Genomic DNA, 113,080 nt, shown 5'->3' on the forward strand with positions numbered 1-113,080 from the left:
CTGCACCCGCCCCAGGTGCTGGTCTGCCTGGCGGCGACCTCCCGCACCTGGTCGGCGATCGAACGCTCCGGGGTGTTCGCGGTGAACGTGCTCTCCTCGGGGCAGGCGGCCACGGCCCGGTTGTTCGCCTCGAAGGACTCCGACAAGTTCGAGCACGTGGACCACGTCCCCGGAGTGGTCGGCGCGCCGCTGATCGCCGGGACCACGGCGAGCTTCGAGTGCCGCCTGGCGGGGACGCTGCGCAACAACTCACACTGGATGCTCATCGGGCGGGTGGTCTCACTGGCCGCCGAACCCGAGCGTGAGCCGTTGCTCTTCCTCCACGGCCGTCTGGCCGGGTGACGGCCCCGGCGGACCCGGCCGGACAGCGGCTCGGCGGACCCGGCCGATGACGGCCCGCCGGACCCGGCCGGATGGCGAGCCGCCGGGCGCGGGTCCGCTGAGCGGACCCGACGCTTGGCGGCCACGGCCGTCCTCCTGGAAGGTGGGAGGAAGCCGGTCCGGGCGGGACGCCTCGGCGGGCCGCCCGGCCGAGCGTGTCGAGAGTGGAGCACGTCGTGACTCCTCCGTTCCCTGAAGGAAGCGGCTTCTCGCTAAGCCGCTTCCGCGGCCTGGCGAAGGGCAAGCCCTGCCCTCAAGATGTTGACCGCCGCGTTCACATCGGCGTGCGCGGCATGCCCGCACTCCCGGCATCGGAACCCGGCTTGGGTGAGGCGGTTCTCCGCAGCGCGGTGCCCGCAGGCGGCGCAGGTGCGGGAGGTGTGGGCGGGGTTCACCGCGGTCAGCTCTCGACCGGCGCTCTCAGCCTTGTACGGCAGAATCGTCAGGAACACCCCCCACCCCGCATCCAGAATGCTCCGGTTCAACCCGGACTTGGCGGCGATGTTCCGGCCGGGCCGCTCGACCGTGCCCGCAGCCGAGCGGGTCATGTTCGCGATCCGCAGATCCTCGTGAACGATCACGTCATAGGCGCGGACCAGGGCGAGCGCGGCCTTGTGCCCGTGGTCAAGACGCTGACGGCGGACCTTGCCGTGCAGGGCGGCGACACGGGCGACCGCCTTACGGCGCCGCGTGGAGCCTCTCTTCTTACGGGCCAGGGCTCGTTGAGCCTGCGCGAGACGATCGGCGGTCGCGGCCAGGTGGCGCGGGTTGGCGACGTGCTCGCCGCCGGAGGTGGTCACCAGCGCGGCGACGCCCAGGTCGATGCCGACCGCCGTGCCCGTGGCGGGAAGTGGTTCGGCGGGCACGTCGTCGCACGACAGGATCACGTACCAGCGGGAGCCCTCCCGCTTGACGCCGATCGTCTTCACGCGGCCCTTGACCGGCCGGTGCCGGTGCACCCGGACCTGCCCGGCCCCTTGAAGGCGCACGAACGTCGCGGTGGGGTGCTCGGGCTGGGAGTCCCACCGGCAACCGTCACCGTCCCTGGGCCACTCAACGGTGTCGAACCGGCCACGCCCCTTGAACCGCGGGGAACCGGGCGTGCGGCCTGCTTTGACGCGGTCGAAGAACGCACGGAACGCCTTGTCGAGCCGTCGAAGGGTGGCCTGCTGGGAGGAGAAGGACCAGCGCCCCTGCCCGTCCGGGTCGTCGGCGCGGATGTGCTTCAGTTCGGCCGACTGCTCGCCGTAGCGGATGCTCACGCCCGCCTTGGCATAGGCGGTGCGGCGATGCTCCAGAGCGGCGTTGTACAGGGCCCGATGATCGTCCAGGCACGCCGCCAGCGCGATCTCCTGGTGGCGGGTGGGACGCAACAGGGATTTGAACGATCTGCGCACACCCCACCCCCATCGCGTTCGGTAACTACGCCGTCACGATATCGGCCGGCACCGACAAAACCAGGAAGGACATCCGCGATGCGCGGACCAGGCGGGTCACTGCACGCTCGGGCCTTGGCGGCCCTCCCGCTCCCGATTCCCCCGTCACCTAAAGGCGACAGTCCCCTCGGGAGAATCTGATGGGCAGTCCCGCCGCCGATCCGGTCCGATCGCTGCCGCCCGCGCTCGTCGCCGAGCTGGTCGCCTCGCCCTCCCTCGACCGGCTGCTCGACCGCTTCCTCGACTTCCTCGAAGAGGCGCCGGGCAGGTTCGGCTCCTTCGCCGCGGGCGTCTACGTGCACGACAACGTGACCGGGCGCCCCGCCGCGGCCAGGGTGCGGGGACTGGGCGACTACTACGTGCGCAGCTACGAGCGCCACGGCCGCGACCGGGACCCCGTCGTCCAGCGAGCCCTGCGCGAACGCCGGGTGTGCGACAGCGACTCGCTGATGCCGAGGGAGGAGTGGCTGAAGCTGCCCATCGTGCACGACGTGTTCGCCCCGCACGCCATGGCGCGGGTGCTGTGCGCCCCGTTCGTCGTCGGCGCCGAGGTGGCGGGCACGCTGAACCTGGCCCGGCGGGACGGGCAGCCCGAGTTCACCGAGGCCGACCGCGACGCCGCCCACGTGGCGGCCATGGTGCTGGGTATCGCGGTGTCCGCGGTGCGGGAGCGGTCCTCGATCGAGCGTGAACGCCACCAGCTGGCCGAGGCGCTCGACCGGTGCGGCACGCCGGTCGTGCTGACCGACCTGGCGCTGGCGCGGCGCCACCTCAACGCGCCCGCCCTGTCCCTGTTCGCCAGGCTCGGCGACGACCGCCCTGAGGTGGAGCGGCTGCTCGACTGCGACGGGGAAAGGACGGTCGTCTCCTGGAGCGCGGACGGCGCCCTGGAGACCGGGCCGCACCTCACCGTCACCTCGCAGCGGCTGCCCGGCCAGCCGGACGTGATCGTCTCGGTCATCACCGTACGGGACGGTACGGCGCGCCTGGTCGCCCCGTACCGGCTGGCGTCCCTCACCCCGCGCGAGGCCGAGATCGCCACCCGCGCCCTCACCGGCCGTAGGGACGGTGAGATCGCGGCCGAGCTGTTCATCAGCCCGCACACGGTCAAGCACCACCTCAAGTCGATCTACGCCAAGCTCGGCGTGCACACGCGCGCGGAACTGCTCGACCGCCTGCTGCGCTGAGCCCGCCGTACGGCCCGGCACCCGTCAGTCCTCGGGGCGGTCCTCGTAGCGGGTGGCGATCGCGGTGGCGCGCTCGCGCAGCCAGGCGCGCAACCACCGCGGGGCCAGGGCCTCGGCGTCCAGGGCGAGCTGCCACAGTGCCCACTTGGCGTGTCTCGCGTCCTGGAAGGTCACCTCCATCCGCAGCAGGCCGTCCGGGTCGGCATCCTCGGCGAGGACGGCCAGCGCGGTGCCCACCAGCTCCTCCCGCCTGGCCGGGGCCAGCCGTACCAGCACGGCGACCTGGTCGCCACCGGCGCGGAACCGCGTGCCGCGCTCCTGCCAGGCCCGGTCCAGATCGACCCGGTCCGGCCGCCGCGCGGGCTCGGCGAGCCTCTCGGCGGCCAGGACCCGGGACAGCCGGTAGGTGCGGTCGGCGCCGGACCGCGTGGCCAGCAGGTAGCCCTGGTCGCGTACGGTGACCAGGCCGATCGGATCGACGGTGCGCCACCTCGGGGCCTGGCCGACGGCCGCGTAGTGGATGCGCAGTCTGTGCCCGGCGAGCACCGCGCGCCGGATCTCGGCGACCACGGCGTCCGACACCTCCTCGGCGACCGACCGGCGCGAGAGGAGGTCGGTCTCCGGGTCGATGAGCAGCCGCTCGGCCGCCTCGGCCGCGATGCCCTGATGGCTTTCCGGCAGCGCGTCGATCACCTTGAGCATCGCCGAGGCGAGTGCGGAGCCGAGGCCGAACGCCTGCGCGCCGCGCCGGGACCCGGCGATCAGCAGGGCGAGGGCCTCGTCGTGGTTCAGCCCGGTCAGCTCGGTCCGGAACCCGGGCAGCAACGAGAACCCGCCGTGCCTTCCGCGTTCGGCGTAGACCGGGACACCGGCCGCCGACAGCGCCTCGATGTCGCGCAGCACGGTGCGGGTGGACACCTCAAGCTCGCGGGCCAGCGCGACCGCGGACAGCCGGCCGTGCCGCCGCAACAGCAACACCAGCGAGACCAGCCGATCGGCACGCACGCAAAAACACTACTGGAATACACGACACAAGATGTCGTGATTTGCCGGGAGGCTTGGTGACATGGCCATCGGGCCGATGAATGTAATCGAATGGAGCTGACATGGCAGTGGAGCGAACGGCGGTCAACCCGTGGGCGTGGTCGACGGAGCTGGGATACAACCAGGGGGAACTCGTCTCCGGGCAGACCCGGACCCTGTACTGCGCCGGGCAGACCGCGATGGGCGGAGACGGCAGGCCCCGGCACGCCGGTGACATGGCGGCGCAGCTGGCGCTGAGCCTGGACAACCTGGAGGCCGTGCTCGGTGAGGCGGGCATGTCCCTCGCCGACCTCGTCCGGCTCAACGTCTACACCACCGACGTGGACCGGCTCTTCGAGCACTACGGCGTGCTGGCGTCGCGGCTGGGTGCCGCCGGGGTGGCGCCGTCGACCACGATGCTCGGAGTGACACGGCTGGCGATCCCCGACCTGATGGTCGAACTTGAGGGAACCGCCGTCGCCTGAGGCACCCGTGCGACACCACCGGAGTGTCCCGGCGGCCGGAGGGGCGGACGGTCTCCGCGGCCGCCCCTCCTCCGGCCGCACCCGTGGCGGTCGTTCGTCAAGGCGTCGCCTGATCGCCCTCCCCCATGACCGTGAGGGTGAAATGGGCCGTCTTGGCGGAGCCGCCGGAGGTGGCGACGAAGGTGATGGTGTGGGTACCCAGGGGGGCGCCGGCCGAGACGTTGATGGTCGCCGTGATGGTTTGACCGTTCCGGACGATGTTGACGGTCGTCCCCGCGGGGTTGCCGGTGGCCGACAGGGTCACCGGCTGGTCCGTGTCGGGCGACAGCCTGATCTGGACGGTGGTGGACCCGCCGGGGCTGACCGTGGCCGAGGGCGGGTCGACCGTGATCCCGCTGGGATGGGGGGAGGGCGGGGGAGTGGGCGTCGAGCAGGTCGGCTCGCCGGCCTGGGCGGGGACGCGGATGGCGGTCCACGCGGCCTTGGTCGCGTTCATCTCGGGGCAGCCGTAGAGGTTCTTCGCGGCCAGCATGGTGGCCACGCGTGCCCTGCCGTACGACCAGCCGAGGGACTTGCGCTGGATCCCCTGATAGAAGATCCGGGCGGCCTTCTGGATGCCGACGCCGGTCAGCGTGGACGGGCCCGCGCAGACCGGGCTGGCGGGTTTGCCCGGCGGGTTGGTGCCCTCGGCGAGCAGGTAGAACCAGTGGTCCTGCGGTCCGCCGTCGGCGGGCGGGATCATGGAGAGGGGGTAGCAGTTCCGGTTACCCGTCAGTGAGGGGTCGTACATGTTCCTGAGCGGCCCACCGCCCACGATGTTCACCTCCTCGCCGATCAGGTAGTCCGGTTCGTCCAGGGCAGGGGGGTGGTTGGCGTAGTGCTCGGTCAGGGTGCCGAAGATGTCGGCGGCAGACAGGCGGAGGGACTGCGCCTCCGGGCCGTTGCCGTCGTCGTAACCGGTTTTGGCGTAGACGGCCAGGCCGTAGTGGTAGCCGACCAGGTCGAGTGAGGTGAGCTGGTCGGTGCGGGCGCTGTTGTGGCCGAAGACGGCGCGGGCGCCGTCCCAGTAGGCGTTGACGCCGTTCAGGCCGACGGAGGCCGGGTAGGAGTGGCCGGCTCCGTCGACGCCGTTGCGTCCCAGCCAGTCACGCAGCATGTCCCAGTGCTTCTGCGCGGCGAACATGACGTCGACGCAGGCGGTCTCCAGACTGGTGCCGGTTCCGTCACCCCAGGCGTCGGTCGCCTTGGTGAGGACGGGGCCGTTGAGACGGCCGCAGCTCAGACCGGGGCGGGTGGGGTCGTTCAGGGAGTACAGGCCCCCGGAGTACGTGGTCTGGACGGCCACCGGGTTGCCGTTGAAGTGGCTGTTGCCCGAGCCCAGGAGCGCCCGGCCGGCCGTTCCCGCACCGCTGTGCACCGTGGCGAGCCGGGACGCCGTGCTCGTGGTCTCCGCGCCGTTCGCCGGCGCCGTCGTGCCCATGGTGACGACCGTCATGAGAGCGAACGCTCCCAGCGTGGTTTTGAGGTTCATACGCGATGACTCCTTGTCCGCAGGCGCAAGGAGCCGTGGCCGGCCAGGGCTGCCCCAACGGTGCCATCGACATGGGGGGCGGAGAACCCTACAAATCCTTATATTTCGGGCGTATGGCATGCATAGCGCTCCCGGTGGGCGCACGGGCCAGGGACCGGAAAACACGTTCCGGTCCCGAGGGGCCCTCGTGGCCTCGGCCGTGAATCGACGGGGCAGGGCCTGACGTGCGCGCACAGGAAGCCGGCCCGGTTTGGGCCGTCCGGCCTTCCGTGAGGAGCACGTGGGCTCCGCGTGATCGTTCGGACGACGCGCACGGCCGGTTGACCACCCCTGTTCACCGCACGTTCGCGGTCCGGAGAATGTCGGTTCCGTTCGACAGGATGTCCTCATGAGCGACACGCCTCCTCTCACCGTTCCCGCTGACCGGGCCGCCTACGCCGCGGCGGTCCAGCTGGCGGTCGACGCCGCCGCCGCCTACTACGGCGACGGCACCTCCTCCCTCGACGACGACGACTACGACCGGCTGGTCCGCGGCATCGAGGCCTACGAGGCCGAGCACCCGGGCGACGTGTCGCCGGATTCGCCCACGGGAAAGGTCGCCGGAGGCGCCGTCGTCGGCGACGTCCCGCACAGCACCCCGATGCTGAGCCTGGACAACGTGTTCTCCGCCGACGGCCTGGCCAAGTGGGCCGCCGGGCTGGAGCGCCGCCTGGGCCGTCCGGTCACCGCCTGGAGCGTGGAGCCCAAGCTTGACGGCCTGGCGATCTCGGCCCGTTACCGCAACGGCCGCCTGGTCCAGCTCATCACGCGCGGCGACGGCACGGCCGGGGAGGACGTCAGTCACGCGATCGGGACGGTCGTCGGCCTGCCGGGCGCGCTCACCGAGCCGGTCACGGTCGAGATCCGCGGCGAGGTCATGATGACCGCCGCCCAGTTCGAGGCGGCGTGCGCCAAACGTCAGGCCCACGACGGCACCACGTTCGCCAACCCGCGCAGCGCGGCCGCCGGCACGCTGCGGGCACAGGACCGGCCGTATGTGTGCGAGCTGACCTTCTTCGGCTACGGCGCTCTGCCGCTGCCGCCCGGTGACGGTTCCGAGGTGGCCGTACGGCTGCGCGAGCTGCCGCACAGCCGGATCATGGGCCTGGTCGCCGCGTGGGGCGTGCAGACCACCGCCGCCACGCCGGTCGCCGGCGTCACGGCCACCGGCGTCGAGGAGATCCAGGCCCGCGTCGAGCAGATCGCCGCCCAGCGAGCGGATCTGGCCTTCGGCATCGACGGCATCGTCATCAAGTGCGACCTCGCGGAGGACCAGGCGCAGGCCGGGTTCAGCTCGCGCGCTCCCCGGTGGGCGGTCGCCTACAAGCTGCCCGCCGTCGAGAAGATCACCAAGCTGGTCGCGGTGGAGTGGAACACCGGCCGTACGGGCATCATCGCCCCGCGCGCGGTGCTGGAGCCGGTCGAGCTCGACGGGTCGATCGTCACCTACGCCACGCTGCACAACCCCAACGACATCACCCGGCGCGGTCTCATGCTGGGCGACTCGGTGACCGTCTACAAGGCCGGAGACGTCATCCCGCGGGTGGAGGCGCCGGTGGTGCACCTGCGCACCGGCGACGAGCAGCCGATCGCCTTCCCCGAGACGTGCCCGAACTGCGGAGACGTCATCGACAGCTCGCAGGAACGGTGGCGATGCGTGCGGGGCCGGGCCTGCCGGGCGCTGGCCCCCATCGCCTACGCGGTCGGCCGCGACTGCCTCGACATCGAGACCCTGGCCGAGTCCCGCATCGTCCAGCTGCTGGACGCCGGGTTCATCGCCGACTTCGCCGACCTGTTCCTCCTGACCCGCGACCAGGTCCTCACCCTGGAGCGGATGGGGGACACCAGCACCGACAAGCTGCTGGCCGCCATCGAGACCGCCAAAACCCGGCCGCTCAGCAGGGTGTTCTGCGCACTGGGCGTTCGCGGCACGGGCCGGTCGATGAGCCGCCGGATCGCCCGGCACTTCGCCACCATGGAGGCCGTTCTCGCCGCGTCCGCCGAGGACCTGCAGGCGGTGGAGGGCATCGGCCCGAAGAAGGCCCCGGACGTGGTCGCCGAGCTGGCCGGGTTGCGTCCGCTGATCGACAAACTCATCCAGGCAGGGGTGAACATGGTCGAGCCCGGCGTCACACCGGCCGTGGCGGTCGACGGGGCGTCCGACGGCCAGGAGGACGAGAAGGGCGAGGACTCCGCGTTGCCGCTGGCCGGGATGACGGTCGTGGTCACCGGCGCGATGAGCGGTTCCCTGCAGGACCTGTCGCGCAACCAGGTGAACGAGCTCGTCGAACGGGCGGGAGGCAAGGCGTCGTCCGCGGTTTCGGCCAAGACGTCGCTGCTGGTCGCCGGAGACAAGGCCGGGTCCAAGAAGGCCAAGGCCGAGGGCCTGGGCGTACGGATCGCCTCACCGGAGGAGTTCGCCGCACTCGTCGGCGCGTTCCTGTGACATCCTCCCCCGCCTGAAGGACGGGGCGTCCACGCTGCGGGCGCTCGGTGATCGAACACCGTCCTTGCCCCGGAAGGGCACACCGGCCGTCGACCGTCCACGGCCTTGTCCGGTGGCGGCCGGCCGCAGGGGTGACGTCCGATCCGGCCGATGGAGACCGGCTCCCGGTACCCTGCACGGCGTGATCGACTCCAACGCGGGTCCCGGCGACGCCGAGGTCGCGATAGCCGCGGCGTGTGCCGGCGCTGACGTGGTGCGTGGCCTGTACGGCCGACGGCTCGCCCGCATCGACAAGGGCGCCGGAGACTTCGCCACGACCGCCGATGTGGAGGCCGAGAAGGCGATCCTCCGCGTCCTCCGTGCCGCCCGGCCCGATGACGCGGTGCTCGGCGAGGAAGGCGGGCGGCAGGGCGCGGCCGGCGCCGAGCGCCAGTGGTTGGTTGACCCCCTGTGCGGCACGCTGAACTACGCCGTCGGCGGCATGCCGGTGGCGGTCAACGTGGCGCTGCGCGACGGGGCGGCGGCGGTGGCCGACCCGTTCGGCGGCGAGGTCCTCTTCACCGACGGCGAGTCCGCCTGGACGCGGCACGACGGAGCCGACGCGCGGCTGGTGCCCACTTCCGCCAGCCGGTTGGTGGACGTCAACCTGGACCCGCCGTTCCCGAGCGCGCCCGGGTTCCGGGCCGTTGACCTGCTGGCCCACGCCGGGTTCGCCGAGCGGTTCCGGCCGAGGGTCGTGTCCACGACGCTGGCGTTGGCCTGGGTCGCGGCCGGTAGACGCGCCGCGTACGTCACCGACGGCGGTGACCTGTCCGGGAGCGTGCACTTCGCCGCCGGGATCGCCGTGTGCCGGGCCGCCGGTTGTGTGGTCACCGGGATCGACGGTGCCCCGATCGGGCGGGCGGGCCGCGGGCTTGTGGTGGCCGCCGACGCCGAGACCCACGGGCTGCTGATGTCGATGATCCACAGCCGAAAACAGGAGAGGCCGCTCTCCTGATCAGCCGCCGCGATCGCTCGGCCGGCCCGATCGCTCAGTCGCCACGATCCGACGAGGTGTCTGCCGGAGATCGGTTACGCCACGACGCCGGCGGGCGTCGTCGTGATCGGCCGGTGTCGGCGCTCGCCACGGTGCGTGAGAACCGCGGGCCGGGATCAGGTGCCTTCCTTGTTCTCCAGGCCGACGGCGGCACGCAGCTCGCGCATGTCCTCGTGCAGCTGCTTCAGCTGCCGGTCGGCGGCGACCTGCTTCATCAGGTCGGCCAGCGCGTCGGCGATCGCGTTCAACTTGTGCTGCAGGGCCTCATCGGCCCGCCTTTGCGTGTTCTGCAGCAGGGCCACCAGCAGGAACGTCACGATGGTGGTGGCCGTGTTGATGATCAGCTGCCAGGTGTCGACGTCACCGAAGAGGAAGTACGACGGAGCCCAGACCAGGACCAGCAGCACGCACATCGCAAAGAACCAGGCACCGGAGACGAAGGCGGCGGCCTTGGTGGCGAAGCGGTCGAAGAACGACAGGCGGGCGTTCACGTCCGTCGGCATGGTGGCCGTGTCGCTGCTGCCGGAGTGATGTGTCGTCATCGCCGCCCCCTTTACTCCACCAAAACGCGAGAAAGGACAGCTATCCAGGAGAACGTTCTGGAATCATCGCCGTCCGTAATTTTTATGTGGTGCTTCGCGCCGGTCACCGCCACCGCCGCCTCACCGGACGAACAGCATCCGATCGGGATGCGTAGGCTTCTGCTCCATGGCACGGTTCCCGCGCGATTCGCTCGTGATCGGGCCGCTGGTCGTGCTCGCGGTGCTGGGCGTCGCCGCGGCGGGATGTTCGGGCGGCGGCGCCGCGGACTCGCGGGGCGCCTCGGGCCGAGCGCCGGGGCACGGCACTCCGGCCGAGGGAGACCCGCCCCTGTCCGCGGGAGTGTGGACCGAGACGGTCCATGGAGGCTCCGAGATGACCAGGGTCGTCGCGGTCGCGCCCGGAGAGGCGTGGGCGGTGGGTACCGACGGTGAGCCCGTCGGCCCGTACGGCGGCAGCCTGTGGCGCTGGGACGGACACGAATGGCGGTCCACCCGCCCGCCGGGGAGCCTGCGGTATCCCACGGTCGTCTCCGGAACGGCCGCGACCAATGTCTGGATCTTCGACCAGGACGCGGACATGTGGCGCTGGGACGGCCGCCGGTGGACAAGCCGGGGAAGACCGCCCTGGCCGCGCTCGGCCCGCCTGAACGACGCCGTCGTCGCCGGTCCCGAGGACGTGTGGATCGCCGGCGGCCAGATCACCGGGACACGGCAGAATCCGCGCTGGCGCCCCCTCCCTCTCGCGCACTGGTCCCCGTCGGGCTGGGCCGAGGTCCCTGTTTCCTCGGCCTCGTCCGTGAAGAGATTGAGCGCGGCGGCCCCGGACGACCTGTGGGCGCTCACCCGCGATGATCTGGGGGAGGTCTCCGCGATCGAACACTGGGACGGCCGCCGCTGGAGAGCCGTGCCCGCACCGCCGTCGCTCAGCGGTGCGAAGGCCTCGTTCCGCGACGTCGCGGCGGTGTCGGCACGAGAGGTCTGGGTCGCGGGCACGATCATGCGGCCGGGCCGCCGCCAGGCCGCACTGCTGATGCGCTGGGACGGCAGCCGATGGGACCTGCCCGGCGGCGTCCCGGAGGAGGCGATCTCGTTCGGATCCGTGGCGCCGGACGGCCATGGCGGGGTATGGCTGGGCGCTTCCAACTACGCCTACGACGAGCATCGCATTCTGCTCCACTTCGACGGCCGGTCCTGGACCCGCGAGAAGGCGCCCAAAGCCAACAACGCACCCGAGGTGTTCGACATGGCCAAGGTCCCCGGGGGAGACCAGGTGTTCGCGGTCGGTGGCAGTCCCTCCCACGACGAGGACAGCAGGGGATGGGTCTGGACGAGGCGCTAGCGTCGGCTGAGGAGATGCTCGTCCGGCCCCGGCCACCGGCTCGGCGGACCCGGGCGGGTCACGGAAGGCCGCCGTTTCGCTTCGGGTGCGCGGCGACCAGGGGGGTGTCCACGCCGATCTCGCCGGTCGGCAGCGCGCCGCCGGGGTCGCCGAGGGGCCGGTCACGGCCGGGCAGCACCTCAAGGAAGAAGGCGCGGGAGTCCTCAAGGTGGGCGTTCAGCGTCTCGTCCCCTCGGGCGCGCCGGTCCACGACGATCGCGGAGACGGGGCACTCGACCTCGCACGCGCCGCAGTCGATGCACGCGCTCGCGTTGATGTAGCTCTTGCGTTCGCCGACGTGGATGCAGTCGACAGGGCAGACGTCGACGCAGGAACGGTCGAGGACGTCGATGCAGCCGGGTCCGATCACATAGGTCACGGTGGTGTCCTTTCGGGGGTCAGGGGCCGTCGGTGGAGTGGCCGGGGAACAGGGACAGGCCGGGGTCGAGGTCGACGGCCACGTGGTTCACGGCGGTGGCGGCCTCGCCGAAGCCGACGGACATCAGCCGCACCTTGCCCTCGTAACCGGCCAGGTCGCCCGCGGCGTACACCCTGGGCAGGTTGGTCCGCATCGACCGGTCGACGGCGACCGTGTGCCCCCGCAGGGTGAGCCCCCAGTCCCGCAGCGGGCCCAGGTCGCTGACGAAGCCGAGCGCGGCGATCACGTGGTCGGCCGCGACGACCGTCTCCTCGCCGGAGCGGGCCCGCAGCCGTACCTTCGCCAGGCGGCCCGCGACGAGGTCCCCTTCGAGCGCGGTCACGCGTGTCTCGGTGTGGACGCGCGCCCGCCCGGCCCTGACGCGGTCGAGGGTCGCCGCGTGCCCGCGGAAGACGGCCCCCCGGTGCACGAGGGTCACCGAACGCGCGATCGGGCCGAGCGTGTCCGCCCAGTCCAGGGCGCTGTCGCCGCCGCCGACGACCACCACGTCCCGGCCGGTGTGCGCCCGGGGGTCGGTCACGAAGTACGACAGGCCCGTGCCGAGCCACTTCTGGCCGCACTCCAGCGGGCGCGGGGTCGGTGTGCCGATCCCGGAGGTCAGCACGACGGCGCGGGCGTTGACGACCGTGCCGTCGTCCAGCGTCACGACCGGCTCGCCGTCGCGGTGTTCGAGCCGTACGGCCCGCCTGCCCATGAGGCGGGTCGCGCCGAAGGCCGAGGCCTGCTCCACCAGGGCGGCGACGAAGTCCCTGCCCCTGACCGCGGGGAGGGCGGCGACGTCGCGGATCTCCTTCTCCGGATACAGGGCCGTCACCTGGCCGCCCGCCTGCGGCAGGGCGTCGACGACGACGGTGGACAGGCCGCGGAACCCGGCGCAGTAGGCGCCGTACAGTCCCGCAGGTCCCGCGCCGACGACGAGGACGTCGGCCGAGACGGGTGTGGGGGTGCTCACCACGGGCTCCCTGGGGGTCGGTGCGTTCTCGCAGCAGAACGTAGGCCGGGCACCCCGGTCAGGTCCCGCGGCGGGGACCGCTCACCGGACCGCCGTGTGCTTCGCCGCGCGGTCCGCTGGGTGAACCGGGTTCCTTCCCCGGGCCCCGGGCCGGATGGTCTGCTCCCGGCACCGGCGTGAGGCGACTGGAGCAGACATGACCGAAACCGTTGATCCGACCGTGAATCCGACCATGAGTCCGGCGAGGGGGCACCGCGCGGGCAGGCTGCCGGGCCGTCAGGACTGGTCGAGCTGGCCGCACTACCAGGCCGCGGCGGCGGGCTTCCGCGGCTACTGGTACCCGGTCTGCTTCTCCTCGCAGGTCGGTGAGAAGCCGCGCCCCGTCACCCTGCTCGGCGAGCGCCTGTTCGTCATCCGCGACCGGGGCAGGGTGTACGGCATGCGGGACCGGTGCCCCCACCGGGGGGTTCCGCTGAGCCACGGCGACAAGCAGTTCCCCGGGACGATCTCCTGCGTCTACCACGGATGGACCTTCGACCTGGAGACGGGCGTCCTGAAGGCCGCGATCACCGACGGCCCGGGGTCGCCGATCTGCGGCAAGGTCACCCAGCCGACCTACGACGTCGAGGAGCGCCTGGGCCTGGTCTGGGTGTACGTCGGCGACGGCGAGAGGCCGCACCCGATCGACGAGCAGCTGCCGGAGGAACTGGTCGGCAACCCGGCGGTCGTGGGCCAGCGGATCCAGGCGCGCGCGGGCAACTGGCGGTTCGCCTGCGAGAACGGCTACGACGAGGGGCACGCCAAGTATCTCCACCGCACCGCGCTGTGGCGGCTGTTCAAACCGATGCCGGTCTGGAACACCACGAGCATCGTCAGGCGCGGACGCTGGATCTACCGGGTGCAGCGGGAGCAGTTCTGGGAGGCGGACTTCCCCGGGCTCGGCAGGTGGTCGGGGACGGCGTGGTACAAGGCCCGCCCCCCGAGGACGGTCCAGAACATCGGCAACACCGCCTCGCACCGCCGGGTCAACCCGACGATCGCGGCCCAGGAGTTCCCCGGGTTCGCCTCGGTCGGCATGCCGGGCGTCCTGCGGATCGTCTACCCGACCTTCATCCACTACGAGTTCTACGTGCCGGTCGACGCGGAGAACCACCTGTACGTCGGCATGCTGGCCGACTTCAGCAGGGGTGTCCGGGCGCTGCCGTTCTACGCCAAGTATCTCGGCGCGGTGCGCTGGCTCTTCCACGGCCAGTTCTCCGGCCAGGACAAGTGGATGGTCGAGGTCACCGACGCGCCGCCGGAGAAGCTCTACCGCCCCGACGACTCCCTCCTGCGGTGGCGCAAACTCGCCGAGGACACCACCGAGGAACGCCTCGAACGGCTGCGCGCAGGGAACACGGACTGAGGGCCGGATATGTCCGGCATCGTGCTCGGGGTCGGGGCGTCCCACTCGACCCTGATGAACACGCACTGGGACCGGGTCGTGCACACCGACCGGGCGGAGGCCTTCCGCGACGCGCTGGAGACCGCCAGGCGCCGGGTGGCGCTGGCGCGCCCCGACGTGGTGGTGATCGTCGGGTCGAACCACTTCCGCGGCCTCTGGCTGGACCTGGTCCCGGCCTTCACCGTGGGCGTCGGCGAGGTCGTCGCCACGGGGGAGGCGGGCACCCCCAAGGGGCCCCAGCGGACCGACCCCGCCTTCGCGCGGGCGCTGGCGGCCGACCTGGTCGAGGCGGGCACCGAGGTGGCGATCTCGGCCCGGCTGCAGATCGACCACGGGCAGTCGCACGCGATCCAGTACCTGCTCGGCGACCTGGAGGTGCCGGTCGTCCCGCTGGTCGTCAACGTCTTCGCCCGGCCGCTGCCCACACTGGCGCGCTGCGTCCGGCTTGGGGAGAACCTCGCCGGGGCCGTGGGACGGATCACGGGGGACCGGCGCGTGGTGGTGGTCGCCTCGGGCGGGCTGTCCCACCGGCTGCCGTGGCCGAGCGACTGGGCGGACCCCCAGGACGACGACGAGGCCTTCCTGGTGGACGCCTGGACCAACGGGCGGGGCGAGTGGGAACGCTACGACAGACGGCGCAGGGAGATCATCGTGGCCGCCCGCCCGACGATCTTCCCCGAGTTCGACCGGGCCTTCCTCGACGACCTCGCGGGCGGCCGTCTGCGCCGTTACGCCTCCCTGACGACCGCCGAGGTGGAGGAGGCGGCGGGCAACGGCGGCCAGGAGCTGCGGACCTGGCTGGTGATGGCCGCCGCGCTCGGTTTCGTGCCGGGCACGCCGCTGGTCTACGCGCCCATGCCCGAGTGGCTCACCGGGATGGGCGTGGCAGTACTCGACCCCGCGGGAGGTCACCGATGACCGGCACGCCCTCACCGGCGGCGGGCGTCCCGCCCGAGAGCCGCTTCGCCGACGCGGACGGCGTCAGGTACCACTTCCACGAGCTGGGGGAGGGGCCGGACACGATCTTCCTGCACGGCGGTGGCCCCGGGTGCACCGGCTGGAGCGACTTCGGGCCCGTCGCGCCGTACTTCTCGGCCGGCCGGAGGTGCCTGATCGTGGACATCCTCCAGTACGGCAAATCCGAAAAATGCCGAATCAGTGGGCCGATGTGGGACTTCCATGCCGCGAAGACCGTCGCGTTCATGGACGTCCTCGGCGTCGAGAGGGCCGACTTCGTCTGCAACTCCTGGGGCGGCACCATCGCGCTGTGCCTCGCGGCCCGATACCCCGACCGTGTCCGCTCCCTCGTGGTGACCGGCAGCATGCCCGTCTTCTACGGTCCTCTGGCGCCCCTGCCGGAGCGCGGGCACCGGGGCCGCGCCGCCCGCGACGTCTACTACGGCGGGCGGGGACCGACCCGGGAGAAGATGCGCGAGCTGATCACCCGGCTGGAGTGGTACGACGCCGCGCGCCTGCCCGAGGAGACCGTGGACATGCGCTGGCGGCAGAGCCTCGACCCCGGGGAGCGCGAACTCGCCGCGATGACGGACTCGCCCCGGGGCGACTGGCAGGACCTCACCGCCGAGCTCGGGCTGGTCGAGGCGCCGGCGCTGTTCATCTGGGGACGTGAGGACGCCTTCCTCACCCCCGACTACCCGCTCATGCTGTCGCGGATGCTCAGGCGCGGAAACCTGCACGTCATGGACCACGTCTCGCACCACCTGCAGGAGGAACGGCCCGCCGCCTACCACGCGGTCGTCGAGGGCTTCCTGCGCTCCGTCGACCACCCCTGAACGACCATGGAGGAGAACCCCATGACCACCACCATCTGGACCGAACTGACCGGTCTCGACTTCCGGGTCACCACCGTCGACGCCGGGGGCGTCCCCACCCGCTCCCTGCAGGCGGGGACCGGTGAGCCGGTGATCTTCCTGCACGGAACCAGCGGCCACCTGGAGGCCTTCGCCCGCAATCTCGGCGCCCACGCCGACCGCTACGCCTGTCACGCGATCGACATGCTCGGCCACGGATACACCGGCATGCCGGACTACCCCTACGAGATCCCCCGCTACCGCGACCACCTGCTCGCCTACATGGACGCGGCCGGGATCGCGAGCGCCCACATCGTCGGAGAGTCCCTCGGCGGCTGGGTCGGGGCACGCACCGCGATCGACGCGCCCGGGAGGGTGGCCTCCCTGCAACTGCTCTGCGCCGGGGGCACCGTGGCCAACCCGAAGGTCATGGAGCGCATCCGCACCTCGACCAGGCAGGCGGTCACCGGCGACGACATCGACCTGACCAGGCGGCGGCTGCGGCTGCTGATGGCCGACGCGAAGGACGCGACCGAGGAACTGGTCGCGGTCAGGCACGCCGTCTACCACCGGCCGGGCTTCGCCGCCAACATCGGCAACCTGCTGTGCCTGCAGGACATGGAGACCCGGCTGCGGAACATCCTGCGCCCGGAGGACCTCGCCAGGCTCGACGTGCCGACCCTGATCGTGTGGGGCCGTGACAACCCCTTCGGCGAGGTGCCGGAAGCGGCCGCCATGCACAGGGCCATCGCGGGCTCGGAGCTGGTGCTGTTCGACGAGTGCGGCCACTGGCCCCAGCACGAGCAGGCCGTGCGCTACAACGGGCTGAGCCTGGCCTTCCTCGCCGGGCACCCGATCTCCGCGTAGGCGTCAGCCCGTCGCCTGGAGCGTCCTGGAGACACCGAGCGCCGCGGTGCGCAGCGCGGCCGTGAACCGGCCGTGGTTCATCCTGAAGGTGGGCGCCGTGATCGACAACGCGCCCGCGAGCGCGCCGGTGTCCCCGAAGACGGGCACGGCCAGGCTCGTGTAACCGAGCCTGGTCTCCTCGGCCTCGACCGCGAGGTGCTCCGCCCTGACCCTGGCGATCTGGGCCTGGAGCAGCCCCGGCTGGGTGATCGTCCGGTGCGTCATGGGGGTGAGGCCGCGCCGTACGACCTCGTGGAAGAGGGCCGGAGGGGAGAAGGCGAGGATCACCTTCCCGGTCGCGGTGCAGAACAGGGGGAGCCGCCCGGCGACCCGGGACTGCTTGCGCAGGCCCCGGTGCACCATGAGCTTCTCGACGTACAGCACGTCGAGGCCGTCGTGGATGGCGAAGTGGACGGTCTCGTGCGTGGCGAGCAGCAGATCCTCCATGTACGGCAGGGCCGCCTCACGCAGGATCCGCTGCCTGGGCACCCGCTGGCCGATCTCGAAGAGCCGCAGCCCCAGGCGGTAGTGGCTGCCCGCCCGTTCGAGCACCCCCCAGCCGAGCAACTCCTGGGCGAGCCGGTGCACACTCGCCTTGGCCACTCCGGTGCGCCTGACCAGCTCGGACAGGGACAGGGCGTCGTCCTCGGCCGTGAAGGCCTCGATGATCAGACGGGCCTTGCCCAGGACGGAGTTCATCGCCTCGGCGTTGCCCGGCGTCGATCCGGCGCGGGCGAACGGGAGCACCGTCATCGCAGGGACCTCCCAGGCGGTTCGGAGACCTGTGAGGAGTAGTTTGGTGCGTTCCATTCGAAATAGCTACCCTCTGTGACCGATTTGGTCATATGCCCACCTCCGTGCGGGACCTGGTGACCGTGTTGACGGCGACGCGGACCAGCAGCCGGGTGAGCCGCTCCATCTCCCTGACGTCGGCGGTGTTCATCCCCAGGGAGAAGTCGAGCCCGGCGATCTTGGGCATGCCGATCCGCACGGTCGGCACCCCCCGGCCCCGCAGGATGTTGGCGTCGGTGGCGCCGCTGTTGCCGAGGGCCACCTCGTGCGGACGCCCCTCGGTGGCCTCCCAGGCGGCGACGGCCTCACGGGCCACCCAGCCCCCGGGGTCGGAGGCGGTGCCGGGTACGGCGAGCACCATCTCGAACGTCACCGGGACGTCGGGCAGTTCGGCGCGGATCTCCTCGATCGCGGCGCCGAACTCCCGCTTGGCCTCCATGGGGGTCGTGCGCGGGCTCAGCCGCAGGTCGACGAGCAACCGGCACGCGGCCGGGGTCACCGCGGCCCGGTACGGCCAGCCCCCCTCGATCGCGGCGACGACGCCCTGCGGGGCGACCGTCCCCTCGGTGTGCCGCTCGGCGTACCCGGCGAACCACCGCTCAAGCCGTACGGCCACCTCGCCCGCCCTGGCGACCGCGTTCTCGTACGGCAGGCGGTGCCGTGAGCCGGCGTAGGTGTGGACGCCGTGGACGACGACCTCGAACCAGGCCAGCCCGACCTCCTCCCAGGAGACCGTCCACCCCGGCTTGGCGATCACCGCGAAGTCCGCCCAGATCCCCTGTTCGAGCAGGTAGGAGCAGCCGACCCCCTGACCGACATTGCGCCGTCCGGCGCCGGGCGCGGCGTTGGCGGGCATGCCGCCCGACCCGAAGGCGACCAGCAGGTCCCCGGCCAGCGGCAGCCCGGCCCGGTGGACGGCCTCGGCGACCATCAGCACGCAGGCGGCGTGCCCCTTCGGGTTGCCCGCGCCGAGCCCGGTCACCAGGTCACCCTCGACGCGGGCGGCGGGACGCATGTCGGGGCGCAGAGCGGGGCCGATCCACGGGACGTCCTCGTCCTCGCGGCCGGTGGTCAGCGTGTCGATCGGTGCGTACAGCATGAGGTCGGGGCCGCCGCCGTCGCCGGGCAACCGGCCCCACGCGTTGGCCTGCCGGTCGTCGAGCGGCTGGACGGCCGCCGTGACACCGGCGGCCGTCAGGGTGGCGGCGATGTGCTCGGCCAGGGGACGCTCGCCGCCGGTGGGGCTGGGGACGTCCACCAGGCCGCGCAACAGCTCCCGCAGCCGGTCGCCCGTGACGTGCCGCCAGGCCGCGGCGACCAGGTCGCGCCGGTCCCCGTCGAGCCCGTCGAGCCCGTCGGGCGCGTTCACCGGTTGATCCGGCGGACCTGGGTGTTGACCCGCCTGGCGAGCAGGCGCCACAGCGGCGGCAGCGCCGCGACGACGGCCGCGCAGACCAGCAGGACCAGCAGGGGACGTGGCATGGGGATCTCCTTGACTCGTCCCGCGTGGGACCCCCGGCGCGTGGCCGGGGGTCCCACTCGGGAGCCGTTTCCGCCCTGCCGAGATGATCCGCCGGCCGGAGGGGAGCCGCCCATGGAAACGTCCCGCTCAGCGGGACGCCCACACGGAATCGGCGTACGGCGACGCCACGGTGAAGATCTCCATCCCATAAGTGGTCGTCACACGGTGAGCCGTTCGAGGAGGGTGTGGGCGAAGGACGCCGCGGCCCTCTCGTCGTCGCGGTCGCCGGGCGGCGTCATGTGCCCGAGGAAGGCGTATTGGAAGCAGGCCCCGAGCAGCAGCCCGGCGGCGGCGGTCACGTCGGTCTCCGGCTGCAGCCGTCCGAGGTCCCGTTCGGCGCTCAGGTAGGCCGCGACGGCCTCGTTGACCTTGTGCGGACCGGCGCCGTGGACACGTAGCTCCTCCCGGTGCGCGGCGAGGGTCGCCGGATCGGCGAACACCGAGGCGAGCATCGGGAAGCCCTCGCCGTAGAAGGCGATCGCGGCCTGGGCCAGCGCGGTGAGGTTGCCCAGGAGCGTGCCCGTGCCCGCCCCGCCGTTCAGCGCCTGCGCCAGCCGGGTGAAGCCGGGGGAGCGTTCCCGCATCACCGCCACGAGCAGGTCGGCCTTGCCCGCGAAGTGCTTGTAGAGAGTCGCCTCGGTGAACCCGGCGGCCTGCGCGATCTGACGGGTGGTCACGTTGGCGAGGCCCCTTTCGGCCATCACCGCCGCCGCCGCGTCGAGGATCACGTCCCTGGTGCCCATCTCGGTCCCTTTCTGGCTGGGCGTCGCTTGACGAGGTTAGTGATCGCTCACTAACCTCCAAGGGCTAGCGAACGTTTACTAACCACATGGAGTTTAGATGAAGCTGACCGTGTTCGGAGCGACCGGCGGTACCGGGCGGCACGTGGTCGAGCAGGCCCTCGCCGCGGGCCACCACGTCACCGCCGTCGTGCGCGACCCGGCCCGGCTGACGTCCACCGGCCACCCGAGGCTTGAGCCGGTCGTCGCCGACGTCATGGACACCGCGGCCCCGGAGGCCGTCGTCGCCGCCGTGACCGGCGGGGACGCCGTGATCTCGGCCCTCGGGCCCCGGCCGGGAGGCGGCGGATCGGTGTGCGCGGACGGCGCCCGCGCGATCATCGCCGCGATGCGCGCCGCGGGGACCCGCCGCCTTGTCGTCGTCACGGCCAGCGGCCACATCGTCGACAGTGGAGACGGACCGGTCAGCCGCCTGCTGGTCAAGCCGATGCTGCAGCGCCTCCTGCGTGAGGGGTTCGCCGACTTCGTCCGCACCGACGACGCCGTCCGCGCCAGTGGCCTGGACTGGACCATCATGCGTCCGCCCCGGCTCACCGACGGCAGGCGCAAGCCGTACCGCACCGCCGTCGACGTCAACGTCAGAGGGGGCATCCTCATCTCCCGCGCGGACCTCGCCGACGCCATCCTCGCCACGCTGGCCGCCCCCGAGACCGTCGGCCACACCGTCTCACTGGGCTACTGAGGCACGGAGCCCCTCACGGCGCGTCCCCCTCGGTGATCAGCGTCACCTGGGGGACGCCCGTCCTCGGATGCGCGCCGACCTCGGCGTCCACCCGGTAGACGTCCCGCAGCAGCTCAGGCGTCAGCACCTCGCGCGGGGTCCCGAGCGCCACGACCGCGCCGCCGTCCATGACGCACAGGCGGTCGCAGAACGCGGCGGCCAGGTTGAGGTCGTGCAGTGCGATCACCGCGGTGATCCCGAGTCCGCGCACCAGACGCAGCGCGTCGAGCTGGTGGCGCAGGTCGAGGTGGTTGGTCGGCTCGTCCAGCACCATCACCTCCGGCCGCTGCGCCAGCGCTCGGGCGATCAGCACCCGCTGCCTCTCCCCGCCGGAGAGCCGGTCGAAGGGCGCGTGGGCCAGATCGGCCACGTCCAGCCGTTCCAGCGCCTCGGCGATGATCGCCCGGTCGGCGGGGGAGTCGCCGTCGAAGGCCCGTTTGTGCGGGGTACGTCCCATGGACACCACGTCGTGGACGCTCAGCCCGAAGTCGCCGCCGCCGTCCTGAAGCACCGCGGCCAGCCGGCGGGCCAGCCATCTGCCCGGCGTCCGCCACACGTCGTGCCCGTCGAGGAGCACCTGCCCGGCGGTGGGGCGCAGCACCCGGTAGAGGGTCCTCAGCAGGGTCGACTTGCCCGCGCCGTTGGGCCCGGCCAGGCCGAGCACCTCACCGGGGGCCACCTCGAACGTCACCGCGCGCACCAGGTCCCTGCCGCCGATCCGCACCGAGACCTCCCGTACGGCCAGAGCGCCCATCAGGTCCTCCTGCGCATCAGCCACAGGAAGAACGGCCCGCCGACCAGCGCCGTGATGATCCCCACCGGTATCTCCTCGGGGGTGATCAGCGTCCTGGCGACCAGGTCGGCCGTGATGAGGAACGCCGCCCCGAGCAGCGCCGTGGCCGGAAGCGCCCGCCGGTGGTCGGCACCGACGAGCAGCCGCACCACATGGGGCATGATCAGCCCGACGAACCCGATGGCCCCGCTGACCGCGACGACGGTGCCGATCACCATCGCCACCAGCACGAACAGCGCCGTCCTGAAGCGGTGCACGTCCAGCCCCAGGGAGGCGGCTGCCTCCTCCCCGGCCAGCAGCAGGTTCAGCGGGCGCGAGACGCCCAGCAGGACGACGGTGCCCGCCGTCACGGCCGCCGCGGGCACCCACACCGTCGTCCACGTCGTCCCGGCGACGCCGCCGAGCATCCAGCGGACGGCCGACTGGGCCCGGTGCGGGTCGTCGGAGGTCACCACCAGGAAGCTGGCCGCCGCCGAGAGCACCTCGGCCGTCGCCACCCCGGCCAGCACCAGCCGTACCGTGGTCATCCGCCCGCCGGACCGGGCCAGGAAATAGACCGTGACCAGCGCCGCCAGCGCCCCCGCGAACGCGGCGACCGGCAGTGAGAACGGTCCGAGGAAGGTCAGGCCGAACACCGTCACGCTCACCGCGCCCACACTGGCGCCGGAGGAGACGCCAAGCAGCATCGGATCGGCCAGCGGGTTGCGCACCAGCGCCTGCAACGCCATCCCGCAGACCGAGAGACCGGCGCCGATGACCCCGCCCAGGATCACCCGCGGCAGCCGTACGTCCATGACGACGGTCTCCCTGACCGGGGACCAGACCGGTTCGGCCAGCGCGGGGTGGAGGCGGTGCAGCAGGATGCCCCACACCTGCTCGGCGGGCAGGCTGATCGAACCGGCCGCGACCCCCGCCGTGACCGCCCCGCCGAGCAGCAGCGCGCACAGCGCGAGCGTCAGCGGGTACGGCAGGCCGGGGCGCCGGGTGACGGGCGTCGTCCGGGAGAGCCCGGTCAGGCCGCTCACTCGAACCGGTCGGGGTGGATCTGCCGGGCCAGCGACTCAACCGCCGACGGCGCCCGGACCCCGAGCACGACCGACGACAGCGGCAGCACCGCGAACCGCCTGTGCCTGATCGCCGGAACGTCGGCGAGCGCCGGGTTCGACAGCAGGAACCTCTTCTTGTCCTCGACCTTCTCCTCGCCGTAGTCGTAGACGACGATCCAGTCGGGCGCGCGCTCGGCGACCTGCTCGAACGACACGTCGGCCCACGTCTTGTCCACGTCGGTGAAGACGTTCCGCGCGCCCGCCAGCGTGATGATCTCGTCGCCGACGCCCTTGCCCCCGGCGGTGAAGGCGGTCTTGTCGCCGCTGTCGTAGACGAACAACCTGACCGGCTCGACGTCGGCGAGCCTCTCCCTCACCCGCGCCAGGGGCTCGTGCAGCCGGGTGATGAGCGCCTCGGCCCGTTCGCGCACGCCGAAGATCGTGGCGACGTTGCGGATCTCCCGGTCCATCAGGTCCATGTCCACCGGGCCGGACGGGCACTGCTCGACGTTGAGGTAGGTGTCGATCCCGGCCTTGCCCAGCGCGTCGCGGCCGCGGCCCTCCTTCTCGTCGAAGGCGCTGGAGAAACCGCCGTAGACGAAGTCGGGCTCCTCGGCCAGCAGCGCCTCGTAGGAGGGGTACTGCCTGGAGAGCACCTTCACCCCGTCGTAGGCGGCCTGGTACTCGGGCAGGACCTTGTCGTCGAGATATCCGGTGCCGACCATCGACCCCTGCAGTCCCAGCGCCAGCATCACCTCGGTCGCGTGCTGGTTGAGCGAGACCGCCCGCCGCGGCGGGCGGTCGTAGGTCGTCCTGACGCCGCAGTCATCGAGGGTGACCGGGAAGCCCGCGACGGCCCCGGCAGGGGCTTCAGCCGGGGCTCCGGAGGAGGCGCTGCAACCGGCCAGGAGCATGGCACAGGACAGGGCGAGCAACAGGGACAGGGGACGTCTGACCGTCACGGACGGTTCCTCTCACGGGATCTGCACCATGGGACGGCCCTGCCGGAAGGTCACGGAACCGGCCAGGAGGTCGTCTCCGGGCACACGTCGGCGCGGAGGGCTCGTGCGGTCGTCGCCACGCGAGGTCATCCATCGGCCGACCCGCTCCTCTCCGGGGAGATCCGCCCCAGTTCGTCGAGGAGGCGACCGCGTGAGTCTCCTGGCTCTCGGGTCGATGCTCGCCCCCGTCTTCCCACCCCGCAGGGGGCGGTGACCTCGTGGGGGTCCGCTCGCCGATCACAGTGGCGGGACCGCGCCGGATTCGCACCGGCTTCCTCGTCCGCGCTCGCCTTCGCCGGTCATCATTGCACGAAGCCGTTGATGCGCTGAAGATGGCTTCCGGTTCCGGCGGCTGTACGATGCCTTGTTGCAACAAATTTGCAATTGCAAAGACTGGCGGCATTCGGGAGGGCAAGTGCGGACGGCGGAGGTCAAACGGCGGTTCCTTGAGCACTTCGCGGCGGCGGGGCACACCGTGGCCGCCAGCGCGCCGCTGCCCGCCGACGACCCGACGCTGCTGTTCGTCAACGCGGGCATGGTGCCGTTCAAGCCCTATCTCCTCGGGCAGCGGACACCGCCGTCCCCCCGGGCGGCCAGCGTGCAGAAGTGCATCCGCACCCTCGACATCGACGAGGTCGGCAAGACCACCAGGCACGGCACGTTCTTCCAGATGAGCGGCAACTTCTCCTTCGGCGACTACTTCAAGGAGGAGGCGATCAGGCTCGCCTGGGACCTGACGGTCAAGCCTCGGGCCGAGGGAGGCTACGGCCTCGACCCCGACCGGATCTGGGCCACCGTCTACCTGGACGACGACGAGGCCCACGCCCTGTGGCGGGACGTGATCGGCCTGCCGGAGGCCCGCATCGTACGGCGCGGCAAGGCCGACAACTTCTGGTCCATGGGCGTCCCCGGGCCGTGCGGGCCCTGCTCCGAGCTCTACTACGACCGTGGCCCGGCCTATGGGCGAGAGGGCGGGCCCGAGGTCGACGAGGACCGTTACCTCGAATTCTGGAACCTCGTTTTTATGCAATACGAGCGGGGCGAGGGCGTCGGCAAGGAGGACTACCCGATCCTCGGCGAGCTGCCCTCCCGCAACATCGACACCGGCATGGGCCTGGAACGCATGGCGGCGCTGCTCCAGGGCGTCGACAACCTCTACGAGACCGACGAGACCCGGCCCGTCCTGGACGCCGCCGCGGCGCTGACCGGAACCAGGTACGGCGTGCGCTCCGGGCCGTCCGCGGCCGAGAGCCACCCCGACGACGTCCGGCTCCGGGTCGTCGCCGACCACGTCCGCACCGCGCTCATGCTGATCGGCGACGGCGTCACCCCCTCCAACGAGGGACGTGGCTACGTGCTGCGCCGGATCCTGCGCCGGGCGATCCGCGCCGTCCGGCTGCTCGGCTACGAGGACCCGGTCCTGCCCGAACTGCTGCCGGTGGCCCGCGACTGCATGGCGCCCTCCTACCCGGAGCTGGCCGCCGACTTCGACCGGATCTCGGCCTACGCCTACGGCGAGGAGGAGACCTTCCGCTCGACGCTGCGCCAGGGCAGCGCGCTGCTCGACCGGGCCATCATCCGGACCGGGGAACGGCTGCCTGCGGCCACGGCCTTCAAGCTGCACGACACCTACGGCTTCCCGATCGACCTGACCGTCGAGATCGCCGCCGAACACGGCCTCGACGTGGACGTCACCGGGTTCAGGGAGCTGATGGCCGAGCAGCGGCGCCGCGCCCGTGAGGACACCCGCGCCAGGAAGACCGGCCACGCCGACACCGGACTGCACCGCGCCCTCCTCGACGAGCACGGCCCCACCGACTGGCGGGCGTACACGACGCTGACCACCGACTCGACGGTCCTGGCCGTGCTCCGCGACGGGGCGCCCGTGGCCACGGTCGTCGCGGGCCAGATCGTCGGCGTCGTCCTCGACCGCACCCCGTTCTACGCCGAGTCCGGCGGCCAGGAGAGCGACGCGGGAACCCTGCACGGCCCGAGCCTGTCCGCCGAGGTGCTGGACGTGCAACGCCCCGTCCCCGGGCTGGTCGTGCACCAGGTGCGCGTCCTGGACGGGGAACTGGCGCCGGGACAGCCCGTACGCGCCCAGGTCGACCCCGAGTGGCGCGCGGGCGCCCGCCAGGCCCACTCGGCGACCCACGTCGTGCACGCCGCGCTGCGCGCCACGCTCGGCCCGGCCGCCCTGCAGTCCGGCTCCTACAACCGGCCCGGCCACCTGCGCCTGGACTTCTCCTGGCGCGGTGCCCTGCCCGCCGGAGCCCGCGGGGAGATCGAGGACGCCGCCAACGTCGCGATCCGCGGGGACCTGCCGGTCGAGGTGCGCCACATGCCCCTTCGGGAGGCCCGTGAGATCGGGGCGCTGGCGCTGTTCGGCGAGACCTACGACGAGACCGTCCGGGTCGTCGAGATCGGCGGCGCCTGGTCACGGGAGCTGTGCGGCGGCACCCACGTCGACCGCTCCTCCCAGATCGGCGGCGTCGCCGTCACCGCCGAGTCGTCGGTCGGCTCGGGGCAGCGCCGCATCGAGGCCGTCACCGGCATCGAGTCCTTCCGCTACCTCGCCCGCGAGCGCGACCTCGTCTCCCGGATCGCCGAGCAGTTCAACGCCCCCCGCGCGGAGGTCGCCGACCGGGTCGCCGCCCTCGCCGAACGCCTCAGGGAGAGCGAACGTGAGACGGCCAGGCTCCGCGACCGGCTCCTGACCGTCGAGGCCGGTCAGGTCGCCGCGACCGCGACCGTCCACGGCGACGTCCTGCTGGCCACCGGCACCACGGAGACCGACGCCCGCCTCCTGGCGGAGCGCGTCGGCACGGCGCTGCCCGAGGACCGGCCGGGCGTCGCCGCGGTGCTGTCAGGAACGGCCCTCGTGGTCACCGTGAACGCCGCGGGCCGTACCCGGGGACTGGCCGCCGCTGACCTGGTCAGAGCGCTGCCCGAGGGCCGGGGCGGCGGCAACGCCGAGACGGCCCAGGGCCGCAGGCCCGCCGACCCGGACAAGGCCCTGGCCGCCCTCGCAGCCCTCCTCACGGACCGGACGCCGGCGTGACCGGACCGCCCCGGCTCACCCGGCGCGTTCGTAGACGCTGACGTGCCGCCGGCTCGTGGCCGCGTACGGGGCTCGCGTTCCCTCGGACGCCACCGTCCTGGCGGCGCTGCTGGGCGTGCCCGGGGCCACGCTGCTCGGCCTGCTTGAGGAGCCGTCGTCGACGGTCGAACTCGCCCGCCGTCTGAGGGCGACCCCGAGCGCCGTCTCCCAGCACCTGCGCGTGCTGTACGGCACCGGCCTGGTCACCCGGGTCCGTGACGGGCGGCACGTCCTGTACCGCAGAAGCCCCCTCGGCGACCGGCTGGTGGCCACTCCCGCCTCCTGAGCGGCCGGATGAGGGCGTTCAGCAGGCCGCCCGGCCGTCGCGCGGGCCGAAGGCGGTGACGGCCTCGGCGTCCGTCGTGACGGCGTGGATGTAGTGCTCGGCCCACGAGCGGCAGTCGTGGTAGCCCGACCTGCGCACCACGGACTCCACGGCGTCGTCGAGGTCGAACGGGGTGCGGCGGATCTGGACCTGGCCGTCGCGCAGCAGCAGCCAGTGACCGCCGGTGCGGCCGTAGGGCATGCCGATGCTTCCGGCGTTCACCACGAGACGCTCGTCCACGAGCCGCAGGTACGGCATGTGCGTGTGCCCGCACACCACGGTGCGCACGTCGCCGGGCAGGTCGGCGAAGACCTCCGCCCAGCGCTCAAGCCGGGTGTCGACCAGCACGACCTCGTTGTCGTCACGCGGGGTCCCGTGGCAGAAGACGACCTTGCCGAAGCCCTCGACCTCCATGGTGACCGGGTGGGGCAGGTCGGCTAGGAGCTTGACGTCCTCGTCGCGGAGCTGCCGCGCGGCCCACAGGTCGATCTCCCAGGCGTCCTCGACGCCCTCTCCCCGCGCGAACGCGACCAGGTCGCGGTCGGCGTTGCCGCGCACCAGGACCGCCCTGTCGCCCAGCTCGCGGAGCCGGTCGAGCACCTCGACGGGCTGGGGGCCCGCGGCGTGGTCGCCGGTGACGACGATCCTGTCGGCGGCCATCACCTCGGGTTCGGCGAGTACGGCCTCAAGCGCGGGCAACACCCCGTGAATATCGGACAGAACAGCGACACTTGCCACCATCGAATGTCCTTTCTGGCCGCGTCGGTTACGGGTCTCAGGTGCTTTTCTACACGGACGCCGCGGCCGGTCGCCAGCGGACCGGCCGACCGGCCGGAAAAAGCCCTGAACAACACAGGTGACGATGATTTATCGGTGAAATCATTCTGTTGTCACCAGACGATATTCGGACAGCGCGTTTTCCATGCGCTCCCTGACCTCTTTCGAATCCCTTCCCGCTATGTGCAGATAGCCGGTGCAGGCGTTCGAGGCGCGCGCCGGTTCGAGACGGTCGCCGACCGAGGCCGTGACCTCGCCGGAGATGACCCCGGGAAGGGAAAGAAGGTCTTCTACGGGAGAGATGTCCAGCACGCGGCCACGGCGGGCGGGAAGGAGAAGATCCCCGACCGACCTGTCGAGGGTGTACGCCAGTTTCGGACGCCGTCCCACATAGACGTCCGCGACGGCGGCCAGCATGTCGAACCCGTGGGAAAGGCCGTGGTTCTCCGGCAACCAGGCCCCGCTCAGCCGCGCCGCGATCTCACCCATGACGTGGGAACCGTCCGGCCGGAGAAAGAACTCCGCGTGGAGATAACCGTCGCGATAACCCAGCGCGTCGGAGATCCGCTGCGCCACCTTCCTCGGGTCGAGGGGCTTGGGCTCCGACGGCGCCAGGGTGATGTCGGCGTTCATCGCGCCCTCAAGCGTCTCCAGCATGGGGGCCGGGTTGACGGCGACGAAGGCGTCCTGGACCTCGCCGCGGTGCACGAGGGCGCACAGCTGGTGCTCGGTGCCCGCCACGTGCTCCTCGACGATCCACCGCCGCCGGGGCCGTACCGCCATGATCCGGGCGGCCGAGGTCATCTCGTGGGAGTGGAACCTCCAGACGTCCACGCTGGAGCCGGAGACGGCCGGTTTCACCACGACGGGCCATCCGTGCCGGTCGGCGAACGCCCGTACCTCCTGCGCCGAGGTGACGGCGCGCCAGCGCGCCGCGGGCAGCCCGGCGGCGGCGAACAACTCCTTCATCGCCACCTTGTCCGTGACCAGGCGGACCTGGTCCCGGGTCATGTGCGGCAGCCCGGCGAACGCGGCGAAGCGGTGCGTCAGCGGCTGGAGCGTCTCGTCGGGGTTGCAGAAGTGGGTGGGGACGGCCCCGAGCTCGGCGGCCCACTTCTTGTAACGGGTCACCTCCCCGGCCAGCGGCCGGTCCTCGTCGATCACGAAACAGGGCACGCCGTCCGGCACCGTACCCGCCGTGGCCCCTGTGCACAGCAGCACCGTGCCGATGTCCGGCCGCTCCAGCAGGTGACGGGTGAAACGCCGCCTGCGGCTCGTCACGAGCAGCAGCACGGGCCGCCCGGCGCGGGTGTGGGCCATTCCCGTCACCCCACCACGTGGCGGTGCTCGGTCAGGAGGCCGAGCAGCGCGCGCACCACGGCCGGTTCCCCGGCGATGTCGATCCGGGTGCGCCGCAGCGACCGGCCGCGTGTCACGGTGCCGCCGCCCGCGCGGACCAGGCCGTGTCCCGCCGCCGTGTCCCACCACGGGAGGGCGACCGCGATGTGGGCGTCGAGGGTCCTGGCCGCCACCCTCAGCAGGTCACAGGCCGCCGAACCGGTCCGCACCACCTGGTAGCGCCTGCCGACGAGCCGGAGGATGCTGTGGGCCTCCTTGAGTTCCTCGGTCCCGTACGGCAGCGCCACGGCGACCCGGACGTGCCGCTCCGCGGGGCCCGGCGACCGGGTGAAGCTGCCGTCGAGCGAACCGTCGAGCGTCGCCATCCACTGCCCGTCGGCGGGCCGGACGATGACGGAGGCCAGCCAGCGCTCGCCGGAGACCGCCGCGACGCTCACCGCGTAGTGGGGCGAGGCCCGCACGAAGTTGGCGGTGCCGTCGAGCGGATCGACGATCCAGGTGACCCCGGAACACCCGGCCTGGTAGCCGGACTCCTCGGCCAGGACCGCGTCGTCCGGCCTGGCCGTGCGCAGCAGGTCCATGATGACCGACTCCGACCTCAGATCCGCCTCGGTCAGCAGGTCCTGCTCGGTGCTCTTGCGCGTGACCCGGTAGGTCTCCCGCGCGGTGTCCTCGATCTCCGCCGCCGCGCGCCGGGCCACGACGAGAGCGAGCCTTTCGATGTCCAACTCGGTGTCCAACCCGGTGTCCGACTCGGTGTCCAACGCCGTCTCACTTCCGTTCCTGGCCGCGCAGCCGCCTCAGCGTCAGCTCGATCACCTCGTCGAGCCGGGCCTGGACCTGCGCCTCCGTCTCACCGCGTACGGTCACCGTCACGGCCGCCTGGTTCCACGCCGCGGGCCGCGGCATGACGTCGCCGACCTGGAAGCGCAGCTGGGTGTCGATGATCCAGTCCTCGGCCGGGGGAGTCAGGTCCGTGTCGAGCCGTCCTGCGGGGGCGTAGACCAGCGCGTAACCGGTCAGGTGCGGGGCCGGTTCAGGGGGCCGGGGAACCTCAAGCCCCAGCTGGGAGCGGATGACGACCTCGTCGAGGTTGACACCGGTCCGGGACAGGAAACCCGGGATGATGCCGCCGCCGCCCGCGCGGCCGCCGATCTCACAGAAACAGACCTCGTCCCCGGAGCCCCCGGAGCCCTGAGTGAGGAAGACCTCATGGTGGGTGACGCCGCTGAAGTCGGGGTAGCAGGCGAGGACCCGGCGGTTGAAGGCGAGCAGCAGGTCGAGGGTCGGGCCCGGCCCCACGGCCACGTCGCGGAACGCCTCCAGGCGGCGGTAGGACGTCGTCTCCTCCACGCTCCGCCCGGCCACCGCGGCGAGCGGCACCCCGTCATGGACGACGCTGTCGATGTGGAACAGCCGCCCGTCGACACGTTCCTCCACCTCGTACCGGGCCAGCTCCTCCTTGGAGGTCGTGGCGGCGAACCGGCGGACGTCCTCGGCGTCGTCGAGGAAGACGATGCCAGCGGAGCTCTCACCGCGCCGTGGCTTGGCCACCAGGGCGCCGTGCCTGCGCAGCAGTTCCAGGGCGTTCGCCTCGGTGAAGGGGGCGAAGTCGGGGACGCGCACGCCGCGCTCCCGAAGCCGCTCCTTCATGATCACCTTGTCCCGGTACCCCAGGACCTGGTGTTCCGTCGGGCCGGGCACGCCCAGCCGGTCCCGCATCCTGGCGGCGGTCAGCAGCAGGCCCTCGCTGATGGCGACGATCCGCTGGGTCGGGCGCTCCGAGACGCCGTCCAGGAAGTGCGCGGCGGCCTCAAGGAGGGTCTCGTCACCGCGCGGGACGCCGACGACGCCCGCGAGTTCGTCACCGCGGGCCTGGTCCAGCTTGCGGATGTCGGTGACGAGCCGGACGCGGTTGCGGGAGGCGGGCAGGAAGGCACGGCCGTCGGTGTCCCGGTAGTACCGGTAACCGATGTGGTCGAGGACGAGGGTCCGTACCGGCTCATCGCTCATCGTCGGCTGTACTCCGCGTATCGGGCGGCGAGTTCCGCCGCGGCCTGCCCGGCGTCGTCGAGCGCGAGCTGCTTGCAGTGGTATCCGAGCTCCGCCCGCATGATCTCCGTCGACTCCTCGGTGAACTCCACCAGGCCGTCGGCCCCTATCCGGGCGATTCCGTCGTGACGCTGGCCGTCGAGGTTGATCTCCACGGCCTCCTTCTCCGACAGCCGGGGCGGCAGGTCGAGCTCCGTGCCGTCCGGGGTGATCCTGACCGGGTAGCCGCCGGGCAGGCCGGCCCAGCCGGGGGCGTGCACCTCGGCGCCGGTGCCGGTGGCCAGGGGTTCCAGCACGCTCAGGGCCGACGCCGCGGTCATGACCTGCCCCTCCCGGCCGCCGGTACGGCGGTACTGCGTACGCATCAGGGCGAACATGACGTCCTCGGGAGGCAACGCCGCCGTGACGTCGACGCCGTCCCGCCAGAACGTCAGGTGGTAGGCGGCGCCGCCGCCGTCCCCGGTCCGGGAGAGCCGGTGCCCGACGAAGTGGTGCGCCACGAAACGCGGCCGTACCTCCTCCGGCGGGCAGCCGAGGTGCCGGGCCGCGATGGCCCGCAGCGCGGGGACCGAGTTGGCCACGTTGCCGATGCCCAGGTGGGGGCTCAGTCCCACCCCGGCGAGCGCCGGGTGCACGGCGTCGGGGTAGGCCGCGTTGACCACGACCGCCGGACTGCCGGCGAGCCGTACGGCTCTCATGAGGCTGAGCACCGGGGACAGGTGCATCGGGAGCCACGGCCCGAAACGGGCGGCGCCGACACGTGCGAAACGGTCCCGGGGCAGTTCGGAGAGCACGTGCCAGGACTGCAGGCTGGCCGCGGCGAACACGATGTCCGGGGCGAATCCGGCGAGGGCCTCCGCCGTGCGCGCGGTGTCGTCCAGGTCCGCCACCAGGGGCTCGACCGGCCAGTGCCTGCCCAGCTGGGCGGCCGAGAGCGCCACCATGTTGGCCGTACGGACGACCGCCTCCCCATCACGTCCGAGGATCGCGAGACGGCGGGGGGACGGCGCGTTCGCCAGCCCGTGCAGCACCCGTACGGCGAGGTCGCCGCAACCGGCCACCAGGACACGGACGGGACGGTCCCCGGCGGGGACGAGGGGCGGGGGCGTCATCGCGGGTCACCCGCCGCCCGCCCGACCAGGCGCGGGACGAACCGCGAGGTGTTGGCGGCCAGCAGGTCAGGGGGGCAGAGGTCCGAGAACTTCGCCAGCCAGCCACCGGACTCCACGGTGTCCCAGTGGGGGTAGTCCGAGCCGAACAGGATGCTCTCCGCGCCGAGCTGACGAGCGGCCCACAGCACGTGCTCCTCCCCGGGGTCGGGCACCACGGCGAAGTGCTCGCGGAAGGTCTCGACCGGGTCCGGCACGTCCCCCGCCAGCCGCCTGGTGTGGCTCGCGAGCCGTCCGAGCACGCTGGGAATCCAGGCGATGCCGGACTCCAGCATGACCACCCGCAGGCCGTCGGGCAGCCCGTCGGGGCGGGTGACCAGGTCGGCCAGCGCGATCATCTGCTCGCCCATGTGCCCGAAGGCGTGGGTCATCGCGTAGTCGTCGTAGGCGTCCGCCAGCGGCGACCACTGGTGGCAGCCGGTTCCGCCGTGCACGGCCAGCGGGAGCCGCAGCCGCGCCGCCGTGCCGAGCAGCGGGGCGAGGTCCGGGGAGTTCAGCCGCGCCGTGGCGGTGCGGGCGGTCGGCCGTACCACGACGGCGACCAGGTGCGGGTCGTCGGCGTACCCCCGCAGCGTCTCCTCGCTCCACTTCGGGTCCTCGGCGGAGGCGAGGAAGGCCCACTTCAGGGTCAGGCGGGACCGGGCGCAGGCCCGCGAGGCCAGCCGGTTGTACCCGTCGAGCAGGCGCAGGCGCGTCTGCTCGTCCTCGACGGCCTGTACCGACAGGCCGACGAACCCGGGCTGGAGGACGGCCGCGGCGATGCCGTGTTTGCCGGTGAAGACGGCCCTGTCCTCGTCCTGGCCCGGCCCGATGAGGTGGCCCAGGCCCTTGGGGTTGCCGTGCCCGGGGCCGCTCGGCTTGGGGAAGACACGGTCTCCGAGCCGGAGCCGTGTCACCCCCGCCTCGACGACCACCTCGGGGCGTTCGGCGGCGGTGAACCCGATGTCCTCCCAGATCTCGGGAAGGTGGTCGGTGAAGTGCGTGTCACAGTCGTACAGTCCGGCGTCGGGCACGAGATCTCCAGCTTCTGTGGTCGCGGGTCGTCGATGTGCTTTTCGCGGGCATCACTCGACTCCCATGTGCCGGCCCTGGGCCAGCCATTCGAGCCCGTCCTCCGGGTCGAGGGCCATGTCCCCGGCGATCCGGTCGACCGAGGCCGTGGTCATCAGGCCGGCGGACAGGTCCTCAAGGCCGCGGCGGGCGCCGTCGGGCAGCGCGCCCGGTTCGTCGAGCAGGCGTTTCGTGATGGGGTACCAGTACCCCCGGCCGATGAGCCGCGCGTGCGCGAGGGAGGTGGCGGCGGCGAGCACGTGCCCCAGGGCGCCGATCGTCTCTCCCGCCCTGACGTGGTCGGTCGCCAGCAGCAGGCAGCACGCCGCGCGCCCGCGCCACCAGGCGGCGGCGTTGTCCCGCAGCGCGACGGGGCAGGGGGGCCGCCCGACCTCACCGTGCACGGAGACCGAGAGCGCGGCCTCGCTCAGCAGGATGTAGGACGGCACACCGCTGTGGATCTTGGGGTAGGAGTGGACGAGGAAGGCCCCCCTGTCCGCCCGTTCCCGCTCGGCCTCCAGGTTCGCCAGCGGGCGCAGGCAGACGTCGATCCTGGGGGAGACCGGCACCGAGAACTCCGACTCCTGGAACGGGTGGCCGAGGTTGGCGGTGACGAGCTCGACCGGCTCGCTCCCCGAGGGGAGAGCGGGCAGCAGGCGGCGCAGCTCCGCCTCGGAGGGCACCTCCTCGACGTAGACGAGGATGTCCCAGTCACTGTCCGGGCTGGTCGGCCTGCCGCGGGCCCGTGAGCCCGCGATCCGGACGGAGCGGACGACGGGCGAGCCGGCGAGGCCGTCCACGACCTGGCGGACCACGGGCGGAAGCGCGGGGACGTGGGAGGCAGGCGTGGTCACGGACGCCCCCCGAGCCCCTGGCCGCGCAGGTAGCGGGCCGCGGTCGCGCCGTGCTTTGTGCCGGGCAGCCAGTCCAGCAGGCCCGCCGCCAGCTCCTCGATCCGTGCGAAGAGCTCGGGTACGGCCGTCATGTCCCGGCGCAGCAGGGCGCCGGCCTCCACGAGCAGCCGGGGCCTGTCCACGGCGGCCGACAGGTCCGCGGTGAGGTGCCTGCCGAGGTTCTTGACCTCGTGCAGCACACGGTCGTCGGCGGCCAGGGCGCTGACGAGCAGGTGCTCGACCGCCAGGCGCAACTGGACCGAGGCGTCGAGCGGCAGCCCGTCGGCCTGGGCGGTCGCGGCCTTGCGATGGAAGTGGAGCGCGGTCAGGTACGTGGTGGCGCAGTGGAACGCGGGCAGCCACCCCAGCTCCATCCGTTTCCGCCAGCGTTCGACCGTCTCGTCCCCGTGCAGGACCAGGCCGCCCCGAAGCCGGGACAGGAGCCTGATCTCCAGCACGTCGAGGACGGGCAGCTCCAGATCCGGGGTGCCCGGGTCCCCGACGCGGGACATCCCGGCCGCGAGCTCGGCCAGGCCGTCCAGCGGACGCAGCACCTCAAGGCTGATCACCGGGTCGCAGGAGTAGATGTGGTTCAGGCACAGGCTCATCGGCCGCACCACGCACGGCGTGCCGTCACCGGGTGGCGCCCAGCCGTACGGCGCGTCCACCACCAGCACGTTGACGTTGGAACCGCGCATGGCCACGCCCTCGGCCGTGGAGCCGGCCAGCACCACGCCGCAGCCGTCCGGCCAGGAGAAACGCCGTGCCAGCGCCTCAACGAGTGTGTCGCTCATACACCCCTCACCTCCGGCATCCGCCGGGCCGACTTGACGATCAGCATCGCCGGGACACAGACCAGGCCGCCCACCGCGGCCACCAGCAGGGCCGTACGCGTGGACGTCGTGTCCGCGAGCGCCCCCGCGACGGAGTACGAGATGGGCACCAGCACCTGGGACAGGGCCCAGTCGATGCCGAACACGCGCGCCACCTGGTCGCGTGGCACGGCGCTCTGCAACAGCGCCCCCCACAGGACCGTCGAGACGGCGAGCGCCGCGTTGATCACGAAACTGCCGGCCAGCGCGGGCCAGGGCGACGAGTGGACGGCGAACCCCGCCAGGCCGCCCGCCATCACCCCCCACGCGAGGTAGAGCAACGGCAGCGTCCGCCTGTCGAGTGGCCTGCCTCCGACGAGGAGGGCGCCCGCGACCTGGCCGACCCCGCCGACGGCCAGGACGAGGCCGTACATCTCGGCGCCGCCGCCGACCTCGTTGCGCAGGACGTAGGGGACGAGCACGTTCCACGGCCCCATGACGCAGACGACCGCGACCGCGCCCGCGGAGAAGGCGTAGAGCAGCCAGCGGTGCCTCCACGCGTAACGCCAGCCGCCGAGGCCGTCGGCCAGCAGGTTCGCGCCGTCCCCGGGGCCGGGATCCCGCTCGGCGCCGACCCGCAGCAGGAACAGGAACGAGACGACGAAGGTGCCCGCGTCCAGCAGGAGCACCCAGTCCGCGCTGTAGTTCGCCACCAGGGCGCCGCCGGCCACCGGGCCGACCAGCCGCCACATCAGGGGCCGGATGGCCTGGTCGGCCGAGTTGGCGCCCACCAGGTGCTCGGGAGGGACCAGCGACTGCACCATCGTCGCGAAGGCCGGGACGAAGACGGCCTCGGCGGCGGAGAACAGGGCCAGCCCGCACAGAAGCAACCAGCCGTTGAGGAGGCCGGCCATGCCCAGCAGGCCGAGGGCCGCCAGCGTGACCGCCCGGCAGAGGTCACCGGCCAGCATCACCCGCCGGGCGCCGAAACGGTTCACGAGCGCCCCGGCGACCAGCGCGGCGGGCAGTGCCGCCAGGGCCATCACCACCCCGATGGACGCCAGCGCCGTCGCGGTGTTGCTCATGGAGAGCACCAGCCAGGGCAGCGCCACGAACATCATGCCGTCCCCGAGCAGCGAGACCGCGAACCCGGCCCACAGGTACCTGAAGTCCCGGATCCGGAAGGGCCGCAGCTGCGGCCGGTCCGCCATCCGCGACAGCAGGGTGGTCCTGGGCTCCCGGGTCATCCGCGCTCCGGCCCCGCGGGCGTCTCGAACAGGCAGTGCCAGTGGAAGGACCCCGGAGCCGAGTGCTCCGCGTCGTGGATCGACAGGGGTTCCGCGGGCCGGTTCAGCGTGACCAGCCCGGCGGCGTCGCAGTAGAAGTGCGGGTGCACCTTGTCGTCGTCGGCGTCGGGCCGTACGAAGGTCCCCTCCGCGACCTCGACGCCCTGCCCGTAGCCCCGGTTGCGCCGCGACAGCATCGTCACCTGGTAGAGCCCGCCGGGCCGCAGCACCCGGTGGATCTCCTGGACGGTCGCCCGCACCGCCTCCGGGTCTCCGTGGTAGATCGCGTTGTAGGCCAGCACGTAGTCGAAGTGGCCGTCGGGGTAGGGGAGCCGGTTCATCTGGCCGATCCGCAGGTCCACGTCGACCCCGGCCTGCTCGGCCGCCGCGCGTGTGTGCTCGACGGCGGTCGGGCTGGCGTCGACCGCCCAGCAGCGGAAACCGGACCGGGCCAGGAACACCGCGTGCCTGCCCACCCCGCAGGCCAGGTCGAGCACCGTCCGCGCCCGCCGTTCACGCAGCAGGCCTACGGTGCCGGCGACCCAGGGGTCGACGGTCGACCAGTCGGCACGCCCGTCGCCGGTCCGCCACACCTGGTCCCAGTGCTGGTGGGCCGTGGTGCTGGCCGTGGTGCCGGCCGGGGTGCCGCTCGTCTGTCCCTGGTTCACGCCCACTCCCGCACCCCGATCAGTTCCCGGTCGAGGCCGTCGACGGCGGGGGCGCCGATGAGGGCCATCGTGTGGTCGAGTTCCTCGGTGAGGGAACGCAGGACGCCCTCAACCCCCTCCTGGCCGCGCGCCGCCAGCCCCCACAGCACGGGACGGCCCACCAGGACGGCCCGCGCGCCGAGCGCCAGCACGGTCGCCACGTGTGCCCCGGTGCGCACCCCGGAGTCGAACAGCACGGGCACCCGGTCGCCGACCGCCGCCACGACGGCGGGCAGCGCGTCCGCCGCGGCCACGTGCCGGTCGAACTGACGGCCGCCGTGCGTGGACACCTGGATCGCGTCCGCGCCTGCGTCCACGGCCCGCCGGGCGTCCTGGGGGTGCAGGACGCCCTTGACGACGAGCGGGAGCCGGGTGCGGGAGCGCAGCTCCGCGAGGTCCGCCCAGGAAACGGCCGGATCGGGGAACAGCTCGGCGACCAGACCGGCGGGGGTCAGGGAGGGGTTCCGGCGCCGCCGGTGGGCGAGCAGGTCGACGAAGCACGGGTCCTGGACGATCGCAGGCGGCGCCGTGTCGAACCGCCGGAACCCGTTGCGGGCATCGCGGCTCCTGCGGCCGACCAGCGGGACGTCCACGGTGCACACCACCGCCCTGGCGCCCGCCTGTTCGGCCCGGCCGACCAGGGACCAGCTCACCTCGCGTTCCCGCAGCAGGTACACCTGCTGCCACAGCCGGTCCGGGGCGGCCTCGGCCACCTCCTCGACCGGGCGGGAGCTGAACATGGACAGGGTGAAGCCGAGCCCCAGGGAGTGCGCGGCGGCGGCCGTGGCCACCTCGGCCCGGGGGTGGCACAGGGCCTGCAGTCCCATCGGGGTGACCAGGAGCGGCGCGGAGAGCGGGGTGCCCAGCAGCTCGGTCAGGGTGCTGCGGGCGGAGACGTCCCGCAGCACACGCGGTGTGAGCGTCAGGGCGTCCAGACGCTCGACGTTGCGCCGCATCCCCGACTCGTCCCCGGCACCGCCCGCGCAGTAGTCGAAGGCCGCCTCGGTCATCCTGACCCTGGCCGTCTCGACGTCGGAGGGGCGGGTCGCGCGCTCCTCGACCCGGGGCCGGGGCTCGGGAACGGGGACGCCGGTCGCGGGCGGCGGGTCGGTCGCGTGGCCGTGTTCGGCAAGCTCGAACAGCCGCTCGACCCCGGCGAGGTCGGGAAGGACGTTCTCCAGACGCCGCGAGGCCATCAGGTCGCGCAGCACCCGGGAGGTCTGCGCCACCAGGTTGCGGATGACGACGTTGGCGAAGATCACGGTCACCGGGCCGTGCGCGGCGAAGGCCTCGGCGTCCACGCCGGGCAGCACGGTGGGGGCGAGCACCATGGGCCGCAGCGGGGCGATCCGCTCGACGACGGGGAGCAACTGGTCGGCGCTGGCCCGGTTGGCCTGCGCGAACAGGGCGTCCGCGCCCGCCGCGGCGTAGCGCCGCAGCCGCCGCACCGCCACGTCGGCCCCGTGCCCGGCGACCAGGGCCTCGGTCCTGGCGATGACCTGGATGGAACGGCGGGCGGCCACCATGGCGGAGATCCGCTCGGCGAACGCCTCGGCGCCCAGCAGCTCCCGGCCGCTGAACCGGTCGTCGAGGGAGTTCCGCTTGGGGAAGACGTTGTCCTCGACGCAGATGGCGGTGGCGCCCGCCTCCTCGTAGAGCTTGGTCGCGAGCACGGCGACCTCGTCGCTGCCCCTGCCGGTGTCGGCGTCGACGTAGATCGGCAGGGACGTCACGGCCCGCACCGAGCGGACGATGGCGGCCACCTCGGTGACCTCCAGGACCTCCCGGTCCGGGACACCGCGGCTGGCGGACATCTCAAGGCTGCCGAGCCACAGGACGTCGGCCCCGGCCTCCTCCGCGAGCAACGCGGTGATGGGGCTGTGCACGCCTATGCCGATGCGTAACTCGTTCATTGGGCTGTCTCCTGCCGGGAAACGTCTTCACGGAACCGCGCGATGAACCTCTCGGTGATCTCGGCCGGGTGGAAGGGGACCCGGGGCGGAGGCGGGCCGCCGTCCGTCGCGACGAGGACGTGGACCAGGCCGACGTGCCCTCCGCCGACCGCCGCGGACAGCGCCAGGGAGAGCGCGTCGCCCTCGGCCACGGAGACGGCCGTCGAGTACCCGCAGGCCTCGGCCATCTTGACGAAGGAGAACCGGGGCGCCGGTGACCCCTGCCCGCCGGTGCTCTCGTACATCCCGTTGTCCAGCACCACGTGGACCAGGGGGCCGGTGGCGGCCGCGGCCAGCGGCGCCGCCGACAGCCCCATGAGGGTGTTCCCGTCGCCCTCGACGGCGAAGGCCACCGCCCCGGACAGCTTCGAGAACCCGACGGCCATGGGGAGGGCGAGCCCCATGCTGCCCATCATGTAGAAGTTCTCCGCCCGGTCGGAGAGCGCGTACAGCGCGCGGGGGATGAGCCCGTTGCCGGTGAAGACCGCCGCGTCCGCCGCGTCGGCCGCCCGTGTGACGCGGGTGAGCGCCTCGCCTCTGGTCAGCATCCGCCGCTCACGCCCCTTCCGGCGCGCACAGGACGGCGACGGGGATCCGGGAGGAGCGCGCGGTGCGCAGGGCCGCGCGCAACCGCTCCGCCACCTGCGCCGGGTCGGCCAGCCGGCAGCGCAGTACGGGGATGCCCAGCGCGTCCAGTACGGCGGGGGCGGGCCCGCCGATGACGTTGTGGTGGGGGACGTCCCGGCCGTCGTGCCCGGCCCAGGAGACCATCAGCACCAGGGGGACGCGGTAGACGAGCGCCAGGCTGGTCAGTGCGTCGACGCACGTCCCGAGCCCGGCGCTCTTCATGAACACCAGGGGTGTCGCGCCCGCCAGGTACGCGCCCGCCGCGAGCGCGACGCAGTTGTCCTCCCGCGTCCCGGGCAGGTAGCGGTCGGCGGCGCGGGGGTGCTCCGCCAGCCCGCTCAGGAAACCCGCGAGGTGGGAGTCGGGTACGCCGGTGATGAAGTCGTATCCGGCCGCGAAGACCTCCTCGGCCAGCACGGGAGTTCGCTCGGTTTCTCGCGCGGCAATGACATCCAAGTCTGCGTCTCCAGTTCGCCGTGCACTCGCTGTGCTGTCGGGGGGGTGCTGCCGGGTGGTTCTCAGGGCGGGTCGTCCCGGCGTGCGGCACGTTCGATCCATGGGGTGAGTCCTCCGCAGAGGTCGGTGACCCAGATGTCCCGCCTCGCCCCGTGGCATCCCCGCCACTTCTTGCTCCGCTCGTAGCCCAGCCCGTAGTCGATCGTCCGTACCCCCTCCTCCCGCGCGGCACGGACCGGGGTGTAGAACATCACGTCGAAGTAGGTCCTGCGGCAGGCCGGGTTCTCGTAGTCGAAACCGCACCAGAACACGTGCCACTGCTCGCCGTACCGGATGAACAGGCTGAACGCCAGCAGTTCGTCGCCGGCGGAGCGGCTGTGGAACAGCCGGAGGCGCTGTGGCGGGAAGAGCGAGGTGAGCCGCTCCAGCCTGGACCACTCGGTCTCCGGCGTGCTGTACCCGCCGTACTTCCCGACGAGGTTCATCCGTAGGCGGATCTCCGCCGCGCCGGGGACGTCCGCGGGCGCCGGGGCGGTGCGCACTCCGGCGCGGGCGAGGTCGCGAAGGTCCCACCGCACCTTCTGGCGGCTGGTCTTGGGGAGCCGGGCGACGTACTCGTCGAACCCGCCCCGCGGCACTTCGAGGACCGACCGCACCGTGCCGGGGATCCGCGACCACGCGGGGGAGGCAGAAAGCGCCGAGCACAGCGCGGGACCCGCCGCGTACAGCACCGCCGCGCAGACCGCACCGGCCTCCCGCGCCCACGCCGTGACGGCGGCCAGCAGATCGCCGACCCGCTCGGGTGAGGGGCCGCCGGGGCCGACCACGCCGGCGTCGTAGCCGGGCTGCACGATCGCGAGGAACGGGAAGCAGAGCGAGCGTTCCGGGGCCTCGCCGGGCGGGCGCCGCTGGTCGGGGAAGACGGGCGGATCACGCCACATCAGCTCGTGGAGGTTGAACGACTCGTAGCAGTCCGGGTCCTCGATCAGGTATCCCGTGGTCGCGGCGAGGGTGACACCGTCGCGCACGAGCCGGAAGTAGTGGCCCCGGCCCGGCGGTCTGTCCCCCATCATCTCCAGCCACGCGGGCGAGGTCAGGAAGGTCAGGTCGGGCCAGCGCGGCGGCAGGACCTCGTCGACGACGAGCCGCGCCCCGTCCCCGGCCCTCAACGCCGCTCCCATCGGATGGGGCACCCGCCGGTCAGCGGCCGTCCGTCGATCTCGGGGAAGTACTGCTTCCACTTCTCGGCCGTCGATCCCAGGCCGTCTCCGGCGTCCGAGAGCAGCGGAACGTCCTCGTACCGGGACAGGCTCCGGCGGATGCGCCGTTTGGCCGCGCGCCCCGCCGCCGTCGAACCGCCGATGTTCCCGAAGACGCTCCGGGACTGCATCGCGATGAGGAGGCACTGCCCCAGGGCCCGGCTGCGCCGGGGGCCGTAGGCCGGGCACATGCCGAAACCGAAGAGCCGTTCGCCGCCGAAGTTGAAATCCCATTTCGGGTCGTCGGGGTCGTCGGGAACGTCAGGGGGGCGTGGTCCTCTGTCAGACGAATGCAGGCCGGAAAGGACCTTCCAGAAAAGGGCGCGGTACCCTGCGAAGTCGCGTTCGCCGGACGGCGGGCCGACCATGAGGAGGAACGAAAGCCGTTCTTCGGGGGAACCGCGCTGGATTCCGATGAAATGCGCGAGGTCGCGGGCCACGGCGGCCACCTCGCCGGAGAAGTCCCGGCGCAGGTTCATGAACGTGTAGTAATTGTTTCCCGCGGCTTCGCCGATGGCGCCGAAGTGGCAGGGGTAGGGAAAGGGATGGGTGGAGAGCAGGGCGTCACGGATTCGCCGCCGTTCCCGGGAGACCCATTCGGGGGAGTCCTCCGGCGGTTCCTGGGCGCTCGTCCACATCCGTGCGGAGGCGCTCTCACCCACGTGCGTCACCGCCCGCGACCGGGTCGGGATAGGCCACCGGCGGGAAGTACTGCGAGGTCGCCAGGACGGCCCTGGACCAGGGGTCGACCCTGATTCCGTAACCCTGGAGCGCGGTCCACAGCCGGTCGGTGTCCAGCGGCGGCCCCTCGGGGGTGAACGTGGAGCCCAGGGCCCGGCGCAGGAGCAGGTCGGCGGAGCCGTCCAGGCTCTTCGCGACACGGGCGACGAGCTCGTCGTCGAGCGGGGTCTTTGGCGTCCCGGCGAGGTCGTGGGCCACGGAGGCGGCCTCGGAGTCCGGTAGGAGCTCCCACAGGTGGGCGATCAGGACCCTCCTGAACTGGTCTCTCACCTGCAGGAAGCCGCGGTTCTCCCCGGTTCCCGGCGCTCTGTCGAGCAGGGAGGCGAGGGTGCGGGCCCCCGGCGTCGCGAGCTGGGCGTGGCTCTCCGGCAGCTCGCCGCGGCCGAGGTTGCCCCACTCCCTGACGAAGAACGTCCGCCAGTCCAGTTCGGCCTCCTGCGGGCTGTCCGAGGCGTGCAGCAGGCCGAGGATCGTGTTGACCGCCCCGTAGCGCAGCCGCAGGGAGGAGGGGGAGGCCCGTTCGAGCGGCCCGGAGCCCTTCATCTCGGTGAAGCGCCGGTGGATGTCGGGCCCGCCGGTCAGCAGGAGCGCCAGTGAGGGCCCGAGCCGGTACAGCGCGTCGATCGCGCGGTACCGGTAGGTCCCGAAGTGGATCCTCCTGAGGGCCAGGTCGTCGTAGATGACGTCGAGCAGGAGACTTCCCGGCTGGACGACCCGTGCCGCCACCTCCTCGCAGCCGGCGTTCAGCACGTCGTCCACGATTCGGCGCCCGAGCCCGCGAATGAAGGAATCGGGGCTCACGACGACCACAAGATTACGGGACCAGTCCACGGCCTTTCACCTCTCGTACGCTCAATAGAATTTCAAGAGGTTGTGCAGTGTTTCCGGACGGGCGGGAAATGAGGGTCGCGCGTCCGTTTGTCATCTTTCCGGAAACGCGGAGGGAACCCTTCCCGAGAACCGTTCCGCTATAAGGAAAGCACTGTCCCGCACGCCTGGCTGAAAAACGGCTCCCGGTGCGAGTGAATATGTTCGACTTCAAGAGCATGCGACATGTCAAGAAAGCGCGTCAACCGTGAACGGGCGATTGACGCCACGGGTCCGGCCGGTCCGGCTCGTCCCGTGTGTGACGGATGTCTCCGTTCGCGGGTGGGACCTGGGGTTTCGCGGATCATGTCCCGGTCCGTCGCGCGCCCGGTGGATGAAGTGTGATCTACGTCACTCATGGGGCCCGGCGGGTTCCGGCGGAGGGGTGGACGCGCGGTCCTTCACTCCCGCCGGAAAGAGGCGTACGCTTCGTAAAGTACGTACTTGACGTTCATTGCGGAGTTGGCGCTTGTGGACCCTTCGGAGACCGAGTTCGTCGATCGCATGGGGCTGATCATGGAGCGTATGGGCAGGACGCGCACGATGGGCCGCCTGCACGCGTGGCTCATGATCTGCGACCCGCCCGACAGGTCCCTCACCGAGCTGGCGGCCGAACTGGGCGTGAGCAAGACCGCGGTCAGCACGGTCGCCAGGCAGCTGGAGCTGAGCGGGATGGCGGAGCGCGTTCCGACCGCCACCCGTGAACACCGCTACCGGACGGCCAGCGGCGAGTGGGCCGAGATCGTGCGGGCCCAGCTGGCCGCCGTCAGGCAGAGCCTCGACACGCTCGACCTCGGACTGTCGATCGTCGGCGACGACCGGCCGGACCAGCGCGCCCGGCTGAAGGAGACCCGGGACTTCTACGCCTTCGTCCTGCAGGACGCGGACGGGATGCTTGAGCGCTGGAAGGAGTACCGCGAGAAGACGTCCTGACGTACCGCATCAGGCAGAGGGATCCTCAACCAAGGAGAGGCGATGTCAGGCATCGTCGAACGGTACGACATCCCCAAACAGCACTTCTGGCTGCACGGGCCCCGATCGGGCCCGGCGGTCGAGTTCGACAGCCGGACCGGGCTGTGGAACGTCTACGGATACCAGGAGACGCACGAGGTCTTCAGCGACCCCGCGACGTACTCCTCCGACACCATGCGGGTGATTCCCCAGGAGATGTCGTTCGGCGAGGAGTTCTCGCTGGACGGCTTCATCACCCAGATCGACCCGCCGGAGCACGGCAAACTGCGCAAGCTGGTCAGCAACGCCTTCACCAGGAAGGTCGTGGCGGACCTCGAACCGAGGATCGCCGCCCTCACCAACGAACTGCTCGACGCGGCACGTGAGCAGGACCGCTTCGAGCTCGTGCGCGACCTGGCCTATCCGCTGCCGGTCATCGTCATCGCCGAACTGCTCGGCGTGCCCAGCGGCGACCGGGCCCTGTTCAAGCAGTGGGCCGACGCGCTGTTCCAGCGTGACGCCGAGATCTCGCTCAACCGCTCGGAGGAGGAGCGCAAGGCGGACGTCGCGGCCACGTTGAAACCGTGGCGGGAGATGACCGCCTACCTCGCCGCCCACGCGGCCGAACGCAGGCGGCAGCCGCGCGCCGACCTGCTCACCAGGCTGGTCCAGGCCGAGGTGGACGGCGAACGCCTGCCCGACGACCAGGTGGTCAACTTCGCGATCATCCTGCTGCTCGCGGGACACATCACCACGACGATGCTGCTCGGCAACACGGTGCTGTGCCTGGACGCCTTCCCCGAGCAGCAGGCCAAGGTGCGCGCCGACCGGTCCTCGATCCCGGCCGTCATCGAGGAGGCGATCCGGTACATGACCCCCTTCGCCCTCCTCGGCCGCGCCACCACCCGGGAGGCCGAACTGGGCGGCGTGACGATCCCGGCCGACAAGATGGTCATGGTCTGGCTCGCGGTGGCCAACCGGGATCCACGCCAGTTCCCCGATCCCGACGTCTTCAACCCGGGCCGTGACCCCAACCCGCACCTCGGGTTCGGCCGGGGCATCCACTTCTGCCTGGGCGCGCCACTGGCCAGGCTGGAGGGACGGGTCGCGCTGGACATCCTGCTCGACCGCTTCGAAACCCTGCGGACCGACCCGGACGACCCCGTGCTGTTCATCCCCACCCCCTCTCTGACGGGGGTGCGCCACCTCCCGCTCATCCAGGGATAGGCACCGTACGGCCGCCCCTGGAGATCCGTCTCCGGGGGCGGCGCCTGTCCCGGCCACGCCGCTCGGCGGTCCGGTGGTGGGTAGCCGCCGGCATACGGGGCAGGGGCAGGAGTACGAACTCGGAAGGGGGACCAGAGATGGAACGGGGAAGCACCAAGCACGGTCCGCGGCTGGACGACGAGCAGAAACACGAGGCCCAGGGCATCGTCCAGGGAGGAGAGGACAGCAGCGTCGAGGAGTGGAAGGAGCCGGAGCCCCTCGACGCCCCCGGTGAGAGGGATCTGGCCCCGGGGCCCCGGCCACCCGGGCACGAACCGGGCTCCCCGGAGGAGATGACCCCGCAGGAGGTGGACAGCCGTAGCGTCCTGGCCCGCTGGATCAGCGGCACCCACGCGTTTCCCGCCGACCGCGCGACCCTGCTGGCCCGCGCCGAGGCGCAGTCCGCGCCGGATCCGGTGCTCTCCGCCCTGCGGGCGCTGCCCGACCGGACCTTCGCCAACGTCGAGGAGATCGCCGAAACGCTCGGGTTCGGCGGTGGGGAGCAGCGGGACTGACCGGCGGGTACGGCCCCGCCGTACCCGGGAAGGGGGCCCGCCGGAGATGGGCGACACGACGCCGGAGAGGAACGGGGCGGACGGGCCGAGAGTGACGGTCGTGGTCGCCAGCCGCGACCGCCGCGCCGAGCTTGAGCGCTCCCTGCCTCGCCACGAGGGGCCGGTGATCCTGCTGGACAACGGCTCGGCCGACGGCAGCGCGGAGATGGCACGACGGCGCCTCGCGCACGTGCGGGTCGTCGAGCTGGGACGAAACCTGGGCGCGCCCGCCAGGAATCTGGGGGTACGGCTCGCCGGGACGCCCTACGTCGCCTTCGCCGACGACGACTCCTGGTGGGCCGAGGGCGCCCTGGAACGGGCCGCCGACGTGCTGGACGCCCATCCCCGGCTGGCGGTGCTGGCCGGGCGCGTCCTGGTCGGCCCCGAGGGCCGGCCCGACCCGGTCTGCGCGGAGATGGCCGCCGGTCCGCTGGGCACGGAGCCGGACCTGCCGGGGCCGAGCGTGCTGGGTTTCCTGGCGTGCGGGGCGGTGGTACGACGGGAGGCCTACCTGGCCGCCGGAGGCTTCGACGAGGTGGTGTTCTTCTTCGGGGAGGAGGAACGCCTGGCCCTGGACCTGGCGGCGGCCGGATGGGGACTGGCCTATGTCGAGACCGTGGTCGCCCACCACCATCCCTCCCCGGCGCGGGACCCCGGGGGCAGGCGGGCGCTGGCCGCCCGCAACGCCGTCCTCACCGCCGTCATGCGGCGGCCGTGGCCGGTGGTCGCGCGCGCCGTGTCGTCGGCCGCGCGTGGCGGGCCCGCGGGGCGGCGGGGAATCCGGGACGCCGTGGGAAGGCTGCCCGCCGCGCTGGCGAGCCGCCGGGCACTGCCGCCGTGGGTGGAGGCGGCCCGTGACTCACTGGAACGACCCGAACGGCGCCAGGACCGGCCACGGGAGGCCGGGAGCGCCTGAGCCCCACGCACGCCCGCGGGGCTCCTCAGGCCGTCCGCGTGAGCAGGAGGTCCCAGTCGGACAGGAAACGGCCCAGGCCGTACCGGGAGAGGGCGGCACGCCTGGCGGCCTCGCCCGTCCGCCTCGCCAGGGCGGCGTCGGAGGCGAAGGACTCCAGGGCGGCGGTCAGGGTGGCGACGCGGGTCGAGATCACCCCCGCTGCGGCGGGGACGGCCTCCACGGCCTCCGTGGTGGCCAGCGCCACGACGGGCATGCCGAGCAGCATGGCCTCGATGAGGGACAGGCCGAGCGAGGTCCACCGGTAGGGGTGCAGGTAGACGCGGCGCCGGGCCAGTTCGGCGTGCATCGCCCGCTGGGGAAGGTCCTCGAACGTCCCGGCGGGCACCCCCAGTGCCTCCGGCAGGCCGGTGGTCCGCATGCCGAAGACGTCGAGCGGTACGGCCGCGGCGAACAGGGGGAGCAGGTCGGTCCCGGCGACCCGCTCGCGCCTGGCGGGCTCGTTGACGACGACCCCCGCGCGCGGCAGCTCGCCGGTGTAGCGGTGGCCGGGGTCCACGACGCCGTGCTCGATCACGTGTGTCGGCGCCCGGCCGCAGTCCCAGAACAGGTCGTTGAAGTGGGTCACGTGGACGACGGGGACGCCGGACTGCCCGGCGAGGGGATGGCGGGTGCGCGGGACGTCGCCCACGGGGGTGTTGTGCTCGACGTAGACGGCGGGCACGTCCCGCCCGGGACGGCGGCCCAGCCAGCCCTCGGCGAGTTCGAGCTCGTGCGGCCGTTGCAGGACGACCAGGTCGACCTCCTCCTCGCGCAGCCGGTCCCAGGAGACCTCGCGCACCGGATCCGGCCAGGGGTAGGTCCGTGCCCGGCCACGTCCGTCGGGGCCGCGGTCGGGCACGAGCGGCACCAGGTAGTCGTGGTCGCCCTGGACGAACGCGGTGGTCCAGGAACCGTGCACGTGCCACAGCAGGATTCTCATGTCGGTTCCCCGGGGTCGGTGGACGCGTGAGGAGGCGGGCGCAGCGCCCGTTCGACGGCGCCGGGGAGGTCGGCGGCGACCTCGGGCGCCGCGGCCACCTCCTCGGGAAGGGTGACGGAGGTGGGGACGAGGATGCCGCGGGCCCCGGCGGCTCGGGCGGCCTCCACGTCGCGCCCGATGTCCCCGATGACCACGCAGTCGCGGACGTTCACCCCGAGGACGGCCGCCGCCCGAAGGACGAGCCCGGGAGCGGGCTTGCGGCAGCCGCATCCGTCGTGCTCGCCGTGGGGGCAGACCGCCCACACGTCGAACGGGCCGAGGATCTCCTCGACGCGGGCGTTCACCGCGCACAGTTCCCGCGCGCCGATGAGTCCCCTGGCCACCCCCGACTGGTTGGTGACCACCCCGACGGGCACGCCCGCCCCGCGCAGCCGGGCGAGCGCCCGCCGGGCCCCGGGCATCGGCCGTACCCGGTGCGGATCGGCGTTGTAGGGGACGTCGACGATCAGTGTGCCGTCACGGTCGAACAGGACGGCGGCTGGGCGAGGGACGGTCAACGGCACCTCCGAGGACGGACTCGCACGAGAACCTCCCCGCGACAGGGCCGTGCTCTACCCCCGAACAGGTCAAGCAAACGATGCCCTTCACAGACCGGAGCCGCCCGTGGCGTCGACGACCCGGCCGCTCACCCAGCGGGCGTCGTCGGAGGCGAGGAAGGCCACGATGTCCGCGACGTCCTCGGGGGTGCCGACCCGGCCGAGCGCCGACAGGGCCGCGGCCCGCTCCCAGGCCTCGGGGTCGGCGCGCAGCCAGCCCGCGTTGACGTCGGTGTCGATGATCCCCGGTGCGACCGAGTTGACGGTGATCCCGCGCGGGCCGAGCGCCTTGGCGAGGTTGAGGGTGAAGGTGTCCAGCGCGCCCTTGGTCGAGCTGTAGGCGATGATCTCGGGCAACGCCATACGGGCCGCGCCGCTGGAGACGTTGATGATCCGGCCGCCGTCGCTGAGCCGGGGCAGCGCGTGCTGGACGATGAAGAACGGTGCGCGGACGTTCACCGCGAACACCTTGTCGAACTCCTCCTCGGTGAGGGTGGCGATGCCGGCGCTGCGCCCGATGCCGGCGTTGTTGACCAGGATGTCGACCCGGGCGTCGCCGGTCACGGCGTCGAAGGCCGCCCACAGGGCCTCGGCGTCGCCGTGCTCGCCCAGTTCGGCGCGGAGGGCGAAGGCCCGTCCGCCGTCCTTCTCGATGCTCTCGACGGTCTCCGCCGCCGCCGCGCCGTCCTGGGCGTAGGTCAGCACGACGGTGGCCCCGTCGCCCGCCAGCCGTCGCGCGACGGCCCGGCCGATACCCCGGCTGCCCCCGGTGACCAGCGCGACCTTGTCCGTGAGACGTCCCATGACGAAACTCCTTTGTTGAGTGATTGCTCAAAAAATACGGTAGCACGGATTATTGAGTGAGTGCTCTAGAATTTGTGCCATGACCGAGAGCCGCCGGGGCCGCCCCCGCACCTTCGACCGTGACGAGGCGCTGGCCAAGGCCGTCCGCCTGTTCTGGGACCGCGGCTACGAGGCCACTTCGGTCAGTGACCTGACGGAGGCGATGAACATCAGGCCCGCGAGCCTCTACGCGGCCTTCGGTGACAAGAAGTCCCTGTTCAAGGAGGCCGTCGTCGCCTACCAGAGGGCGGCGCCCGCCACCTTCGCCAAGATCGCCCTGTGTGAGGAGCGCACCGCCCGCGGCGCCTTCGCGCGCATCCTGCGCGAGGCCGCCGAGGCCTACACCGACCCGTCCCACCCGGCGGGCTGCCTGATCATTCGCTCGGCGACCAACGTCAACCCGAGGGACGCCGACATCGAGGCCTTCCTCCGCGACATCCGCAACGCCAACGTCGCCGTCTTCACGGCCCGTCTCGACGAGGCCGTCCGCGCGGGCGAGCTGCCGGACTCCGTCGACACCCGGGCCCTGGCCCGGTACTTCGGAGCCGCTCTCCAGGGCCTGTCACAACAGGCGGCCGACGGCGCGACCGCCGCCGACCTGCGCCCGGTGGCCGAACTCGCCATCGGAGTCTGGCCGGCGCCACCGGAGGCTCCCTGAGCGGCCGCAGGCGCTCCGTGCACGGGCGTGGACACCGCTCTTTCGGTCCGGCCCCTTCTCCGTGAAGCCTGGCCGAGGTCCTTTCGGCAAGGCGTGCGACCTTCGAGGGCGACGTTGCGTTCCCCGGAATCCGGGAATCCCGTCTTTAGTGATGATTAACGACAAGTCGCTCGGGGTGGGGAGGCGCCACAGGCTGACGCGGCCGGCCACGATGCGGACAGGGGGTGGCCGATGTCCTCCTCACGCGATGTCACGGGGATGCTGACCGGCCTGCTGGAGGCCAGTCATCTGGCGGAACTGGAGCGCCTGCCGTTCCTGGTCGGCGAGTACGCCGCCCGCGCGGGACTTCGGGAGGTGGCGATCTACCTGGCCGACCTCCAGCAGACGGTGCTGCGGCCCCTGGCCGGGCCGGAGGAGGCCGGTGGGGAACCGGAGGAACTGCGCATCGACGCCACCCTGGCCGGGCGCGCCTTCCAGGAGGTGCGCCCGCTGGCCAAGGCCGGCGCCGACGGGCGGGCGGACCACTGGTGGGTGCCGGTGCTGGACGGCACGGGACGGCTGGGCGTGCTGCGCGTCCGGCCGGCGGAGGACGACCAGGCGGATCGGGACGCCATGCGGCATCTGGCCTCGATGGTGGCGTTGCTGCTGGTCAGTTACCGCGAGCACAGCGACTCCTACGCCCGGTTGGTGCGCACCCGGCCGATGAACGTGGCCGCGGAGATGCAGTGGAACCTGATGCCGCCGCTCACCTTCGCCAACCGCCGGGTCACGGTCAGCGCGGTCATGGAACCGGCCTACGAGGTCGGCGGGGACGCCTTCGACTACGCCATCGCCGGTGAGACCCTGCATCTGGCCGTCTTCGACGCCATGGGACACGACACCTCGGCGGGGCTGACCGCCAACCTCGCGATGGCCGCCTGCCGGAACCACCGCCGTCAGGGCATGGGACTGGCGGACAACAGCGAGGCGATCGAACGTGTGCTGATCGGCGAGTTCGGCAGGACCACCCGGTTCGTCACCGCGATCATGGCCGACCTGGACATGACCACCGGCCTGTTCGGCTGGGTCAACCGCGGCCACCACCCGCCGGTGGTGATCCGCCACGGTCGCTGGGTCACCACCCTGCGGTGCGTCCCGGCCCACCCCATGGGGCTGAACCTGAACCTGCCGGTCACCTCGTGCCGGGAACAGCTGGAACCCGGGGACCGGGTGCTGCTGTACACCGACGGCATCACCGAGGCCAGGGGCCGTACCGTACAGGAGTTCGGGCTGCAACGGTTCGTCGACTTCGTCGTCCGTCACGACGCCGCGGGCCTGCCGGTGCCCGAGACGCTGCGCCGCCTGACCCACGCCGTGCTGGACTACCACGGCGGCCGTCTGCAGGACGACGCCACCGTCCTGCTCGTCGAGTGGCACGGCACGGAGGGCCGCCGGTACGACGGGCCGGAGGGCCTGCGTTCCGCGCTGACCGGTGAGCGCGCGTGAGCGGCCGTCAGGACAGGTTCCACATCCCCACCCGCACCCGCACCCCCGAGGAGGCGTGCAGGAGCGGATCACCCTCGGGGGAGGGAAGGCCCCCGGCCCGCAGGAGGTCCTGGTTGAGACGGACCAGGCGGGCGCGGCGCAACGGCCACGGCCGGTGCTCGACCTCGGCGTGGGCCGGCCTGCCTCCGACGACGGTGAAGAGCCGGTAGCGCTCGGTGAGGAAGTCGGTGAGTTCGTCCCGCTCGGTGTCGAGCAGCGGGGCGCCGAGTTCCACGTCGGCGTCGCACCGGGCGCCCGTAGGGCCGATCAGCCGGCGTCGGCAGCGGTAGGCCCGCCGTTCCCCCTCGACGCGCACGGACATGTCGGACCAGTGGTAGGGCAGCCCGTAACCGGCCCTGCCGCCCAGGGCGGGAAGGAGCCGCCCGGCGTCCAGCGACAGGAACCACAGGCCACGGCGCCCCAGCGCGTCCCGCACGTAGGTGCGCACGTTCGTCTCCGGGAACCGCGACAGCCATGGCAGGGCCGGCGTTCCGGGCACCCGTACGTCCTCCATGAGGAAGGGCGTCAGGCCGACCCACGCCGAGCCGTCGAACTCCTCGGCCGTGAGCCAGCCGGGAAGCAGCGCCTGGATCTGGGCGGGGGAGTAGCGCCAGTGGATGAAGGTCATCTGGGACCACCCGTGGTACATCACCGGCCGGGTGACCCGTGGAGGCTGTGTCGTCCGCATCCTGTATCGCTACCCAGGAGCGGCCGGTTCAGGGGTGTTTGAGAAGGTCGATGACCGCGCGTTCCGCGGCGCCGTGTGTGGCCGGACCGTCGGCCTCGCCGAGGCCGGTCAGCGCCCGGTGGATGGTCCTGCCCCGTTCGTAGGCGGTGACGACGCGGGGGTCGACATAGGAGGCGCGGGCGACCGCGGGGGTGTTGCCCAGGTGCCCGGCGACCTCCCGCATGACACGGGCGACGGCCCTGCGGCGCCCGGCCCGGCTGCGGACCCGCCGCGAGACCGCCAGGCCGACGGCGGCGTACACCGTGGCGTGCCAGGTACGGAAGTCCTTGGCGCTGACCTCGGTCTCCATGCGTTCACGCAGGTAGGCGTTGATGTCGTCGCTGCGGACGTCGACCCAGGAGCCGTCGTCCTCGTAGCGCAGCAGCTCACCCCTGGCGCCGGTTCCGCGCAACGCGGTGACGACCTCGCACACGTCCGGATCGTCCAGTTCGACCTCGCGCAGCCTGTTGCCCTTCGCCGGGTAGCGGAAGGAGACCCGTCCGCGTGAGCAGGTCACGTGCTCCATCCGCATCGTCGCCAGCCCGAAGGACTCGTACGCCTCGCCGCCCACCCGGAACAGCCCGATGTCGAGCATGCGGGCCGCGGCGGCCAGCACCCGCTCGCGCGTCAGGCCCGGCTGGTCGAGGTCGGCCTGCACCTTCTTGCGGAAGTCCGGCAGCCTCTCCGCCAGTTCGGCGACCCGGGCGAACTTGAGCCGGTCCTGCTCCTCACGCCAGACGTCGTGGTAGCGGTACTGCCGCCGCCCGGCCGCGTCGGCGCCCACGGCCTGGATGTGGCCTTCCGCGTCGCGGCAGATCCACACCTCCCGCCAGGCTGGTGGCAGCGCGAGCGCCCTGATCCTGGCGAGCGTCCCACGGTCCCTGACCGGGCGCCCGTCGGCGTAGGCGTAGGAGAAGGAACGCCCGCGGCGTCTGCGGGTGATGCCGGGCTCGGCCGGGTCGCTGTGGCGCAGTTCGTGCATGCCGTTCCCACTACCCCGGGAGCGGCTCTCATTCGGCGAGGCCCGCCGTGTCACGCCGGCCCGCTTTGCACGTGGTCGTGGAACCACTCCAGATGGCGCGTGTTCGGCGTGGACAGCACGACGTGCAGGTGCAGCTGCGGCGCGCAGTGGCCGGAGACCTGCAGGTTCCAGGCGGCGGCGACCGCCGCAGCGGGTGGCGTCGGCCTGTAGGCGCCGTTGGCGTCGACGTACAGCTCCGCCTCCGCGCCGATCGCCTCACGTGCCCGCCGTACCGGACGGACGTCCCTGCCCCCCTATCTTGAGCTTCACCCTGGGGATGCCGTCCCGGTGGACCCAGCCGCCGAGCTGCCCGGCCAGTTCGGCGTCGGTGGGCACGGTGCAGACGGCCGCGGTGATCTCCTCGACCGTGGTCACGGCGTCCTCCTCTCCGCCGGTTCCGGCCCGATCGTGGATCCGGCCGGTGGGGGAGTCCGGACGCCCGCCGTTGTTCCCGGTGGGCGCGCGCAACCCTATGTCCGAGTTGTCATGCTTTGTCGTTTGGTGTGTCGGGGTGGGGGTAGGGCGGGCCCTGACCTGCGGATCGGGGGACGCCATGCGCGAGATCGTGGGAGAGAGCCTCGCCGAACGGCTCATCGACTGGGGCGTCGACACCGTCTTCGGACTTCCCGGGGACGGCATCAACGGCCTGATGGAAGGCTTCCGGCGCCACCAGGACAAGCTGAGGTTCCTCCTGGTGCACCACGAGGAGGCGGCGGCCTTCATGGCCACCGGATACGCCAAGGCGACCGGCAGGCTGGGGGTCTGCGTGGCCACGTCGGGGCCGGGAGGCATCCACCTGCTCAACGGCCTCTACGACGCCAAGCTGGACCACGTGCCGGTGCTGGCGATCACCGGAATGCAGGAGACCTCCCTGCTGGGCAGCCACTACCAGCAGGAGGTGCACCTGGACCGGCTGTACCAGGACGTCGCCGGATACAACCTGATGATCACCAACCCGCAGCAGATGCCGGGCGTGGTCGACCTGGCGATCCGCGAGGCACTGGCCGGGCGGACCGTGTCGCACCTGACGTTCCCCAACGACATCCAGATCGCGCCGGTCGAGCAGGACCCCTACCGGCACCCCGCGCCGGGCGCGCCGCCGTCGAGCCTGCCCACACTCGACCGCCCGCCGCCGCCCCCCGAGGAGGAGGCGCTGCGCGCGGCGGCACAGGTGCTCAACGCCGCGAGCAAACCGGTGATCCTGGTGGGCGCCGGGGCGCTGCACGCCCGCGACGAGGTGATCGCGGTCGCCGAGAGGCTCGGCGCGCCGGTGGTGAAGACCCTCCCGGGCAAGGCGGTGGTCCCCGACGATCACCCGGTGACCACCGGGGGCATCGGGCTGCTGGGGACGAAACCCAGCGAGGAGGCCATGGAGGAGTGCGACACGCTGCTCATGGTCGGCACGTCCTTCCCCTACGGCAAGTACCTCCCCGAACCCGGCAAGGCGCGGGTGGCGCAGATCGACGTCGACCCCGCGCTGATCGGGTTGCGGCTGCCCGTCGAGGCGCCGGTCGTCGCCGACGCCAAACTGGCGCTGCGGGCGCTGCTGCCGCTGCTGACCGGGACGGACGGCTCGTTCCTGGCCAGGTACCGGGGTGAGATGGACTCCTGGCGGGCGAGGATGGCCGCGTTGTGCGACGCGAGCCGGGACCCGATCGCCCCGCAGTACCTCATGGGATGCCTCGACGAACTGGCGGACGAGGACGCGATCCTCACCTGCGACTCCGGCACGATCGCCACCTGGGCGGCCAGGCACTGGACGATCCGCGGCGACCGGCGCTTCTACCTGTCGGGCAACCTGGCCACGATGGCGCCCGGCCTGCCGTACGCGATCGCCATGCAGCACGCCTTCCCCGGGCGGCAGGTGATCGCCTTCGTCGGGGACGGCGGGTTCGCGATGCTGATGGCCGAGTTCCTCACCGCCGTACGGCACGAGCTGCCGATCAAGGTGGTCGTCAACAACAACAACGCCTACGGGCAGATCCTCTGGGAGCAGATCGTCCTGGGCTACCCGGAGTACGCGGTACGGCACCGGCAGCCGGAGGCGGACTTCTCCTCCTGGGCCCGGGGCTGCGGCGCCTACGGCGCGAAGGCCACCGCCCCCGGTGAGGTGGCCGGCGCCGTGCGCGAGGCGCTCGCCCACCCCGGCCCCGCCCTGGTGGACGTGGACGTCAACCCGAACGAGCCGCCGATGCCGGGGAAGGTGAGCTACGAGCAGGCCAAGCACTTCACCGAGGCCTTCCTGCGTGGTCAGCCGCACAAGGTGGCCACCCTCGCCACCGTCGCCCGCGACAAGATCAGCGAGCTCAGGTCATGACCGCCCAGGTGGTCCTGCCCGGCCCCGTGACACGCGTTCCGGCCCTCGCCGTCGACGTCGCGGCACTCGAACGCGACCTGTCGGCGGAGGTGGACGGCGAGGTCCGCTTCGACGCCGGATCCCGCGGCGCCTACTCGACGGACGCCCCGAACCACCGGCAGGTCCCCATCGGCGTCGTGGTGCCCAGGACCGTCGAGGCCGCCGTCGCCGCGGTGGCCGTCCACCGGCCGCTCACGGCGGCGGTCGCCCCGCTTCGAATGCGGTCGATCGGCACACGCGCGGCGCGGCCGTGTCAGACGAGGGCCGTAGGACCTCCGCCCAGGAGGGTAGACGGGAGATCATCCGGCGGGAGGAACCGGGGGCGCGATCACCGGCCGAGAATCAGCAGTGCGGCACCGGAGATCATCGGGGCGTCCGGTGACCGCAGCCACAGAATCCGCACGCCGCGTTCTTCGCGTATCCAGCACAGGAGTCCACGTGACCCGTCTTCGTCCCGCGTTCACCGTCGTCGCCGTCACGCTGTCGGCCGTGGCCTTCGTGGGGGCGCTGTCCCTCCCGGCCCAGGCGCAGGCCCAGCCTCCGCAGCCCTGCACCACCGGCCCGAACGGCCCCGCCTGCCACGCACCCGGCGTCGACCCCAAGTAGCCCGGCCGGTCCGTTCCTCACACACAGGTCAGGCACGGCTCAGCCGGGGCACGGGCCCCTCGCCCGGGTCCGCCGGAGCGCCGTGCCGCCTGTGACCCCCCACCCCGGAAAGGAACCCGCACCATGCGTATCCGCCCCCTGATCGCGGCGGCCCTGGTCACCGTGTCCACCACGGCCACGCTCGCGATCTCCGCCGCACCGGCCGGCGCCGGCACCGACTGCGTGCAGGCGGCCAACTACGCCTACCAGCTCTGGCGCTCCACCGGCATGGGCGAGCTCGCCGCCGCCGAGCGGGCGAGCGCCACCTACAACGCCTGCGTCCAGATGACCTGATCGTGCCGGGGCGGGTGAGGCGACCCTCACCCACCCCGATCACCCCGGCGTCCGGGATGTTCGGGATGTCAGCCCAGGCCGCCCTCGGACTCGTGAAGAAGGTGGGCGACGACGTCCGCGGCCGTGTAGTCGCCGGGCAGGTCACGCAGGAACCCGAGGTCCTGGCCGAGGGTGAGCAGGGCGGGCTCGGCGTAGCCGTCGAGGCGGCGCTGCCCGAGCCCGATCGCGCTGACGAGCCCGTTGCACAGGCACCTGCGGCCGGCCGTGTCGCTCTCCGGCCGGTTCTTGCGGACGTAGGTCTCGACCGGCTCCGCCGGGCAGCGGTAACCGACCTCACCGTCGGCTTTGAGGTACGGCGCGCGCAGGTGCCCCATGTCGCACAGACGCGGCCGGGCGGCGTAGACGTCGGGGTCGGCCACGGTGCCGGGCAGGGAGGCGACCTTGAAGGGGAACCCGGCCGGTGAGGCGCCGGGGTCGTTGCGGACCGGCAGGGTGCCGCCGGAGGCGGCGTCCAGCAGACGGCGCCGGAGCGTCTCCTCAAGGCCGGACTCCCTGCACAGGGCGAAGGCCGTACCCACCTGGACGCCGGTGGCGCCCGCCCGCAGCGCCCGCGCCAGCCCTCGCCGCCCTGCCTGGCCACCGGCCAGCCAGAACGGCAGCCCGAGTGCGGCGATCCTTCCGGTGTCCACCCGGTCGCGGGGGCCGTAGAGAGGTTCGCCCTCCTCGTCGAGACGGAGCCTGCCCCGGGGCGGGGCGCTGTGGCCACCGGCGACGGGACCCTCGACCACGAACCCGTCGGGCCGTGTCTCGGGCCTCCTGGCCAGATAGACGGCCAGCACGTCGGAGGAGACGACGGCCAGGAGGCGGGGGCGTTTGAGCGGGGGCGGCCGGAGGGGGCCGTACAGGGCGGCGGGGTCTACGCCGACGGTGTGCCGCCGCCCGGACTCGGCCCCGGCGACGGTGACCGAGATCTCGGCGGGCCGGTGGGTGGCGAGGGCGTCGAGCAGGCCGGGGATCTCCGAGGGGATGCCCGCGCCCATGAGCACGTAGTCGACACCGGCGAGCATGGCGCCGTAGACCGCCGCGGGCGTGGCCAGCTGGATCTTCTCCAGGTAGTTGACGCCGACCGGGCCGTCGTGACCTTCGCGGGCCAGGAACACCTCGGCGAAGTTGGCGGCCACGGTCAGTTCGGTCCGGCCGGAGTGCGGGCGCAGCCCGAGCCTGGGCACCGGCCGGTACGGCTCGCCGGGCAGGATGCCGCCGGGCACGTGGTAGCGCCTCCAGATCCGTTCCGCGACCTCGGGGAAGGGGAAGGCGTCCAGGGCGCGGCGCAGGTCACCGCCCGGATCACCCTGTTGCAACCGGCGGGCCAGCACGACGTCCAGGGCGACGCCGGACACGACACCGAGCTGCCCGGTGGTGGAGACGGCCCGCGCCAGCCGCCATCCGGACACGCCGACCCCCATACCGCCCTGGATGATCGTGGGAAACGCGGTGTCGAGCGGCAAGACGGGACCTCCCGGTCGTCGGTGTCTGGAACGGGGCGCGGCGGTCATCCGCCGGAGGACATCACGGCGCCCACCGTGACGAAGGCGGCGCCCGCGCCCATCAGGACCGCGCCCAGGCCGACGGTCAGGGAGGTGATCTGCCAGGCCTGGTAGGCCGTCATCAGCGAGGCGCGCAGCGTCTCGCCCATGAACGCGGTCTGGCGCAGCGCGGCGAGGGAGTCGTCCTGGCCGCCGGCGGCGTGCAGCTCCGCGGTGACCTCGGAGTAGGTGCGGCCCCGTGTGGCGTGGCGCACGTTGCCGCCGATCATGTCGGCGAACGCGCGGGCCTGGACGCCGTTCTCCACCTGGTGCCCGGCGTACGCGGTGAGCTCCGGAGGCAGTCCCTTCTCCGGGAAGGTGATCCGCTGCCGGGAGAGCTCGTCGCGGATCTCGTCCCTGCCCCGCAGGCCGCGGGCCGTCATCACGGCCCCGGCCGTCAGGGTGGTGACGCCGACGGCGCCAACCAGCGTCGCCGCCAACCGGCGCGGGTCGTTCATGGGGGTCTCCTTCGTCGTGACGGCAGGGGCTCTGTCAGGAGTTTTCGGCGGCGGGCGGGGCGCGATGAAGGGGCACAGGCCCCTGCTCGGCGGGCCGAAAGTCCCAAATCCCGGTAAAGGAGCGGCCGGAAGGACCTTGGTCCCACGGGTGATGGTCCTTGAGCCCATGTCCGCCACCGTCCTGAGGATTTACCGTGAGGTGAATTCGGCGCCCCGTGACATCCGGCGGAGGAGAACGGCCATGCCCGCGGAACCGGCGAGGGCGAAGTCCTCGGACCCCCTCCCCGCGCCCGCGTCCGGACGCGCCGTCACGCCGGTGCTCCGGCCGCCGAGGGAAGGGCGACGAGGGTGACACCGGTCGATGTTCGCATCGAGAAGAGACCGCCGTCAGGGCCGGGCGAGCCCGTACGCCGCCGCGGACCGTGGCACCTGCGGGCCAACGCGCTCGTGGTGGCGTGGCTGGGACTGACGGTCACGGCCGCGCTGACGGGGGAGGCGCTGCCCGCGCCGCGCTGGCTGCTGGTCCACGTCCTCCTGCTCGGCGCGGTCACCACGGCCATCCTGATCTGGAGCGAGCACTTCACCGTGGTGCTGCTGCGCGCCCGCACACCGGACCCGCGTCTCGGCCTGACCCGGCTCGGGCTGCTCAACGCCGCCACGGTGGCCGTGCTGTACGGCGTCTCGGCCGGACCGGTCGCGGTGGCCGTGGGCGGGGCGGCCGTGATCGTGGTGGTCGTGCTCTGGCACGCGGCCACGCTGGTACGGCTGGCACGCGGCGCGCTGCCCGGCCGGTTCGGCCATGTCGTCGCCTGGTACGTGTGCGCGGCCGGGGCCCTGGCGGCCGGAGGCGTCCTCGGCGGGCTGCTGGCCGCGCAGGCCGGTCCCGGTGTCCCGCACGAGAGGATGCACGCGGCGCACGCCCAGGTGAACCTGCTCGGCTGGGTCGGCCTGACCGTGCTCGGCACGTTGTTCACGCTCTGGCCGACGGTGCTGCGCACCCGCCTGTCCGAGCGGACCCGCGGGGCCTCCTCCGCCGGGCTGAGGCTGGCCGTGCCCGGCCTGGCGCTGCTGACCGGCGGCCTGCTGGCGGACCTTCGCTGGGTGGCGGCGGCCGGGCTGGCGGCCTACGCGGCGGGGACGGCGGCGGCGCTGGTGCCGCTCGCGGAGGCGGTGCGTTCCCGCCGTCCGCACACCGGCGCGGCCTGGACGATGGGGGCCGCCGTCGTCTGGTTCGAGATCGCCCTCGTGATCGACGTGGTGATCGTCGTCACGCGGCCGACCGGCGAGGTGGCCGGGGCGCTTGAGCCGCTGCTGCCCCTGGTACTGGCCGGGTTCGTCGCCCAGGTGCTGCTCGGTTCGCTGCTGCACCTGCTGCCCGCGGTGCTGGGCGGCGGCCCGGCCCGGTTCAAGGAGAACGCGGCGCTGCTGGAACGCGGCTGGGTGGTACGGCTGGCCGCGTTCAACCTGGGCACGCCGCTGCTCGCGCTTCCCGTGCCGCGTCCGCTCGCCGTACTGGGCTGGGCACTGGTGCTTGCCTCGGGCTCGGCGTTCGTCGTGCTCGCCGCGCTCACCCTGCTGCGGGCGGCCACCGCGGCCACCCCGGCCACCGCGGCCACCCCGGCCACCGCGCCCGGCACAGGAAAAAGGCGCGGCGTTCCCGCCCTGGCCGGGGTGGCCGCCGGATGTCTGCTGACGGCCGCCGCGGTCGTGGTGGCCGTCGACGGCGGGTCCGGTCCCGCGACGACGGTCGTCGCCACGGGCGCCAGAACGGTCGAGGTGACGCTGTCGGGGATGCGCGTCCGGCCCGCGGTGATCGAGGCCGCTCCGGGCACCGTGCTGACGCTCCGCGTCACCAACGCCGACGCCCAGCGCCACGACCTGCGGCTGGCGACCGGTGAGCGCACCCCGACGCTGGCGGCGGGGCAGAAGGCCACGCTGACGCTGAAGCCGCTCGGCGAGGCGGTCGACGGCTGGTGCACCGTGGCCGGGCACCGGGCCGCGGGAATGACGGTGCGGATCATCCCCTCCTCCGTCCCCGTCGTCTCCCCGGAGGCCGGGCAGGCCACGGGGACGGCCGGGCCTGGAGCGCACGGCGAACACGGCGGGGCGGGGAACGGCATGGGGGACGGCACACCCCTCCTCGACCTCGCCGCGCCGATGTCACCGGGCTGGAGGCCGTACGACGCGGCGCTTGGGCCCGCGCCGGGCGGTGGCGAGCACGCCGTGGAGATCCGGGTGGACGACAGGGTCGTGCGGGAGGTCGCGCCGGGGGTGCGGCAGCGGGTGTGGACGTTCGACGGGACGGTTCCCGGGCCGGTTCTGCGGGGCAGGGTCGGCGACGTGTTCACGGTGACGTTCGTCAACGGCGGGTCCATGGGGCACGGCATCGACTTCCACGCCGGTGCGACCGCTCCCGACGGGCCCATGCGCACGATCCAGCCGGGTGAGCGGCTGACCTACCGGTTCCGCGCCGACTTCGCGGGAGCGTGGCTGTACCACTGCTCGACCATGCCCATGAGCCAGCACATCGCGAACGGCATGTACGGAGCCGTGATCATCGATCCGCCGGACCTGGCACGTGTGGACCGTGAGTATCTACTGGTCTCGGGGGAGCTGTACCTGGGGGAGCCGGGCGGCGAGGCCCAGGTCGTCAAGCTGCGCGAGGGCCGTCCCGACGGATGGATGTTCAACGGGACCGCCGCCGGTTACGACCACGCCCCGCTGGAGGCCAAGGCCGGTGAACGGGTGCGGATCTGGGCGGTGGCGGCCGGGCCGAACTCGGGGACGGCGTTGCACGTGGTCGGGGCGCCGTTCGACACCCTCTACGAGGAGGGGTCCTACCGGCTGCGCGCCGGGGACCCGGGCGGCGCGCAGGTGCTGGACCTGGCCCCGGCGCAGGGAGGCTTCGCCGAACTGGTCTTCCCCGAACCGGGTACCTATCCGGTGGTGGACCACCTGATGCGTAACGCCGAGGCCGGAGCGCACGGGCTGTTCCGGGTGAGCGCGTCATGACGTGGTGGACGGTGGTGCGCTTCGCGCACGTGCTGTCGGCGGCACTGTGGGTGGGCGGGCAGCTGACGGTCTCCCTGGTGCTGCTGCCCCTGGCCCGGCGGCTGCTGGACGCGGAACGGCGTGGCCGGGTGCTGACCGCGGTCGGCCGCCGCTTCGGGATGTTCACCGGCGCGGTGTTCCTGCCGGTGCAACTCGGTACGGGCGTCGCCATCGCCTGGCACAAGGGCGTCACCTGGGCCTCGCTGGCCGAGCCCGGCTACGGGCGGATCCTGGCCGCGAAGCTGGCGTTGTTCTGCGCGGTCATGGTCGCGGCGGCCCTGCACGGATGGGCCGTGCGCGCCGGACGCCCCTCCTTCGCGCGAAGCATGGCGGTGACGGCGCTGGTCGGCTCGGTCGGCGTGGTGCTGCTGGCCACCGCCCTGCCCGCCACCTGAGCCCGTCTCCCCGGGTCCGTCCTTCCCGGGTCCGTCCTTCCCGGCAGGGCGGGGACGGTCATCTCCGCGGTCGTCTGGTGGCCGCGGAGACGACGCTGTCGAGCAGGCCGGGGAAGAGCTCGTCGAGGTCGGCCCTGCGCAGAGAGTTGATCTTCGAGGTGCCCTGGTAGACCTGGTTGATGACCCCGGCCTCGCGCAGGACGCGGTAGTGGTGCGTCCCGGTGGACTTGCTGACGGCGAGGTCTATCTCCGAACAGGCGGCTCCGTTCTCCGTCGTGGCGAGGAAACGCACCACCTCCAGCCGCATGGGGTCGGAGAGCGCGTGCAGCACCGCCTCCAGCCGGATCTCCTCGACGTCCGGGTGCTCCAGGACTCTCATGTGTGTCTCCCCTCCGCGTTCCCCTCGATATTACGTCACTTGTCGTACTACGATGAATCTCGTACTACGATGAACGTCGTACAAAACGCCGAACCGGGAGTCCCCATGCTGTTCGACCCCATCACCCTGCGCTCGCTGACGATTCCCAACCGCGTCTGGATGGCGCCGATGTGCCAGTACTCGGCCGCCACGGACGGCCCCGAGGCGGGAGTGCCGCACGACTGGCACCTGTCCCACCTGGCGGCCCGCGCGGTGGGCGGCGCCGGGCTGATCCTCACCGAGGCCACGGCCGTCTCCCCGGAGGGCCGGATCACCCCCGCGGACCTGGGGCTGTGGAACGAACGCCAGGAGCGGGCGTTCACCCGGGTCACCCGGTTCCTCCAGGAGCACGGCACCGTACCCGGCATCCAGCTCGCGCACGCCGGGCGCAAGGCGTCGCCGGACCGGCCGTGGCGCGGAGGCGGACCGGTCGGCGTCGCCGACGGTGGCTGGCAGCCGGTCGCGCCGAGCCCGATCCCGTTCGCCGAGAACCATCCCGTGCCGAGGGAGCTGACCGTGGAGGAGATCCGGCGCGTCGTCGACGACTTCGCCCAGGCGGCCCGGCGTGCCCTGCGGGCGGGCTTCCAGGTCGTCGAGGTGCACGGCGCGCACGGCTATCTGATCGGGGAGTTCCTCTCCCCGCACAGCAACCGCCGTACCGACGCCTACGGCGGCTCGTTCGGCAACCGCATCCGTCTGGCGCTTGAGGTCGTCGAGGCCGTGCGCGCCGTCTGGCCGGAGGAACTCCCCGTGTTCTTCCGCGTCTCGGCCACCGACTGGCTCACCGAGAACCCCGAGGACGAACGCGAGGGGTGGACCGTCGAGGAGACCGTGCTCCTGGCCGGGGAACTGCTCTCCCGCGGCGTCGACCTGCTCGACGTCTCCAGCGGCGGGAACGCGCCCCACGCGAGGGTCTTCACCGGCCCCGGCTACCAGGTGCCGTTCGCGGCCCGGGTCCGCGCCGAGACCGGCATGCCGGTGGCCGCCGTCGGCCTGATCACCGAACCGCGTCAGGCGGAGGAGATCCTCACCTCCGGCCGGGCCGACGCCGTACTGCTCGGCCGCGAACTGCTCCGCGACCCCCACTGGCCCCACCGGGCCGCCCGTGAACTGGAGCCCTCCTCGTCCCTTTCCTGGCCCGAGCAGTACGGCTACGCCGTCTGACCAGGCCGGCGCGTGCGCGCACCGGCCACCGGCCCCGGTGTGCGAAAGCCCACCGGCGCTCGGGGCTGGGCGTTTCTGTGAAGTCCTCGCTCTTTCCCGGGAATCTCCGTGGAACGGCGAGACCGCCCGAAGGCGAAAAAAGGCCGGGGACGAGGGGGGCGCCGTTTGCTGTGACTTTCCGTTATATCATCTGCCTCACCGTGACGGCGTTTCCGGTCCGTGGCCGGCGATTGAAGGGAAACGCTGTGTGAACGGCGCGCCCTCGGGTACTCGCGTCGAAACGTCAACGCAGCTCGCGGGGTCTTATACAGGAAATATACGGACTCTGCACAAGGCTCTCCTAGGGTTTCTCAAGCCTGCAACCGAACTGGGGGAGAATGGTCATGCTGGTAGGTGTAGACGTTGTGCACGCCTCCGTCTGGTCGCTCGATTTCCATCGGAAACCGGGACCGGGGCGGCCTGCTGATTTTTCCGATCTCGGTGTCATCGGGCCGGTCACCGAACTGGTCGACGTATGCTTCGGCGACACCGTCCACTCTCTGGAGCTCGGCTGGGACGAGGCGGCCCTGAGAGAGCTGGACCTTCTGGTGATCCCCGCCGCCGGGGGAGACGGCGCGTCGTTCACCGAGGCCGAGTGCCGGCTCCTGGAGACGTATGTGCGCGAGGGCGGGTCGGTTCTGATCCTCGGTGACGGCGAAAGCCGGTCGGCCACGTCCGGCCACCACCCCTTCGGGATCACCGTGAACGGCCTGCTTCCCGGAACACGCGGTGATTCGCCTGACTCACACCTCCTCACCTACGACTTCACGGTCGAGGCGAACAGCACGCATCCGGCCGCCCCGGGAGTCGGCGGCGTGCACCTGTACCGGCCGAAGGGCGTGGAGAGTTCCCTGGTACAGCTGGTCCCGGTGGTGGAGTACGACGGCCACACCCTGCTCGGAACGGCGCAGTACGGCGCGGGCCGGATCGCGGTGATCGGCAACGCGGAGATGTTCGCGCTGCCGTTCCTCGGCCGCGAGGACAACGCCCGGCTCCTGCTGTCCCTGCTGTCGTGGCTGTACCGCGGTGAGGCCGTCCAGCACATCGACCAGAAGGTGCTGCACGTGGTCGACGAGCACCGGTTCACCACCCGCACCCTTCCGCAGGGGGAGAACCTCAAGGAGGAGCCAGGGCCGCACGTCGTCGACGCGCGTCCCTACGCCCACCTGCTGGCGAGCCTGGCCGACGGATATCTTCCCGATTCGCGGGAGGACCAGGAAGCGTTCCTGGCCGAGGCCGAACTTCGCTTTCACGAGTTTCCCCGGGTGATCCGGCACGCCCTCGCCAGGTTCCGGCGGAACAGCACCGACAGCGGCGTCCTGCTCATCAGAGGACTGCCCGTTGACCCGGATCTCCAGCCCACGCCGGCGAAACCGGCCGAACCGTTGCCCAAGCCGACGCCGATGAGCGAACTGTGGCTGGCCGGATTCGCCCAGGCGCTGGGCGAGCCCATCGCCTATGTTCAGGAGAAGCAGGGACAGCTTTTCCAGAACGTGGCTCCGACGAGGCACAACGCGGAGAAGCTCTCCTCGGAGAGTTCCTCGTTTCTTCTGGACTTCCACACCGAGGCGGCCTTTCACCCCTTCATGCCGGACTACGTGCTTCTGCACTGCCTGCGTCCCGACCATGAGCGCTCGGCCAAGACGATCAGCGCGAGCCTGCGCATGGCGGTGTCGCGACTGAGCCTGCGCGAACGGGCGATCCTCAGCGAGCCGATGTTCCAGACCGGTATCGACTACTCCTTCGGCAGCGCCAACGGCCAGAAGGGCAACGGTCCGGTGCTCCGGGTTCTGTACGGAGACCCCTTCGACCCCTACATCACGGTGGACCCGGACCTGATGGTCGGTCTGACGCCCGAGGCCGACGCGGCCCTGAAGCGGTTGCACGTCGCGCTGAACGAGGTCAAGCAGTGGGCCCGGCTGGACACCGGCGACCTACTGATCATCGACAACAGGCGGACCGTCCACGGGCGGTCCGAGTTCCAAGCCAGATACGACGGCCTCGATCGATGGCTTCAGCGAGTGTGCGTGGTCCGCGACCTCGTGCCCTCCGCGGCGCACCGCAGGCTCCGCCGCCGTGTCATCGAAACCGCCTTCGCCGTCTGATGGACCTCACGGGGAGAGACTTTCCAGATATGCGTGATCTATCGTTCGCCCGGGTGCTGGTCGTGGAACCGGTCTCTTCCGGAAACGCCCTGGTCACAGCGGCGCGTGACCTCGGCCTGCAGGTCGTCGTCGCGTCCTACGACGCCGACGACCGCACGCTTCCCGACGAGATCCGCGCGCTGGCGCACGCCGTACTCGTGGTGGACACCAACGACCAGGCCGCACTCGAGCAGGCGGTGCTCGACATGCACAGGGACGCCCCGTTCTCGGCGGTCCTGGCCGGTTGTGACTTCCACGTGCCGGCGACCGCCAGACTGGCCGCGGCTCTGGGGCTGACCGGACTGCGGCCGGAGACGGTCGAGGAGGTCAGGGACAAGGTGCTCATGCGGGCGCGTTCGGCCGAGGCGGGCCTGCGGACCCCCAGGTTCGCCCAGGTGACGTCGCTCACGGAGCTGGAGCAGGCCGCGGAGCACGTGGGCTATCCCTGCGTGATCAAGCCGGTCGGCTCCTCGGGAAGCATCCACGTCAGCCGTGCGAACGAGTGGGCGGAGCTGCGCGCGGCCTTCGATCGGCTCTCCGCCGACCAGAGCCTCGACCTGGGCAGGCCGCTGGAGCACCGGGCCATCGTCGAGGAGTACATCGCGGGACCGGAGTTCAGCGCCGACGGATACGTCGCGGAGGGCCGCACGACGGTCGTCGCGCTCACCCGGAAACTGCTGGGACCGGAACCCGCCTTCGTGGAGATCGGACACCTGACCCCCGCCGACGAGAGCGTGGAGGTGACGGCCCAGATAGAGAAGTACGTGCGTGCCGTCGTGGACGCGGTGCACCTGACCGTCGGCGCCTTCCACTGCGAGCTGAGGATGACCCCCGACGGGCCGGTGCTGATCGAGATCGCGGCCCGCCTCCCCGGGGACCGGATCGTCGATCTGGTTCACCTCGCCACCGGCGTCAGCCTCCCCAAGGCGATGATCGCGGCGCATCTCGGATGGACGCTTGAGGACGTCGGGGCCATCGGCGTGCCACAGGCGAAGAACGCCGGAATCCGCTTCTACCTCGCCGACGGTCACCACGCCTACCGGCGGTTGAACGGATGGGACGATCTCCTCGCCCTGCCGGAGGTGCTGGAGACGAAGCTCACGATCGCCGCCGGGGAGCCGATCCCGGAGCCGGGAGATTTCCGCTCCAGAATCGGACACGTCATATTCACCGCCGACTCCTTCCAGGAGGCGACGGACATCTGGCAGGCGGTTGGCAGAGCCGTCACGGTGGAGTAGGCATGCTGTTCTATCTCGCGCTCCGCGGGGTCGGCTGGCTGGCCAATCAGACGCTCCAGTTCGTGGTGCCACTCATGATCTACCGGATGACGGGCAGCCTGATGTGGTCGGGCGTCGCCCTGTTCGTTGAGTGGACGCCCAGGCTGGTCGCGCTGCCCCTCGCCGGCTACCTCGCCGACCGGTTCGAGAGCCGCCGAATCCACATCCTGAGCGATGTGGTGCGCACGGCGGTCGGGGCGGGGGCCGTGGCCGCCGTCGCCCTCATGCCGGGGAACGCGGGAGTGGCCCTGGTCGTTCTGGCCCTCGTCGCGGGCGCGGGGTTCGAGCTGACCTTCGTGGCCGGTGAGAAGGCGGGACTCTCCCTGGTCTCGGCCAAGGAGATGCCCCGCCTTCAGACCATGCTGAGCGCGATCGAGCAGAGCTGCATTCTCATCGCACCGGTCCTCGGCGGTGTCCTGCTGCTGGTGGGGACGACCGCGACGGTCACCGTTCTCACCGTGCTCTTCGGGACGAGCCTGCTGCTGGCCCGGAACATGAAGCCCGCGGCGGTGGTGGCCGCGAAGCCGCCGCCGGTGATGGCCGGGGTACGCCAGGTGATCGCCAACACGCTCCTGCGAGACGTGGTGGCCATCACCATGGTGATCAACCTGATGCTGGCCCTGCTGCTGGCGGCCGCGCCGGCCCTGGTGCGGCACCACTACGGGGTGGACGAGGGGCGACTGGCCCTTGTGTACACCGGAGCCGCCCTGGTCGCGCTGCTCGTGCTGGCCCTGCTCACCCGGTTCATCCGGAGGTTCGGCCTTCTGATCGCCGGAGCGGCCAGCGCCCTGATCCAGTGCCTGGCCTTCCTGGCGATCGGCGCGTCCAACGAGTTCGTCGCCTTCGTCGCGATCGTGATGGTGTTCATGGCCGCCGACGCGGCCTTCAGCGCCTTCATCAGGACCGTCAGGGCCCGGGCCGTCCCGGCCGCCGAGTTCGGCAGCACCGCCGCCGCCATCTCACTGCTCAACTGCGTGTCGATGCCGCTGGCGGGCGGGCTGCTCGCGGTCACCGGCGCGTCCGTCGACCCCGTGCACCTGTTGACGATCACCGGTGGCCTGGCCCTCCCCGTGGTCGTCGGGCTGCTGATCCACCTACGAGCCGCCACCCGCACGAGAACGGAGGTCATGGCATGAACGCCTTGTCCGCAGGCCTCCCCCAGGGCATCGAGAGCCGCGCCGCGCGTCGTCCGCGTCCTGGAGCGCCCGCGGACCCGCAGGGCTCCGAACTCGTCGGGCCGAGGCCGTTCGCACCGCTGCGAAGCAGTCGTAAACCGGTGATCCTCACAGCTTTTCCCTGAAGGGACCGTGCAGATGACTGATCTAGACGGATTATCCGTTCTCATCGTGGAACCGGTCTCGGGCGGCGCGGCCCTCGCCCGGGCCGCGCACCGCCTCGGTGCCAGGGTGGTGACGGCTTCTCAGGACGCGGGTGACTGCGAGATACCCGCGAAGCTCAGGGAGATCGTCGATGAGGTCCTGGTCGTGGACACCAACGACGAGGCGGCTCTGGCCGAGGCGGTCACCCGGCTCCACCGCCGCAACCCGTTCGACGCGGTGCTGCCCGGCTGCGACTTCTACGTGGCGACGGCGGCCAGGCTCGCCGCGCGGCTCGGCCTGCCGGGCCTGCCGGTGGAGACGGTGGACTCCGTACGCAACAAGGCCCTCATGCGGGAGAGCGTCACGCGCGCCGGGCTGCGTTCGCCGCGCTTCGCCGAGGCGGACACGACGGACCGGCTGAGAAGCGCCGCCGAGCACGTCGGATTCCCGTGCGTGATGAAGCCGGTTGAGTCATCCGGGAGCATCCATGTGAGCCTGGCGCGGGACTGGCCCCAGCTCCTGAGGGCGTTCACCGAGCTCGCCCAGGACGAGACCCTCGATCTCGGACGCCCGATGGGGCACCGGGTCATCGTCGAGCAGTACGTCCCGGGCGAGGAGATCAGCGCCGACGGCTACGTCGCCGACGGGGTGACGACCGTCGTGGCCGTCACCCGGAAGGTTCTGGGGGCCGAGCCGAGATTCGTGGAGCTCGGCCACCTGACGCCCGCGGACCTGCCCGGCGACGTCACGGACCAGGTGAAGGCCTACACCGAGGAGGTCGTCCGAGCGCTCAACGTCACAGCGGGTCCGTTCCACTGCGAGCTCAGGCTCAGCGACCAGGGGCCGGTACTGATCGAACTCGGCGCGCGGCTGCCGGGGGACGGCATCCCCGAACTCGTCAAACGGGTGACCGGCGTCGACCTGACGCTGATCATGCTCGCCGCGGGACTCGGAGCCGACCCCCGGCGGCTGGGGGCCTTCGGCGAACCCGTCGCGGCGAGCGCGGCGGTCCGGTTCCTCACCCTCCCCGAGGGGGACTCCTACTCCGGCATCAAGGGCTGGGACGAACTGTCCGACCTGCCGAACGTCGTCGAGACACACGTCGCCATCCCGCCCGGGGTCCCCGTTCCCGAGGTCCGGGACTGCCGGTCACGCCTGGCGCACGTCCTCTACACGGCGGACTCCCACCGCGCCGCGCTGGCCTTCTGGGACTCCCTCGACGAGAGGGTGGTCATCCAGTGACCGCCGCCGAGCCGTACGACTACGCGGCCGTCGGCATGGGGCCGGCCAACCTGAGCCTCGCCGCGCTCGGAGAGCCTCTCCCGGACCTCAGGCCGATCCACCTTGAGGCCAGGGAGAGCACCGCCTGGCACCCGGGGCTTCTGCTGCCCGAGGCGACCCTGCAGGTCTCACCGTTGAAGGACCTGGTCACCCTGGTCGACCCGACCAGCCGTTTCTCGTTCCTGGCCTTCCTCGCCCAGGAGGACCGGCTCTACAGGTTCCTCACCGCGCGCTTCCCCGCCGTCCACAGGACGGAGTTCAACCAGTACCTCCAGTGGGTCTCCCAGTCGATTCCGTCCATCGAGTACGGAACGCACATTCAGGACATCGACCTCCGCGACGGCCTCTTCCGGCTCCGCTCCGAGCGGGGGGAGGTCCTCGCGCGCAACGTCGTGCTCGGCACCGGCCCGGTCCCCAGGATCCCGCCGCACCTACGCAACCACCTGTGCGCCGACGTGTTCCACGCGGGAGAGTTCCTCCTGCGCGAGCGGACGACCGCTGACCGGGACGTCACGGTGCTCGGCGGAGGCCAGTCCGGCGCCGAGATCGTACGGCACCTCATGCGGCTGGACAGGGTCCCGCGGAGCATCACATGGATCACCCGGCGGCCGGGGTTCCTGCCGCTGGACGACTCCCCGTTCACCAACGAGTACTTCTTTCCCCAGTACGCCCGCGAGTTCCACAAGATGCCGGGGGAGCGCAGGCGGACCCTTCTCGCGGAGCAGAAGTACGCCAGTGACGGAATCGACACGGCGACCCTTGAGGACATCTACCGGGAGCGTTACCGGCACGAGTACATCCTGGGCCGCAAGGACTGGATCCGTCTGATGCCCGGGATGGAGGTGACCGGCTGCACCCGCCTGCCCGACGGATGGGGACTGACCGTCGAGGGCGCCGAACCCCGCGTTGTGACGACCGACGTGGTGATCCTCGCGACCGGCTACGAACACCGCCTCCCGTCCTGCATGGACACCCTCACCCCGCGGTTGTCCACCACCGGGGGGACTCCGGACGTGGGGGAGGACTTCTCGCTCCGGCTGGACGGTGACGTCAGGGGCAAGGTCTACGTCCAGAACGGCGCCCAGCACGCCTGGGGGATCGCCGACCCCAACCTCAGCCTTCTGGCCTGGCGCAGTGCGGTCATTCTCAACGACATCCTCGGATATCGGAGGTACAACGCATGAGCCTCCCCCGAGTCGGGCTCCGTGCCCTGCCCGCGGAGTTCCCCGCGCTTGAGGAGTGGGAGATCCCTCTCGACGAACTACCGGGCGACCGGCCGTTCAGCATGGCCCGCTTCACCGTCGCCCCCGGAGGACGGACACCGCCCGACAGCCACGCCGTCACCGAGATCTGGCTGCTGCTCGACGGCAGGGGGACGCTCCACTACGGAGGCGTTCCGCACGAGGTGGGCGCGGGCGACGTCGTGGGGTTCGCGCCGTTCGTCGAGCACATGTTGCTGGCCGACCGCGGTACGCCGGTGTCCGCGCTTTCCATCTGGTGGCGGAGCAGCTGATGGGGAGGCCGGAGAAGGAGTTCGACCTCGCGATCATCGGTTCCGGGATCATCGGGGCGATGATCGGCCATCTCGCCGCGGAGGGGGACCCGGGGCTCCGGGTCCTCACGATGGACGACGGCAACACCGGCGCCACGCACCTGTCAGCCGGACTGGACGTTCCCACGGGACACACTCCCGGGCAGCGGGCGTTGGCCGCGCGGGGATCGGCTGTCTACGCCAGGCTGAGGGCCGAGCTGCCCGCACTGCCGATCCGGCCGGTCGACACCTACTGGATGATCGACAAGGCGAACCTCCACAGGCTGCGGGAGAGCATGGCCGGTCCCCGCCTGACCGAGGCCGACGCGGAGCGGCGGGACTGGCTGGCCGGAGTCCTGCCCGGACTGCGAACCGCCGACCGGCTGCTGCTGCGCTCCGACGGGGGCGCCCACGCCGACGTGGGACGCCTGGCGGGACGACTGCTGGACGAACAGCGGCGGCGCCCGGGGAGCGAGGTGCGCGGTGGTTCGCCCGTCACCGGTGTACGACCCCGCGACGGCCGCTACGAGCTGACCCACGGAGACGAGGTGTACGCGGTCGCGGGAAGGGTCGCCGTGGCGACCGGGGCGCGGGCGCCCTGGGGGCCGTTCGGTGACGTGGCCAGGGCGCGGGGGCTCCGAGTCAAGAAGGTCGCCGCCCTCCACCTCGGCGTACGGCCACCGGACGACGCGCCGGTTCTCGTCTTCGACGACCACGACGCCTTCCTGCTCCCCGTGCACGAGGAGGGGTACTGGCTCCTCAGCTTCACCTCACGGCATTGGGACCTCTCTCCGGGCGACGGCCCGCCGGACCTGAGTCCCGAGGACCGGGCGACGGCGGCCGGCGTCCTCGACGCGTACGTCCCCGCCCTGGCCGCGGAGGTCTGCGGTGGCCGGGCCTTCTACGACGGTTACACCCCGGACCGGATGCCGCTGGTCGAACCGGTGGACGGATGGCCGGGCGTCGTCCTCGCGCTCGGCGGCAACGGATCGGGCTACCGGCTGGCCCCGGCCATCGCTGAGCGCGCACTGGAACTTCTCAGTCTCGACACACGTAAAGGCGACCGTTCGTGACCGTGCCAACCGAGGGTCTGATCAGGACCTCGAAAACCGCTCACCCCAGGCACTACCTGCTGGCTCCCTCCGAGCCCACTCCGAACGGGCGCCTGCACCTCGGCCACATCGCGGGGCCCTTCCTGCGTCTGGACATGCTCAGCCGCTTCCTGCGCATGCGCGGTGACCTGCCGCTGATCATCACCGGGAGCGACGTCTACGAGCCGTACATGACGTTCAAGGCCGTGGCCGAAGGACGTTCCGAAGCGGAGATCGCGGCCGAGTACGACGCGCTCATCGCGCAGGACCTCAGCGCCGTGGACATCGGCGTCGACCAGTTCATCAACCCCTGTGAGGACCCCTGGCGGAAGGTCTTCGAGGAGGAGGTCGACGCCTGCGTGCGGCGGCTGCGCCACCGGGGAGCGGTGGTCGAGCAGCGGGAACGCGTTCCGTACAGCCGCTCCGCCGCGCGGTACATCGTCGGGCCATGGCTTACGGGCGGGTGCCCGGACTGCGGGAGCAGGGTCTCCAGCTACTTCTGCGAGACGTGCGGCGGTCATTTCCGCCCGGAGAACCTGCTGGAACCGCAGGGGCCCGACGGCGCAGGCCCACTCGAATGGCGGGAGATCTCCTCACTCTTCCTCAGGGTCGCGGAGCCGGAACCGCTCCGGCGCCGGATGGCGGAGATGCGGGTGCCGCCGCGTTTCCAGGAGGCGGTCGAGCGTTTCCTGGCCCGCGAGGGCGGTACGGTCCGCCTGAGCGCGCCCCAGCAGTGGGGTGTGGCCCTGGAGGGAGGCGTGCCTGGCGTGCCGCGCACGCTCTTCTCGTACGCGGGGATCTTCATGTTCGCCAGGCTCATGGGCGCCGTCCACGGGGAGATGAGCGGGACCGGGGTCAACGCCTTCGATCCAGGCTCCGGGGTCACCACGGTGACCAGCTTCGGTATCGACAACGTCATCCCCACCATGGTCTGCATCGTGGGGACGGCGCTGCGGCACGGCGACATGAAGGGCTACGACCGCGTTCTGGTCAACGACTTCTACCAGCTCGAAGGGGAGAAGTTCTCGACGAGCCGGGGACACGTCATCTGGTCCGCCGACATCGCGCGGGCCCCGCGGATCAGCGCGGACGCCGTACGGTACTTCCTGGCCGGGACGAGACTGGAGGAGGGGCCCGAGAGCATGGAGCCCCGGTCCTTCGTCGAGGTGAACAACACGCGGCTGGCCGGCCGGTTGACGTCCCTTGTCCGTGCCGCCTCGGCGGTGTCCGCCGACGTCCTTCCCGAACCCATGGGGCAGGACCGGCTGGCCCGGCTTGAGGAGCTGTTACGCCGGCAGGAAACGGCTCTGGACGGGTTGGTCATCGCGACGGCGGACGCCGTCGCGGCGTTCGACCTCTGGTGGCGGGAGACGCCCGGCGAGTGGGGTTCTGCCTCCCAGGCCTACTGGTGGCTGAAGGGCGTGGCGGTCCTGGCCTTCCCGATCATGCCGCGGCTCGGCCGGCGGTTGTGGGAGTCGCTCGGGGGCACGGGCGAACCACGCCTGGCGGCCTTCCTGGAGCCCACCCGGCCGCGTGCGAGCGGTGGGCCCGGTGGCTTCGAGCCGATCACGCTGGGTGATCTGGTGTCCGTCCTGCCTGTCTCGTCGCGTCATGTTCCGGCCTGACGCTCGCCATCGAGCAAGGAGAGCAATGTGAGAGTCCTCGTCGTGAACCGGTGGGACGATGAGTTCTCGGCCTACGGCGACTATGTCGACCACCTCCGTCACGAGGTGTGTTACGTGACCGTGCCCACGCATCTGCCGTGGATTCCGGAAGAGGCGCGGCACGTCACCGTGCTGGACGATCTCGACGACGAGGCTGAGGTGGTCGCCGCGGCCCAGGCCGTCCAGGAGGCCTGCGGAAGGTTCGACCTGGTCCTCGCGCTGTCGGAGTTCGACCTGACCACCGGTGCCCGCATCCGGGAGGTCTGCGGTGTTCCAGGAGACGACTCCTCCTGGGTACGGCGTTTTCGCGACAAGGTGACCATGAAAACCGTCCTGGCCGACGCCGGCGTACGGGTCCCGCGTTTCGCGACGGTGAAGTCACCCGCCGATATCGGGGAGTTCCGGCGACGCGTGGGCGGGTCCGTCGTCGTCAAACCGCGCGCGCAGACCGCGAGCAAGGGCTGCCACATCGTTCACAACTCCTTCGAACTGTCGGAGGTTCTCACGGAGCTCGAACGGTCCGGCCACGACGACTACGAGGTCGAGGAGTACGTCGACGGCCCGATCTGGCACGTCGACGGGATCGTCGAAGCCGATCGGTTCCTTTTCGCCCGCGCGTCGCGCTACGTCAACACCTGCTACGAGTACAGCCGTGGCACGCCGCTCGGGTCCGCCGTGCAGGAGGGGCCGGTGGCCGACGCCATGCTCGCCTTCACGCTGCGTTGCCTGACCGGGCTCGGTCTTCACCGTTCGGCGTTCCACCTGGAGATCATCGAGTCCGCGTCAGGGCCGGTGTTCCTTGAGGTGGCGGCACGGGTGGGCGGTGGCGAGATCGCGTTCGTCCTGCGGGACGTCTACGGGGTGGACGTCATCGGCGACTGGATCCGGCTGCAGCTCGGAGAGCGCCCGCAGACCATCGGCGTTTCGTCCGAGAGCCGGGAGATCGCTGGATACCTGCAGGTTCCCGGCCCCGCGGGACACCGGTTGCTGTCGCGGCCCTCCCTCGCCGGGACGATCGAAGGGCTGTACGGCGAGGACCTCCTCGAACCCGGTCACTGCTTCGACGGCCCGTCCGGTGGTGAGGAGCTTCTCGGCCGCTTCCGCTACCGTGCCGGGACCGTCGCGGACGTCGAGTCGGCGATCAACGCCACCCTGGACGCCTTCGTCTGCGTCACGGAACCGGTGCAGCGGTCATGCGTGTGATCTCCTCGCCGCTGGCTCCCTACGCGAGGGTGCTCGCGGTTCCCGGCGCCAGAGGGATGGCGGTCTCGGGGGTGCTGGCCAGGCTTCCCGTGGCCGTCATCGGCGTCAGCATAGTGATCATGGTCGCCGCCCGGTACGGTTCCTACGGGCTGGGCGGTGCCGTCACCGCGACCCAGACGCTCTGTTACGCCGTCTTCGGGCCACCGCTGTCGCGAGCGGCGGATCGCCTGGGGCAGCGCCGGGTGGTCGTGCCGGCGTCGCTGGCCGCCGTCACCGGGCTGACGGGCCTGGTGGTCTGCGGTTCGCTGCGAGCGCCTGCCTGGACGCTCTTCGGCTGCGCCGCGCTGGTCGGTCTGATGCCCAACGTCGGCTCCATGGTGCGTGCCAGGTGGGCTCACCTGCTGCAGGGAACCGATCGGCTCCACACCGCGTACGCGATGGAGTCCGTGGTCGACGACCTCATCTTCATCGTGGGACCGGTGCTCGCGGTCAACCTGTCCCTGGTGGCGGGAGCCGAGGCGGGGCTCGTGGCGGCGGCCGTGCTGTTGTTCACGGGATGTCGGCTGCTCGCCTCGCGGACAGCCACCGAGCCGCCGGTCGTGACCGTCTCCGAACGACGTGGCGGCGTGCTTCTCAAGGCGCGGGGGCTGTGGGCCGTGGTCGCCGTCTGCACGGCGATGGGGGGTCTTTTCGGGTCCGTTGAGGTGGCCGTCGTCGGCTTCGCCACCGAACACCGTCAGACCGTGCTGGCGAGCTGGATTCTCGCGCTTTACGCGCTGGGGAGCGGGATTTCCGGCGTCCTCTTCGGCAGGCGCCGGCTTTCCTGGAGCGTCCCCAGGCAGCTGACGGCCGCGGCGATCCTGCTGACGTTGACGACGGCGCCCATGCTGGTGACGGACAACCTCTACGTCCTGGGCGGTGTGCTCCTGGTCTCCGGTGCCGCGTGCGCGCCGATCCTCATCCTCGCCACCGGCCTGGTCGAGCGGCTGGTTCCCCCGGAGAGGCTGACCGAGGGGATGACCTGGATCAGTACCGGTCTCGGGGCCGGGGTGGCGCTCGGCGCGCCGATGGCGGGATGGACCGCGGACGAGTACGGCGGTAACCGGGTTTTCCTGACGCCGCTCCTCTGCTGTGTCGTCGTCACACTCGCCGCCGTCATGGGAACGCGTCGTCTTTCCGCGGCACAACACCCAGCTCCCGGAAGATGACGCCCGCGATGTGGAACTGCCCTGCCGCCTCGGCCGCCCGGCCACGGGCGTGGGCGAGTTTGCCGAGGTACTGATGGATCTCCGCTTCGACGATGCGCTCGTTGGTGTCCTCGGCGTGCGTCAGCGCGAGGGCGAGCGTCTGACCGGATTCCTGGAGCCGCCCCATGGCCGCCTGCGCCCGGCCCAGTCCGTAGAAGGCGTAGGCCATGCCGACCCGGTCCCCGATGGAGCGGCAGAAGTCCAGTACGGCCTCGAAACGGGGGACGGAGGCCTGCGGCCGTTCGCATTCCACGTCAAGTTCTCCCAGCCGGTAGTTGATCTGCTGGACGAGGCGGGATGCTCCGGCCTGTTCGGCCGCGCTCAGCGCTCGTTCGAAGTGTTCCCGGGCTCGACAGTGCTCGCCGAGCTGGGTGTGTATCTGCCCGATCTGCCGAAGGGCGAGCGCCTGGTTTCCCAGGTCACCCAGATCGTTCAGGACGGTCACGCTGTCCTGCGCCCGCCGCAGGGCCATGTCGAGCCGCCCGCCCAGCCGGTCCAGTGCGGCCAGCTTCAGCTGGGCGAGGGCGTGGGCGTGCCTGTCCTGCAGACCGGTGAGGATGCGCGCGGCGTCCTCCAGGAAGTCGACCGCCCTGCGGTGGTCGTGAAGCCCCAGGCTCAGCTCGCCCAGCTCGGTCAGGATGACGGCCTCCCCGCGCGGATTGCCGGCGGCCCTCACGGTGGCGAGCGCGATCTCGTGCATGTGCTGCCACTCGTCCAGATGACGGCGTACCTCCAGAAGGGGAGCCGCCGTCACCGCGATGTCCCAGCACAGCTCGTCAAGGCCCAGCGCCGCCGTCTGCTGCACCGCGGCGGAGATGTTCGTCAGTTCGGTCTCGCACCACGCCACGGGATCGGTGACGATGTCGTCCAGCACCTCGGGGCCGACCTCCCAGCGGGGGGCGTTACTGTGCACCACCAGGTGGTCGCGGCCCGCGAGGAGCGTGTGGGCGTGTTCCGTGACGGTCAGCAGCGCGCCGAAGGCGCGTTGCAACGCCTCCCGGAGATCGTCGGGCGCGAGCTCCTGCTGGGCGCGCTCACGCGCGAAGATGCGGATCAGATCGTGCAGGCTGTAGCGGACCCGCCCGGAAGGCGTGGTCGCGGTGTTGACCAGATGGCTGTCCACGAGCTGGTCGAGGAGGTCCTCGGCCTCAAGGAACGAGCTGTCCAGCAACGTGACCGCCACCCACTCCTCAAGGTCCACGGCGTCCAGGGCCCCCAGGAGCATGAGCAGGAGACGTGCTCGCGGCTGCAGCGCCCTGTAGGAGACCATCAGGTTGGCCCGTACGTCGAGCTCTCCGTGGACGAGTTCGTCGAATCGCCGGTGCTCGTCGGTGAGCCTGCTGACCATCCGGGCCAGCGACCAGTGCGGCCTGGCGGCGAGACGGGCTCCGGCGATTCGCAACGCCAGCGGATGCCGTCCGCAGAGACGGGTGAGCGCGAGGCTCGCCTTGGAGTCGGCGTCCATCCGGTTGGAACCGACCATGTGCCGCAGGAACCTGAGTGCCTGGTCCTCGGTGAAAGGCTCCAGTTCCAGCAGGCGCGCTCCGGGGATGGCGGTGAGCCTGCGTCTGCTGGTGACCAGCATGGCGCATCCGCCCATGCCGGGTATGAGAGGCATCACCTGACTCTCGTCGCCGGCGTCATCGATGATCAGCAGGACTCTCCGGTCGGAGAGTATCGCCCGGAGCATGCCCCCACGCTCGTCGTGGTTCTCCGGAATCCGGGTGTCGGGTACCCCGAGGGCGCGAAGCATGCTGGCCAGCGCGACCTCGGGCATCGTCCGGTGCGTCGTCTCGGCGCCGCGCAGATGGACGTAGATCTGACCGTCGGGAAACCTGTTCCGCAGACGGTTGGCCATGTGGACCGCCAGGGTGGTCTTTCCCGCGCCTCCGCGTGCGGACACGACAACGATCGGAGGAGTGCCTCCAGGAGAGCCGGTCAGCCACTCGGACAGCAACGCGACCTCCTTGTCCCGGCCGGTGAAGTCGGCGGTGTCCGCGGGGACGATGTTGCGAGGGGGTGACGTCACGACGGGCTCCGCAGGCTCCGCCTCCGCCAGGGAGCCTCCGCGCAGTACCAGTTGTTCCAGTTCCCGTAGTTCCTGGCCCGGTTCGATGCCGAGCGATTCGATGAACAGCGCCCGTGTCTCCCGGTACACCTCCAGTGCCTCCGCCTGCCGGTCGGCGCGGTAGAGGGCCTCCATCAGCTGGGCGCGCAGCTTTTCGCGCAGGGGGAAGTCTTCGATGAGCTGGAGAAGGATCGGTATCATTTCCGCGTGGTGCCCGAGTTTGATCTCCAGCTCCACCCACCGGTGAGCGGATCTGAAACGTTGCTCCTCCAGGACCGCGGCCTCGGTGCGGAGCGGGCCGCTGGCGTGAAGCCCTGAATAGGCTGGGCCGCTCCACTTGTCCAGTGCCTGCCGGAGCAGGTCGGCCGCCCGCCTGATGTCCCCCTGTTCGATGAAGTGATCACTCTGGGCGGTCAGCTCGGCGAAATGCAGAACGTCGATCTCGTGAGGCTCCGCCCGCAGCAGATATCCGCGCGACATGCGCGCCACCCTCTGCGGATCGCCGAGAAGCTGCCGCAGGGTGCGTATGTAGGCGCGGAGGTTCGCGGCCGCCGACGGCGGGGGATTCTCCGGCCACAGTCCGTCGATTAAATGACTGTCCGAAACCGCCTTGTTCGGCTGACTCAACAGCAGGCCGAGGGTCGTCTGCAGTCTGGTGCCGCGCAGGGGGACACAACGGCCGTCGACCGTCAGCTGGAGAGGCCCCAGGACCTGGAACAGGAGGCGAGGGGGGAGGTGATCCACTGCCGAAGCCGGAGGCGACCCGTCGACGGCTCTTCGATGAATCTCATCATCCACCATGATCCATTCCATGACGAAGGCCCCAACGGGGCGTCAGACATAACTGTCGGACGAGTATGTATATCTCATGCGGGATTTTCGGGCGGAAAACCTTCTAGGATGCGGTCGGGCTTTAATCAGCCAAGTGCTCAACTTCTCTACGAACCCCGTCTCCCGACATTGTAGGTCGTCTGTTGATTGATTATGGGTTGGTAGGTTCAGTGTTTATTTGCTGATTTCGGATGGCCTATGGTGTGTCATCCGCTGCGGTACGCCCTGTCTGATCCGGGCGGAGACGACTACTCCAGGTGAGGGGGAGCGGCGCGGACGGCAGGGGGCGCCGACCTACGCCCGCGCCGGGCGGCTCCGTCCCCGCGGTGGCACGCGCGCCCGGCGTCCTGGCGTGCTCGCCTCGGCGTGCCTGGGAACGCGCCGCCCCGGCACGCGCGGTGGCCCGGAGGCGCCGCTCGCGGGTTCGGGTCAGTCCGCGCTCGTACCGGGCCTACCGGGCCACCAGGGGCGGTTCACTCAGTCGAGCACCGTGTCCCTGGTCTCGCGCATGCGGATGTAGACGACGGTGGAGACAAGCGTGAGCGCGCTGGCGTACCAGCCGAAGACCTGTCCGTGCCCCCCGTCGGCGAGCATCGTGGCGACGTACGGTGCGGTGCCGCCGAACAGCGCCACGGTGAGCGCGTAGGGAAAACCGATGCCCGTCGTGCGGACCTTCGAGGGGAACAACTCGACCATGACCGCTGAGCACACCGAGGTGTAACCGGTCAGCAGCACCATGGCCACGCACGAGATGAGCAGCAGATTCCAGAAGGAGTCCTGCAGCATGCCGAGCATCGGGACCGTCAGCACGGTGAAGCCCGCTCCGAAGACGACGAGGAGGGGCTTCCTGCCCACGCGATCCGCCAGCAGCCCTCCGAGGGGCTGGATCGCCGTGAAGAACACGAGCGCGATCGTGCTCACCGTGAGCGCCCGCGCCGGGTCCGCGCCTGCGGTGATCGTGGCGTACGTCGGCAGGTATATGGACCAGGTGTAGAAGCTGACGGTGGCTCCCGCGGTCATGCCGACGATGAGCATCGACTCCTTGGGATGCCTGCGAAGGAAGTCGAAGAGTCCCGGCCTGTCCACGGCGCCCTTCCTGATCGCCTCGGCGTGGACGTACGTCTCCTCGGCTCCGTATCGGACCCACAGGCCGAGCAGGGAAAGCAGCGCCCCCAGGGCGAAGGCGAGCCGCCATCCCCAGGAGGACATCTGGTCCATGGAGAGCATGTTGCCGAGCAGGCTCGCCACGCCGGCCGCCATGAGCTGGCCGAGGTTGGAGCTGAAGTAGCTGAAGCTGGAGAACAGCCCGCGCCGGCCGGGGGGTGCCGACTCCACCAGGAACACCGACGACACGGCGAACTCGCCGCCCACGGAGAATCCCTGGACCAGGCGTATGACGATCAGCAACAGCGGGGACAACAGCCCGGCCTGCGCGTAGGTGGGCAGAAAGACCATCGCGAGCTGGCTCACGCCCATGAGTGCGACGGTGAGGGTCATGGCCGGGCGCCGGCCGGCGCGGTCGGCGATCGCACCGATGGCGAGGCCGCCGATCGGGCGCATGACGAAGCCGACCGCGAAGACGGCGAAGGCGCTGAGCAGGGGGACGAGGCTGTGCCCGGTGTCGGGGAACACCTGATCCGCGAAGTAAGTGGTGAGAAACGCGTACGCCAGCCAGTCGTACCACTCCACCAGGTTTCCCGCTGAGGTGGACAGTAACTGGCGTGTGCGGCTGCGGAGGGTGGGAGTGACCGCGGAGTCGACCGTCACCACTGAACTCCTTCGTCGTCTGACGGCTGGCTGTATGCCGAGAAGTTTGCACCTGATGACATATTGAGGCAAGGAGTGGTATTAATGTTTACGAAAGCGCTATATTGAGGTTCTGGATGTTAGATTCCGACATACTTGATGAATTGGATCGTCGCCTCGTCGCGGCGCTGCAGATCTCACCCCGGGCCACCTGGGGGGACCTGGGGCGGGTGCTCGGTGAGAACGAACGCACGGTGGCGCGACGCGTGCAGCGCATGCTCGCCGTCGGCGCCATCCGGATCACGGCCACCTACGACGACCTGCGCGCCGGTGTCGGCAGCCCCGTGCACGTACGCGTCAGCACGGAACCGGGATCGGTGGACGCCACGGCCCGTGTCCTGGCCGCCCGGCCGGACGTACGCGGGGTCTTCGCGATCACCGGGGCCGCCGATCTGTGGTGCGAACTCGTCGCCTCGGGAGAGGGTCCGCTGCGGAACCTGCACGGGATCCTCGCCGACGAGATACCGGCCGTCCCCGGGGTACGGGCCACCGAGGCACAGGTGGTGCTCAGGACGTTCACCACGGTCGCCGACTGGCACGCCCCCCTGCTCAGCGAGCAGGAGTGCGCCGCAGTGGGGGCCCTGGGTGTCCCGCTGCTCGCCGAGCTACCGGATCGGGTCGACTTCGGGGGCGTCGACCGCCAGGTGGCGGAGATGCTCGTGCGCGACGGCCGCATGAGCTACACCCAGATCGCCGACGAACTCGGCATCTCGGTACCGACCGCTCGGCGTAAGGTGACCTCGCTGCTGGAACAGCAGATGGTCCACCTGCGCGTCGAGGCGGAACCCGCGCTGCTCGGCCTGCGCGTCGAGGCCCAGCTCGGCCTGGAGGTGCGTCCCGCCGGCCTGGACGAGGTGGGGAGGGCGCTCGCCCGCCATCCCGGAGTCCGCTACTGCGCGGCCATCGCGGGCAGTCATGATCTCCTGGTCGAGGTCTGCCTGGCCCACGAGGCGGACCTGTACAGATTCGTCACCCGGGTCGTCGGAGGACTGACCGACGTGGTCGATGTGGACATGGCGTTCATCACCCGGGCCTACAAACGAGGGCACCTGCCGAAGGACGGCCTTCTGACAAGGAGTCCGCATGACGGTCCTTGAGGACGAGACCGTACGCATGTGCGCCGAGCTCATCCGGATCGACACCAGCAATCTCGGCAGCGACGGCCCCGGCGAACGCGAGGCGGCCGAGCTGGTCATGCGGTGGCTCGGCGAGGTCGGCCTCGACCCCACCTACATCGAGAGCGAGCCTCGCCGGGGCAACGTGATCGTCCGCATGAGCGGGACCGTGCCCGGGCTTCCCGCGCTGCTCGTGCACGGGCATCTCGACGTCGTCCCGGCCGACCCGCGTGACTGGACCGTGCCCCCGTTCGCCGGTGAGGTGATCGACGGCTGGATATGGGGCCGCGGGGCCGTCGACATGAAACACATGGACGCGATGATGGTCGCCGTCGTGCGCGACATGGTGCGCAGGGGAATCCGGCCGCGGCGGGACCTGGTCTTCGTCTGGCTGGCCGACGAGGAGGCCGGCGGGGACCACGGCGCACGGTTCCTGGTGCGCGAGCACCCGGAACTGTTCGAGGGATGCGCGGAGGCCATCGGCGAAGTCGGCGGTTACTCCGTCTCGATCGCCCCCGACCTGCGGCTCTACCTGGTGGAGACGGCGCAGAAGGGGCTGGCGTGGATTCGCATGCGCGCCGAGGGCCAGGCGGGTCACGGCTCCATGATCCACCCGGACAACTCGGTGACGGAGCTGGCGGCGGCCGTGAGCCGGATCGGCGCCCACCACTGGCCGCAGCGGCTGACCCCCACGACCCTCCGCATGCTCAAGGAGATCTGCCACGCCTGCGGCGTGCCGTTCGACGAGGACGACATCGACGGTGTCCTCGGCAAACTCGGGCCGACGGCCCGTTTCATCGGGGCCTCACTGCGCCACGTGGCCAATCCGACACAGTTCCACGCCGGATACGCCACGAACGTCGTGCCCGAACTGGCCGTCGCCGAGATCGACGGGCGTTTCCTCCCGGGGCTGAAGGACGACTTCCTCGACACGCTCCACCGGCTGGCCGGGCCCCGGGTGTCCAGTGAGCGCATCGACTTCGAGGAGGCGGTGGAGGCTCCGTTCGACACCCCGCTGGTCGAGGCCATGCTGGGCGCGCTCAGGACCGAGGATCCACAGGGGCGCGTCGTGCCCTACTGCCTGTCCGCGGGGACCGACAACAGGACCTTCCATCGGATGGGGATCCACGGGTACGGGTTCGTCCCTCTGCGGCTCCCGCCGGAGATGGACTTCGCCGCCATGTTCCACGGGGTGGACGAACGTGTTCCCGAGTCCGCGCTCCGCTTCGGCGTGCGTGTCCTGCATCATCTGCTCTCGACCTACTGACGTCGCGGGGTCCGGCCGCCGGGGCGCGCCGTCCCGGCTCGTCCGCGGCTCGCGCGCCCTGGACCGGGCCGCCGGAGCGAGAGCCGCCTGGCATGATCCACTGCTGGGGCGAGGCCCCGGAGATCCCCTGGCAGGCTCAGCAAGACGAAGGAGTTCAGCCACGTGAGAACCCCCAGCGGCGGTCAGGCCGGGACACGGAGCAGACGTGTCGCCGAGCTCGGGCTCGTCGGCGTCGCCCTGTGTTTCGGCCTGACGTTCACCGTGACCCAGGACGCCATCCGGGACGTTCCGCCGTGGTCGTTCATCGCGCTCCGGTTCCTGTCGGCGGCGGCCGTACTGCTGGTGCCCTACGGCAGGGACCTGCGGCGGCTTCCGGCGGCCGGCTGGCGGGCCGGTCTCACGCTGGGGGCCCTTCTCACGGCCGGGTACGGTCTCCAGACCGTCGGACTGGCCTACACGACCGCGTCCAACTCCGGATTCATCACCGGCCTGTCCGTGGTCTTCACCCCGATCCTCGCCTGGCTCGTGCTGCGCCAGGCGGTCAGCGGCCGGGTGTGGGTGTGCATCGCCCTGGCCGCGTGCGGGCTTCTGCTCCTGTCGGGGTTCGGCGGCGCCTGGAGCCCGGTCGGCGACGCCCTCACGCTGGGCTGCAGCCTGGGCTTCGCCGCGCACATCATCGTCACGGACAGGACCGTCCGCCGTTTTCCCGTGGGCTCCATGGTCGTCGTGCAGCTGGGCGTCTGCGGGATCGCCGCGCTCGCGGTCGCCTCGGCCACCGGCGGGCTTGTCACACCGACGGCCACCGACACCTGGTGGGCCATCGCCTTCACCGCGGTGGTGGCCAGCGCCCTGGCCTACTTCGTCCAGTCCTACGCGCAGCGGCACACCTCACCGGTGCGCACGTCCCTGCTCCTGACCACCGAACCCGTCTTCGCGGGGCTGTTCGGCTTCTGGCTCGCCGGTGACCGGCTGACCGTCGTCGGATGGTCCGGCGCGGCGCTCATGCTGCTGGCCGTACTCGCGGCCGAGAACGGCGGCGCGTCCGCCCGCCTGCTCCACGCGCTGCGCACGCGGCGGCCCACCGTGCGGGGGAGGACTCCGGAACCGGCGTCACGAAGCGAGTCCTCCCAGGACGCGGGCGGAGCCGCGCGGCGGTAGGCCGCTCACGAGGCGACCACCAGGGCCTGGGGGGAGGCCTGCTTCATGCGGGTGCGCAGCCACAGCAGCTGGACGGCGGTCTCCTTCTCGCAGACCTCGACGACGCCGAGCAGGTCCTCGTCCCGCGCCCCCTGCGCGGCCTGACCGATCAGGGTCCAGGAGATGTCGCACTCGGCGGCCATGAGGTAAAGGTCGTGCAGGTCGCGCAGCAGTCCCAGGCCGCCGGTGCGGGTGCCGGAGAACAGGGTGGCGTGCAGTCTCTCGGGCTCGTCGGGAGCCTTCTCGGAGTAACGCCGGGCGAAGGGCGCCAGCCTGCGGGCGTGCTCGTCGCACTGCCCGGCCAGCCGCTCGCAGACGTGATGGACGTCGGGTTCGTCACGATGGCCCCGCCCGACCTCGCGGAAGGCGTCCGCCAGCTCGGTCTGCGACCTGTGCAGCAACCCCAGATAGTGGGCCAGGTGCATGTCACGCCTCCTCGACGCGTTCGCGGACCTGCGCCGCGGGCCCGCCCCTCGTGGCCGGGACCCGTGGGTCGGCGGGGACGACGCCGACGGTGGGGGCGGCGGAAGGCACCCCGCCCCCGGAGGAGACCCTGGTCACCCGGACCGCGGCGACCTTGAAGATCGGCTGCTTGGACACCGGGTCCCAGCCGGTGATCGTCAGCTCGTTGGCCGCGCGGGGGGCCTCCCCGCCAGGGCCGGGCTCGCCACGGTCCCAGTAGCCGTAGTGGAACGGCACGAACACCACCCCGGGACGGGTCCCGCACACCCTGGCCCTGGCCTCCAGCGCCCCCCGGGGAGACTCCACACGAACCAGGTCCCCCTCGGCCACCCCCAGCGCGGCGGCGTCACCGGGGGCGATCTCCACCCAGCATTCGGGGGCGGCGTCGTTCAGCTGGGACGCGCGGGCGGTCTTGGTGCGGGTGTGGAAGTGATAGACGGTGCGGCCGGTGGTCAGCAGCGTCGGATGCTCCTCGCTCGTCACCTCGGGGGAGGGCTGGTACGGCGCAGCCCGCAGGAACGCCCGCCCCCGCGGTTCCATGGCCCGGTGGCGTTCCTCGTCGTAGGCGGCGCCGGTGAGCAGGTCGTGCCCGTAGTCCTCGCAGTAGCCGGGGTCGGTGTTGAAGCGCCCGCCGGTGTAGAGCCTTTCGGTGCCGCGCGGAGCCGAGGGCGTGCACGGCCACTGGACACCGCTTCCGCCGCGCAGCAGCTCGTAGGTGATGCCGGTGTAGTCGCACGGACGCCCGGCCGAGCACGCCTTCCACGCCTCGAACGCCGACTCGGGATCGTGCCATTTGACCAACGGCGCGCCGTCCTTGTCGCGGAAGCCCATCCGGCGGGCGTAGTCGAGGAAGATGTCCAGGTCGGAGCGGGCCTCGCCGGGCGGCTCCACCGCCTTGTCCGCCAGGTGGACGGTACGGTCGACGCTGGTGAACGTGCCCTGTTTCTCCCCCCAGGTGGCCGCGGGCAGCACCACGTCGGCCAGCATCGCGGTCTCCGTCAGGAAGATGTCCTGCACGACGAGGAACAGGTCCTCCTTGGAGAGGATCCGGCGGACGCGCGCCAGGTCGGGCAGGGAGACGGCGGGATTGGTCGCCGAGACCCACAGCAGCTTGATCGAGCCCTGTTCGGCGTAGCGGAAGACCTGCATGGCGTGCGTCGGGGGAGCCCAGTGCGGGATGACCGAGGGCTCGACGTTCCACAGTTCGGCGAGCTGCCGAACGTGCTGGGGGTTGTCCCAGTTGCGCATCCCGGGCAGGTCGCCGTCGGCCCCGGTCTCGCGGGTGTTCTGCGCGGTCGGCTGGCCGTTCATCTGGTAGAGCCCCGCTCCGGGGCGGCCCAGCATGCCGCGCAGCAGATGGATGTTGTTGACCTGGCAGGCGGCGGCGGTGGCCTGGTTGGACTGGTAGAAACCCTGCAGCACCGTCGACAGCAGCCTCCTGGAGGACCCCAGGATCTCCGCGGCGCGCTCGATGGAGCGCACCGGCACGTCGCAGATCTCCGCCGCCCATCCGGGCGGGCAGTCCCGCACGACCCGGCACAGCTCCTCGAATCCGATCGTGTGCGAGCGGACGTACTCCTCGTCGTACCACCCCTTGTCGATCAGTCGGTGGATCAGGGCGTCCATCAGCGCCATGTTCGTGCCGGGCCGTACCGCCAGGTGCACGTCGGCCTCCCGCGCCACCGGCGTCTCCCGAGGGTCGACGGCGATCATGGCCGGGGGCCGGGGGCCACGGCGCCGGTCCAGCATCCGCATCCACAGCACCGTCTGCGTCTCGGCCACGTTGTGACCCCACAGCGCGATCGCGTCGCAGTGGTCGACGTCGGTGTAGGAGCCGGGCTGCCCGTCGGTGCCGAAGCTCTCCTTCAGCGCCGCGGCGGCGGTCGCCGTGCACAGCCGGGTGTTGCCGTCCATGTGCGGTGTGCCGATCCCGGCCTTGCCGATCACGCCCAGGGTGTAGTACTCCTCCAGGAACAGCTGGCCACTGGTGTGGAAGCCGAAGTGGCCCCAGCCACCCGGTCCGTCGAGCAGTTCCCTTGAGCGGGCGACGATCCGCCCCATCGCGGTGTCCCAGTCCGTCTCGACCAGCCGGTCGCCCTCACGTACCAGGGGACGTGTGAGCCGGTCGGGGCTGTTTCCTGCCTGCCAGCCGTGCAGGTCCTTGGGGTCGAGCCGCCCGTGGTTGACCCTGTCGCCCGCCCGGCCGCGTACTCCGACGATCCGGCCTCCGGCGACGGCGATGTCCATCGCGTCGCCGTTGGAGTGCAGGATCGAGGCGGCCTGCACCTATTTCTCGACGTCCTTCTCCTGGACGCCCTCCTCAAGGAAGGCGTCCACCCGCACCGGCCAGGCACTGTGCCGGCCCGGATCGCCGGGCAGCAGGGCGCGCACGCCCTCGGGAAGCGAGGCGGCGATCCGCTCGGCCGCGCCAGGAGGGCCGTACGGCGTACGCGCCCCCCACGGGTCGGTGATCCGGTCGGTCATACCGGCGGCTCCCTCCAGGAGGACGCGACATGGGGACGACAGATGCGCTACCCCGCCTGGCGCCCGTCACACGACGTGCTCAACGCGAGACGTACGTGGCGACCGGCACGGGGCGGTCCGCACAGTGGTCTGGAACCCCAGGCCGGGAGGGTGACGGCACTCCGTCCATCCGCCGCTCCGCAGGCCCGGCGCCGCCGCCCGGCGGCCCGGGATCCGGAGGGAGAGGTGGGCTCAGACGGTCTCCAGGGTGGTGGTGATCTCCACGCAGCCGCCGATGGTTCGCGCGATGGGGCAGTGCCGGGTGTGCCGGTCGTGGGCGCGTGCCACCTCGGCGGGGTCCACCCCCTCGGCCAGGCGTACCCGGTAACGCACGTGGACGGCGGCGATCCGCAGCACCCCACCGTCGTTGACGATGGTCCCCTCGGCCTCGGACGTCAGCGCGCCGTCGGTGGTCGGCTGGCCGAGCTGTCCGAGCATGCCGGACAGGGTGCCGGTCAGGCATCCCGCGGTGGCGCCGACCAGGTAGTCCAGGGTGGTGGCGTGCGGCTCGATGGTGTCGAGCGGCACCTTGTAGTGTTCGGCCACGCCGCCGTGCATGCCCATGGGCACCTGCCCGTCCAGGGGAACGGTGACCAGCTTGGTGCGTCCGGGCGCGGCCTCGACGCTCACCCGGGAGGTCTCGACGACGGCGCTGCTGTCGATCATGGTGCTGCTCCTTGTTGGGGCGGGATGGTGGTCAGCCGGCGGCGTTGGACGCCTCGGCGGTCAGCGCGCCGAAGTCGACGGGGGTGCCGTCCAGCGGGACGACGGCCGCCACGTAGCAGTCGGGGCGCACGAGGTAGACGACATCCTGCTCGCCAGCGTAGATGTCCCACATCTTGTCGGACAGCACGGTGAGCGTGCCGGGGCCCGCGGGCGCGGGGGCCAGGACGCGGCGCCGGACCCAGGCGGGGGCGGGGACGGCGTCGAGCGCGGCGCTCAGCCCGGGGGTGAGGCCGTCGCGACCGGGTACGGCGAGCAGGGTCAGCGACCCCGCCGTGATGGCGCGCAGCGTGGTCGCGCGGCCGCCCTCGGCGCAGCGCAGGTCGGGCAGCGGCGCACCCGGCCGTACCCGGGGAGAGGACAGGACGGTCGGCGCGGTCAGCGGCGAGTCGTAGTAGGGGAAGGGCTCATACAGCCTGCCGCTGTCCACCCGGTGGGCCTGACCGGGGTCGTCGGCGGCGGCCGCGAGCGCGGCGTCGCGCTCGCGGCGTCCCGGCTCGCCGTCAGGGGTCATGAACTTCATGGAGGCCCCGGTCAGCTCCAGGTTGTGGTCGGCCGCCGCCGCCCGCTCGGTCTCGTAGCTGTCCAGGAGCGCGTGCCCCGCCTTGCCGTTGAGCACGAGGCCGAGCTTCCAGGCCAGGTTCTCCGCGTCCTCCATGCCGCTGTTCATGCCGCGGGCGCCGAACGGCGAGACGACGTGCGCCGCGTCGCCCACCAGGAACGCGCGGCCGCTGCGGAAGGCCGAAGCCCTGCACTGCTGGAAGGTGTAGGTGTTGCTGCGGACCACCTTCACCGGGTGGTCGCCGATCACGGTGGCGATCCGCGCCCGCACCCGCTCGGGCTCGGTGAGGACGTCGGCGTCGGCGTCCAGCGGGATCTGCCAGTCCAGCCGCCACAGTCGCCGGCTCACCCCGTGCATGAGCACGATCCCCTCGGGATAGAAGGGCGGGTTGAACCACAGCCGCCGCTCCCGCCTGAACGGCAGTTCGGCCTCGAAGTCGGCGACGAGGAAGCGTCCTTTGGTCTGCCAGCCGTCGAAGGTGATGCCCAGGCGGCGCCGTACGCCGCTGCCGATGCCGTCGGCCGCGACGAGGTAGGCGCCGGTGTGGGTCTCGGGTCCTTCGGGGCCGTCCGCCGTGACCCGCACGCCGGAGTCGTCCTGCTCGAAGCCGGTGACCGTGCGCTCCAGCCGGATGTCCACCAGACCGGTCGCGAGCGCCGCGTCGTGGAGCATCTCCTCGATGCGGAACTGCGGGAAGTTCACGAACGGCGGGTAGATCTCCTCGCCGTGCGGCGGGAACCTGAGCTGGAGTATCTCCTTGTCGCCGTAGTACGTGCGGCCCAGCGACCAGCTCATCCCGTCGTTGACGATCTCGTCGGCCACGCCGAGACGGTCGTACAGCGCGAGGATGTCGCGTTGCACGGTGACGGCTCTGGACTGCCGGCAGCTCGGCTGGTCACGGCGTTCCAGCACCACCGAGCGCACGTTCTGCCTGGCGAGCAGGATCGCGGTGGCCATGCCCACGGGCCCCGCGCCCACGATCACCACGTGCGGGAAAGAACCTGAGCTGTCCGGCAGAGCCATCGCCACCTCCGAAGTGACCGATATCCGGTTACTGCGACCGTATATTGGTCATAGATTGCCCTGTTTGCGGCGGGACTTCAAGAGGGGCGACGGGATGCGACGCGAATCGATGTTGGCGTGCGAGCGGGGGAGGCGCGATAATCGCTCGTGTAGCCCGATTTTCGACTAGGAGTGAGACCGTGACCGAGGAACCGGCCAGATCTGGCGAAATCGCGCAAACGCTCGATCGGGGGCTGCGCCTGCTGGAGATCCTCGCGGAGGTGGACCAGGGGTTGTCGCCGACCGAGGCCGCCGCCCGGCTCGGCGTCCACCGCTCCATCGCCGCCCGCCTGCTGGCGACCCTGCTGCACCGTGGATTCGTCCGGCGCAACCGTGAGGGACGTTACCTGCTGGGCATGGGGCTGTTCACCCTGGCGCGCCAGGTCTCACAGAATCTCATGGTGGTCGCGGGGCCGTTGCTCACCGAGATCGCCGAGCGGCTCGACGCCACCGCCGTCATGCATGTCGCCGACGGGGACGGGGCCGTCACCCTGGCCTCGGTCGAGCCCAAGCGGGCCAGTTTCCACATCGGCCTGCGCACCGGCTCCCGGCATCCGCTGGGCACCGCCGCCACCGGTATCGCCATCCTGGCCGGGCGTCCCCCCGAGCCCGGTGAGAGCGACAAGGTCAGCCACGGGCGAAGCCGGGGGTACGTCGTCACCACCGGCGAACTGGTCCCCAACTTCACCGGCATCGCCGCCCCGATCGTGGTCAACGGCTGGTGTGACGCCAGTGTCGGTGTGGTGATCCCGAAGGAGCGCAAGCATGACGAGAAGGTTCTGGCCGGCGAGGTGATCGCCCTGGCGGGGCGCATCGCACTCGGCCTGACCTGACCTCCGGCCTGCCCTGACGCAGGCGCGACGGCCCCGGAGCCCCGAGCGGGCACCGGGGCCTTTCGCATGTCCGGGCGATTGACAACCCTCTGTCCGTGCGCAAGGATCGCCGATATACGGTCTATGTAACCGATAATAGAACGCTAACAGAGCGCAGGGCTCGACCCCGGATTGAGGTGGGCATGGTCTACTACAGGCGTCTTGGCGAGGTGCCACGTAAACGGCACTCCCAGTTCCGCGGCGCCGACGGCGCCCTCTACCACGAGGAGATGCAGGGCGAGGAGGGGTTCAGCTGGACCCAGTCGTTCCTGTACCACCGCAGGATCCCGACCGCCATCACCGCGGCGGAGAGCCATGCCGACGACGGCGGGCCGATGCGGCCCAACGATCCGCTGCTGCCACGGCACCTGCGCACCCACGCCTTCGAGCCGGGCGGGGACCCGATCCTGGGCCGGCGGGTCCTGATGGGCAACTCCGACCTGACGATCTCCTACGTCGCCGCCGACGCCGACAGCCCCCTGTACCGCAACGCGGTCGGCGACGAGCTCGTCTACGTCGAGGCGGGTTCGGCCGTGCTGGAGTCCCCCTACGGCCGGATGGAGGTCGGCGACGGCGACTACGTCGTCATCCCCACCTCCACGACGCACCGCTGGCGGCTGCTCGGCGGCGAGCTACGGCTGTTCGTGGTGACCGCGTCCGGCGGCGGGCACATCAGGCCGCCCAAGCGGTTCATGTCGCCGTTCGGGCAGTTCCTGGACGGCTCGCCGTACAACGAGCGGGACATCCGCGGCCCCGAGGAGCTGACCTCCGCCGACGGACCGGCCGAGGTGTACGTCAGGCACCGGCGTGGCGTCACCCGCTACACCTACGCCTACCACCCCTTCGACGTGGTCGGCTGGGACGGCTACAACTACCCCTACGCGCTGTCCATCCGTGACTTCACCCCCTCGACCGGCGCGCTGCACCTGCCGCCGCCCACCTACATCACCTTCGAAGGGCCGGGCTTCGTCATCTGCTCCTTCGTGCCGCGCATGTACGACTACCACCCGGACGCGGTGAAGGTCCCCTACAACCACGCCAACGTGGACTCCGACGAGGTGCTGTTCTACTGCGGCGGTGACTTCATGAGCCGTGCGGGCACAGGCGTCGGCATGGGGTCCATCTCCCTGCACCCCGCCGGTTACATCCACGGCCCGCAGCCGGGCAGCGCGGAGAAGAGCATGACGGTGACCAGGACCGAGGAGTACGCGGTCATGGTGGACACCTTCAAACCGCTCGACCTCGGCCCCCACCTCGACGAGGCGGAGGACCCCGGCTACGCCTGGTCGTGGGCCCGCGGCGCCGGCGTCGACGTCGGCGGGTGAAACGCCCGCCCTCCCGCTCAGAAGGGCCCCGTGACCACGGTCGCGGGGCCCTTCTGAGCGGGAGGGCCGTCATGATGCCCTCATGGGCCCGTCATGAGGGCGTCATGACGGGCCCATGAGGGCCGTCACGACGGCGCCGCGTGGTCGGCCGGGACGGGACGGCGGGACGTCAGCGCCTTACGCGCCCGGGTGGCCAGCGCGGCCAGCCCTCTGGGCTCGTAGAACAGGATGACCACGATCAGCCCGCCGTACATGATCTGCGCGACGTAGGCGGGCCCGAAGTCGGACACCGCGCCGCCCATGCCCGGGATCGCGTCGCTGTAGCGCTGCAGGAGCAGCGGCAGCGAGGACACGAACGCCGCGCCCGCGATGGCTCCCGCCACCGACGCCTGCCCGCCGATCACGACCATCGCCAGGTACTCCAGCGACAGGAACAGGTCCCAGTACTCGGGCACCACCCGCTGGAACAGCAGGGCCAGCAGCACGCCGGCGAGTCCCGCGTACACACTCGACAGGGTGAAGGCGACCGACCGGTACCACGCCACCCGCACGCCGAGCGCCGCCGCGTGCACCTCGCCGTCGCGGACCGCGGCGAACGCCCTGCCCACCCGGCTGCGCAGTACCAGCACGGCGAACACCGTGGTCAGCACCAGGATGATCAGGGTGACGTACCACCCGCGCTCGGCCTGGCGCAGCGGCACCCCGAGCAGCGAGAGCTCGGGCTCGGCGCCGAGCACCTGGAACGAGCCGACGGTCAGCTCGGGCACGTTACGCCCGTTGTAACCACCGGTGAGCGGCTCGGCGGTGAACAGCACGTGCTGGCCGATGAACACCAGCGCCAGCGACGCGACCCCCAGGTAGATGCCCTTCAGCCGGCCGGCCAGCGGGCTGAAGGCCAGCCCCGCCAGTCCAGCCAGCGCCACCGCGATCACCGCGGCGGGCAGGCTGGGCAGGCCGAGTCCCCAGGAGCCCTCCTTCGCCGGTGAGCCAAGCCAGATGTACCCGTAGGCGCCCACGGCCAGGAAGAACGAGTGCGCGAGGGAGAGCTGACCGACCCGGCCGACCAGGATCATCAACCCGACCGCGCCGATGGCGGCGGCGAAGGCGAAGGAACCCAGATTGAGCCAGAACCGGTCGGCGTACAGCGGGATGGCGAGCAGGACGACGCCCGCCACGACCGCGACCGGAGCCCGCCACCGGACCCCCGCGCGCGCACCGCGCCGTGTCTCCTCTGATGTGTTCGCCGGCTTAAACACGGACGGCCTCCCGTATCCCGAACAGCCCGGCGGGCCTGATCAACAGCACCACCAGCATCAACACGTACGGCGCGGCCTCCTCGAACCCCTGGCCGAGGAACGTCAGGTACTCGCCGTACCCGCGGACCAGGACCTCGCTCAGCCCGACCAGCAGCCCTCCGGCGATGGCGCCGGTGGTGGAGTCCAGGCCACCGATGATCGCGGCGGGCAGCGCGCGCAGCGCCACGGCCTCGACCGAGGTGTCCAGACCCGGGCTCGGATAGGCCACGATGAACAGCCCCGCGCACACGGCCAGGGCACCGGCCACGGCCCACGCCGTGGCCGAGACCCGGCCGAGCCGGATGCCCATCAGGGACGCCGTCTCCGGGTCCTCGGCGGTGGCCCGCATCGCCACGCCGAAGTCGCTGCGGTGCAGCCACAGCTGGAAGAGCACCAGCAGCAGCGCGCCGACGACCAGCGCGGCGATCCGCGCCTCGGCGACGCCGATGCCCAGGAACCGCACCACGGCGTTGCCCCACGGGTCACCGGTGGTGAGGATCTGCGAGCCGATCCGCCGGTCGGTCTCGGTCAGCAGCACCACGTCGAGGCCGATGGTCATGATGCTCGCCGCGACCACCGCGTGCGTCTTGCGGAACCTGCTGACCAGCAGGCGGTCGATCAGCACGGCCAGGACCGCGGCCGCGGCCACGCCCAGCGGGAGCGCCACCCAGAACGACAGCCCGTGCAGGGTGTACGCGCTGGCCAGCACGTACGTGCCGAACATCAGCAGGCTCGGCTGGGCGAAGTTGACCACGCTGGAGGACTTGTAGACGACGACGATGCCCAGGGCGACGAGCGCGTACACGGCACCGAGTGACGCGCCCTCCACCAGCATCGAGAGAAGTTGTGCCATGAAACCGGCTCCTAGGATGGCGGCTCGGACTCGGAACGTTCCTTTTCTGCGGCCCTGCCGAGGTAGGCGGCGATGACCGCCTCGTGCGCGGTCACCTGGTCGGGCGGCCCGGTGAGCACGACCTGACCGAAGTCGAGCACGGTGACCTGCTCGGAGATGCCCATCACCAGCCCCATGTCGTGCTCGACCAGCAGGACCGTGATCCGCTGTTCGGCGGCGATCCTGCGGATGGTGTCGCGGACGGCGATCTTCTCGTGCGTGTGCATGCCGGCCGCCGGTTCGTCGAGCAGCAGCAGCCGCGGCTCGGTGGCCAGGGCGCGTGCGATGTCCACCCGCTTGGCCTCGCCGTAGGGGAGTTCGGCCGCGGGCAGCGCGAGCAGGTGGTCGACCCCGAGGAACTCGGCGACCTCGCGTACCTTGGCCCTGGCCTCCCGCTCGGAGCGGCGGGCATGGGGAAGGCGCAGTCCGGCGCCGAACACCCCGCCCCTGCCCAGCCGGTGCCGGCCGAGCAGCAGGTTCTCCTCCACGGTCAGCCCCGCGAACATGGACGCGTTCTGGAACGCCCGGCCGACTCCCAGGCCGGTGACCCGATGCGGGGCGAGCCCGACCAGTTCGCCGCCGTCCACGAGCACGCTGCCCCGGGCGGGTTTGTAGATCCCGGACAGCACGTTGAACAGGGACGACTTGCCCGCTCCGTTCGGGCCGATCACCGCGTGGATCGTGCCGGGTTCGGCGGTGAAGGTGACCCCGTCGAGCGCCGTCACCCCGGCGAACCTGACGGTGACGTCACTGACCTGCAGGCGGGCTCCGGGTGCCGTCATGCCGTCCCTCCCTGTGCTTCGGCGGGAATCGTGGCCGCGTCCTCCTCGTCGGGCTCTCCTCCCAGGTACAGGCGGCGCACCCGGTCGTCGCCGCGCAGGCGTTCGGCCGGGCCCTCGATCGCCACCTCGCCCACGGCGAGCACGTACGCGTGGTCGGCGAGCTCCAGTGCCACCGCCGCGTTCTGCTCGACGACGAGCATCGCCGTGCCCTGCCTGTGGATCTCGCGCAGCAGGTCCACGATCCTGTCGATGATCTTGGGTGCGAGTCCCAGGGACGGCTCGTCCAGGAGCAGCAGCCGGGGCTCGGCCATCAGGGCCCGCCCGATGGCCAGCATCTGCTGCTCGCCGCCGGACAGCAGGCCCGCGGTCTGCCCCCTGCGCTCGCCGAGCACGGGGAACAGCTCGTACACCCGTTCCAGGTCGCCGGGCCGCCTGCCCTTCGGGTTGCCGTACCTGCCCGCCCGCAGGTTCTCCTCGACGGTCAGGCGGCCGAACACACGACGTCCCTCGGGGACCTGCACGATGCCGGACTTGACCCGGCGCTCGGCGCCCACACCGTCGATGCGGGCGCCGGCGAACGTGATCTCACCGCCGGTCATCCGGCCGGCCTGGCCTGCCAGCACTCCGGAGACGGCGCGCAGCAGCGTGGACTTTCCCGCGCCGTTGCTGCCGAGCACCGCCACGATGCCGCCGTGCGGGACGTCCACGCTGACGTCCCGCAGGGCGGTCACCGCGTCCCCGTAGCGGACCCCGAGGCCGCGCACCGAGAGCAGCGGATCGTCTGTGGCCCGAGCGGTCATCGCGCCTGGAACTTCGCCGTGTCCGGACCGGTGTAGCCGCTCTGGACCAGTTCCAGCCCGCCCTCGGCGCTCTTGGACGGCTTCATGACGAAGGTCTTGGCGGACGGCGAGACGCCCGGCTTGGAGAAGTCCAGCGGCACGGTGGTCTGCTGGGTGTCGTAGACGCCCTTCTGCCGGAAGGCCTTGGCCAGGCCCTCCCTGGTGAGGTCCTTGTTCTCGCACGCCTGGGTGATGGCCTGGTCCATCACGCTCGACGCCGCGTAGCCGAGCGTCACCCACAGGCTGGGCGTGATCGACTTCTCGCCGGACTTCGCGTACAGGTTCCTGACCTGCTCGGGGCCGGGGCCCTCACCGGCGAACGGCGCGGCGGAGCTGACCACGAGCATGTTCTTCTCCATGGCCGCTCCCGCGCCGGTGGTCAGCGACTCGGGGGAGAAGCCGGGGGAGGCCGCCACGATCGGCACGTCCAGGCCCTCCACGTCGGCGACGGCCACCGCGGAGGAGACCTGCCGTCCTGACGCGCTCAGGAACAGCGCCTTGACGCCCTCCCCGGCCATCTGCTTGACCTGCCCGGAGAGGTCGCTGACCGTCGGGTCGATCTGCTGGCTGACCACGGAGATGCCGTTGGCCTCGGCGGCGAAGGTGGCCCCCGCCAAGCCGGGCTCGCCGTAGTCGCCCTTGAGGTGGATGTAACCGATCTTGTCGCCCTTGGCGAGCTTCTTCTGCTCGATCAGGTAGTCGACCGCGTTCACCATCTCGATGTCGTACGTGGTGCCGGGGATGATGATCGATTCGCTGTCCTTGACGCTGGGGGACCAGCCCATGGACACCGCGAGCATGCGGTCCTGCTCCAACTTGGGCAGTACGGCGAGCGTGGTGGGCGAGCCGACGGTGATCTGCAGGGCGAGGACCTGCTGCGACAGGTCGGAGTACAGGGACACCGCCTTCTGCGGGTCGTATCCGTGGTCCCGGGTCACCAGGTTGACCTTGCGGCCGTCACAGACGCCGCCTGCGGCGTTCTTGGCGTCCCAGTAGAGTTTCACGCCCAGGTTCTGCTGCTTGTCGATCGCGGCGAACGGGCCGGTGACGTCGGTGAGCAGACCCAGGTTGATCGTGGAGCCGTCCACACCAGGCCCCGTGGGCATGCCACCGGAGGTGTCGGAACTGGTCTGCGCCTTGGTGGAACAGGCGGTCACGGTGGTGATGGCGAGAGCCGCGGCGCCCAGCGCGGCGGCCATGCGGAGCGTGTGGGATGGCATGCGTCCCCTTTCGTGCCGGTACGGGTCCGCGTCCGTCGGAAACGCGTGGCCGCAGGCAGTAGAGATCACGTTGTGGTCGATGGGGAGAGAACGGCCCGCAACCGATATTCGGTTAAACCGTTCGACTATCGTGCTGTGGCCCATCTGGTGTGTCAAGAGGGTGGCCGAACGGCAACAGGAATGATGCGGGGCGGTGAAACGGCCGTCTCACCGCCCCGAGGGAGGGGAGGTGATCAGCCGGCGGACGCGCGGATCTCGCGTACGGCCCGCAGGGCGTCGGCGGGCTCCATCCGTGTCCGGTAGTTCATCGTCACGTGCCGGGCCCGCACCGCGCCGGAGGGGTCGAGCACGAACGTCGCGGGCACGGGAAGGCTCCAGCGGCCGTCGGGCTGCTGGCGGGCCAGCGCCGCCGCGGTGACGTCCAGCAGGTGCGGTTTGATCTCCTCGGGCAGCTCGAACCGCACCCGGTAGGCGGCCATGACCTCCTGGTCGGCGTCGGAGAGCACGTCGTAGGCCAGGTCGTGCCTCTCCTGCATCGACAGCGCGTCGTCGGGCAGCTGCGGGCTCACCGCCACCAGCCGTGCCCCCGCCTCACGGAACTCGGGCAGGGCCGCCTGGTAGGCGGCCAGCTCAAGGTTGCAGTACGGGCACCATGAACCGCGATAGAAGATCAGGACGACCGGTCCCTCGGCGAGCCGGTCGCGGAGCCGTACCTTGGCTCCCACCGCGTTGGGCAGCGTGAAGTCGGGCGCCTGCTCTCCGACCTTCACCCCGGGGACGAGGCCGGCGGCCTCGATCTCGGCGAACGCCTCGTTGATGGCGCGTTTGGCCTCCTCGGGCCGTTGGACCGATGCGGCCTTGGCCGCGAGGATCTCGTTGAGCGATTGCACCGGCGCCAACTCCTTGACCGTTATTCGGTTGCGATGTTCGTTTTTTGTGCACTTCGGTTACGTGCATCCTCGGAACCCGGTCGCGCCCCTGTCAAGACGTGAGGGTGTGCGCTAGGGTGAGCGATACCGATATATGGTGACAGTAACCGTTAATCGAACGCGGGTGAGGTGGTCAGGACATGGCTGAGCGGGAGCTGCTCACCGTTCCCATCGGGACGGCGGCCGCGGCCTCGGAGGTCTACTCGGGCGTGGCCCGGATGGCGGGAGTGCTGTGGTGCTCCCGGGTCCGCGCGAACCCCGGCCGGCGCGCCGACACCGCCGTGGTGGTGGTCCACCCCTCCTCCAACTTCCTCGGGCACTACGCGCTCGGGGCGTGGGCCGAGCGCGGGGTCGACGCGGTGGCCATGACGACCCGCTACCTCGGCAACGACTCGGTGCTGCTGCTGGAGAACTGCGTACTCGACATCGCCTCCGTCGTCGGCCACCTGCGCGCCGAGGGGTACGAGAAGGTCGTCCTCGTCGGCAACTCCGGCGGCGGCGGGCTCGTCGCCCTCTACCAGGAGCAGGCGCGCAACGCCACCATCACCTCCGCGCCCTACGGCGGCGGCCCCGACCTGACCAAGGCCCACCTGCCGCCCGCCGACGCCCTGGTCATGCTGATGGCCCACCCCGGCCGGGCCAACCTTCTCGTCGAATGGCTCGACCCCGCGGTACGCGACGAGGACGACCCCTTCGACCGCGACCCCGAACTCGACATGTTCGCCGCGCACAACGGCCCGCCGTACCGGGAGGAGTGGCTGGCCCGCTACCGCGAGGCGCAGCGGGCGCGCAACGAGCGGATCACCGACGCGGTCATCGCCCGGCTCGGCGCACTCACCGAGCGAGCCGGAGGCAAGGTCACCGACCTGCCCATCAGGATCCACGCCACCTGCGCCGACCCGCGTAACGTGGACCTGTCCATCGACCCGTCCGACCGCGCGCCGGGCACTCTGTGGGGGGAGCCCTACGAGGCGAACCTGCGGCCCACCACCCTCGGCCACCTGACCAGCCTGCGCTCATGGCTGTCGCAGTGGTCCATCCGCACCTCCAACGGCGACGGCCCCGCCCGGCTCGCCACCGTGGACGTCCCCGTGCACGTCATCTACGGCACCGCCGACCAGGCGTGCTTCCCCTCCCACGCCCGCCAGCTGTACGAGGCGGTGCCGCACGACAACAAGACACTCACCGCGGTGGAGGGCGGCCGTCACTACCTCAACGGCCAGCCCGAGCTCACCGCGGTCATGGCCGACGCCCTGATCGGCTGGATTGGAAAGGTCCTGTGAACCGTCCGACGATCGCCGACCTGAGCACGGCCTGGGTGCGCGTCCCGCTCGGCGCGGGACGCGGCGGCTCCGGCGCCACCCGGGTCGACCTGCTCCACGTCACCCTCACCGACGACGAGGGCGCCACGGGCACCGGCTTCACCTACGCGCTGACCGGCGGCGCCGAAGCCCTGTACGCCCTGCTCACCGGCCTGGTCAAGGAGATGGCCGAGGGCACCCCCCTCGACGCCTGGCCGCGCCGCTGGCACGAGATCACCGCCGCGACCCGCAGGCTGGGCAGGGGCGTCGCGCTGCCCGCGCTTTCGGCCGCCGACATCGCCGTGTGGGACCTGCGCGCCCGCCGCGCCGAGCTGCCCCTCTACCGTTACATCGGCGCGCACACCGACACCGTCCCGGTGTACGGCAGCGGCCGCTCAACCCACGCGATGACGGTGGACGAGCTGATCGAGGGCTCCCGCCGGTACGTCGCCGAAGGTTACGACGCGGTGAAGCTGCGCGTGGGCGCCCGCCGCGCCGAGGAGGACGTGACGCGGGTGCGCGCCGTACGCGAGGCGCTCGGCGACGACCTGCGGATCATGGTCGACTGCAACGAGCGGCTCGACCTGCCCACCGCGGTGTGGCTCGGCCGCCGCCTCGACGACCTCGGCGTCTACTGGATCGAGGAGCCGCTGCCCTCCGACGACCTGGCGGGGCACGCCCAGCTCGCCGCCCGTCAGGGCGTCCCCGTCGCGGTCGGCGAGCACCTGCACGGCCGGCACGAGTTCGCGAACTACCTGCGCGAGGGCGCCGCGTCCGTGCTCCAGCCCGACGTGCCGCTGTGCGGGGGCGTCACCGAATGGCTGCGAATCAGCGCAGTGGCCGAGGTGTTCGGCGCCGTGCTCACCCCCCACTTCCTGCCGGAGCTGCACATCAACCTGGCGGCGGCCGTACCCAACTGCGCATACGTCGAGCACTTCCCGCTGATCGACGAGGTGCTCGCCGAGACCCTGCCGGTCAGCGGTGGTGTGGCGGCTCCGCCGGACCGTCCCGGCCACGGGATGTTGTGGGACGGCGCCGCGCTGGACCGCCTCCGGCACGCCTGACGAACCACCACGACAAGAAGGAGCACACCGTGTCCAAGCCATTCGCCTCCACCGGCGACACCGAGGAGAAGCCCGAGATCCTGGAGGTCCTCGCCGACGGCGTGTACGCCCTGACCACGGGCGGCGACCCGAACGTGGGCGCCATCGAGGGCGAGGACTTCCTGGTCTGTTTCGAGGCCCGTGCCACCCCCGTGATGGCCAGGCGCTGGCTCGCGCAGTTGCGTCAGCACACCGACAAGCCGGTCAGGTACCTGGTCCTGTCGCACTACCACGCGGTACGCGTGCTCGGTGCCGCCGGGTTCGACGCGCAGGAGATCATCACGCACACCGAGACCAGGCGGCTCATCGTCGAGCGCGGCAAGGAGGACTGGGACGTCGAGTTCGGCCGGATGCCGAGGCTGTTCGCCGGTCACGAGACCATCCCCGGCCTGACCTGGCCGACCCTCACCTTCGACGACCACATGTCGATCGAACTGGGCGGCGACCGCGGCACCGTCGAACTGGCCTGGGCGGGCAACGCGCACACCTCCGGTGACATCTACGCCTACGTGCCCAAGTCGAAGGTTCTTTTCGCGGGTGACCTGGTGGAGAACGGCTCGGCCGTCTACACCGGCGACGCCTACCACCGGGAGTGGATGACCACCACGCTCGACCGGGTCAAGGCGCTCGACGTGGAGATCCTGGTGGGCGGACGCGGCGAGATCGCCCATGACCGTGCCGCCTCCCAGCGTGCCGTCGAGCTGACCCGTGACTTCCTCAGCACGCTGATGACCGCCGTGGAGAAGGTCAAGGAGGGCGGCGGCACGGTCGAACAGGCGTACGTGGCGGCCCGCGAGGCCCTGCTGCCCGTATACGGCGGCATGCCGGTCTTCGAGCACGCCATGGTCTTCGACACCTGGCGCGCCTGGGAGGAGCTCGACGGACAGGCCCCCGGCATCTGGACCCCGGAGCGTGACCGCCAGGTCTGGGACCGCCTTACGGGCTGAGCGCCGCCCGGCCGGTCGGACTCCGGCACCCCGCCCGGTCACGACCTGGGACGTGGCCCGTGAGGGTGCCGGTACGCCCGGTCTCAGGAGACGGCGGTCCGCCGTTTGAAGGAGCACACCGCGTGGCCGGGTTCCGGAGGTTTCAGGAGGCGACGGCGGGTAGGGGCGGAACCGGTTGAGGCGATCAAGAAAGCCGATCGCCGGGTGTCCGCCAGGGCCCGTTCCTGAGACCGAGGAGACGAACATGCCCCAGAACGTCATCGAGCTGATCATGGCCGACCACCGCGACGTCGAGACGATCTTCGAGAGGCTGAGGAGCCAGCCGGAGAACCGGCCCGCCCTGGTGGCGGAGCTGGCCGCGAAGTTCGTCGCGCACGCCCGAGCCGAGGAGACCCGGGTCTACCCCGAACTGGCCAAGGCAGATCCCGGTGAGCGCGGCGAGGTCCGCCACGGGATCGGGGAACACCACGAGGCCGAGGAACTCCTGTCCGCCCTCATGGAGGCCGACCCCGACCGGCCGGAGTTCACGACCGCGCTGGAGCGGCTGGTCAAGGCGGTCAAGCACCACGTCGAGGAGGAGGAGAGCGACATCCTCCCCGCCATGGCCAAGGCCCTCTCCGCCGACAGGCTGGCCGCGATGGGCCGGGCCTTCAGCCAGGCCAAGGCCGAGGAACTCGCCAAGCCGCCCAGGCCGAAGGGCCGCACCAAGGAGGAACTGGTCGAACAGGCCAGGAAGAAGGGCGTCGAGGGCTACGGCTCCATGACCAAGGACGAACTGCTCGCCGCCCTCGGAGGCTGAGGCGTCGGCGAACGGTCCGTGCCCCCTACGGCTTCCCGACGGCCGCGGGCCGTACGGCGCGCGGCCGTCCTCGTGGGTCCGGTCCCGGGAGGCCGCCTCAGGGGGTGAGCTGGAGGAAGTGGGAGAGCACGAGCCCGGCGGCGCCGAGGAGGGTGGAGTCGTCGTGCAGGGCGGAGAACGCGATCTGCGGCTGGCTGCCCGGATGGGCGGCGGTGCGCTGACGTACCTGCCGCTCGATCTTGCCGCGCAGCGCCTCGCCGCCCGCGACCACGTCGCCGTGCAGGATGAACAGGCCGGGGGCGAGGATCTGCTGGATGTTCGTGATACCGACGGCGAGGTTGTCGACGTACCGGTCGAACAGCTGCGCCGCCCCGGGGTGACCCTTGGCGGCGAGGCGGGTCAGCGGCCCGACCGTCAACGTGGGCGCCGAGGGCAGATTGAGCCGGGCCGCCTCCTCGCGTAACCAGCGGTGTGTGGCGATGGTCTCCCAGCAGCCGCGCTGACCGCAGTGGCAGGGGAGGCCGTCGACCTGCACGATGCTGTGCCCGATCTCGCCGCCCGCGCCGCCGGGCCCGCGGTGCACCGAACCGTTCAGCACCAGTCCCACGCCGAGCGCCTCTCCGGCGTAGAGCGAGGCGAAGGTGGACAGGCCGCGTCCCTGCCCGAACCAGCGGTCACCGAGAGCCTGGACGCGCGGGTGCAGGTCGACGTAGACGGGCAGGCCGGTGCGGTCGGCGATGAGCGGGCCGAGCGGCAGGCCCGCCAGACCGGGAGCCAGGTTGACCTGCACGATGGTGCCGCTGTCGGTGTTGACCATGCCGCCGACCGCGATGCCCACGCCGAGGGCGGCCGGTCGGTTCGGGGCGAACAGCTCCTCCAGCGCGTCGGCGACCGCGCCGACGACCAGGCCGGTGTCGTGGGTGTCCGCCGGATACTCGCGTCTCGCCGTGGTCAGGATCGTGCCGCCCGCGCTGACGAGCGCGGTCTCGACGTGTCCGGGCAGCAGGTGGACGGCGGCGATGGGCGGGCTGTTGGGAGAGAACCACAGCGGGCGCGACGGTTTGCCGCCGGCCGCGCTGCTGGGCTGGGGGTCGCCCTCGGCCAGCATCTCGCTGTCGATCATCGGCTGCACGATGGAGCCGATCGTCGCCCGGCTGACCTCGGTGAGCCGCGCCAGGTCGGCGCGGGACAGCGGGCCGACGTCGTAGAGCGCCTGCAGCACCCGGGCGCGGTTCACCTGGCTGACCGTGTTCGGGGAGATCAGCGGTGAGTAAGGCCGGGGCGGCGGAGCAGGTGTCTCCGGGCGCGTCCAATCCGACGGCACGCTACAGCCCCTCTCGATCCAGACGGAATACCCAATGCGGCGCGCCCAGGCAGGGCGTGGTCGTGCGTGATCTTTCCCCCGCCTCAATATACGGCTCGCGCCGGTGACCGTTGTGACGCGTGATCGCTGACATGTGCTCCTCCTCCGGGCGCGGATTCAGCCGACGAGCGGGAAGGATCGGGACAGCACCAGACCGGCTGCGCCGAGCAGGGTGGTGCGGTCATGAGCGGGGCCGAAGGTGATCTGCGGTCCGGCCGCCGACCGCGCGGGAAGGCGGCTGCGTGCCTGCCGCTCGACGCGGCCGCGCAGCGCCTCGCCACCGGCGGTCACGTCGCCGTGCAGGATGAACAGGCCCGGGGCGAGGATCTGCTGCAGGTTCACCACACCGAGGGCGATGTTGTGGGCGTACCGCTCGAACAACTCCCTGGCGTCGGCGTCGCCCGCGGCCGACAGGCCGGCCAGCAGCGCCGTGGTCATCGCCCGCGCGGCCGGTAGGCGCAGCCGGGCGGCCTCTTCGCGCAGCCAGTCGCGTGTGGCGACGGTCTCCCAGCAGCCGCGCTGGCCGCATCGGCAGGTTCGTCCACGGATGTCCACGACGGTGTGCCCGACCTCGCCGCCGGCCCCGGCGGGTCCGCAGTGGATGGCGCCGTTGAGGAACAGGCCCGCGCCGATCGCCTCACCGATGTAGATGGAGGCGAAGGACTGTTCGCCTCGGCCTGGACCGGACCAGCGGTCGCCTATGGCCTGGGCCCGGGGGTGCAGATCGAGGTGGACCGGCAGGCCGATCCGCTCGGAGACCAGAGGGCCGAGCGGAAGGCCGGAGAGCTCCGGCATCAGGTTGCAGGCGACGATGGTTCCGCTGGTCGACTCGACGATGCCGCCGACCGCGATGCCCACGCCGAGGGCCCGGGCCGTGCTTCCCGCGAGGACCGCGTTGAGCTGGTCGACCACGCAGTCGACCACCGTGGCGGCGGGGGCGGTGGCCCGGAAGCGCCCGCTGGCGACGGCCAGGATCCCGCCGTCCGCCCTCACCAGCGCGGCCTCCACCCAGCCGGGCACCAGGTGCACCGCGGCCAGGGGCGGGCTGTCCGGAGCGAACCACAGCGGACGGGCAGGCTTGCCGCCGGGGGCGGCGCCGCGTTGTGGTTCGCCCTCCACGAGCAGCCCTCCCTCAAGGAGGGGCTGCACGATCGATCCGATGGTGGCCCGGCTGACTCCGGTCAACCGGGCCAGATCGGCCCGGGACAGCGGACCGAGGTCGTGAAGCGCCTGCAGTACCCGGCCCTGGTTGACGCGCCCGGCCTTGACCGCGGTCATCAGGACGGTCGGCTGCCCGAACCGGGGGGTCTCGCTAGGTGGCCACACCGCACTACCGCTCTCACTAGGTATGTACGGGATTCTGACATACCGGTTCGGGTGGGGGCGACATGGATCCGTAACTCAAACGATCTACCTGATGTGTTGACACCTAAACCATCTAATGCGGCAGACCGAAACCTATTGACAGGGGTGGGTATGTAGTTACCCTTAACTAACCTCGCGACTCTGATCCACCCCCGGCGAGGTAGAGCTTCAAGCAGGAAACGGTGTGACATGAGAGTAAGGCGCAGGGCTCAGCTGTTCTCGCTGGTGAGTGCGTGCACGGTGCTGGCAGCCACGGGTTGTGCGGCGGGTGGCCCCTCCGCCTCAGGGGCCGCCCTCGACCAGGCGAGCTGCGACAAGATCACGAGTGGGGCGGCGGCCGGCGCCGGCGCGTCGCCGAAGCGGCCGGGCGGAGACGGCCGGAGCCTCCACGTCCAGCAGGCCTCGCTCAGAACCGGGCTGCCCAAGACCGCGGCGAGCGGCAAGACCATCAACTTCGTCGGCGGCGCCTACACCGGGACCACCGAGGCGTACTGGAAGGACCTCGCGGGCAAGTTCGAGGCGGCCAACCCGGGATACAAGGTCAACATCCGGATCATCGACTGGAACAACATCGACCAGCAGGTCAGCACGATGATCCAGACCAAGCAGTATCCGGACGTCCTCAACCAGAACAAGTTCTCCGGATGGGCCGCGAACGGACTGCTCCAGCCGATCGACTCACTGGTCTCCCCGGAGGTCGGGAACGACTTCATCCCGTCGTTCAAGGAGAACAGTTTCTACAAGGGCAGCCAGTACGGCCTGCCTCTGATCGCCAGCACCCGCGCGCTGTTCTACAACAAGGACATCTTCGCCAAGGCCGGGATCGACAAGCCCCCGGCCACCTGGGCCGAGTTGGTGGCCGCGGCGCAGAAGATCAAGGCGGCCGGGTACACCGGGTACGGCCTGCCGCTGGGCGGCGAGGAGAACCAGGGCGAGTGGTCCCTGTGGATGTGGTCCAACGGCGGCGACTGGAAGTCGAACGACCAGTGGAGCGTCAGCAGCGATCGGAACGTCGAGAGCCTGAACTTCCTCAGCTGCCTCGCCAACGTCTACCAGGTGACACAGCCGAACCCGGGTCAGACGAACCGCACCGACGGGGTCTTCCGGCCGTTCGCCAACGGCCAGACGGGCATGATCATGGGTGCGAGCTTCGCCCCCAGCCTGTTCAAGCAGTGGAACTCCACCGTCGACTACGGCATCGCCCCAATCCCGGTGAACAAGGGCACCAAGCCGTTCACCCTGGGGGTGCAGGACTATCTGGTGTCGTTCAAGAACCCGGGCAACACGGAGGCCGTGTCGAAGTTCCTGAACTTCTTCTACCAGACCGACAACTACGTGCGCTTCCTGACGAGCCAGGGCTTCCTGCCGACCACAAAGACGGCGTCCGCCGCCCTGAAGGACGAGCCTGATTTCGCGCCGTACCTGGATCTGCTGCCGATCGCGAAGTTCTACCCGTCGACCGACCCCGGCTTCCCGAAGGCGCAGGGCACCCTTGAGGCGCAGCTCGGCACCGCGCTGACCCCCGGTGCGGACACCAAGTCGGTTCTGGACCAGGTCCAGACCGCGGCGACGCAGGGCAACGGCGGCTGAGCCGTGACACCGAGGATGCGGCACCGCACATGGCGGTCGCTGGCCTGGATCTCGCCGAGCGTTCTGCTCATCATCGCGGTGATCACGCTGCCCGCACTGCGCATGGCGTGGACGTCGCTGCAGCTCACCGACGAGACCGGGGTGAGCCACGGGTTCGCCGGGCTGGCCAACTACCGCCGCCTGCTCGCCGAACCGGCGCTGGTCAACGTCCTGAGCAACACGGTGGCGTGGGTGCTGCTCGTGGTCGGCGTGTCCATCGTCGCCGCGCTCGGCCTGGCACAGCTGCTGAACAAGCGGTTCTTCGGGCGGCGCATGGTGCGCTGGGCGCTGATCGTGCCGTGGGCGACCTCGCTGGTGATGACCTCGACGGTGTGGCGGTACATGCTCGAAGGCGGCAACGGGATCGTCAACCGGTTCCTGATGGACCTCGGCGTGATCAGCGCGCCGATCGGCTGGTACCAGGATCCCCGGTACGCCTTCTGGTCGGTGGTCGGGGTGGGAATCGTGGTGACCATCCCGTTCACCACCTATGTTCTGCTGGCCGGGTTGCAGGCGATCGATCCGCAGGTGTACGAGGCCGGAAAGCTGGACGGCGCGGGGCCGTGGAAGACATACCGATACATCACCCTGCCGCTGCTCCGCCCGGCCCTGGTGATCGCCACGATCCTGGTCACCATCTACGTGTTCAACTCGTTCCCGGTGATCTGGGTCATCACCGGGAGCAACCCGGGGAACTTCTCGGACATCACCCTCACCTGGGCGTACAAGATCGCTTTCCGGCAGCAGCTGAACACCGGAGAGGGAGCCGCGCTTTCGGTGTTCAACGTCCTGATACTCATCGTCGTGGTGTTGCTGTACCTGCGTGCGGTCAACGGTGACAAGGAACGGCAGACGTGGCTGGGCCGCGCCTGGGCGGCGCTGACCGAGCGGCTGGGCCGGCGATGGAGCCGGCGGCCTCCGGCGGGCCCCGTCCCGGTGGTGGCCTCCGGCCGGGCGGACCGGGGGGTGTGGCGGCGGGTGCGCCCGGTGGCGCTGCCGCTTGCCGGGCTGGTCGTCGCGGCGTTCTTCCTGGCCCCGTACGCGGTGATGTTCCTGGCCTCGTTCAAGGACGGCGCCGACCTCTACGCGGTGCCCGCCACCTACCTGCCGCAGCACTGGGAGTGGAGCAACTGGGTGAAGGTGTGGGACGTGCTGCCGCTCACCATGTTGCTGCGCAACAGCCTGATCATCGCGGCCGCCTCGACCGCGCTGGTCATGGTGATCGCGGTGCCGGCCGCGTACTACACCGCTCGCAACCGGTTCACCGGCAGGACGGGTTTCCTGAACCTTGTGCTGATCACGCAGGTCCTCGCCCCGGTCGCCCTGGTCGTCGGCATCTACCAGGAGGTCGTCTACGTCGACGGGGTCAACCAGTACTGGGCGATCGTCGTGGTCAACGCGGCGTTCAACCTCGCCTTCGTCACCTGGATCATGAACGGCCAGTTCGCCGGCGTCGACTTCGCGATCGAGGAGGCGGCCATGATGGAGGGGCTCGGGCCGATGCGCCGGATGCTGCGCATCATGCTGCCGGTGGTGCGCCCGGGGCTGGTGACCGCGCTGGTCTTCACCTTCATCCAGGTGTGGAACGAGTTCGTCATCTCGCTGACCGTCTTCAACGACCCGACCCATGAGCGGGTCACCCTGCCGGTCGGCATCCAGCAACTGGTCGGCCTCAACCAGACCAACTACCAATACCTCTTCGTCGCCTCGCTGATAGCGACGGTGCCCGTCGTGGTGCTGTTCATCACCGTCGAGCGGCATCTGGTGGGAGGACTGACCGCGGGGAGCGTCAAATGATCGAACTGACCGTCGGGGCCGCCGCCGTCCGGGTGGACCCCGAAGACGGCGGCCGCCTGACCTCCCTGCGAGTGGGCGGCGCGGAGCTGCTGGGCGCCGGTGGCGCGGGCCCCGCCGGCCTGGACCGGATCATGTACGGCAGTTTCCTGATGGCGCCGTTCGTCGGCCGGTTGGAAGGGGCCCGGTTCACCTTCGCCGGGCGGGAGTGGACGGTACCGGCGAACCTCGCCCCGCACGCCCTGCACGGTCTCGTCTTCGACCGCCCCTGGACCGTTGACGGCACCGCGACCCTCGGAGCGGCCGTCGGCGCGGCCATCGGCATCGAGCTGGACGGGCGATGGCCGTTCGGCGGCGCCGTACGGCAGGAGTTCGAGCTGACGCCGGACGCGCTGACGGTACGCGCCACGGTGACCAACGAACGCCGCGCCATGCCGGCGATCGTCGGTTTCCACCCGTGGTTCGCGCGCAGGATCGACGGCGGGCCGGAGCTCGCCTACCGCTTCGAACCCGGTCTGCGCTATGTCTGTGACGAGGACGGCATCCCGCGGCATCTGTCCGCCTCCACCGGCCCGCGGCCGTGGGACGACTCCTTCACCGCCGTCGCGAGCCCGCCGGTCCTTCGCTGGCCCACGCTTGACCTGACCGTCGCCAGCGCGGCCGGTCACTGGATCGTCTGTGAGACCAAAGCCGACGCCGTCTGCGTCGAACCACTGTCCGGGCCGGTCAACGGCCTGAACACCAACCACTACCAGATCGTCGAGCCCGGAGCACCGTTGCGTTTCTCGATGACGCTGCACTGGACCGCACGACAGCCAACCGACAGGAAGACGACATGACCGTCTTGGATACGTTCTCGTTGCAGGGCAAGGTGGCCGTGGTCACCGGAGCCAGCCGTGGCATCGGCCGGGCCCTGGCCCAGGCACTGGGTGAGGCGGGGGCGGCGGTCGCGGTGACCGCCCGCACCGTCGAGGCCGCCGAGCGAGCGGCCGGTGAGCTTCAGGCGTCCGGGATCACCGCGTTGCCCGTCGGCCTTGAGGTGACCGATCCGGTCCAGGTCGATCGGATGGTCGAGCTGGTCGGCGAGCGGCTCGGCCCGATCGACGTACTGGTCAACAACGCCGGCATCAGCATCGGCCGGGCGGCCCTGGACACCCCCGACGAGCTCTGGCGCGAGGTGCTGGCCACCAACCTGGACGGGGTCTGGTACTGCAGCAAGGCGGTCGGCGCGCGGATGGCCGAGCGGGGTGGCGGGAGCATCGTCAACATCGGCTCCATGTCGGCCATGATCGTCAACCGGCCCCGGTGGCAGCCCGCGTATCTGGCCTCCAAGGCGGCGGTGCACCAGCTGACCAAGGCTCTGGCCGCCGAGTGGGCACCGTACGGGATACGGGTCAACGCGCTCGCCCCCGGTTACATCCTCACCGAGGCGTCCCCCGTGGACCAGCCGGAGTACCGCGAGTGGTGCGTCGAGCCCGCCGCGATGAAGCGGTACGGCCTGCCTGAGGAACTCGGCCCGGCGGTGGTCTTCCTGGCAGGCCAGGCCTCCAGCTTCATGACGGGCTCGGTGGTGGTGATCGACGGCGGATTCACCCTCTTCTAGGAGCGGCGGAGGCTTTCCAGGAGCGGCGCAAGCGAGCGGCATGGCGCAGGCGGCGCCGGGGACTCGGATCCGGGAGCCACGGGCGCCGCGTACGCCCCCGGCGCCGCGTACGCCCCCGGCGGCGCGGCGTCACCGCGACGGAAGACGCAGGGCGAACGTCGTGCGGACGCCCGGCACGCTGGCGACCGTGGCCGTGCCGCCGTGCGCCTCGGTCAGGTTGCGCACGATGGCCAGTCCGAGCCCGCTGCCGCCGGTCTGGCGGTTACGGGACTTCTCCGCCCGCCAGAACCGGTCGAAGACATGGGGGAGGTGCTCGGCGCCGATCCCGATCCCCGTGTCGGTCACCTCGACGACGACCTGGTCGCCGTCCTGACGGGCGCCCAGCGTGATGTGCCCGCCGCGTGGGGTGTAGCGCAGGGAGTTGGTCACCAGGTTGCCGACGGCCTGGCGGAGCCGTACCGGATCCGCGGTCAGCGGGGGGTCGCCGGAGACCGTCGTGGTCAGCGTGAGCCCGGCGGCCTCGGCCCGGCCACGGTGGGCGGTGGCCACCTGGTCGAGAAGGTCGCCGAGGTGGACGGGCTCGACGTGCAGACGGAGTTTGCCCGCGTCGGCGAGGGCGAGCTCCTGGAGGTCGTCGACGATGTGCTGCAACAGCAGGGTCTCCTCGACCAGTGAGGCGATCAGTGCGGGGTCCAGCTCGGCGACGCCGTCCTGGGCGGCCTCCAGCCAGCCTCTGAGGTTGCTCAGCGGTGTGCGCAACTCGTGGGAGACGTCGCTGACCATGGCCTTGCGCTGCTCCTCCATGTGCTGGAGGTGTTCCGACATCTCGTTGAACGCCGTGGCGAGCTCGCTGATCTCGCCGGTGGTCCTGACCGTGACGCGGGCGGAGCTGTCCCCGTCGCGCATCCGCTGCGCGGCGTGGGTGAGCGCGTTGACCGGTCTGACCAGGCGTCTGGCCGCCATGACGCTCACGCCCACGGTCAGCACGAGCACGAGGAGGGCGGCACCGGCGATCGAGGGCAGCGGGATGCGCTGGCCGGAGCCCTCGGCGGGGGAGCCGATGTACAGGTACGCCGCGGGGGCGACGTAGGGATCGAGCTGTTGCCTGCGGGCGGTGACGATGCAGGAGGAGATCGTCTGGTCGGGTTCGGCGGCCGGCTGTCTCTCCTGGGAGACCCAGGTGAGGTCGAGGCCGACCGAGCCCTTTTCCCCGCTCTTGCCCTTGAGACACCTGCCGACCAGGAGGTTGAGCTGTTTCAGCGCGGCCTTCTCGCTGCGCGTCGGCCTGCTGAGGGCGGTGGCGTCGCAGGGGCCCATCACGGTGGGGGCCTCGGTCGGGGCCGGTCTCGGCGCCGGGGTCGGCTCCCGGCCGCCCCCCTGGCCGAGCGGCGTGACGACGGGCCTGCCGGAGTTCGAGACGTCCACCCGTACGGCCTGCCCGGTGCGGCCCGCGCAGGCGGCGTAGGTGTCGGCGGCCTTCCTCAGCCGGGCGCGATCACGGGCCGACAGCAGGAAAGGACCCACCGCGCGTGGATCGATACGGTCCTTGGCCGCCTCCGGTACCAGGGTCACGTCCACGGCCAGCGGGTCGACGACGGCCGAGACCCTGGCGGGCAACGGGGTCCCGGTGGCTGCCGAGTCCGCGATGAGGGCGCCGTTCTCGGTGACCAGCGCGATACGGCGGTTGTTCTGGGCGGCGAGGTCGCGCAGGGTCGTGGCGACGCCCGACCAGTCCGAGTGACGGGAGGCGTAACCGAGAAGGCTGTTGTTGATCCGGGCGTCGCTGGCCAGCGTCTGGCCCTGTTCCTGCCGGATGGCGCCGGAGGTGCTGCTGGCGGCCAGCCACGCGGTCGCCGTGATCGAGCAGACCGCGACGACGGCGGAGCTCGTGAGCAACCTGGCGAACAACGACCTCATGCGCGGGTCAGTTTGTAGCCGACGCCGTACACGGTCAGCAGCCGGACCGGGCGGCGCGGGTCAGGCTCGATCTTCTTGCGCAGGTTCATCACGTGCACGTCGACCGTGCGCTCGGTGATGAACCTGTCGAAGCCGTGGATGCGCTCAAGCAGCTGCTTCCTGGTGAACACCCGCTCCGGCTCGGCGGCCAGCGTCTCGATGATCCGGAACTCGACGGGTGTGCAGTCCACCGGCGTGTCCGCCGAGGTGACGACGTGCCTGACCGGGTCCACGAGGAGGTCGCCCGCCTGGAACACCTGCCGGTCGGCGCCGTGGGACCTCCCGGTGCGGCGCAGCAGGGTCCGCACGCGGGCCATCAGCTCACGCGGGCTGTACGGCTTGGCGACGTAGTCGTCGGCGCCGAGGTCGAGTCCCAGCAGCAGGTCGTCCTCGGTCGACCTGGCGGTCAGCATCAGGATCGGCAGGTCGGACTCGGCACGCAGCACCCGGCAGACGTCCAGCCCGTCGACCTTCGGCATCATCACGTCGAGCAGCACGAGGCCGGGATCCGTCCGCCGTGCCTCGTCGATGGCGGAACGACCGTCGTGCACGACGAGGACCTCGTGGCCCTCCTGCTCCAGATACCGGCTGAGCAGTTCGGCCTGCTTGGGGTCGTCCTCGGCGACCAGCACGTACGCGCACATGGGCCGAGGTTATGCCCCTGCCGGGGGTGCATATGGGATTCGCATGACAACCAAACAGGTTTCACACATTCTCTCGCCAAGCTGCGGCAGGTGAGAACCAACCTGCTTCGCACGGCCGCCGCGGCGGCACTCGCCTTCCTGCTGACCGGCTGCGCGGGCGACACGAGCAGCGCCGTACGGCCGGAAACGGCGGGCGGCGTGAACCGTGCCACACGGTCCGAGCCGATGGGCGGCGTGAGCCGTGCCACACGGCCCGGACCGGCGGGCGGCGTCAGCTCGAAGATCGCGAGCGTCAGGGGATCCCGGATCACGGTCTACGGAGCCAAGGAGGGGGCGCGGACGAGGACGATCACGAGCCCCAACGACTACGGCGCGACGCGTGTCTTCCTGGTGGAACGTGACGAGGGCGAGTGGCTCCAGGTACTGCTGCCGATCCGGCCGAACGGCAGCAAGGGCTGGATCAAG

Annotated in this window: 103 protein-coding genes and 1 riboswitch (2 of these 104 cut by a window edge); of the genes, 49 read left to right on the top strand and 54 right to left on the bottom strand. The window is 71.3% G+C overall.

Annotation, left to right across the window (positions count from 1 at the left end; genetic code table 11):
- Positions 1 to 342, top strand: the 3' portion of a protein-coding gene (locus ACIBVQ_RS21505) for a flavin reductase family protein (RefSeq protein ID WP_399179417.1). It extends 156 nt beyond the left edge of the window; the window shows 342 of its 498 coding nt (coding positions 157-498); its start codon lies off the left edge, out of view; its stop codon occupies positions 340 to 342.
- 251 nt (positions 343 to 593) lie between these two features.
- Here ACIBVQ_RS21505 and ACIBVQ_RS21510 read toward each other — a convergent pair whose 3' ends face one another.
- Positions 594 to 1,778, bottom strand: coding sequence for an RNA-guided endonuclease InsQ/TnpB family protein (locus ACIBVQ_RS21510; RefSeq protein ID WP_399179419.1), 1,185 nt, complete (start codon positions 1,776 to 1,778; stop codon positions 594 to 596).
- A gap of 179 nt (positions 1,779 to 1,957) precedes the next feature.
- Here ACIBVQ_RS21510 and ACIBVQ_RS21515 point away from each other — a divergent pair, with 179 nt between their 5' ends.
- On the top strand, positions 1,958 to 3,004 hold the full coding sequence (locus ACIBVQ_RS21515) for a LuxR C-terminal-related transcriptional regulator (protein ID WP_399179420.1): 1,047 nt from the start codon (positions 1,958 to 1,960) through the stop codon (positions 3,002 to 3,004).
- 24 nt (positions 3,005 to 3,028) lie between these two features.
- Here ACIBVQ_RS21515 and ACIBVQ_RS21520 read toward each other — a convergent pair whose 3' ends face one another.
- Positions 3,029 to 4,009, bottom strand: a complete 981-nt coding sequence (locus tag ACIBVQ_RS21520) for a helix-turn-helix transcriptional regulator (protein ID WP_399179422.1) — start codon at positions 4,007 to 4,009, stop codon at positions 3,029 to 3,031.
- Positions 4,010 to 4,116: 107 nt separating this feature from the next.
- Between ACIBVQ_RS21520 and ACIBVQ_RS21525 the strand changes: the two genes are divergently transcribed.
- Positions 4,117 to 4,512: a RidA family protein gene (locus ACIBVQ_RS21525; protein WP_352012082.1), complete on the top strand. Its 396-nt coding sequence runs from the start codon at positions 4,117 to 4,119 to the stop codon at positions 4,510 to 4,512.
- Between the two features lie 97 nt (positions 4,513 to 4,609).
- Here the strand turns inward: ACIBVQ_RS21525 and ACIBVQ_RS21530 are convergent, their stop codons facing one another.
- The gene (locus ACIBVQ_RS21530) at positions 4,610 to 6,043 is read right to left on the bottom strand and encodes a M4 family metallopeptidase (RefSeq protein ID WP_399179424.1); all 1,434 of its coding nucleotides are present in this window, start codon (positions 6,041 to 6,043) and stop codon (positions 4,610 to 4,612) included.
- Between the two features lie 388 nt (positions 6,044 to 6,431).
- Here ACIBVQ_RS21530 and ligA point away from each other — a divergent pair, with 388 nt between their 5' ends.
- Entirely contained in the window at positions 6,432 to 8,528 is a 2,097-nt protein-coding gene (ligA, locus tag ACIBVQ_RS21535) for an NAD-dependent DNA ligase LigA (protein ID WP_399179426.1), read from the top strand.
- Between the two features lie 181 nt (positions 8,529 to 8,709).
- Entirely contained in the window at positions 8,710 to 9,525 is an 816-nt protein-coding gene (locus tag ACIBVQ_RS21540; RefSeq protein ID WP_399179428.1) for an inositol monophosphatase family protein, read from the top strand.
- Between the two features lie 155 nt (positions 9,526 to 9,680).
- Here ACIBVQ_RS21540 and ACIBVQ_RS21545 read toward each other — a convergent pair whose 3' ends face one another.
- On the bottom strand, positions 9,681 to 10,106 hold the full coding sequence (locus ACIBVQ_RS21545) for a low affinity iron permease family protein (protein WP_399179430.1): 426 nt from the start codon (positions 10,104 to 10,106) through the stop codon (positions 9,681 to 9,683).
- Positions 10,107 to 10,272: 166 nt separating this feature from the next.
- Here ACIBVQ_RS21545 and ACIBVQ_RS21550 point away from each other — a divergent pair, with 166 nt between their 5' ends.
- Positions 10,273 to 11,445, top strand: a complete 1,173-nt coding sequence (locus ACIBVQ_RS21550; RefSeq protein ID WP_399179432.1) for a hypothetical protein — start codon at positions 10,273 to 10,275, stop codon at positions 11,443 to 11,445.
- Between the two features lie 58 nt (positions 11,446 to 11,503).
- On the opposite strand, the gene ACIBVQ_RS21555 is transcribed toward ACIBVQ_RS21550, so the two are convergent.
- Together ACIBVQ_RS21555 and ACIBVQ_RS21560 are read right to left on the bottom strand one after the other, a co-directional pair.
- A complete protein-coding gene (locus ACIBVQ_RS21555; protein ID WP_362914434.1) occupies positions 11,504 to 11,863 on the bottom strand; it encodes a 4Fe-4S binding protein in 360 nt (119 codons plus the stop codon).
- A 19-nt stretch (positions 11,864 to 11,882) separates the two neighbouring features.
- Positions 11,883 to 12,875, bottom strand: a complete 993-nt coding sequence (locus ACIBVQ_RS21560; protein WP_399179435.1) for an NAD(P)/FAD-dependent oxidoreductase — start codon at positions 12,873 to 12,875, stop codon at positions 11,883 to 11,885.
- 196 nt (positions 12,876 to 13,071) lie between these two features.
- Here ACIBVQ_RS21560 and ACIBVQ_RS21565 point away from each other — a divergent pair, with 196 nt between their 5' ends.
- From ACIBVQ_RS21565 to ACIBVQ_RS21580, 4 genes are read left to right on the top strand one after another with little or no spacing between them, the layout of a single operon-like run.
- On the top strand, positions 13,072 to 14,280 hold the full coding sequence (locus ACIBVQ_RS21565) for a Rieske 2Fe-2S domain-containing protein (RefSeq protein ID WP_399179437.1): 1,209 nt from the start codon (positions 13,072 to 13,074) through the stop codon (positions 14,278 to 14,280).
- 9 nt (positions 14,281 to 14,289) lie between these two features.
- On the top strand, positions 14,290 to 15,237 hold the full coding sequence (locus ACIBVQ_RS21570) for a hypothetical protein (RefSeq protein ID WP_399179439.1): 948 nt from the start codon (positions 14,290 to 14,292) through the stop codon (positions 15,235 to 15,237).
- Positions 15,234 to 16,112 carry an alpha/beta fold hydrolase gene (locus ACIBVQ_RS21575; RefSeq protein ID WP_399179441.1) on the top strand — a complete coding sequence of 293 codons (879 nt, stop codon included), beginning with the start codon at positions 15,234 to 15,236 and terminating at the stop codon, positions 16,110 to 16,112. The genes ACIBVQ_RS21570 and ACIBVQ_RS21575 overlap by 4 nt, the downstream gene beginning before the upstream one ends.
- A gap of 21 nt (positions 16,113 to 16,133) precedes the next feature.
- Positions 16,134 to 16,997: an alpha/beta fold hydrolase gene (locus tag ACIBVQ_RS21580; RefSeq protein WP_399179443.1), complete on the top strand. Its 864-nt coding sequence runs from the start codon at positions 16,134 to 16,136 to the stop codon at positions 16,995 to 16,997.
- 3 nt (positions 16,998 to 17,000) lie between these two features.
- Here ACIBVQ_RS21580 and ACIBVQ_RS21585 read toward each other — a convergent pair whose 3' ends face one another.
- From ACIBVQ_RS21585 to ACIBVQ_RS21595, 3 genes are all read right to left on the bottom strand, one after another.
- Positions 17,001 to 17,789 (bottom strand): IclR family transcriptional regulator, encoded by a 789-nt coding sequence (locus ACIBVQ_RS21585; protein ID WP_352011848.1) that lies wholly within the window; start codon positions 17,787 to 17,789, stop codon positions 17,001 to 17,003.
- Between the two features lie 88 nt (positions 17,790 to 17,877).
- Entirely contained in the window at positions 17,878 to 19,197 is a 1,320-nt protein-coding gene (locus ACIBVQ_RS21590) for a M20 family metallopeptidase (protein ID WP_399179445.1), read from the bottom strand.
- Positions 19,198 to 19,508: 311 nt separating this feature from the next.
- The gene (locus tag ACIBVQ_RS21595) at positions 19,509 to 20,093 is read right to left on the bottom strand and encodes a TetR/AcrR family transcriptional regulator (protein WP_399179447.1); all 585 of its coding nucleotides are present in this window, start codon (positions 20,091 to 20,093) and stop codon (positions 19,509 to 19,511) included.
- A gap of 97 nt (positions 20,094 to 20,190) precedes the next feature.
- Here ACIBVQ_RS21595 and ACIBVQ_RS21600 point away from each other — a divergent pair, with 97 nt between their 5' ends.
- Entirely contained in the window at positions 20,191 to 20,832 is a 642-nt protein-coding gene (locus ACIBVQ_RS21600) for an NAD(P)-dependent oxidoreductase (protein ID WP_399179449.1), read from the top strand.
- A 13-nt stretch (positions 20,833 to 20,845) separates the two neighbouring features.
- Here ACIBVQ_RS21600 and ACIBVQ_RS21605 read toward each other — a convergent pair whose 3' ends face one another.
- Genes ACIBVQ_RS21605 through ACIBVQ_RS21615 form a run of 3 tightly spaced genes read right to left on the bottom strand, consistent with a single transcriptional unit; the run spans position 20,846 to position 23,672 of the window.
- Complete coding sequence (locus tag ACIBVQ_RS21605) at positions 20,846 to 21,625, bottom strand: ABC transporter ATP-binding protein (RefSeq protein WP_399179678.1); 780 nt, start codon at positions 21,623 to 21,625, stop codon at positions 20,846 to 20,848.
- Complete coding sequence (locus ACIBVQ_RS21610) at positions 21,625 to 22,689, bottom strand: FecCD family ABC transporter permease (RefSeq protein ID WP_399179451.1); 1,065 nt, start codon at positions 22,687 to 22,689, stop codon at positions 21,625 to 21,627. Before ACIBVQ_RS21610 ends, ACIBVQ_RS21605 begins: the two co-directional genes overlap by 1 nt.
- Positions 22,686 to 23,672: an ABC transporter substrate-binding protein gene (locus ACIBVQ_RS21615; RefSeq protein ID WP_399179453.1), complete on the bottom strand. Its 987-nt coding sequence runs from the start codon at positions 23,670 to 23,672 to the stop codon at positions 22,686 to 22,688. Before ACIBVQ_RS21615 ends, ACIBVQ_RS21610 begins: the two co-directional genes overlap by 4 nt.
- Before the next feature lie 192 nt (positions 23,673 to 23,864).
- Positions 23,865 to 23,991, bottom strand: a riboswitch (cobalamin riboswitch).
- A 135-nt stretch (positions 23,992 to 24,126) separates the two neighbouring features.
- Between ACIBVQ_RS21615 and alaS the strand changes: the two genes are divergently transcribed.
- Positions 24,127 to 26,772 carry an alanine--tRNA ligase gene (gene alaS / locus ACIBVQ_RS21620; RefSeq protein WP_399179455.1) on the top strand — a complete coding sequence of 882 codons (2,646 nt, stop codon included), beginning with the start codon at positions 24,127 to 24,129 and terminating at the stop codon, positions 26,770 to 26,772.
- Positions 26,773 to 26,827: 55 nt separating this feature from the next.
- On the top strand, positions 26,828 to 27,097 hold the full coding sequence (locus ACIBVQ_RS21625; protein ID WP_399179457.1) for an ArsR/SmtB family transcription factor: 270 nt from the start codon (positions 26,828 to 26,830) through the stop codon (positions 27,095 to 27,097).
- Between the two features lie 18 nt (positions 27,098 to 27,115).
- Here the strand turns inward: ACIBVQ_RS21625 and ACIBVQ_RS21630 are convergent, their stop codons facing one another.
- The 16 genes from ACIBVQ_RS21630 to ACIBVQ_RS21705 form a co-directional block, all read right to left on the bottom strand.
- Positions 27,116 to 27,877, bottom strand: a complete 762-nt coding sequence (locus tag ACIBVQ_RS21630; protein ID WP_399179459.1) for a metallophosphoesterase family protein — start codon at positions 27,875 to 27,877, stop codon at positions 27,116 to 27,118.
- Positions 27,878 to 28,015: 138 nt separating this feature from the next.
- Positions 28,016 to 29,233, bottom strand: coding sequence for an ATP-grasp domain-containing protein (locus tag ACIBVQ_RS21635; protein ID WP_399179461.1), 1,218 nt, complete (start codon positions 29,231 to 29,233; stop codon positions 28,016 to 28,018).
- Between the two features lie 5 nt (positions 29,234 to 29,238).
- On the bottom strand, positions 29,239 to 30,036 hold the full coding sequence (locus ACIBVQ_RS21640; protein WP_399179463.1) for an inositol monophosphatase family protein: 798 nt from the start codon (positions 30,034 to 30,036) through the stop codon (positions 29,239 to 29,241).
- Between the two features lie 7 nt (positions 30,037 to 30,043).
- The gene (locus tag ACIBVQ_RS21645) at positions 30,044 to 31,285 is read right to left on the bottom strand and encodes an acetyl-CoA carboxylase biotin carboxylase subunit family protein (protein ID WP_399179465.1); all 1,242 of its coding nucleotides are present in this window, start codon (positions 31,283 to 31,285) and stop codon (positions 30,044 to 30,046) included.
- Entirely contained in the window at positions 31,282 to 32,436 is a 1,155-nt protein-coding gene (locus ACIBVQ_RS21650; RefSeq protein WP_399179467.1) for a hypothetical protein, read from the bottom strand. Before ACIBVQ_RS21650 ends, ACIBVQ_RS21645 begins: the two co-directional genes overlap by 4 nt.
- Complete coding sequence (locus ACIBVQ_RS21655) at positions 32,433 to 33,506, bottom strand: amidohydrolase family protein (RefSeq protein WP_399179469.1); 1,074 nt, start codon at positions 33,504 to 33,506, stop codon at positions 32,433 to 32,435. Before ACIBVQ_RS21655 ends, ACIBVQ_RS21650 begins: the two co-directional genes overlap by 4 nt.
- A gap of 51 nt (positions 33,507 to 33,557) precedes the next feature.
- A complete protein-coding gene (locus ACIBVQ_RS21660) occupies positions 33,558 to 34,397 on the bottom strand; it encodes a nucleotidyltransferase domain-containing protein (protein WP_362776204.1) in 840 nt (279 codons plus the stop codon).
- Positions 34,394 to 35,230, bottom strand: a complete 837-nt coding sequence (locus tag ACIBVQ_RS21665; RefSeq protein WP_399179471.1) for a hypothetical protein — start codon at positions 35,228 to 35,230, stop codon at positions 34,394 to 34,396. Before ACIBVQ_RS21665 ends, ACIBVQ_RS21660 begins: the two co-directional genes overlap by 4 nt.
- A complete protein-coding gene (locus tag ACIBVQ_RS21670) occupies positions 35,227 to 36,495 on the bottom strand; it encodes an MFS transporter (RefSeq protein ID WP_352011864.1) in 1,269 nt (422 codons plus the stop codon). Before ACIBVQ_RS21670 ends, ACIBVQ_RS21665 begins: the two co-directional genes overlap by 4 nt.
- Entirely contained in the window at positions 36,492 to 37,202 is a 711-nt protein-coding gene (locus ACIBVQ_RS21675) for a class I SAM-dependent methyltransferase (protein WP_399179473.1), read from the bottom strand. The genes ACIBVQ_RS21670 and ACIBVQ_RS21675 overlap by 4 nt, the downstream gene beginning before the upstream one ends.
- On the bottom strand, positions 37,199 to 39,154 hold the full coding sequence (locus tag ACIBVQ_RS21680; protein ID WP_399179475.1) for an alpha-hydroxy-acid oxidizing protein: 1,956 nt from the start codon (positions 39,152 to 39,154) through the stop codon (positions 37,199 to 37,201). The genes ACIBVQ_RS21675 and ACIBVQ_RS21680 overlap by 4 nt, the downstream gene beginning before the upstream one ends.
- Positions 39,151 to 39,741 carry a thiamine pyrophosphate-dependent enzyme gene (locus ACIBVQ_RS21685; protein ID WP_352011867.1) on the bottom strand — a complete coding sequence of 197 codons (591 nt, stop codon included), beginning with the start codon at positions 39,739 to 39,741 and terminating at the stop codon, positions 39,151 to 39,153. Before ACIBVQ_RS21685 ends, ACIBVQ_RS21680 begins: the two co-directional genes overlap by 4 nt.
- A gap of 7 nt (positions 39,742 to 39,748) precedes the next feature.
- Entirely contained in the window at positions 39,749 to 40,276 is a 528-nt protein-coding gene (locus ACIBVQ_RS21690) for a thiamine pyrophosphate-binding protein (RefSeq protein ID WP_352011868.1), read from the bottom strand.
- A gap of 62 nt (positions 40,277 to 40,338) precedes the next feature.
- Entirely contained in the window at positions 40,339 to 41,457 is a 1,119-nt protein-coding gene (locus tag ACIBVQ_RS21695) for a GNAT family N-acetyltransferase (RefSeq protein ID WP_399179477.1), read from the bottom strand.
- A complete protein-coding gene (locus tag ACIBVQ_RS21700; protein ID WP_362776194.1) occupies positions 41,442 to 42,197 on the bottom strand; it encodes a YqcI/YcgG family protein in 756 nt (251 codons plus the stop codon). The genes ACIBVQ_RS21695 and ACIBVQ_RS21700 overlap by 16 nt, the downstream gene beginning before the upstream one ends.
- A complete protein-coding gene (locus ACIBVQ_RS21705; RefSeq protein WP_352011871.1) occupies positions 42,190 to 43,077 on the bottom strand; it encodes a nucleoside-diphosphate kinase in 888 nt (295 codons plus the stop codon). Before ACIBVQ_RS21705 ends, ACIBVQ_RS21700 begins: the two co-directional genes overlap by 8 nt.
- A 510-nt stretch (positions 43,078 to 43,587) precedes the next feature.
- Here ACIBVQ_RS21705 and ACIBVQ_RS21710 point away from each other — a divergent pair.
- The 4 genes from ACIBVQ_RS21710 to ACIBVQ_RS21725 all read left to right on the top strand — a co-directional run bounded on the left by ACIBVQ_RS21710 (position 43,588) and on the right by ACIBVQ_RS21725 (position 46,830).
- Positions 43,588 to 44,076: a hypothetical protein gene (locus ACIBVQ_RS21710; protein WP_352011872.1), complete on the top strand. Its 489-nt coding sequence runs from the start codon at positions 43,588 to 43,590 to the stop codon at positions 44,074 to 44,076.
- 42 nt (positions 44,077 to 44,118) lie between these two features.
- The gene (locus tag ACIBVQ_RS21715; protein ID WP_362914392.1) at positions 44,119 to 45,321 is read left to right on the top strand and encodes a cytochrome P450; all 1,203 of its coding nucleotides are present in this window, start codon (positions 44,119 to 44,121) and stop codon (positions 45,319 to 45,321) included.
- Between the two features lie 137 nt (positions 45,322 to 45,458).
- Positions 45,459 to 45,875: a DUF2795 domain-containing protein gene (locus ACIBVQ_RS21720; protein WP_362776189.1), complete on the top strand. Its 417-nt coding sequence runs from the start codon at positions 45,459 to 45,461 to the stop codon at positions 45,873 to 45,875.
- 46 nt (positions 45,876 to 45,921) lie between these two features.
- Positions 45,922 to 46,830, top strand: coding sequence for a glycosyltransferase family 2 protein (locus ACIBVQ_RS21725; RefSeq protein WP_399179481.1), 909 nt, complete (start codon positions 45,922 to 45,924; stop codon positions 46,828 to 46,830).
- Between the two features lie 25 nt (positions 46,831 to 46,855).
- On the opposite strand, the gene ACIBVQ_RS21730 is transcribed toward ACIBVQ_RS21725, so the two are convergent.
- From ACIBVQ_RS21730 to ACIBVQ_RS21740, 3 genes are all read right to left on the bottom strand, one after another.
- Positions 46,856 to 47,809 (bottom strand): glycosyltransferase, encoded by a 954-nt coding sequence (locus ACIBVQ_RS21730; protein WP_399179483.1) that lies wholly within the window; start codon positions 47,807 to 47,809, stop codon positions 46,856 to 46,858.
- On the bottom strand, positions 47,806 to 48,366 hold the full coding sequence (locus tag ACIBVQ_RS21735) for a D-glycero-alpha-D-manno-heptose-1,7-bisphosphate 7-phosphatase (protein WP_399179485.1): 561 nt from the start codon (positions 48,364 to 48,366) through the stop codon (positions 47,806 to 47,808). Before ACIBVQ_RS21735 ends, ACIBVQ_RS21730 begins: the two co-directional genes overlap by 4 nt.
- An 87-nt stretch (positions 48,367 to 48,453) precedes the next feature.
- Positions 48,454 to 49,209 carry an SDR family NAD(P)-dependent oxidoreductase gene (locus ACIBVQ_RS21740; RefSeq protein WP_399179487.1) on the bottom strand — a complete coding sequence of 252 codons (756 nt, stop codon included), beginning with the start codon at positions 49,207 to 49,209 and terminating at the stop codon, positions 48,454 to 48,456.
- A gap of 79 nt (positions 49,210 to 49,288) precedes the next feature.
- Here ACIBVQ_RS21740 and ACIBVQ_RS21745 point away from each other — a divergent pair, with 79 nt between their 5' ends.
- Together ACIBVQ_RS21745 and ACIBVQ_RS21750 are read left to right on the top strand one after the other, a co-directional pair.
- Positions 49,289 to 49,906, top strand: a complete 618-nt coding sequence (locus tag ACIBVQ_RS21745) for a TetR/AcrR family transcriptional regulator (RefSeq protein WP_399179489.1) — start codon at positions 49,289 to 49,291, stop codon at positions 49,904 to 49,906.
- A gap of 231 nt (positions 49,907 to 50,137) precedes the next feature.
- Positions 50,138 to 51,391 carry a PP2C family protein-serine/threonine phosphatase gene (locus tag ACIBVQ_RS21750; RefSeq protein ID WP_399179491.1) on the top strand — a complete coding sequence of 418 codons (1,254 nt, stop codon included), beginning with the start codon at positions 50,138 to 50,140 and terminating at the stop codon, positions 51,389 to 51,391.
- 7 nt (positions 51,392 to 51,398) lie between these two features.
- On the opposite strand, the gene ACIBVQ_RS21755 is transcribed toward ACIBVQ_RS21750, so the two are convergent.
- The 3 genes from ACIBVQ_RS21755 to ACIBVQ_RS21765 form a co-directional block, all read right to left on the bottom strand.
- Complete coding sequence (locus tag ACIBVQ_RS21755; RefSeq protein ID WP_399179493.1) at positions 51,399 to 52,058, bottom strand: YqjF family protein; 660 nt, start codon at positions 52,056 to 52,058, stop codon at positions 51,399 to 51,401.
- 88 nt (positions 52,059 to 52,146) lie between these two features.
- Positions 52,147 to 53,139: a DNA topoisomerase IB gene (locus ACIBVQ_RS21760; RefSeq protein WP_399179495.1), complete on the bottom strand. Its 993-nt coding sequence runs from the start codon at positions 53,137 to 53,139 to the stop codon at positions 52,147 to 52,149.
- 255 nt (positions 53,140 to 53,394) lie between these two features.
- Positions 53,395 to 53,553: a hypothetical protein gene (locus tag ACIBVQ_RS21765; RefSeq protein WP_399179497.1), complete on the bottom strand. Its 159-nt coding sequence runs from the start codon at positions 53,551 to 53,553 to the stop codon at positions 53,395 to 53,397.
- A gap of 178 nt (positions 53,554 to 53,731) precedes the next feature.
- On the opposite strand from ACIBVQ_RS21765, the gene ACIBVQ_RS21770 reads away from it, so the two are divergent.
- The 3 genes from ACIBVQ_RS21770 (at position 53,732) to ACIBVQ_RS21780 (ending at position 56,473) form a co-directional block, all read left to right on the top strand.
- Positions 53,732 to 55,495 carry a thiamine pyrophosphate-dependent enzyme gene (locus ACIBVQ_RS21770; RefSeq protein ID WP_399179499.1) on the top strand — a complete coding sequence of 588 codons (1,764 nt, stop codon included), beginning with the start codon at positions 53,732 to 53,734 and terminating at the stop codon, positions 55,493 to 55,495.
- A 477-nt stretch (positions 55,496 to 55,972) separates the two neighbouring features.
- The gene (locus tag ACIBVQ_RS21775) at positions 55,973 to 56,140 is read left to right on the top strand and encodes a hypothetical protein (RefSeq protein ID WP_362776168.1); all 168 of its coding nucleotides are present in this window, start codon (positions 55,973 to 55,975) and stop codon (positions 56,138 to 56,140) included.
- Positions 56,141 to 56,263: 123 nt separating this feature from the next.
- On the top strand, positions 56,264 to 56,473 hold the full coding sequence (locus tag ACIBVQ_RS21780) for a hypothetical protein (protein WP_352011889.1): 210 nt from the start codon (positions 56,264 to 56,266) through the stop codon (positions 56,471 to 56,473).
- 68 nt (positions 56,474 to 56,541) lie between these two features.
- Here ACIBVQ_RS21780 and ACIBVQ_RS21785 read toward each other — a convergent pair whose 3' ends face one another.
- Together ACIBVQ_RS21785 and ACIBVQ_RS21790 are read right to left on the bottom strand one after the other, a co-directional pair.
- Positions 56,542 to 57,981 (bottom strand): nitronate monooxygenase, encoded by a 1,440-nt coding sequence (locus ACIBVQ_RS21785; RefSeq protein WP_399179502.1) that lies wholly within the window; start codon positions 57,979 to 57,981, stop codon positions 56,542 to 56,544.
- 44 nt (positions 57,982 to 58,025) lie between these two features.
- On the bottom strand, positions 58,026 to 58,517 hold the full coding sequence (locus tag ACIBVQ_RS21790; protein ID WP_399179504.1) for a hypothetical protein: 492 nt from the start codon (positions 58,515 to 58,517) through the stop codon (positions 58,026 to 58,028).
- A 348-nt stretch (positions 58,518 to 58,865) separates the two neighbouring features.
- Here ACIBVQ_RS21790 and ACIBVQ_RS21795 point away from each other — a divergent pair, with 348 nt between their 5' ends.
- Positions 58,866 to 61,529, top strand: a complete 2,664-nt coding sequence (locus tag ACIBVQ_RS21795) for a multicopper oxidase domain-containing protein (RefSeq protein WP_399179506.1) — start codon at positions 58,866 to 58,868, stop codon at positions 61,527 to 61,529.
- Positions 61,526 to 61,963, top strand: a complete 438-nt coding sequence (locus ACIBVQ_RS21800; protein WP_352011893.1) for a hypothetical protein — start codon at positions 61,526 to 61,528, stop codon at positions 61,961 to 61,963. Before ACIBVQ_RS21795 ends, ACIBVQ_RS21800 begins: the two co-directional genes overlap by 4 nt.
- Before the next feature lie 58 nt (positions 61,964 to 62,021).
- On the opposite strand, the gene ACIBVQ_RS21805 is transcribed toward ACIBVQ_RS21800, so the two are convergent.
- Complete coding sequence (locus tag ACIBVQ_RS21805) at positions 62,022 to 62,342, bottom strand: helix-turn-helix transcriptional regulator (RefSeq protein WP_362776161.1); 321 nt, start codon at positions 62,340 to 62,342, stop codon at positions 62,022 to 62,024.
- Positions 62,343 to 62,411: 69 nt separating this feature from the next.
- Here ACIBVQ_RS21805 and ACIBVQ_RS21810 point away from each other — a divergent pair, with 69 nt between their 5' ends.
- The 11 genes from ACIBVQ_RS21810 to ACIBVQ_RS21860 all read left to right on the top strand — a co-directional run bounded on the left by ACIBVQ_RS21810 (position 62,412) and on the right by ACIBVQ_RS21860 (position 76,302).
- Positions 62,412 to 63,545: an NADH:flavin oxidoreductase/NADH oxidase gene (locus tag ACIBVQ_RS21810; protein ID WP_399179509.1), complete on the top strand. Its 1,134-nt coding sequence runs from the start codon at positions 62,412 to 62,414 to the stop codon at positions 63,543 to 63,545.
- A 383-nt stretch (positions 63,546 to 63,928) separates the two neighbouring features.
- A complete protein-coding gene (locus ACIBVQ_RS21815; RefSeq protein WP_362914364.1) occupies positions 63,929 to 65,689 on the top strand; it encodes a TauD/TfdA family dioxygenase in 1,761 nt (586 codons plus the stop codon).
- 29 nt (positions 65,690 to 65,718) lie between these two features.
- A complete protein-coding gene (locus ACIBVQ_RS21820; protein WP_399179511.1) occupies positions 65,719 to 66,966 on the top strand; it encodes an ATP-grasp domain-containing protein in 1,248 nt (415 codons plus the stop codon).
- 2 nt (positions 66,967 to 66,968) lie between these two features.
- The gene (locus ACIBVQ_RS21825; RefSeq protein ID WP_399179513.1) at positions 66,969 to 68,141 is read left to right on the top strand and encodes an MFS transporter; all 1,173 of its coding nucleotides are present in this window, start codon (positions 66,969 to 66,971) and stop codon (positions 68,139 to 68,141) included.
- A gap of 177 nt (positions 68,142 to 68,318) precedes the next feature.
- Positions 68,319 to 69,566, top strand: a complete 1,248-nt coding sequence (locus ACIBVQ_RS21830; RefSeq protein ID WP_399179515.1) for an ATP-grasp domain-containing protein — start codon at positions 68,319 to 68,321, stop codon at positions 69,564 to 69,566.
- The gene (locus ACIBVQ_RS21835; protein WP_399179517.1) at positions 69,563 to 70,789 is read left to right on the top strand and encodes a lysine N(6)-hydroxylase/L-ornithine N(5)-oxygenase family protein; all 1,227 of its coding nucleotides are present in this window, start codon (positions 69,563 to 69,565) and stop codon (positions 70,787 to 70,789) included. The genes ACIBVQ_RS21830 and ACIBVQ_RS21835 overlap by 4 nt, the downstream gene beginning before the upstream one ends.
- On the top strand, positions 70,786 to 71,118 hold the full coding sequence (locus ACIBVQ_RS21840; protein ID WP_352011901.1) for a cupin domain-containing protein: 333 nt from the start codon (positions 70,786 to 70,788) through the stop codon (positions 71,116 to 71,118). Before ACIBVQ_RS21835 ends, ACIBVQ_RS21840 begins: the two co-directional genes overlap by 4 nt.
- Positions 71,118 to 72,209: an NAD(P)/FAD-dependent oxidoreductase gene (locus ACIBVQ_RS21845; RefSeq protein ID WP_399179520.1), complete on the top strand. Its 1,092-nt coding sequence runs from the start codon at positions 71,118 to 71,120 to the stop codon at positions 72,207 to 72,209. The genes ACIBVQ_RS21840 and ACIBVQ_RS21845 overlap by 1 nt, the downstream gene beginning before the upstream one ends.
- A complete protein-coding gene (locus tag ACIBVQ_RS21850) occupies positions 72,206 to 73,852 on the top strand; it encodes a class I tRNA ligase family protein (protein WP_399179522.1) in 1,647 nt (548 codons plus the stop codon). Before ACIBVQ_RS21845 ends, ACIBVQ_RS21850 begins: the two co-directional genes overlap by 4 nt.
- 27 nt (positions 73,853 to 73,879) lie before the next feature.
- Positions 73,880 to 75,094: an acetyl-CoA carboxylase biotin carboxylase subunit family protein gene (locus ACIBVQ_RS21855; RefSeq protein ID WP_399179524.1), complete on the top strand. Its 1,215-nt coding sequence runs from the start codon at positions 73,880 to 73,882 to the stop codon at positions 75,092 to 75,094.
- Positions 75,085 to 76,302, top strand: a complete 1,218-nt coding sequence (locus ACIBVQ_RS21860; protein WP_399179526.1) for an MFS transporter — start codon at positions 75,085 to 75,087, stop codon at positions 76,300 to 76,302. Before ACIBVQ_RS21855 ends, ACIBVQ_RS21860 begins: the two co-directional genes overlap by 10 nt.
- Here the strand turns inward: ACIBVQ_RS21860 and ACIBVQ_RS21865 are convergent.
- Both ACIBVQ_RS21865 and ACIBVQ_RS21870 read right to left on the bottom strand, forming a co-directional pair.
- Entirely contained in the window at positions 76,250 to 79,153 is a 2,904-nt protein-coding gene (locus tag ACIBVQ_RS21865) for a BTAD domain-containing putative transcriptional regulator (protein WP_399179528.1), read from the bottom strand. The two genes, ACIBVQ_RS21860 and ACIBVQ_RS21865, sit on opposite strands and share 53 nt — an antisense overlap.
- Positions 79,154 to 79,717: 564 nt before the next feature.
- Complete coding sequence (locus tag ACIBVQ_RS21870; protein WP_362914344.1) at positions 79,718 to 81,007, bottom strand: MFS transporter; 1,290 nt, start codon at positions 81,005 to 81,007, stop codon at positions 79,718 to 79,720.
- A gap of 143 nt (positions 81,008 to 81,150) precedes the next feature.
- Between ACIBVQ_RS21870 and ACIBVQ_RS21875 the strand changes: the two genes are divergently transcribed.
- The 3 genes from ACIBVQ_RS21875 (at position 81,151) to ACIBVQ_RS21885 (ending at position 84,586) form a co-directional block, all read left to right on the top strand.
- The gene (locus tag ACIBVQ_RS21875) at positions 81,151 to 82,143 is read left to right on the top strand and encodes an Lrp/AsnC family transcriptional regulator (protein WP_352011908.1); all 993 of its coding nucleotides are present in this window, start codon (positions 81,151 to 81,153) and stop codon (positions 82,141 to 82,143) included.
- Positions 82,130 to 83,428: a M20/M25/M40 family metallo-hydrolase gene (locus ACIBVQ_RS21880; RefSeq protein WP_352011909.1), complete on the top strand. Its 1,299-nt coding sequence runs from the start codon at positions 82,130 to 82,132 to the stop codon at positions 83,426 to 83,428. Before ACIBVQ_RS21875 ends, ACIBVQ_RS21880 begins: the two co-directional genes overlap by 14 nt.
- A 162-nt stretch (positions 83,429 to 83,590) precedes the next feature.
- A complete protein-coding gene (locus ACIBVQ_RS21885) occupies positions 83,591 to 84,586 on the top strand; it encodes a DMT family transporter (RefSeq protein ID WP_362776139.1) in 996 nt (331 codons plus the stop codon).
- 5 nt (positions 84,587 to 84,591) lie between these two features.
- Here ACIBVQ_RS21885 and ACIBVQ_RS21890 read toward each other — a convergent pair whose 3' ends face one another.
- The 5 genes from ACIBVQ_RS21890 to ACIBVQ_RS21910 form a co-directional block, all read right to left on the bottom strand.
- A complete protein-coding gene (locus ACIBVQ_RS21890) occupies positions 84,592 to 85,050 on the bottom strand; it encodes a hypothetical protein (protein WP_399179531.1) in 459 nt (152 codons plus the stop codon).
- Between the two features lies 1 nt (position 85,051).
- Positions 85,052 to 87,373, bottom strand: a complete 2,322-nt coding sequence (locus tag ACIBVQ_RS21895; protein WP_399179533.1) for a molybdopterin oxidoreductase family protein — start codon at positions 87,371 to 87,373, stop codon at positions 85,052 to 85,054.
- A complete protein-coding gene (locus ACIBVQ_RS21900; protein ID WP_399179535.1) occupies positions 87,374 to 87,571 on the bottom strand; it encodes a hypothetical protein in 198 nt (65 codons plus the stop codon).
- A 231-nt stretch (positions 87,572 to 87,802) separates the two neighbouring features.
- Positions 87,803 to 88,276, bottom strand: a complete 474-nt coding sequence (locus ACIBVQ_RS21905) for an OsmC family protein (protein WP_352011913.1) — start codon at positions 88,274 to 88,276, stop codon at positions 87,803 to 87,805.
- A 31-nt stretch (positions 88,277 to 88,307) separates the two neighbouring features.
- On the bottom strand, positions 88,308 to 89,918 hold the full coding sequence (locus tag ACIBVQ_RS21910) for an FAD-dependent monooxygenase (protein WP_362776135.1): 1,611 nt from the start codon (positions 89,916 to 89,918) through the stop codon (positions 88,308 to 88,310).
- A gap of 179 nt (positions 89,919 to 90,097) precedes the next feature.
- Here ACIBVQ_RS21910 and ACIBVQ_RS21915 point away from each other — a divergent pair, with 179 nt between their 5' ends.
- Together ACIBVQ_RS21915 and ACIBVQ_RS21920 are read left to right on the top strand one after the other, a co-directional pair.
- On the top strand, positions 90,098 to 90,790 hold the full coding sequence (locus ACIBVQ_RS21915; protein WP_352011915.1) for a helix-turn-helix domain-containing protein: 693 nt from the start codon (positions 90,098 to 90,100) through the stop codon (positions 90,788 to 90,790).
- A gap of 182 nt (positions 90,791 to 90,972) precedes the next feature.
- Entirely contained in the window at positions 90,973 to 92,154 is a 1,182-nt protein-coding gene (locus tag ACIBVQ_RS21920) for a homogentisate 1,2-dioxygenase (RefSeq protein WP_352011916.1), read from the top strand.
- Between the two features lie 125 nt (positions 92,155 to 92,279).
- On the opposite strand, the gene ACIBVQ_RS21925 is transcribed toward ACIBVQ_RS21920, so the two are convergent.
- The 6 genes from ACIBVQ_RS21925 to ACIBVQ_RS21950 all read right to left on the bottom strand — a co-directional run bounded on the left by ACIBVQ_RS21925 (position 92,280) and on the right by ACIBVQ_RS21950 (position 98,072).
- Positions 92,280 to 93,329, bottom strand: coding sequence for a branched-chain amino acid ABC transporter permease (locus ACIBVQ_RS21925; protein ID WP_362776130.1), 1,050 nt, complete (start codon positions 93,327 to 93,329; stop codon positions 92,280 to 92,282).
- A 73-nt stretch (positions 93,330 to 93,402) separates the two neighbouring features.
- The gene (locus ACIBVQ_RS21930; protein ID WP_352011918.1) at positions 93,403 to 94,302 is read right to left on the bottom strand and encodes a branched-chain amino acid ABC transporter permease; all 900 of its coding nucleotides are present in this window, start codon (positions 94,300 to 94,302) and stop codon (positions 93,403 to 93,405) included.
- Positions 94,303 to 94,313: 11 nt separating this feature from the next.
- A complete protein-coding gene (locus ACIBVQ_RS21935) occupies positions 94,314 to 95,123 on the bottom strand; it encodes an ABC transporter ATP-binding protein (RefSeq protein ID WP_352011919.1) in 810 nt (269 codons plus the stop codon).
- Positions 95,120 to 95,923 (bottom strand): ABC transporter ATP-binding protein, encoded by an 804-nt coding sequence (locus ACIBVQ_RS21940; RefSeq protein WP_352011920.1) that lies wholly within the window; start codon positions 95,921 to 95,923, stop codon positions 95,120 to 95,122. The genes ACIBVQ_RS21935 and ACIBVQ_RS21940 overlap by 4 nt, the downstream gene beginning before the upstream one ends.
- Positions 95,920 to 97,182 carry an ABC transporter substrate-binding protein gene (locus ACIBVQ_RS21945; protein WP_386187837.1) on the bottom strand — a complete coding sequence of 421 codons (1,263 nt, stop codon included), beginning with the start codon at positions 97,180 to 97,182 and terminating at the stop codon, positions 95,920 to 95,922. Before ACIBVQ_RS21945 ends, ACIBVQ_RS21940 begins: the two co-directional genes overlap by 4 nt.
- 233 nt (positions 97,183 to 97,415) lie before the next feature.
- The gene (locus ACIBVQ_RS21950; RefSeq protein ID WP_399179541.1) at positions 97,416 to 98,072 is read right to left on the bottom strand and encodes a peroxiredoxin-like family protein; all 657 of its coding nucleotides are present in this window, start codon (positions 98,070 to 98,072) and stop codon (positions 97,416 to 97,418) included.
- A 179-nt stretch (positions 98,073 to 98,251) separates the two neighbouring features.
- Between ACIBVQ_RS21950 and ACIBVQ_RS21955 the strand changes: the two genes are divergently transcribed.
- The 4 genes from ACIBVQ_RS21955 (at position 98,252) to ACIBVQ_RS21970 (ending at position 102,261) form a co-directional block, all read left to right on the top strand.
- Positions 98,252 to 99,394, top strand: a complete 1,143-nt coding sequence (locus ACIBVQ_RS21955; protein WP_399179543.1) for an alpha/beta fold hydrolase — start codon at positions 98,252 to 98,254, stop codon at positions 99,392 to 99,394.
- Entirely contained in the window at positions 99,391 to 100,476 is a 1,086-nt protein-coding gene (locus ACIBVQ_RS21960) for a mandelate racemase/muconate lactonizing enzyme family protein (RefSeq protein ID WP_399179545.1), read from the top strand. Before ACIBVQ_RS21955 ends, ACIBVQ_RS21960 begins: the two co-directional genes overlap by 4 nt.
- Positions 100,477 to 100,505: 29 nt before the next feature.
- Complete coding sequence (locus ACIBVQ_RS21965) at positions 100,506 to 101,462, top strand: MBL fold metallo-hydrolase (protein WP_352011925.1); 957 nt, start codon at positions 100,506 to 100,508, stop codon at positions 101,460 to 101,462.
- A gap of 244 nt (positions 101,463 to 101,706) precedes the next feature.
- Positions 101,707 to 102,261 carry a hemerythrin domain-containing protein gene (locus tag ACIBVQ_RS21970; protein WP_399179548.1) on the top strand — a complete coding sequence of 185 codons (555 nt, stop codon included), beginning with the start codon at positions 101,707 to 101,709 and terminating at the stop codon, positions 102,259 to 102,261.
- A gap of 97 nt (positions 102,262 to 102,358) precedes the next feature.
- On the opposite strand, the gene ACIBVQ_RS21975 is transcribed toward ACIBVQ_RS21970, so the two are convergent.
- Together ACIBVQ_RS21975 and ACIBVQ_RS21980 are read right to left on the bottom strand one after the other, a co-directional pair.
- Entirely contained in the window at positions 102,359 to 103,498 is a 1,140-nt protein-coding gene (locus ACIBVQ_RS21975) for an ROK family protein (RefSeq protein WP_352011927.1), read from the bottom strand.
- Between the two features lie 243 nt (positions 103,499 to 103,741).
- A complete protein-coding gene (locus tag ACIBVQ_RS21980; protein WP_352011928.1) occupies positions 103,742 to 104,902 on the bottom strand; it encodes an ROK family transcriptional regulator in 1,161 nt (386 codons plus the stop codon).
- A gap of 276 nt (positions 104,903 to 105,178) precedes the next feature.
- Between ACIBVQ_RS21980 and ACIBVQ_RS21985 the strand changes: the two genes are divergently transcribed.
- Genes ACIBVQ_RS21985 through ACIBVQ_RS22000 form a run of 4 tightly spaced genes read left to right on the top strand, consistent with a single transcriptional unit; the run spans position 105,179 to position 110,015 of the window.
- A complete protein-coding gene (locus tag ACIBVQ_RS21985) occupies positions 105,179 to 106,579 on the top strand; it encodes an extracellular solute-binding protein (RefSeq protein WP_352011929.1) in 1,401 nt (466 codons plus the stop codon).
- 15 nt (positions 106,580 to 106,594) lie between these two features.
- A complete protein-coding gene (locus ACIBVQ_RS21990; RefSeq protein ID WP_399179551.1) occupies positions 106,595 to 108,415 on the top strand; it encodes an ABC transporter permease subunit in 1,821 nt (606 codons plus the stop codon).
- Positions 108,412 to 109,251: an aldose 1-epimerase gene (locus tag ACIBVQ_RS21995; protein ID WP_399179553.1), complete on the top strand. Its 840-nt coding sequence runs from the start codon at positions 108,412 to 108,414 to the stop codon at positions 109,249 to 109,251. Before ACIBVQ_RS21990 ends, ACIBVQ_RS21995 begins: the two co-directional genes overlap by 4 nt.
- A complete protein-coding gene (locus ACIBVQ_RS22000; RefSeq protein WP_399179555.1) occupies positions 109,248 to 110,015 on the top strand; it encodes an SDR family NAD(P)-dependent oxidoreductase in 768 nt (255 codons plus the stop codon). Before ACIBVQ_RS21995 ends, ACIBVQ_RS22000 begins: the two co-directional genes overlap by 4 nt.
- Before the next feature lie 129 nt (positions 110,016 to 110,144).
- Here ACIBVQ_RS22000 and ACIBVQ_RS22005 read toward each other — a convergent pair whose 3' ends face one another.
- A complete protein-coding gene (locus ACIBVQ_RS22005; RefSeq protein WP_399179557.1) occupies positions 110,145 to 111,932 on the bottom strand; it encodes a sensor histidine kinase in 1,788 nt (595 codons plus the stop codon).
- On the bottom strand, positions 111,929 to 112,615 hold the full coding sequence (locus ACIBVQ_RS22010) for a response regulator (RefSeq protein ID WP_399179559.1): 687 nt from the start codon (positions 112,613 to 112,615) through the stop codon (positions 111,929 to 111,931). The genes ACIBVQ_RS22005 and ACIBVQ_RS22010 overlap by 4 nt, the downstream gene beginning before the upstream one ends.
- A 90-nt stretch (positions 112,616 to 112,705) precedes the next feature.
- On the opposite strand from ACIBVQ_RS22010, the gene ACIBVQ_RS22015 reads away from it, so the two are divergent.
- On the top strand, positions 112,706 to 113,080 hold the 5' end (the start) of the coding sequence (locus tag ACIBVQ_RS22015; protein WP_399179561.1) for a L,D-transpeptidase. Its footprint extends 402 nt past the window's final position; only the first 375 of its 777 coding nucleotides appear in the window; it begins with the start codon at positions 112,706 to 112,708; the stop codon falls past the right edge of the window.

The sequence above is a fragment of the Streptosporangium sp. NPDC049376 genome, from assembly GCF_044466505.1.
Classification (GTDB): Bacteria; Actinomycetota; Actinomycetes; order Streptosporangiales; family Streptosporangiaceae; genus Streptosporangium.

Bases quoted from the DNA above. Each gene is read 5' to 3' on its own strand.
- ACIBVQ_RS21515 (WP_399179420.1), top strand. From the start codon at position 1,958: ATGGGCAGTCCCGCCGCCGATCCGGTCCGATCGCTGCCGCCCGCGCTC.
- ACIBVQ_RS21530 (WP_399179424.1), bottom strand. From the start codon at position 6,043: ATGAACCTCAAAACCACGCTGGGAGCGTTCGCTCTCATGACGGTCGTC.
- ligA (WP_399179426.1), top strand. From the start codon at position 6,432: ATGAGCGACACGCCTCCTCTCACCGTTCCCGCTGACCGGGCCGCCTAC.
- ACIBVQ_RS21545 (WP_399179430.1), bottom strand. From the start codon at position 10,106: ATGACGACACATCACTCCGGCAGCAGCGACACGGCCACCATGCCGACG.
- ACIBVQ_RS21550 (WP_399179432.1), top strand. From the start codon at position 10,273: ATGGCACGGTTCCCGCGCGATTCGCTCGTGATCGGGCCGCTGGTCGTG.
- ACIBVQ_RS21565 (WP_399179437.1), top strand. From the start codon at position 13,072: ATGACCGAAACCGTTGATCCGACCGTGAATCCGACCATGAGTCCGGCG.
- ACIBVQ_RS21570 (WP_399179439.1), top strand. From the start codon at position 14,290: ATGTCCGGCATCGTGCTCGGGGTCGGGGCGTCCCACTCGACCCTGATG.
- ACIBVQ_RS21575 (WP_399179441.1), top strand. From the start codon at position 15,234: ATGACCGGCACGCCCTCACCGGCGGCGGGCGTCCCGCCCGAGAGCCGC.
- ACIBVQ_RS21580 (WP_399179443.1), top strand. From the start codon at position 16,134: ATGACCACCACCATCTGGACCGAACTGACCGGTCTCGACTTCCGGGTC.
- ACIBVQ_RS21585 (WP_352011848.1), bottom strand. From the start codon at position 17,789: ATGACGGTGCTCCCGTTCGCCCGCGCCGGATCGACGCCGGGCAACGCC.
- ACIBVQ_RS21595 (WP_399179447.1), bottom strand. From the start codon at position 20,093: ATGGGCACCAGGGACGTGATCCTCGACGCGGCGGCGGCGGTGATGGCC.
- ACIBVQ_RS21600 (WP_399179449.1), top strand. From the start codon at position 20,191: ATGAAGCTGACCGTGTTCGGAGCGACCGGCGGTACCGGGCGGCACGTG.
- ACIBVQ_RS21605 (WP_399179678.1), bottom strand. From the start codon at position 21,625: ATGGGCGCTCTGGCCGTACGGGAGGTCTCGGTGCGGATCGGCGGCAGG.
- ACIBVQ_RS21630 (WP_399179459.1), bottom strand. From the start codon at position 27,877: ATGGTGGCAAGTGTCGCTGTTCTGTCCGATATTCACGGGGTGTTGCCC.
- ACIBVQ_RS21635 (WP_399179461.1), bottom strand. From the start codon at position 29,233: ATGGCCCACACCCGCGCCGGGCGGCCCGTGCTGCTGCTCGTGACGAGC.
- ACIBVQ_RS21645 (WP_399179465.1), bottom strand. From the start codon at position 31,285: ATGAGCGATGAGCCGGTACGGACCCTCGTCCTCGACCACATCGGTTAC.
- ACIBVQ_RS21650 (WP_399179467.1), bottom strand. From the start codon at position 32,436: ATGACGCCCCCGCCCCTCGTCCCCGCCGGGGACCGTCCCGTCCGTGTC.
- ACIBVQ_RS21665 (WP_399179471.1), bottom strand. From the start codon at position 35,230: ATGAGCGACACACTCGTTGAGGCGCTGGCACGGCGTTTCTCCTGGCCG.
- ACIBVQ_RS21670 (WP_352011864.1), bottom strand. From the start codon at position 36,495: ATGACCCGGGAGCCCAGGACCACCCTGCTGTCGCGGATGGCGGACCGG.
- ACIBVQ_RS21680 (WP_399179475.1), bottom strand. From the start codon at position 39,154: ATGAACGAGTTACGCATCGGCATAGGCGTGCACAGCCCCATCACCGCG.
- ACIBVQ_RS21685 (WP_352011867.1), bottom strand. From the start codon at position 39,741: ATGCTGACCAGAGGCGAGGCGCTCACCCGCGTCACACGGGCGGCCGAC.
- ACIBVQ_RS21695 (WP_399179477.1), bottom strand. From the start codon at position 41,457: ATGGGAGCGGCGTTGAGGGCCGGGGACGGGGCGCGGCTCGTCGTCGAC.
- ACIBVQ_RS21715 (WP_362914392.1), top strand. From the start codon at position 44,119: ATGTCAGGCATCGTCGAACGGTACGACATCCCCAAACAGCACTTCTGG.
- ACIBVQ_RS21720 (WP_362776189.1), top strand. From the start codon at position 45,459: ATGGAACGGGGAAGCACCAAGCACGGTCCGCGGCTGGACGACGAGCAG.
- ACIBVQ_RS21725 (WP_399179481.1), top strand. From the start codon at position 45,922: ATGGGCGACACGACGCCGGAGAGGAACGGGGCGGACGGGCCGAGAGTG.
- ACIBVQ_RS21730 (WP_399179483.1), bottom strand. From the start codon at position 47,809: ATGAGAATCCTGCTGTGGCACGTGCACGGTTCCTGGACCACCGCGTTC.
- ACIBVQ_RS21740 (WP_399179487.1), bottom strand. From the start codon at position 49,209: ATGGGACGTCTCACGGACAAGGTCGCGCTGGTCACCGGGGGCAGCCGG.
- ACIBVQ_RS21745 (WP_399179489.1), top strand. From the start codon at position 49,289: ATGACCGAGAGCCGCCGGGGCCGCCCCCGCACCTTCGACCGTGACGAG.
- ACIBVQ_RS21750 (WP_399179491.1), top strand. From the start codon at position 50,138: ATGTCCTCCTCACGCGATGTCACGGGGATGCTGACCGGCCTGCTGGAG.
- ACIBVQ_RS21755 (WP_399179493.1), bottom strand. From the start codon at position 52,058: ATGACCTTCATCCACTGGCGCTACTCCCCCGCCCAGATCCAGGCGCTG.
- ACIBVQ_RS21760 (WP_399179495.1), bottom strand. From the start codon at position 53,139: ATGCACGAACTGCGCCACAGCGACCCGGCCGAGCCCGGCATCACCCGC.
- ACIBVQ_RS21770 (WP_399179499.1), top strand. From the start codon at position 53,732: ATGCGCGAGATCGTGGGAGAGAGCCTCGCCGAACGGCTCATCGACTGG.
- ACIBVQ_RS21780 (WP_352011889.1), top strand. From the start codon at position 56,264: ATGCGTATCCGCCCCCTGATCGCGGCGGCCCTGGTCACCGTGTCCACC.
- ACIBVQ_RS21790 (WP_399179504.1), bottom strand. From the start codon at position 58,517: ATGAACGACCCGCGCCGGTTGGCGGCGACGCTGGTTGGCGCCGTCGGC.
- ACIBVQ_RS21800 (WP_352011893.1), top strand. From the start codon at position 61,526: ATGACGTGGTGGACGGTGGTGCGCTTCGCGCACGTGCTGTCGGCGGCA.
- ACIBVQ_RS21805 (WP_362776161.1), bottom strand. From the start codon at position 62,342: ATGAGAGTCCTGGAGCACCCGGACGTCGAGGAGATCCGGCTGGAGGCG.
- ACIBVQ_RS21810 (WP_399179509.1), top strand. From the start codon at position 62,412: ATGAACGTCGTACAAAACGCCGAACCGGGAGTCCCCATGCTGTTCGAC.
- ACIBVQ_RS21815 (WP_362914364.1), top strand. From the start codon at position 63,929: ATGCTGGTAGGTGTAGACGTTGTGCACGCCTCCGTCTGGTCGCTCGAT.
- ACIBVQ_RS21820 (WP_399179511.1), top strand. From the start codon at position 65,719: ATGCGTGATCTATCGTTCGCCCGGGTGCTGGTCGTGGAACCGGTCTCT.
- ACIBVQ_RS21825 (WP_399179513.1), top strand. From the start codon at position 66,969: ATGCTGTTCTATCTCGCGCTCCGCGGGGTCGGCTGGCTGGCCAATCAG.
- ACIBVQ_RS21830 (WP_399179515.1), top strand. From the start codon at position 68,319: ATGACTGATCTAGACGGATTATCCGTTCTCATCGTGGAACCGGTCTCG.
- ACIBVQ_RS21840 (WP_352011901.1), top strand. From the start codon at position 70,786: ATGAGCCTCCCCCGAGTCGGGCTCCGTGCCCTGCCCGCGGAGTTCCCC.
- ACIBVQ_RS21845 (WP_399179520.1), top strand. From the start codon at position 71,118: ATGGGGAGGCCGGAGAAGGAGTTCGACCTCGCGATCATCGGTTCCGGG.
- ACIBVQ_RS21860 (WP_399179526.1), top strand. From the start codon at position 75,085: ATGCGTGTGATCTCCTCGCCGCTGGCTCCCTACGCGAGGGTGCTCGCG.
- ACIBVQ_RS21880 (WP_352011909.1), top strand. From the start codon at position 82,130: ATGACGGTCCTTGAGGACGAGACCGTACGCATGTGCGCCGAGCTCATC.
- ACIBVQ_RS21890 (WP_399179531.1), bottom strand. From the start codon at position 85,050: ATGCACCTGGCCCACTATCTGGGGTTGCTGCACAGGTCGCAGACCGAG.
- ACIBVQ_RS21900 (WP_399179535.1), bottom strand. From the start codon at position 87,571: ATGACCGACCGGATCACCGACCCGTGGGGGGCGCGTACGCCGTACGGC.
- ACIBVQ_RS21905 (WP_352011913.1), bottom strand. From the start codon at position 88,276: ATGATCGACAGCAGCGCCGTCGTCGAGACCTCCCGGGTGAGCGTCGAG.
- ACIBVQ_RS21910 (WP_362776135.1), bottom strand. From the start codon at position 89,918: ATGGCTCTGCCGGACAGCTCAGGTTCTTTCCCGCACGTGGTGATCGTG.
- ACIBVQ_RS21920 (WP_352011916.1), top strand. From the start codon at position 90,973: ATGGTCTACTACAGGCGTCTTGGCGAGGTGCCACGTAAACGGCACTCC.
- ACIBVQ_RS21930 (WP_352011918.1), bottom strand. From the start codon at position 94,302: ATGGCACAACTTCTCTCGATGCTGGTGGAGGGCGCGTCACTCGGTGCC.
- ACIBVQ_RS21935 (WP_352011919.1), bottom strand. From the start codon at position 95,123: ATGACGGCACCCGGAGCCCGCCTGCAGGTCAGTGACGTCACCGTCAGG.
- ACIBVQ_RS21940 (WP_352011920.1), bottom strand. From the start codon at position 95,923: ATGACCGCTCGGGCCACAGACGATCCGCTGCTCTCGGTGCGCGGCCTC.
- ACIBVQ_RS21945 (WP_386187837.1), bottom strand. From the start codon at position 97,182: ATGCCATCCCACACGCTCCGCATGGCCGCCGCGCTGGGCGCCGCGGCT.
- ACIBVQ_RS21955 (WP_399179543.1), top strand. From the start codon at position 98,252: ATGGCTGAGCGGGAGCTGCTCACCGTTCCCATCGGGACGGCGGCCGCG.
- ACIBVQ_RS21970 (WP_399179548.1), top strand. From the start codon at position 101,707: ATGCCCCAGAACGTCATCGAGCTGATCATGGCCGACCACCGCGACGTC.
- ACIBVQ_RS21980 (WP_352011928.1), bottom strand. From the start codon at position 104,902: ATGACCGCGGTCAAGGCCGGGCGCGTCAACCAGGGCCGGGTACTGCAG.
- ACIBVQ_RS21985 (WP_352011929.1), top strand. From the start codon at position 105,179: ATGAGAGTAAGGCGCAGGGCTCAGCTGTTCTCGCTGGTGAGTGCGTGC.
- ACIBVQ_RS21990 (WP_399179551.1), top strand. From the start codon at position 106,595: ATGCGGCACCGCACATGGCGGTCGCTGGCCTGGATCTCGCCGAGCGTT.
- ACIBVQ_RS21995 (WP_399179553.1), top strand. From the start codon at position 108,412: ATGATCGAACTGACCGTCGGGGCCGCCGCCGTCCGGGTGGACCCCGAA.
- ACIBVQ_RS22000 (WP_399179555.1), top strand. From the start codon at position 109,248: ATGACCGTCTTGGATACGTTCTCGTTGCAGGGCAAGGTGGCCGTGGTC.
- ACIBVQ_RS22005 (WP_399179557.1), bottom strand. From the start codon at position 111,932: ATGAGGTCGTTGTTCGCCAGGTTGCTCACGAGCTCCGCCGTCGTCGCG.
- ACIBVQ_RS22010 (WP_399179559.1), bottom strand. From the start codon at position 112,615: ATGTGCGCGTACGTGCTGGTCGCCGAGGACGACCCCAAGCAGGCCGAA.